Source organism: Acidiphilium sp. MT5 (assembly GCF_054767495.1).
Window position 1 is genome coordinate 1 of the sequence record NZ_BAABMR010000011.1, and the last position, 110,923, is coordinate 110,923.

Sequence of the window (110,923 nt, forward strand, 5' to 3'; positions counted from 1 at the left end):
CAATCGAACCGCCGCTAAATCTTGCAACGTCAGCTCTTGACCTCACCGGGCCGTCCACACATGACGGGTCTTTGGGGGCTTCATTGCGCGCCTGAGAGGCGCTTGTGCTGTTGCGGTTGTTTTGGCGCTGCAGCATCATTTTGGCTGCTAACAACGCCTCATGACGAGGTTGTTGATATTGCAGTGTGATGACAGTTCAATGTCAGTTGTCATAAAAAATTTGCGTCTGAGTAAGTCTCCGCAAGTGACTGGCAGAGCGCCAGTTTTTGTCAAATTTCGTTGCCAACACTCGATTTTTTTCAAGATGAACACGCTTGCGCAGGCGGCTCGATTCGGCTTAACTTGGGGATGTCGGGGTGATGAACCTCGCGATGTGATGAATTTGGCGACGAACGCGTCGGGCGTGCGGCGGACTTGATCGTCAAAGCCGGACGGATACGGTGTAACGGCGCATTGAACGTGTGACGGCGCATTGAACTAGGGCGAGCGGTGCAAATTGCGAGCGGTGCAGATTGCGAGCGGTGCAGATTGCGAGCGGTGCAGATTGCGAGCGGTGCAGATTGCGAGCGGTGCAGACGGTGCGTGATGTGGATTGCGAGCGATAAAAAGAGTGTTGGGTGAGGCGAGAGAACGTTTGTTTGCGGTGCGTAAATCATTAAAGGTCGGGCGGCGCCGGTAACACGGGCGGTCAGATCGGACGGAGCGGAAACACTGCGCGACTTCGTTGCGCGTGGTGCGGCAAGGTCTATTGTTTTTTGGATGGTGGGGCGGCGATGGGATTGACCGAAATTCAGGCGCAAGAACGTGATATCGAACAATTTGCGGCGCCTCAGGGTCATGATGAGGCCGGTTTGGCGCGGCAATGGGCGCAGGTGCGTGCGCGCTTGCAGGAGGAGATTGGCGAGGTTGAGTATCGCACCTGGTTGCGCCAGGCGGTGCTGCACGGGTTGGATGGTGATGAGATCACCGTGATGTTGCCGACGCGGTTTTTGCGTGATTTCGTCAATAAAGAATATGGCGCTCTGCTCACCAGCCTGTGGCAGGCGACCAATCCGGTGGTGCGGCGGGTGGATATTCGCACCCGTGCCGCGCAGCGCGCACCCGAGGCGAGGGTCAGCGAGGCGGCCGGCGGATCGGCTCTGGCGGGTGCGGTTGAGACGGTGCCGAGCGAGCCGCGTTTGCGCCCGGCCCCGACCTCGGCCAAGGCCGAGGATCGGGGCGCGGTGCTCGCCGCGTTGGACCCGCGCTTTACCTTCGAGACTTTCGTGGTCGGCAAGCCCAATGAGTTCGCGTATGCCTGCGCGCGGCGGGTGGCTGATGGGCAGGCGCCGGCGGGGTTTAATCCGTTATTTTTGTATGGCGGCGTCGGGCTGGGCAAGACCCATTTGATGCATGCGATTGCTTGGGAATTATCGCATCGGGCGGAGCGCGATGTGACGGTGGCTTATATGTCCGCCGAGAAATTTATGCATCGCTTTATCAGTGCGCTGCGCAAGCAATCGACGCTGGAATTTAAAAACGAGCTGCGCAGCGTCGATGTGTTGATGATCGATGATTTGCAGTTTTTGATCGGCAAGGACGGCACCCAGGAAGAGTTTTTCCATACATTCAATGCGCTGGTCGATGCCGGCAAGCAGATTGTGGTGTCGGCGGATAAATCGCCGTCGGATTTGTCGGGGATCGAGGATCGGCTGCGCACCCGGCTGGGCTGTGGCATGGTCGCGGATGTGCATGCGACCACGTATGAGTTGCGCATGGCGATCCTGGAGGCCAAGGCGGCGCGGGCCGGGGCGGATGTGCCGGTGAAGGTGCAGGAGTTTTTGGCGCAGAAAATCACCTCCAATGTGCGCGAATTGGAAGGGGCGTTGAACCGGCTGGTGGCGCATGCGCATTTATTCAATCGGCCGGTGACCATCGAGACCGCGCATGAGGTGTTGCACGATGTGCTGCGCGCCTATGACCGCAAGGTGACGATTGAGGAAATTCAAAAGCAGGTTGCGGATCATTTCAATATTCGGGTGGCCGAAATGGCCTCCGCACGGCGGGCGCGCACGATTGTGCGGCCCCGCCAGATTGCGATGTTTTTGGCCAAGCAATTGACCACCCGCTCATTGCCGGAAATTGGCCGGAAATTCGGCAATCGCGATCACACCACGGTGATGCACGCGGTCAAGCAGGTCACCGCCTTGTGCGAAAAAGACGCAAATGTTGCCGAGGATGTGGAATTGCTGCGCCGCAGCCTGATGGTGTGAGCCGCCGTTCGATCAATATGGGGTCAGGTCGAATCCGATGAAGGTGGCCCACACGTCGTTGGGCTGCCAGAGGCGAAGCAGGTCGGGGCGGGCTTTGGTCTCCGGCCAGCGCAGAATTTCGCGCCGATAGCGATAGATGAAGGCAGACACCCGGTAATTCGCGATGCAGTGGATATGGATTGTCGCACCCGCGCACGCGGTCATCAGCGCACAGAATTTTGTGAAATCGGCCTCGGTGGGCTGTGAAAACTCGACCGGGATGGCGGTGTAGGCCAGTCCCAGGGCGGCAACGCTGGCCGCCTCGTCCGGCAGGGCGCGCGGGTGGCTGGGCAGGCCGAGATTGATGATGTGGCGCACGCCAAGCTCTGCGATGAGCTCCAATTCGGCTTCGGTGGGTTGGCCGGAGCTGGTCAGGCGATGATCGAGCCGGTGCCAACCATCGATGGAGGTTGGGTCGGACAATGGTAAGGCACTGGTCACTGGTTTACGCGCCGATCAGGCCAAGCTCGGGGCTGGAGGCTTCGGCGCGCAGGCGTTTGGGGATCCGCCCGGCGAGTCTTGCGTTGCGCCCGGCTTGCACCGCATCACGCATCGCGCTGGCCATGCGCACCGGGTCATGCGCGCGGGCAATGGCGGTGTTGAGCAACACGGCATCGCAGCCGAGTTCCATCGCCAAGGCGGCGTCTGAGGCGGTGCCGATGCCAGCATCGAGCACCACCGGCACGGTGCTGTGGGCGCAAATCCGCTCGATATTATAGGGGTTGGCGATGCCGAGGCCTGAGCCAATCGGTGAGCCGAGCGGCATCACCGCGCTGGCGCCGAGATCGGCGAGTTTGCGGCAGAGGATCGGGTCATCGGTGCAATAGGGCAGCACCACGAAGCCGTCTTTGACCAGGATGGCAGTGGCTTCGAGCAGCAGTTCGGCGTCGGGGTAGAGGGTTTCGCGATCGCCGATGATTTCGAGCTTGATCCAGTCGGTGCCGAGGGCTTCGCGGGCGAGATTGGCGGTGAGCACCGCGTCGCGCACGCTGGCACAGCCGGCGGTGTTGGGCAGGAGCTGATAGCGGCCACCGAGCGCATCGAGCAGGGAGCCGCCATAGGCATCGAGGCTGATCCGCCGGATCGCCATGGTCACCAAAGACGGCTCACCGGCCTCAAGGGCGGCGAGCATGGTCGCCTGGTTCGGGTAGGCGGCGGTGCCCATGAACAGGCGCGAGGGCAGGGTTTGCCCGGCGATGCGGAACGGATCGGGGGGTGTTGCGGCTTGGGTCATGTCAGCCGCCGCCGACGGCCCGGACGATTTCGATCGCATCGCCGGGCACCAGCTTGGTGCTCGCCCAGGCGCTGGCAGGCACCACCTGGTCGTTCAGCGCCACGGCGAGGCCACGGGTTTCGGCGATGCCTTTGGCGGCGAGCAGGGCGGCGATGGTGGCGGCGATCGGCTCTAGGCTGCCATTGACGCGGATATCCTCGCTCATGCGATTTTGCGCTCCAAGGGGGAGGGGTGTTGTGCTGGGGGGAAGCGGGCCGGGTGAAACGGCGCGATGCGGGGATCGGGCGTGCCAGAGAGAATACTATGGGCCATGGCGTCTGCGGTGATCGGGGTGAGCAGAATCCCGTTGCGATGATGACCCGTTGCGAGGCTGAGGCCGGGCAGCTCACTCGGGCCGAGCAAGGGCGCGTCATCCCGCGAGCCGGGGCGAAACCCGACCCAGCTTTCCAGGATCGGCAGGTCTTCGATGCCGGGGAGTGCCCGCCATGCGCCATCGAGCAGCGAAAACAAGCCGCCGGCCGTGATGCGATCATCAAAGCCGCGCTCTTCGACGGTGGCACCGATGATTAATCGGCCATCGGCGCGCGGCACCAGATAGGCGCGTGGCGCCCAGACCACGTGGCGCAGCAGCGGGTCGGCGGGGTCCATCTGCACGGCCAGCATCTGGCCCTTCACCGGGCGGATGGGCGGGCGGGGGATTGGCAGATCGAGCGACGCGGACCAAGCCCCCGCCGCGAGCACCACCAGATCGGCGGGATGGGTGGCACCCGCACTGATCACGCCGGTGGCGCGGCCCTGGGCGGTGGCGATGCCGGTGATCGGTGTTTTTGCGTGCAATACGCCGCCCGCGCGGGTGAAGGCGATGGCGAGCGCTTGGGTGAGACGCCGGTTATCGACCTGGATATCCTGCGGCGAGGCGACCGCGCCGGCGAGGTTGGGGCCGAGATGGGGCTCACGCCGCCGAGTTTCCGCCGGGGTGAGCCATTCGAGCGCGATGCCTTGGCTTTGCTGGAAGGCCATATCGTGACGCAATTTTTCGGCATCATCGCGGTTGAGCGCGACCAGTAAGGTGCCTTCGCGCCGCAGCCCGACCGATTGCCCGGCGGCGGCTTCCAGCTCGGCGGCGAAATCTGGCCAGAGCGCGAGCGAGGCGCGGCTCAGGGCGCCCAAGGCGGCCTCGCCCGGTTCGGCTTCGCAGGCGGCGGCGAGCATGCCGGCGGCGGCGAAGCTGGCCCCTTGACCGGGCTGGTCACGCTCGAAAATCGTGACGGTCGCCCCGCCTTGCGCGAGACGCCAGCCGAGGGCGAGGCCGATGACGCCGGCGCCGATGATCGCGATTTGCATCGGGTTACTCTGCTGCGGGGGCCTCGAGATAGATTTTGCTGCCCGCCTCACGGAACTCCGCACTTTTTTGCTCCATTCCGGCGAGCCGCTCGGCATCGGCGCGGATATCCTGGGTGATTTTCATCGAGCAGAATTTCGGCCCGCACATCGAGCAGAAATGCGCGACTTTATGGGCGTCTTTGGGCAGGGTTTCATCGTGATAGGCGCGGGCGGTATCGGGGTCGAGGCCGAGATTGAACTGATCCTGCCAGCGGAAATCAAAACGCGCCCGGCTGACCGCGTCATCGCGCAGGCGCGCCGCGGGATGGCCTTTGGCCAAATCGGCGGCATGGGCGGCGAGGCGATAGGTAATCACGCCGACCTTGACGTCATCGCGGTTGGGCAGGCCGAGATGCTCTTTCGGGGTCACGTAGCAGAGCATCGCAGTGCCGAACCAGCCGATCATCGCCGCGCCAATCGCTGAGGTGATGTGATCATAGCCGGGGGCGATGTCGGTGGTCAGCGGCCCGAGCGTGTAGAACGGCGCTTCGTGGCAGACTTTGAGCTGGCGCTCCATGTTTTCTTTGATTTTATGCATCGCGACATGGCCGGGCCCTTCGATCATCACCTGGCAGCCTTTGGCCCAGGCGCGGCGCGTTAATTCGCCGAGCGTATCGAGTTCGGCGAATTGCGCGGCGTCGTTGGCATCGGCGATGGAGCCGGGGCGCAAGCCATCGCCGAGCGAGAAGGAGACGTCATATTTGCGCATAATGTCGCAGATTTCGTCGAAATGCGTGTAGAGGAAGCTCTCTTGGTGATGCGCGAGGCACCAGCGCGCCATGATCGAGCCGCCGCGCGAGACGATGCCGGTGACGCGCTTGGCGGTGAGCGGGATATAAGCGAGGCGCACGCCGGCATGGATGGTGAAATAATCCACGCCTTGCTCGGCCTGCTCGATCAGCGTGTCGCGAAACACCGCCCAGTCGAGCTTGTCCGGGTCGCCGCCGACTTTTTCCAGCGCTTGGTAAATCGGCACGGTGCCGATGGGCACCGGCGAATTGCGCATGATCCAACTGCGGATATTGTGGATATTGCGCCCGGTGGAGAGGTCCATCACGGTATCAGCGCCCCAGCGGATCGACCAGACCAGCTTTTCGACCTCTTCGGCGGCGCCGGACGTGACCGCTGAATTGCCGATATTGGCGTTGATTTTGACCAGGAAATTGCGGCCAATAATCACCGGCTCCAGCTCGGGGTGGTTGATATTGGCGGGGATGATGGCGCGCCCGGCGGCGATTTCGGCGCGGACGAATTCTGGGGTGACGAAGTTGGGAATCGCGGCACCAAAATCCTCACCATCGGCACGGCGTTCGGCGACCCCGGCGGCGGCTTCGGCGCGGCCGATATTTTCGCGGTGCGCGACATAGATCATTTCATCGGTGATGATGCCGGCACGGGCGAACTCATATTGAGTGATCAACTGGCCCGGATTGCCGCTGTAAATGGTGCGCCGGGCCGGGCAGGGCGGCACCAGCCGGTCAGCGGGGGCAAAGCCGTTATCTTCGGGCTTGACCGCGCGCGGATCGATGGCGGCAAAGCCACGGCTGGCAATCCAAGGGGCGCGGATTTGCGGCAGGCCGGCATCGAGATCGAGCTGGAAATTATGATCGGTGAATGGCCCGGATGTGTCATAGAGCGGGAACGGCGCTTCCTTCGACGTTGCCGCGAGGTCGACCACGCGGAACGGCACGGCCATATCCGGGCGGCCCGGCGGAGCGGAATAGATTTTCCGAGAACCGGTTACCGGGCCGGTGGTGACGATGGCGGGTTTGGTTTGCACAGTCATGACGCGCTCCTGGTTCGATCCTCAGTGTTGGTTCCGGGCGAACAGCGGGAGTTTCGGTGCGCGATGTCCGTCCCTCCGCCGGCGTGACCCGGATCAGGTTCAAAGGGTTGTCGCCCCTGCGACTCTCAGCGGATTTTCGCTCCGCACCCCTCGGATCGATAAAAACTGATCGCGTTGGCCGGTTCTGTCAAGCGTGACGCCAAAATAGCCGCCGCGCGTTCATCAATGATTCATTTTTGTCGGTCATATCAGCAGCACGGATTGGCAAAAGGGTGATCGGGATGATGAGCGTGACGCGTGTGCAGGGCAGGCGGTCGGCGCGGGGGTGGAGGCGGGAATGTCGGATGCAGCCGAGCGCATAGGTCGGGCGGAACCGGGCGGGTGGGCTGAGGGGGCAATGTCGGTGCGGGCGTTGCAGCGCCGGGTGCGCGTGGGGGAATGGCGTGCGCTGGGTGATGCGGCGGACCCGGAGCGGTTGGTGGTGCAATGGTCGGCTGAATTAAAACAGTTGATTGGTGGTGAGGCGGCGCGGTTTGGCACCACAATTGCGCACTTATCGGCGTTGCTGGTGCCAGATGCGCCGGAAGATTTGCTCGCGGCCATTGGCCGGGTTTTGGCCAGTGGTGCCGATGCGCAGTTTGAAACCAAGGCGGTGGCGCCGGATGGAACGCGGCGCTGGTGGTGGCATGATGTCTCGGCGCTGCGCGGTCGTGATGGCCGGATCAAGGGCATAAGCGGGCTTTGCCAGGACGTGACGGCGCGGAAAATTGATGATGAGCGGCTGCAATTTTTGGCGCGGCATGATCCGCTGACCGGGCTGGCCAATCGGGTGCAGTTGGCCGAGCGGCTGGAGGCGTTGGTGGCGGCGATGACGCATGGCGGCGGGTCGGTCGCGGCGCTGCGGATCGATCTCGATAATTTCAAAATGGTCAATGACCTCTATGGCCATGCGGCGGGCGATGCGGTGCTGCGCGCGGTTGCTGGGCGGTTGCAGCGCGCGGGTCGCCGGACCGATATTTTGGCGCGGGTGGGGGGCGATGAATTTGTGGTGATCATGCCCGGCGCCACGGCGGCGCAGGCCACCAAGCTGGCGGGGCGTTTGCTGGAGACGGTGATGGAGCCTTTGGTGCCGCCGGGCCTGCCTGAAATTGCGCTGTCTGCCTCGATTGGTATTGGGCTGTATCCGCGCGATGCGCCGGATGCGGCGGGGTTGCTCGCGCGGGCGGACCGGGCGTTGAATTGGGTCAAGCGCGAGGGGCGGAATAATTTTGCGCTCTATGCCGCATCCATGGAGCGGGATGATCAGCGGCGGCAACGGTTGGAGCATGATTTGCGGCTTGCCTTGCATCGGGGCGAGTTGTCGCTGGTCTATCAGCCGGTGGTGTGCGCGCATCGGCATGTGGTCAGTGGCTTCGAGGCGTTGCTGCGCTGGACCCATGCCGAGCATGGCGCGGTGCCGCCGGCGCATTTCATCCCGATTGCCGAGTCGATCGGGTTGATGGGGTCGATTGGCAGTTGGGTGCTGCGCACGGCCTGCCGCGAGGCGGCGGGCTGGCCGAATAAGCTGAAAATCGCGGTCAATGTGTCCGTCGTGCAATTCCAGCAAGGGCGCTTGCCGGATGTGATTGCGGCGGTGTTGCAGGAGACCGGGTTGGAGCCGGAGCGCTTGGAGATCGAGATCACCGAATCGCTGTTGATCCGCGAGACTGACCGGACTTTGGCGGCGTTGCGGCGGATCAAGGCGCTGGGGGTTCGAATCGCGATGGATGATTTTGGCACTGGCTATTCCTCGCTGGCGACGCTGCGGACCTTTCCGTTCGATAAGCTCAAGGTGGATCGGAGTTTCGTGCAGGATTTGGCCGAGCCGCCGAATGGCGAACCGGCGGGGCCGCTCGCGATTATCAACGCGATTTTGGGTTTGGGCCGGGGATTGCGGCTGCCGGTGGTGGTGGAAGGGGTGGAAACCGAGGCGCAGGCTGAGATTTTGCGCCGCTGCGGGTGCGAACAGATGCAGGGCTATTTGCTCAGCCGCCCGTTGCCGATTGAAAATTTTGCCGCGACCATCGCCGGAACCGATGATTTGGCGATGCGCGCTGATCTGGGCGCGCGGTCTCGCAACGATGGACGTGGCGACGATGGATGTGGTGACGATGGGCGTGGCGACGGTGGGCGCGAGAGACGAGGACCCAGGGTGACCACGCGCGAAAATGCCTCAAATTGAGTAGTTTCGCGCCGCCGCGATTCGCGGTAGAGTGTTGGCGATGAATATGGTGTCGCCCCGTCAGACCAAGCTGGTGATCGAAGTCATTTTCGATTTCGTCTGCCCCTGGTGCTATCTTGGCGTGCATCGATTGAGCCAATTGCGCGCGAGGCGACCGGATTTGGCGATCCAGCCTGTGTGGCGGCCATTTTTGCTGAACCCGGATATGCCGCGGATCGGGATGAGTCGCGCCGACTATGCGTTGCGGAAATTTGGCGGTGAGGATCGTGCGCGTCGGCTTTATGCGGCGATTAGCGAAATTGGCGCGGCTGATGGGTTGGTGTTTGATTTTGCCCGAATTGCCCGCACGCCCAGCAGTGTCGATGCGCATCGGTTGCTGCGGTTTGCAACCTCGGTTGCCGGGGGCGTGACGACCGAGCGGCTGGTTCTGGCAATTTTTCAGGGGTATTTTCGCGAAGGGTTGGATATTGGTCGGCGCGATATTTTGGTCGAGTTGGCGGCGTCAATTGGGCTGGATGGTGAGTTGACCAGCAATTTCCTCGCGCATGATGCGGTGACCGAGGATGTGCATGCGGATAATCTGCAGGCTCATCGCTTGGGCATTAACGGTGTGCCGTTTTTTGTGATCGAGCAGAGCAACGCGATTGCGGGCGCGCAGGAGCCTGAAGTGTTGGAGCGACTGTGCGATCTTGCGGCGGCTGGGATGATGGCCGATCATTGGGCCTCGTGATCAGGTCTGGTGCCAGTGCTAATACTGGGGCTGGGGCGCTCGGGTAATCGGGGCTACCAGGGCGCAGGGCCAATGATCATTTTACGTGACAGGAATCCATCATGAATCGTCGTTCTGTGCTCGCTGCTGTTCCGTTGACCGTTGCCGCCGCTGCGATGACGCGCGCTGGTTTGGGTGAGGCGCAGGCGGCGGAGAGTTTCGCATCATACGTCGCGGGGTTGGGGGCGCAGGCACGCGCGCAGGGAATTCCGGCGGGGATTACGGCGGCGGCGTTGGGTGGCCTATCGCCCGATCCGAAAGTGATCCATTTCGATCAGCATCAACCCGAATTCACCTTGACCTGGGCGCAATATCGGGCGCGCACCGTGACTGCGACGCGGATTGCCACGGGGCGGGCGAAGGCGGCGGCGGAGCGTTCGGTTTTGGCTTCAGTGCGGGCGCGGTTTGGCGTCTCGGCGGTGCCGATCATGGGGATTTGGGGCGGCGAGACCGATTTTGGCGCGGTGCAGGGCGATTTCCAGGTGATTAACTCGCTGGTGACATTGGCTTGGTATCGCAACAGCGCCTATTTCGCGCATGAGGCGATTGCCGCGATGCGGATTGCGGCGCGGGGTCAGCGGCCTTTGAACGGCTTGCTCGGCTCGTGGGCCGGCGCGATGGGGCAGCCGCAATTCATGCCGAGTGTCTATTTGACCACGGCGGTGGATTTTGCCGGCACCGGCCGGCCGAATATCTGGACCAATGTGCCCGATACGCTCGCCTCGATCGGCAATTATTTGCATAAAGCGGGGTGGATTCCGGGTTTGCCCTCCAGCGAGCCGGTTTTGATCCCGCCAGGATTTAATCAGGCACTCGCGGGGCGGGCGCATCGTTTGCCGGTCTCGCGCTGGGTGGCGATGGGGGTTCGGCGGTTTCCGGGCGCGCCGCGTGTGGCGATGACCACCGAGGCATCGGTGCTGTTGCCGGATGGGCCGACGGGCGAGGCGTTCTTGGTTTATGCGAATTTCGAGGCGATCCGTCGCTATAACCCGTCGGATTTATACGCGTTGGCCATCGGCACGCTCGGCCACGCGATTATCGCGTGAGCATGATGCGCCGCTATTGGGCACTCTTGCTGCCGCTGGCCCTGGCGGGTTGTGGGTTATTAGCGCATCGGCGCGGCGGGCCGCCGCCGGGGCCGGTTCATGCCGTGCTCGGAGCACCGTATCAGGCGGATGGGATGTGGCATTATCCGCGCGATTTTAGCCATTATCGGCGCACCGGGCTAGCGGTGGTGATCCCGCCCGGTCATGGCGCGGCGACGCTGGATGGTGAGGCATTTCATCAGAGCGCGTTGGCGGCGCAAAGCCCGGTGTTGAAACTGCCCTCTTTGGTGCGGGTGACCAATTTGGCCAATGGGCGCAGCCTGACGGTGCGGGTGAATGATCGAGGGCCAGCCCAGCCGGGGCGGGTGCTGGCGGTGACGCGCAAAGTGGCGGCGTTGCTTGGATTTCCCGATCAGGGGGCGGTTGAAGTGCGGGTGCGGCTGTTGGCGGTGCGCTCCGCGGCGCTGCGGGCGGATTTGGTGCCGAGTGCGGCTGCGCCGTCACACGCGGTGCCGGTGGCCGCCGTGCAGGCGAGCAGCCTAGCGCCGCCGCCGGGTGCTGCCGGTCAGGCCGGGCCGGTGCAGGGCGCAGTGGCGGCAACGAATGCCCGCAATTTACCGCAGGTCGCGACCGGCCTGTCGGGTATTGTGCGGCAAGGGCCGCCTGATCCGGGACCGCTTTATGTTGAAATTCCGGGCTTTGGCAGCGTGGCTGGTGCGGCGGGGATCAGGGCGCGGCTTGGGGCGATGCCAGGGTTGATTGTGCCACAACGGGTGGGGGGGCGGACTTTGTTTGCGATCAAGCTTGGTCCGTACGGCTCGGTCGCGGCGGCGGATGCGGCGTTGCGCATGGCCTTGGCGCAGGGTGTGGCCGATCCTGAAATTACCGTGCGCTAGGCGCGTTGATCCGCATGGCGGGGCTGTTCATCACCATGGAGGGCGGCGAGGGGGTTGGTAAATCAACCCAGCTTGTGCGTCTTGCCGCACGGCTGCGCGCTCTGCGGGGCGATGCGGTGTTGGTAACCCGTGAGCCGGGCGGAACGCCGGGGGCCGAGGCGATTCGGCAGTTGATGTTGCATGGGGGCCATGATTTTGCACCACTCACCGACACGCTGCTGGTTTATGCCGCGCGGGCGGAGCATGTGCGCGTGCTGCGCGCGCAGGTGCAGGCGGGCGGCATTGTGTTGTGCGATCGGTTTTTTGACAGCACGCTCGCTTATCAGGGTTATGGGCTGGGGGTGGATCGGGGCTTGATTGCGGCGCTACGCTGCGAGATTGCGATGGAGCCGGATTTGACTCTGATTTTGGATGCGCCCCCGGCGATCACGCTGGCGCGGCGCGCGGCGCGCTCGATCGATGATCGGTATGAGCGGTTCGATGCGGCATTTGCCGCCCGGGTGGCGGCGGGGTTTCGCGCGATTGCGGCGGCTGAGCCGCAGCGCTGCGTGTTGATTGACGCCAGCGGTGCGCCCGAGCATGTGGCCGGCTTGATCGAGCGTGCTTTGGCGGACCGGCTTGGTTTGACATGCTGACGCCCGCGCAAAATCCTGATCTGTTTGGCCATGATGCTGCGGTTGCGACACTGGTGGCGGCGGCGCGCAGCGGGCGGCTGCATCATGGCTGGCTGCTATGCGGGCCACCGGGGATTGGCAAGGCGACTTTGGCGTATCGGTTTGCGCGCTGGTTGCTGGCGGGCGGGCAGAGCGATGATTTAAGTGTCGCGCCGAGCAACACGGTATTTCGGCGGGTGGCCGCGCGCGCGCATGCCGATTTGAAGGTGCTGGAACGGCGGGTGAATGATAAAACCAAGCGCCTGCAAGGGGAAATCGTGATCGATACCATCCGTGAGGTGGGGGATTTTCTGCATCTGACGGCGGGGGAGGGCGGTTGGCGGGTGGTGCTGGTGGATGAGGCGGAAACGCTTAATCGGAACGCCGCCAATGCCATGCTGAAGCTGTTGGAAGACCCGCCGCCGCGCTCCATTTGGCTGTTGGTGTGCAATGCGCCGGGGCGGCTACCCATTACCGTGCGCAGCCGGTGTCGTCGTTTGGATTTGTCGCGCCTGCCGGATGCGGTGGTGGATGATTGGGTGGCGAAGCAGATGCCCGAGCTGGCGCCGCGCGAGCGCGCGCGGTTGGTGGCGATTGCGGAAGGCTCGATCGGGCGGGCGCTGCTCTTGGCCGGGGCGAATGGCGGGGCGCTGGCCGAGCATGTGACCGAGGCGCTGGCGGGGCCGGTGGCGCCCACGCGGGCGGCGGCGATTGCCGATGCGGTGGCCAAAGCCGAGGACGGGTTTGCGATTTTCATGGATTTACTGCGCGGCGCCTTGGCTGCTGAGCTGCGCCCGCGCGCACGCGATGTAGCGCCGCTGCCGCCCTCGCTTGCCGGGCGGGCGGCTCTCTGGCAGGAACTGGCGCGCACGGAGGCGATGGTCGATGGGCTGACGCTTGATCCGCGTGCCGCGATTTTAACGGTTTTGCACCAGCTTCAGGCATCATGACACAGCGTTATTACATCACTACACCGATTTTCTACGTCAACGGCGATCCGCATATCGGCCACGCCTACACGGCGGTGGCTGCCGATGTGATGGCGCGGTTTCGCCGTTTGCAGGGGCGCGATGTTTGGTTTCTTACCGGCACGGACGAGCACGGGCAAAAGGTTGAGGCGGCGGCGCGGGATGCGGGCCTCGAGCCGCAAGCCTTTTCCGACGCCATTTCCGCCCGGTTTCGCGCGATGGTGCGTTCGATGAATATTTCGCATGATGATTTCATCCGCACGACTGAGAAGCGGCATCAGGCGGCGTGTACCGCGCTGTGGCAAAAATTGGAGGCGGCTGGGATGATTTATCTCGGCCATTATGAGGGCTGGTATGCGACCCGCGATGAAGCGTTTTATGGCGAGGATGAGCTGAGTGTTGGCGCGGATGGTATCAAGCGCGCGCCCACCGGTGCGCCGGTGGAATGGATGCGCGAGCCCTCGTATTTTTTCCGCCTGAGCGCGTTCGCGGATCGGCTATTGGCATTATATCAGGACCAGCCTAGCTTTATTCAGCCCGCCTCCAGCCGCAATGAAGTCATGAGCTTTGTTCGCGGTGGGCTGCGTGATTTGTCAGTGAGCCGCACCAGCTTTACCTGGGGGGTGAAGGTGCCGGGCGATCCGGCGCATGTGATGTATGTTTGGATCGATGCATTAACGAATTATTTAACCGCCCTGGGCTATCCTGATGCGCAGGCGCCGCGCATGGCGTTCTGGCCGGCGGATGTGCATTTGGTGGGCAAGGAAATCACCCGGTTTCACGCGATTTATTGGCCGGCGATGCTGATGGCGGCGGGTTTGCCATTGCCGCGCCAGGTGTTCGGCCATGGCTGGTGGACGGTCGAGGGTGAAAAAATGAGCAAGTCGCTCGGCAACGCGCTGGCGGTGCAGCCTTTGATCGATGAATTCGGGCTTGATCCGTTACGGTTTTTTCTGTTGCGCGAGATGCCGTTTGGCAATGACGGCGATTTTTCGCGCCGGGCGCTGATCAATCGGCTCAATGTCGAATTGGCGAATGATTTGGGTAATCTTGCCCAACGCACGCTGTCGTTCATTGCGAAGAATGCCGGGGCGGCGGTGCCGATGCGTGCCGAGGCGCAGCCGGCGGATTGGGCGCTGCGTGATTTGGCGGCGGGGTTGCCCGATCGGGTAGCGGCGGCGATGGATCGGATGGCGTTGCAGGAGGCACTTGAAGAAATTTGGAAATTGGTCCGCGCGTGCAATGCCTATATCGATCATCAAGCGCCATGGAGCTTGCGCAAAACCGATCCGGTGCGCATGGCGGGCGTGTTGCGGGAATTGATCGAGTGTTTGCGAGTGATTGGGATTTTGCTGCAACCATTCATGCCCGATACGATGGCAAAATTGCTCGACCAATTGGGTGTTGCCGCCACAGCGCGTGATTTTGCCGCTTTGGGTCAAGGATTGATCGATAATGCGCCGTTACCACCGCCCTTGGGATTGTTCCCGCGCTTTGTTGAGACGGTGTGATGGACGTCACCACGGCGCTTGCGGCGTTTAGTGTCGCGGCGCTGATACTGACGATAACGCCGGGTTTGGATACAACCTTGGTGCTGCGCGCGGCGCTGACGGGCCATCGCCGGGCAGCGATGCAGGCGGGGCTTGGCATTATTGCCGGGATGGCGGTTTGGGGGATTGCGGCGGCGCTGGGGATTGGGTTGTTGCTGTCACTCTCGGTTGTTGCCGGGGCGATCATTCGGCTCGTGGGGGCCGCTTATTTATTTGCGCTTGGAGTGCAGTTTATCCGCCGTCCGCGTCAGCGGATCGAGATCACCGAACAACATGGACCAAGGAGGGCTTGGTTGCGGCGCGGGTTTTTGAGCAATTTGCTCAATCCGAAAATTGGCGTGTTTTACGCGACATTGTTGCCGCAATTTCTGCCCGTCGGCGTGGCGCCGACGCCGTTTTTGCTGCTGCTCACCGCGATCCATATGATCGAGACGATCCTGTGGTTTGTTTTGCTCACCATTGCGGCGGCCCGGTTTGCGGCGGCTTTGCGCCGCCCGGCGGTGATCCGGGCGATGGACCGGGTTACCGGCACGGTATTGTTCGGTTTCGGCGCCAAGCTGCTTTATGATTTTGCGCAGTCATTGCGCGGGGCGCGCGCGGTATGAGTGACGTTGCACAATTTTGGGCAGATTTTTGCGCCCGCACCTCCATGCGCGGACCCATGCCGCCGGTGACGGCGTTTGGTGATCCAGGGGCGCAGCAGGATGCGTTGGCGGCGCTGGTATTGGCCGGGCGCAAGCGGGCGACGGCGGGGCTATTGGCCGAGTATGAGGCCGAGCAGGTGCCATTGCCGCAGCCGGGTGATTTGGAAATTTTCACCGATGGATCGGGCACGCCGCTTGGGGTGATTCGCACCACCGAAATGCGGGTGGGGATGTTCAACACGGTGGATGCGGCGTTCGCGGCGGATGAGGGCGAGGGGGATGGTTCGCTGGATTATTGGCGGGCCGAACATCGGCGATTTTTTCAGGCGGAGGCAAAGGCGCAAGGATATGCGTTTTCCGATCAGAGCTTGGTGGTGTTTGTGCGTTTTGAGTTGGTTTCAGATCATGGGCGATAATATTACCAACTAACGCCCGGCGATGGCGGCTTCGACGAGGGATGGGGTGAGGATTTGCGGCAGAATTTTGCCGGGCTGATGCGGCGGATAATAGACATAGAGCGGCACGCCATCGCGGTGGTGTGCTGCGAGATAGCGGGTGATCGTTGGGTTGCGGCTGGTCCAATCGCCTTGCATCAAAATAATGTGATGACGGGTGAAATCCGCGCGCACGGCGGCGGGTTCGAGGGCGACGCGCTCATTGACCTGGCAGGTAATGCACCAAGCGGCACTCATATCGACAAAAACCGGCGTGCCGGCCGCGCGTAGGCGGGCGAGTTGGGTGGGGGAGAAGGCGGTGGCGCCAGCGATTCCGATGCCGGTTTTCGCATGCGCAGCCGGGGTGAGCCGTGGCAGCAAAGCGATGGCGGCGATGACGGCAAGGAGCGAAAGGCCGCGCGGGAAAGCGCCGGCGAAGCGCAGCAGCCAGAGTGCAAACGCGATCAGCACCGCACCGCCAGTGACGATCAGCACGCCGGTGGCGCCGGCCTCGGCGGTGAGCACCCAGAGCAACCAGGCGGCGGTGGCAAACATCGGAAAAGCCAGGATTTGCTTGAGCACTTCCATCCAGGCGCCGGGGCGCGGCAACAGCCGGGCGAAACCGGGGATCAGGCCGAGTGCCAGAAACGGCAGGGCGATGCCCAGCCCAAGGGCGGCAAAAATCGCGAGGCCGGCGAGGATGGGGGCGGCCAGGGCCGCAGCAATGGCACCGCCCATAAACGGTGCGGTGCAGGGGGTGGCGACGATGACCGCGAGCAGGCCGGTGGCAAAACTGCCGAGCATGCCGCCGCGCGCAGCCAGCCCAGAGCCGAGCTGCTCAAGGCCGGTGACTTCGAACATGCCTGCGAAATTCAGCCCGATGACGAGGACCAGCCAGATCATTGCGGCGATGAAAATGGGTGATTGGAACTGAAAGCCCCAGCCCAAAGCGGCGCCGCCGGCGCGCAACGCGATCAGTGTGGTGCCGAGCGCCATCATGGCAAACACCGCACCTGCGCTATAGGCGAGCGAATCGCGCCGCGCCTGCGGGCGGTTATTTTCGCCCAGCCTCGCGACGGCGAGGGCTTTGATGGCCAGCACCGGAAACACGCAAGGCATCAGATTGAGGATCAATCCGCCGAGCAAGGCGCCGGCGATCCAGATGATCAGCGGCACGCTCTGGGCCGTTGGCAGGGCGGCAGCGGCGACCCGCGCGGCGCGGATGCTCAGCGCTTGGGTTTGGCCGCTCGGATCGGTGATTTCGACCACGCCGGTCAGCGGGCCAGCAGAGGCATGGGGGGCGAGATGCAGCATCAGGCTGAATTGATGGTCGCCGACATGCAGGGGCTGGGGCGCTGCATTGGCGATGGCGGCGGCGTGGTCCGGATAAAAATGGGCCTGGGCGATGGCTTGGCGGGTCAGGCCGGGGCCGGTGAGGGTGAGCAAGCCGTTTGCCGCAATGGTCGCGTGAAAGGGCGAGGGGCGTGGCGTTTTGGCAGCGGCCTCGGTGAACAAGGCGGCTTCCTGGGAGGGCGCGGCGGGGCCAGTGGTGACCGGCAGGTTCAGGGTGAAGCGGCCATGTTCGGGGACGCAGATTTTCGGATTACAAACCAGCCAATCAATCTGGGCGGTGATCGGCAGGCTCGGCGCATTAGCGGCGGCGGGCAGGGTCAGGGTGAAGGGCAGCAGCACCGTGCCGGTTTCCACATAATCACCAACGCCGCTGGCGACCAGCCAGGCGGGGGCGGGGAAGGTGAATGGGCTGGCGGTGGCGCCCGCTGGGCTTTTGAGGGTGAGGCTGGGTGCCTCGCCGGCATCGCCCGGATCGGACCAGTAAATATGCCAGTCCGGCGCAAGGCGGAACAGCAGGCCAAGCTGGATGGTGCGACCTGAGGCGGCTTGGGTGGCCGAGACGATCGAGACTTGATCGCGGCTGGTGGCGATCACGTTGCTATGCGCGGCCCAGGCGCTGGGGGCCAGCAGCGTCAAAAGCAACAGGGCATTGATGCTGCGGCGCAGCCAGACAGAGCAAAAGGACATAATCTGTTTATCGCATAAAGCGCGGATCGATGCTAACCGCCCGGCGATGGATATTTTTTCGAGCCTTGATCCGCGGATCGCCACGCTGCCGGTGCGTGCGGTGCTGGCTGATTTATGCGCTGGCCTGCGTGAGCGGCCCAATGCCGTGCTGGTCGCGCCACCCGGCGCGGGAAAAACCACGCTCGCGCCGTTGGTGCTGCACGGCGAGCCATGGGTGGCGGATCAGCGAATTATTATGCTGGAGCCGCGCCGCTTGGCGGCCCGTGCGGCGGCGCAGCGCATGGCCGCGTTGTGCGGTGAGGCGCCGGGCGGCTTGATCGGCTATTCAACGCGATTGGAACGGGTGGTGTCGGCGCGCACGCGCATCGAAATTATCACCGAGGGCTTGTTGACGGCGCGCCTGCTCGATGATCCGGGCTTGGATTGTGTGGCCTGCGTGATATTTGATGAAATTCACGAGCGCAGCTTGGAGGCCGATACGGCGCTGGCGCTGGTGTTGGATTTGCAGCGGCAATTGCGCCCGGATTTGCGGATTTTGGCGATGTCCGCCACCGCCGACACGCCCCGGCTGGCGGCGCTGTTGGCGGCCAATGTGATCACCAGCGATGGGTTCTCCCATCCGGTTGAATTGATCCATGAGCCGCGTGACTTGCTGGCGCTGCGCGATTTGCCCGGTGCGATGGCGCGGGCGGTGCGCGGGGCGCTCAGCCTGTATGCGGGGGATATTTTGGCGTTTTTACCGGGTGTTGGTGAAATCCGGCGCACTCAGGAGCAATTGGCCGGGATTTCGGCTGAGATTGTGCCGCTCTATGGGGATTTGCCAGCCGAGCAGCAAGCGCGGGTGCTGACGCCGGGGCCGGGACGGCGGGTTATTTTGGCGACCAGCATCGCCGAGACATCACTCACCTTGCCGGGTGTGCGTGTGGTGATCGATGGTGGGTATCGGCGCGCGCCGGAATTTGATCCAGGCTCCGCCTTGACGCGATTGGTCACGCGCCGGATCAGCCGGGCGGCGGCGCAGCAACGCGCCGGGCGCGCCGGGCGCGAGGCACCGGGGGTGGCGATCAGGCTTTGGTCGGCTTCGTTGCAGCGCGGCTTGGCGGAGTTTGACCGGCCAGAAATTCTTGATGCTGAATTATCGCGATTGGTGTTGGTTTGCGCGGCTTGGGGCACGGCGCCGGAAGAGCTTGCGTTCATCGATCCACCACCGCAGGGCGCGCTGACAGCTTCGCGCGATTTGCTGACGGAATTGGGTGCGCTGCAGGGTGCGACCATCACCAATTTGGGACGGCGCATGGCTGCTTTGGGCGCCGCACCGCGCTTGGCGGCGATGATGCTGGCGGCCAGCACCGAGGGCGAGCGGGCTTTGGCGGCGGAGCTTGCGGCATTGTTAGAGGAGCGCGATCCGCTGCGTCATGAACCATCAGCTGATATTGCGCTGAGATTGGAGGCGTTGCGCGAGCGCGGGGCGGGTGATGGCGCGATTGTCGCGCTGATCCGCCAGGCAGCTTCGCGGTATCGCGCGCGGTTGGGCTTGCGCCGGGATGCGGTGGCCGAGGGCGATCCGGCAGGGTTGATTGCGGTGGCGTTCCCTGATCGGGTCGCAGCGCGGCGCGGGGAGCCAGGGCGGTTTCGGCTGGCTGGGGGTGGTGGTGCGGCGTTAGAGCCGGATGATCGGCTGGCACGCGCGCCTTTGCTCGCGATTGCCGCAATGGGCGGGCGGGGAGCTGCGAAAATCAGCCTCGCAGCACCGATTGATCCTGAGAATTTGCCCATAATTTTGCAAGAGCGTTTAACCCGCACGCGCGAGACCGCTGTGGATCCGGTCGCGGGCACGGTGCTGACCCGTGAGCGGGTGCGGCTCGGTGCGCTCGTGCTCGCGGATCGGGCGGAACGCGCCAGTGCGGCAGAGACCGAGGCGGCGTTGCGCGCCGCGATTTTGGCCAAGCCAGAGCGGCTCACCTGGTCTGAGCCGGTGGCGCAGTTGCAAGCCCGCATCGCGTTATTGCGCGCGATCGCGCCGGATCGCTGGCCTGATTATACCATGGCGACACTGCATGCGACGCTGGATGAGTGGCTATGCCCGCATATTGCCGGGCTGCGCAGCCTGCGCGACGTCGCTGCGCTGGATTTGGCCAAGATTTTGCATGATCGGTTGGATTATCCGCAGCAACGTGATTTGGCTTCATTGCTGCCCGAGCGGATGGCGTTGCCCGGCGGTGCGGTGATGATTGATTATACGGCATCGGTTCCACTTTTGGCAGCGCGGGCGCAGTTTTTTTACGGGTTGGCGGCAATGCCGTTGTTAGCGGGCGGCAAAATCCCGCTGCAATGCGCGCTGCTCTCGCCCGCCGGCCGGCCGATTGCGGTGACAGGGGATTTGGCGGCATTTTGGCGGGCGGGCTGGCTTGATGCGCGCAAAGATATGCGGGGGCGATATCCTAAGCATGATTGGCCGGAACAGCCGTGGCTGGCCGCGCCGCGCCGGCGCCCGTCAGGTCATTAGCACCGCGACGTGACCTTTTTCGCCGGCATAGCCGAGATAAATGTAGGACCGCTGATGGGTGGCGCAGAATTCCTGGAATGCTTTATATTCATGCTGACGCCAGCCGGGATAATTGAAATATTCATCAAAAACGATAACAGTGCCTGGCTTGATCCGATCCGCTAGAAGATCGAATATCGTTTTTGTGGAGGAATAAATATCGCAATCGACATGCAGCAACGCCACAGTCTCATCGGTGCTGGCGAGAAAGGAGGGCAGGGTTGCATCGAACCAGCCGACATGCAGTTTGACGTTAGAAGGGGTTTTCGGCAATTGCCCGCGCCGGTCAAAGGCGCCGCGCGCTTCGGCGGTGCCAGCCCAATCTTCTGGCAGGCCCTCGAACGAATCAAAACCATGCACCACGCGTTGGCTAGGTTGGCCCTGCAGGGCTTGTGCGAGGCAGGCGATTGACAGGCCTTTTTCCACGCCGAATTCGAGCACCAACCCTTGCGCGGGCGCGCGGCTCAACGCAAAGCGCAGCAAATCGAACCGGTCGCGGCGCATCATCGCGGCTTGCATATGCTCAACAATATAGGACACGGCTTCACGCTTGGCGTGTAACCGGACGTCAAAGGCGAGATCGTTCAGATACCATGAATGCAGGATTTTCCGGTAGGCCCGGCCTAGTAATCCGGCGCGCCAGCCGCGCGATAAAATGGCCATGAATAACGCCTCGTTATAGCGGTTTGGGCACGCCGGCAGTGGCGAGCGCTTCGGCTTGTTGGTGTTCCAGAGCGACCGGATCGAAATGGCCGATGCTTTCGTGAAACAACTGATGCCAGTTCAGCTCGGCGCGCAGACGCAGAAACACGCTGCCCAAGCCGATGGCGGAGCGATCCATCAGCACGAATTCGCGCGGCGGCTTCACCCCGCCAGTGCGTTTCAGGCCGGCATGAACCTGCTCGGCCACGCTGCGGCCATAGGTGACATCGTTGGTTTCCTGGATCGAGCGGACCCGGTCTTGCATCAGCGGTTCATAGAGAAACCGCGCCCATTGGTTCAGCACATCGAGTTTTTCCTTGGTGATGTCCGAGAAGCCCCAAACCGTGTAGGCGTGGTGGGCGCGGTCATCATCGTTGGTGCGGATCGCTTCGAAGAGTTCGATCACGCCGGCAACGAAGGGCGCGCCGAACACCCGGATTGAGCCGAAATCGAGCAGATTGATCCCGCCCTGCGGATTGACCTGGTAATTGCCCAAATGCGGATCGCCATGGATCACGCCATAACGGTAGAATGGCACATACCAAGCGCGGAACAGCGCACGGGCAACCCGGTTGCGCGCCTCTTGATCGGGGTTGGAATCGAGGAATTTCTGCATCCCGATGCCTTCGAGCCAGGACATGGTGAGCAGGCGCTTGGTGGAAAACGCCTCGACCGGGGTTGGCACCACGATGTCGGGCTGGCCGGTGAGCATCAGCGTATAAAGCCGCGCTTGCGCGGCCTCGCGCTGATAATCGAGCTCTTCGCGCAGCCGCGAGACCAGTTCGAGGTAGATATCATCCTGGTGGATCGCGTTATCCATGCGCGCATAGACCGCCATCGCCAGTTTGAGTTGGCGCAAATCGGCCTCAACGGTGCTGGCCATATCGGGATATTGCAGTTTGCACGCCACATCGGTGCCATCGGGCAGGCGGGCGCGATGCACTTGGCCGAGGCTCGCGGCGGCGGCGGCTTCATGGCTGAAGCTGGCGAATTTGGCCTCCCAGCCATTGCCCAATTCGGCGGTCATCCGGCGGCGCACGAACGCCCAACCCATCGCCGGGGCGTTGGCCTGGAGCTGGGCAAGCTCGCTGGCATATTCCTCGGGCAAGGCATCCGGGATTGTGCTCAGAATTTGCGCGACTTTCATCATCGGGCCTTTCAGCCCGCCCAGAATCGCTTTCAAATCCTCGGCATGGCGCGCCCGGTCGCCGCGAATGCCGAACATGCGCTCGCCGGCCATGCGCGCGGCGATGCCCGAAACCGCCCCGGAGGTGCGGGCAAACCGCTTGATTTCACCAAAAATCGTGCCGCCTTCGTCGCGTCCGTCGGTCATGATTAGCCTTCCAACTCATCGATCATCGCTGCAATTAATCCCAATCCGCGCTGCCAGAAGGAAGGGTCCGCCGGATCGACCCCGAATGGTTCGAGCAATTGCCGATAGGGGCGGGTGCCACCCGCGCGCAGCAGGTTGAGATACGCTTCTCTGAAATGATCCGTGCGCCCGCAAGTGCAAGCCTCACGATAAAGCTGGACCAGAGTATTGACCAGACAATCGCCGAACGCATAGGCGTAAACATAGAAGGGCGTGTGCACCATATGCGGCACATAGGCCCAGAACAGCTTGAAATCGTCGGAAAATTCGAAAGCCGGGCCAAGGCTGGCGCGCTGCACGTCAAGCCAGATCTCGTTGATCCGCGTGACCGATAATTCGCCCGCCGCGCGCTCGGCATGCACGCGCTGCTCGAATTGCAAAAACGCAATCTGGCGCACCACCGTGTTCAGCATGTCCTCAACCTTGCGCGCGCGCAGCAAAAACCGCCGTTGCGGGTCGGTTTCGGCGGCGAGCAGCGCGTCAAACACCAATTTCTCGCCGAACATGCTGGCGGTCTCAGCGAGGGTGAGCGGGGTTGCCGCCATCAAATGGCCATGCGGGGCGGCGAGCACCTGATGGATCCCGTGGCCCAGCTCATGGGCCAGCGTCATCACATCACGCGGGCGGCCTTGATAATTCAACGCGATGTAAGGATGGGCATCCGGCACGGTGGGATGGGCGAAGGCACCGGCGGATTTGCCGGCCCGTGGCGCGGCATCGATCCACGGTTTGGTGAAAAATTGCGCGGCAATTGCGCCCATTTCCGGGCTGAATTGCTGATAGGCACCCTGCACCAAGGCGGTGGCTTCGGCCCAGGGGATCGGCCGGGTTTGATCGCCGGGCAGCGGGGCGTTGCGGTCCCAATGGGCGAGTTTCGGATAGCCCAGCCAGCGCGCTTTTAGCCGATAATAGCGATGCGACAGGGTTGGATAGGCCTCGGTCACCGCTGTGGTCAGGGCGGTGATCACGCGATCATCGACCCGGTTGGCGCGGTTGCGCGCAGCAATCGGGCTGGGATAACGCCGCCAGCGATCATTGATCTCTTTGTCTTTGGCGATGGTGTTGAGGATGAGCGCGAGCACCGGCGCTTCGCGCTCAAGGGCCGCGCCAATCGCCCGCGCCGCGATGCCGCGCATCGCCCGATCTGGATCGGAAAGCCGGTCCAGCGCCGCTGTCAGCGTAAGTTCGCTGCCGCCAATGGCGATGCGCAGCCGCGCCATCACCTCATCGAACAGCCGCGCCCAGGCGGCATGGCCAGTGACATCTTTGTCATGCAGGAGCTGTTCCAGATCATCGTTGAGCAAATGGGGCCGGAAGCTGCGCAAATCGGTCAGGAACGGCGCCCAGCGCGCTAAGGCCGGATCGGTCAGATGGGCATCCAGAGCGCGATCATCGAGCCGGGTCAGCTCAAGGGCGAAAAACACCAGATCGCGGCCAATCGCGGTCACGCGCTCGGTGATGGTTTGCATGAAGCTGCCGGTGTCAGGGTCGGTTTGATCGGCGCTGAAGCGAAGTTGAGCGTAAGCGTGCAAGCGGGCCAGACCGGTTTCGATGGTTTGATAGCGATCAATCGCGCCGGCGAGGGCGGGCGCGCCCTGGGACGCGAGTTGACCTTGCAGATCGGCGCGAAATTGCTGGGCGGCGGCGGCGAGGCGGGCGAAATCAGCGTCAATCGCCGGATCGGTCGGCCCCTGATAGAGATCGCGCAAATCCCAGGCGGGCAGCTTGGTGCCAGCGTGATCAGCGCGCACCGGATCGGGCGCGTAAGGGGGGGCGAAACGCATCGCTGCTCCATGCCCGATCCCGCTGTCGCACGCTAGAGACGGTGTGAAACAGGCTGGCGGAAATGCTGGGTTCGCCGTATGGGCGGGGCGATGAATTACCGTCACGAATTTCATGCGGGCAATCAGGCCGATTGCGTCAAGCACGCGCTGTTTGTGGCGCTGTTGCGCGGCCTGCAGCGTAAGGCCAAGCCGTTGATGGTTCTCGATACCCATGCCGGTTTGGGGGCGTATGATTTGCGCTCACCGGCAGCCCAGCGGACGCTGGAAGCGCAGAGCGGCATTATCCGGCTGCGCGCACAGGCCCCACCGGCGCTGGCTGATTATTTGAGCCTAGTCGGGGCGACGGATTCATACCCCGGTTCGCCGTCACTGGCGCAGGCGCTGCTGCGGCCCGATGATCGGTTGGTATTGTGCGAATTGCACCCAGAGGATGGCGCGGCGTTGCGGCGGCGCTATCGTGATGATCCGCGCGTGCATGTGCATATTCGCGATGGCTATGCGGCGCTGAAAGCGTTGTTGCCGCCACCCGAGCGGCGGGCTTTGGTGCTGATCGACCCGCCTTTTGAGCAAACCGATGAATTTGCCACCCTGGCAACCGCCTTGGCGCGCGCGCAGGCCCGGTTTCGCTCTGGCGTCTATGCGGCGTGGTATCCGCTGAAATCACGCGCACCGGTGCGCGATTTTCATGCCACGCTCCAAGCCATGGGGGTTACTGACGTGATCGATTGCCTGCTCGCCTGGCGCACCCCCACCGATCCGGCCCGGCTGAATGGCTGCGGCTTGGTGGTGGTTAACCCGCCATTTCGCTTCGCCGAGGAGGCGCAGACGCTCTTGGACGCGCTGCTCAGTGCCTTTGCCGAGGCGGGTGCGTTTGGCGCGGTGACGCGGGTGACCGATGAGTAACGCCCGGATCGCGGTGCTGGGCACCGGCGCGTGGGGCACGGCGCTCGCTATTGTGCTTGGCCAGGCAGCGCAGGGGCGTGGCGAGGCGGTGGCGCTGGTCGCGCGCGATGGGAAGCGGGCGGCGGCGCTGGAGGCGAGCCGGGTTAGTCAGCACTTGCCGGGGGTGATGATCCCGCCGTTTGTGCAGATTCGCGATCAGGTGCCCGCTCAGGCGGATATTGTGCTGTTGGCCTGCCCGCTGCAGCATGTGCGGGCGAGCTTGGCGCGGCTGCCGCCCAATGATGCGGGGCTGGTGCTCTGCTGCAAAGGGGTGGAAACCGGCACCCAGCTTTTGGGGCCGGAAATTATCGTATCAGAAGCGCCCCGGCGCCGGGTTGCGGTGCTGACCGGGCCGAATTTCGCCCATGAAATCGCCCATCAGCTCCCTGCGGCGGCGGTGCTGGCCACCAGCGATGGCGCGTGGCGCGCGGCGCTGCTCAGCCGGCTCGCCACCCCGCGGCTGCGGCTTTATGGCAGTGCCGATCCGATTGGTTGCGCGTTGGGGGGCGCTGCCAAAAACGTGATCGCGATTGCCGCCGGTGCGGTGATCGGGGCGGGCTTAGGTGAAAATGCCCGCGCCGGGCTGATTACCCGCGGGCTGGCGGAAATCAGCCGCTTGGCGCCCGCCCTGGGCGGTAGTGCGGAGACAATTGCCGGTTTGGCTGGGCTGGGTGATTTGATCCTGACCGCCACTGGCGGGTCGAGCCGCAATTATCGCACTGGGCTGGCGCTGGGGCAGGGGATTGTGCCGCAACTGGGCGCGGCGGTGGTGGAAGGCGTCGCAACCGCCCCGGCGCTGCTGGCCCGGGCGCGGCGCTACGGGATCGAGATGCCGATTACCGAGGCGGTGAGTGATTTGCTGGCCGGGGTGATTGATGTGCCCGCCGCGATGACGCGCCTGCTCAGCCGTAGCCAGCGCGATGAAATCTGACCAATCACGCGGCGCGATCTTGTATTATCCGGCGCCGCATGATCCAAAAACGACCCCAATAGGAGCAAGATCATGAAGACACGGGCAGCGATTGCGTGGAAAGCGGGTGCCAAGCTGGAATTGGGCACCGTCACGTTGGATGGCCCGAAGGCGGGCGAAGTGCTGGTGGAAATCAAAGCCACCGGCATTTGTCATACCGATGAATATACCCTGTCCGGCGCGGACCCGGAGGGGTTATTTCCGGCGATTCTTGGGCATGAGGGCGCGGGCATCGTTGTTGATGTTGGCCCCGGCGTGACCACGCTGAAAAAGGGCGATCACGTAATTCCGCTCTACACGCCGGAATGTCGGCAATGTAAATCCTGCCTGTCGCGCAAGACCAATCTATGCACCGCGATTCGCACCACCCAGGGCAAAGGCGTGATGCCCGATGGCACCAGCCGGTTCTCCTGCGATGGTGAGCCGGTGATGCATTATATGGGCTGCTCGACCTTCGCGAATTTCACCGTGCTGCCAGAGATTGCGTTGGCTAAGGTGCGCGAGGACGCGCCGTTCGACAAGATTTGCTATATTGGCTGCGGGGTTACCACCGGCATCGGTGCTGTGATCAACACCGCCAATGTCCGGCCCGGTGATAATGTGGTGGTGTTTGGGCTGGGCGGCATCGGGTTGAATGTGGTGCAGGGGGCGCGGCTGGCCGGGGCCAACATGATCATTGGGGTTGATTTGAATCCGGGCCGTAAGCCGATGGCGGAAAAATTCGGCATGACCCATTTCGTCAATCCGGCGGAAATTGGCGATGATTTGGTGCCCTATTTGGTGAACTTGACCGATGGGGGTGCGGATTTCAGCTTCGAGTGCATCGGCAATGTCAAAGTGATGCGCCAAGCGCTGGAATGTTGCCATCGCGGCTGGGGCACCTCGATCATTATCGGCGTTGCCGGGGCGGGTCAGGAAATTTCCACCCGGCCGTTTCAACTGGTGACCGGGCGCAACTGGCGCGGTACCGCCTTTGGTGGCGCGCGCGGGCGTACCGATGTGCCGAAAATTGTCGATTGGTACATGGAGAAGAAAATCAATATCGATGATCTGATCACCCATGTGCTGCCGTTCGAGCAGATTAATGAAGGGTTCGAGCTGATGCGGCGTGGCGAGAGTATTCGCAGCGTGGTGGTGTATTAGATCGATATTGGCTTTGGTCTGACCAACAGATTCGGCCTAAACTCATCGTCAGAAAGCAACTCTAACGGTTGAACGGCGAAACCCCGGCCTGCGCCATCGCCGCCCAGGCGGTGGGTGCCAGGGCGGGGACGCGGTAATAATCGAATTGTTCGGCGCTGCGATCCGGCCCAATCGTCAGGCCGGTTGCAAGCTTGGGCGTGCTGGTCGCCAGCACATAGGCCCCGTCTGATTGATGCGCGGCGATGGTTGCGGCGAAGCGCGCGGCAAGGGCCGGGGCGCCGATCCGCTGCAGGGCGAGGGCGGCAAAGCCGGTGCCTTCCATCCAGATGCCCTGGCTTGCTTCGGAAAAGCCGATACCGGCGGGATTGCTGCGTGGCCAACCGAGGCGCGCCAGCGCCTGTTGTGCGGTGGCGGCACCGGCCAGCCCGGCCAGCACCGGCCATAGATTGGCATCCGCCGCGATCATCGGATTGATCGCGCCGCTGGGCGTGAGGCCGGCATTGAACAGGTGGGTTTTCGCATCCTGCATCCGGCGCACGAAATGGCGCGCATGGGCGGCGGCGGCGGGCTGATCGAGCGCGGCGAACGCCACGGCGAGATCGAGATTTTGCTCGGTGCTCACCCAGCCCAGCTTTTGCGGGTGCGGTGGAAAGCCAAACACCCCGCCGCGAAAGCCAGCCTGGTCGCGCAGCGTGCTGGTGATCCAGTTGGCGGCGCGCTGTGCGGCGTGCCGATAGTGGGCGGCGTTGAAGCCGGCTTTGATCAAATGCGTCCAGAGCAAAATCGCCCAGGCGATTGGCCCGGCTTCGGCGCCGACTTGATACGGGTCTTCGACCCATTGGTTGAGGCGCGCATCCCACCAGCCGGGCAGGGCCACCGGTACCGTCATCGCCCCGGCGCGATAGGCGTTGCGCAACCGCCCATCATGATAATCGGGATCGTGGTTTTGGGCGCGCACCAGCGCATCAGCGATGCGCGTGGCGTGAAAACCATGCCCGGTGCCAAGCAGTGCCAGCCCAGCCAAGGCGTTGTCATACAGATAAGCGGTGTGGCGATTGGCAGTGGCAAAGCGTGCGGGGCTGCCGGTCAGATCCGGGTAGCTCGCCAGCAAAGCCGGGCCTGCGGGAAGTGCGTTCAGCCGGGCCAGGATCGGCGCGATGAACCGATCCGCCAGGGGCTTGGGTGAAGCGCCGCGCGCGCTGACCGGCAGGAGCGCAAGCCGGGGCAGGAGCGCAAGCCCGGTCAGCAGCGCGCGGCGGCGGATCATTTCAACCGCGTTGCATCAGCCCAATATGTCGGCCAGCGCCTCGGCGGTGCGGCCATTGGCGATGGTGGCGGCGCGCCGATCATAATGCACGCCATTCACCCGGGCGAAGGCGTGCTGCACCGCCGGATAGACATAGCATTCGATCAATTCATTATCCTCGGCGCCATCGAGCACGGCTTCGCGAACCTCTTCATTCGCGAACTCGTCCTCTTCGGCCATGTGCATCAGCAGCGGGGCTTGGATTGCACCGAACTCAGGCACCAATTTATCGAGCATCACCCCGTAATAGGAGATGTTCAAATCGGCATCCGAGCGGGTAGCCATCATCACTGCGAGGCGACCGCCGAGGCAAAATCCAACCGTGGCGACGCGGCCATTGCAGCCGGGCAGGGCGCGGGCGATGGCAAGGGTGGTCTTCAAATCCTCAACGCCCTTATCCTGGTCAAAGCCGTTCATCAGGGCGAACGCCTTGGTCCATTCGGCTTCGGTTTTGTCGGTCAAATCAACGCCGGGCTCCTGGCGCCAGAACAAATCGGGCGCCACCGCGATATAGCCCATTTCGGCAATTTCCTGGCAGGTGGCACGCAGCGCGTCATTCACCCCGAAAATTTCCTGGATGACCACCACCGCGCCGGTCGGCTTGGTGGATGGGGTAACGGTGTAGGCTTTGAACGTGCCGGTGCCATCGGCGGCTTTGATTTCAATGCTGCCGGTTACGGTGGTTATCGGGTCTGCCATGGGACTATCCTTTTGGAACGGGTTATTGCGCCGTCGGGAGCGACGGCCACGGACTTACAGATAGTGTTCTTCCGGCGGAGCAAAACCGTTGAACCCCTGACTTGCATAACTTGTCACATAAGCGCCGGTATCGTGGATCAACACATAGTCACCCGCCGCCAGATCGGCGGGCAGCGGACACTCGGTTTCACGATAGAGCACATCTACCCCATCGCATGACGGACCGGCCAGCACGGCGGGCTGCGGCGCGCCGGTCACGCCCGGTGCGGTGATCCGGTAGCGGATCGCCTCGGCCTCGGTCTCGGCGAGGCCGCCGAACCGGCCAATATCCAAATAAACCCAGCGGCGATGTTGATCGGTCGGGCGTGGGCAGGTCAGCACCACTTCGGACACCATCACCCCGGCATCCGCGACCAAAGCGCGGCCTGGCTCAATGATCAGTTCAGGCCAATGATTGCCAAAATTGGCGCGCAGCGCCTCGGTGATCGCCATGCCAAACGCCCCCATTGTCGGGATGTCGTCGCGATAGCGCACCGGAAAGCCGCCGCCGATATTGAGCATCGACAAATCGATGCCCCGGCTGCGTAAATCGGTGAATACCAGAGAAGCCGCACCAATGGCGTTGCAATAGGCGCCGACGCCGGTTTGCTGGCTGCCAACATGGAATGACACGCCATAGGGCACCAACCCGCGCTGCTCGGCTTCGATCAGTAATGCCACCGCCGTTGGCGCATCGGTGCCGAATTTATGCGAGAGCGGCCAATCAGCCCCTTCTTGGCTGACCGCGAGGCGGCAAAATACCCGCGCGCCGGGCGCGGCGGCGGCAATTTTTTCCAGCTCGGCACGCGAATCAAAGGCAAATAAATCAACCCCGGCGGCATGCGCCTCGGCGATGGCGGCGGCTTTTTTCACCGTGTTGCCAAAGCTGATCGCGCTCGGGGCGGCACCGGCGGCGAGGCATTGGCGCACTTCGGCGATGCTGGCCGCATCAAAGCGCGAGCCAAGATGCGTCAGCAGGTCGAGCACCGGTGCGGCGGGGTTCGCCTTCACTGCATAATAAATATGGGCCGAGGGCAGGGAGGCGCGCAACGAGGCGTAATTCTCGCGCATGCGATCCAAATCGAACACCAAAGCCGGCGTCGCGCAGGCGCGCGCGCCAGAAAATTGAGCGTCGACAAAACGGGCGAGTTTGGGGGTCATAACCCACTCCCTTCCAAATCCAGGGTCCAGCGCGTGAGGCGCTAGACGGTTGCGAAACGGTCGAACGAACCAGCGACCAACTTGAGCCGGCACAATGCCGGGAGTTGCCAGAACGCTTGACGTCGTTGCGTAACCACCCTGTCGGGAGGCAGAGGCACGTGCGTTGCTGCGTGGGGGTCACATAATCAAATCAAACCCCCCACGCAAGTGATTGTTTGCGGCACCGGGTCTGCGTTGCGGTAAAATCGTAAGGAAATGCAACCCGGACTGCCACTGCAGGCCAGATCGGGCTATTGTAACAGCCATGGAAACCATGCCGCATATTTTGATCGTCGATGATGATCGCGAAATTCGCGACCTGCTGGGCCGCTTTTTGGAGCGCGAGCGGTTTCGGGTCTCGCTGGCGCGCGATGGCCGCGAGGCGCGGCGCGCTTTCATCAATGGCCATTTTCAACTGGTGGTGCTCGATCTGATGCTACCCGGCGAATCGGGCCTTGAGCTGGCGCGCTGGCTGCGCTCAGATACCAAGGTGCCGATCATCATGCTGACCGCGATGAGCGAGGAGCCGGATCGCATTATCGGCCTCGAATTGGGTGCCGATGACTACGTTACCAAGCCGTTTAACCCGCGTGAGCTTGCGGCGCGCATCCGCGCGGTGCTGCGCCGGGTGAACGATCCCGAGCGGGGACGCGAGCCACCGGCGATGATTTATCGCTTCGGCGGCTGGGTGTTGGAAACCGCGCGCCGCCGCCTGATCAATCCCGAAGACGTGGATGTGGCCTTGACCGGCGGCGAATATGAATTGCTGCTGGCCATGCTCGAACGCCCGAACCGCGTGTTGACCCGTGACATGCTGCTCGATTTGCTGCGCGGGCGTCAGGCCGGCCCGTTTGACCGCGCCATCGATGTCGCCGTGTCGCGGCTGCGGCGCAAATTGGAGGATAATGGTCGCAACGCCCAATTGATCAAAACCGTGCGCGGGGGTGGCTATGTGCTGTCGGTGCAGGTGGAGCGCGGATGACGCAAGCAGGGCCGGGGCGCCCCGTTTGGCGCTGGCGGCCTTGGCCGGCCAGCCTCGCCGGACGCACGGCGTTGACCTTGCTGATCGGCTTTGCGCTGGTCCAGGCGATCGGGCTGGGGGTGCACACCTATAACCAGCGTATTCTCAATAATATCGAAGCGCAGCGCGAAGTCGCGACCCGCAGCGCCTTGATTTACCGGCGCATCGCCCAGGCCGCACCGGAGGATCAGCGCGCCGTGATGCGTGCCGAGCAAAAAACCGCCTGGCCACGGCGGTTACTGCTCACCCCTGAGCCGCCATTTCGTAACAGTTTCGCACTGCCCTTGCCGGCGCGCCAGATTTTGCGCGCCAGCATCATTGCTTTTCCGATGGCCAAGGATATTCGGCCCCATGGCATGACCCTGCGCGGCGCGATCAACCCACCGCGCGTGATGATCAGTTTTCACCTGCCCGATGGGTTATGGCTGACCGTCATATCCCCCTTCCGCCCAACGCCGCCCTGGCGCACGCCGGGCTTCGCCACGGCGTTCATTATTATGTTTGTGCTGGGTGCCGCGATGATCATTTGGGCGGTGCTGCGCCTCACCGCACCGGTGCGCACGCTGGCGGCGGCAGCGGAGCAATTGGGCCGCGACATTGGCAATGCGCCTTCATTGCCCGAAAGCGGCCCCTCGGAAATCGCGACGGCGGCCATTGCGTTCAACACCATGGCGGCGCGGATTCGCCGCTTCGTCGAGGACCGAACCTTCCTGCTCACCGCCATCGGCCATGATTTGCGCACCCCGATCACCCGGCTGAAATTGCGGGTGGAATTCCTGGAAGACGAGGCCGTGCGTGATAAATTCATGGCCGATCTCGATGAGCTGGAAGCCATGGTGGCGTCCACGCTGGCCTTTGGCCGCGATATTGCCGCGAGCGAGGCGATGGTGCCGGTTGATATCGCGACGTTGCTGCGCACCGCGCTCGATGAGGCTGCCGATGTTGCGACGGATGGCGCAGAGTGCGTGTCGTTCAGCGGGCCGGATCATTTGACGTTGCGCGTGCGCCCGTTATCGCTGAAGCGGGCGCTGGCCAATTTGATCGCTAATGCGATTAATTATGGGGGTGCTGCGCGCGTGAGTTTACGCCAGGCGCAGCGCGATATGGTGCGCATCGACATCGAAGATGACGGGCCGGGGATTCCCGCTGCCGAATTGGAGCGGGTGTTCGAGCCATTTCGGCGGATTGAAACCAGCCGCAACCGGCGCACCGGCGGCACCGGGCTTGGCCTTGCGATTGCGCGCAACGCGGTGCGCGCCCATGGCGGGGACATCACCCTCGCCAATCGCCCCGGCGGTGCCGGGTTGATTGCGAGTGTGTTTTTGCCCGTTTGAGGCCGGTTTGAGCGTGGTTTGAAGTTGGTTGGGGGCTAGCTGGCCTTCGCGCCGGTATCCTGGTCGTTGAAAAACTCTTTGATCACTTGCGGCTTGGCGGCTTCCTCCGCGACCAGCTCTTTTTTCGATAATTTGCCGACCAGGGTTTTGGGCAGGCTATCGCGGATTTCAATCGCTTTGGGAATTTCGATTTTATTGAGATGCGATTTCAGAAATTCCAAAATTTCCGCTTCAGTCGCCTGAGCGCCGGTGCGCAGCGTGACGAATAATTTGGGCGCCTGGCCGCGATACGAATCGGCAATCCCAATCGCGATGGCATCTTGCACCGCCGGGTGCTGATAGGCCGCTTCTTCGATCACCCGTGGATAGACATTATAGCCGCTGCACAGGATCAGATCCTTGATCCGATCCACAATGAATAAATACCCATCCGCATCCAAATACCCGATATCGCCGGTGCGCAGCGCCCCATCGATCATCGATTTTGCGGTTTCATCGGGCCGGTCGAGATAGCCCTTCATGATTTGCGGCCCGCGCACACAAATTTCGCCCTTTTCGCCCTGCGGCAAAATGCGCTCCGGCTGCTCAGGGTCGCGGATTTCGATGATGGTGCCGGGCAGTGCTGTGCCGACCGAATTACGCTTGATCCGTTCAGGCGGCGTTGCGGTGACCACCGGCGAGGCTTCGGACAGGCCATAGCCTTCCAGGATCGAACATTGCGAGAGGCGCTCGAACCGGTCGGCGGCTTCTGCCGAAATCGCCGCCCCGCCGGAGATGCAGAATTTGATGAAGGACAAATCCATGCCCGAGCCGGCCGCATTACTGATCGCGGTGAATAAAGTTGGCACGCCGGGCACGATGGTTGGGCGTTTGCGCTCAATCGCCGCCATCAGCATTTTGATATCCAGCCTTGGCATCAGCACCAGCTCAGCGCCGATGGCGACGCCGAGATTCATCACCGCGGTCATCGCAAAAACATGGAAAAACGGCAAAACCCCCATGATCCGCTCACCCCCTTCGGCCAAGGGCGGCGAGCCGGCCAGCACTTGCTGCACATTGGTGGTGATATTGCCATGGGTCAGCATCGCCGCCTTCGGCACCCCGGTGGTGCCGCCGGTGAATTGCAGGGCCGCGACATCCTCCAGCGGATTGATGGACACTGGCGCGGGTTTGCTTTGCCCGGCGATCAAATTTGCGAATCGCACATAGGTTTTGGTGGCGGGGATCGCCGCGCGCTCGCTCGATTTCAGCAGCCGGAAAGCCCATGATTTCAACATGGGCAACGCCTGCGCCATTGAGCAAACAACCACCTGATCGAGCAGCCCCTGCGCCACCAGCGCGCTGATTTTATCCTGGATCATCGGCACATCGAGCGAGACCATGATCCGCGTGCCCGCACTTTGCGCCTGCGTTGCCAACTCGCGCTCGGTGTAGAGCGGATTGAAATTCACCACCGTGCCGCCCGCCTTCAAAATGGCGTAGTACATAACGATGAAATAATGAGTGTTCGGCAAGCACAGCCCCACCCGGGTGCCTTTGACCACGCCGCGCTGCTGCAACCCGGCGGCGGCACGATCAGCCAAGGTCGCAATGTCGCTCCAGCTCCAGCCGCGCCCGAGAAAATCCACCGCCGGCCGCGCGCCAAAGCGTTGCGCCGCCTCATCGAGCATGCTGCCCGCCGCGCGTGGGTTCGCCACAAAATCAGCCGACTTCGGGGCGGTCATTGTTACTGTTGAACCCATTATTTCCTCCTTGAAACCGGGCACGGACCCGGCCACGCGACCATTATTGGGGTATAGCCATTCGGGATATTAACGTTTCATAGAGAAGACTAACGTATGGGTGATATACCAAAATGCCGATCGCGCTGCAAGCGAGCGGCCTGAAACAATACCGCCTTGGGTTGAGCGCAACAAAAACGGAGCCACAAGGCTCCGTTAACACGGAAAATCAGATTAGTTCACTGCATCGCGGGCGGCTATTGACCGAAAACGCGCCCTCGCCCCATCGCCGCGATGCGTCGACGGGGTCGTTTCGTAACCGTTTTATAATCGGTTCACATTGGTTTGAGGTTCACCGCAGCGGCTTTGCCGCGCTCCATCGCGATTTCATACGACAATTTCTGCCCCTCATTGAGGCTGCGCATGCCAGCGGCTTGCACCGCCGTGATATGCACAAAGACATCCTTGCCGCCATCCTGCGGGACAATGAAGCCAAACCCTTTGGTGGTGTTAAACCACTTAACCGTTCCAATCGCCATGGTCGCGTCGTCGCTCCTTAGACATCCCCGCCGCACGCCCGCCGCGCGGCTTGATGGGGACAACCGTGATTTGGGCATCCTGCCGGTGGACGGATCTCGCCATGCGCAACAAGGCAAGCCAAAGTCGGTTGCAATATTAATGGCGCAGAAATGTGTTCCGATGTCAACGCGTTTTGATTGCCACCGCCCTCAATCAGCGAGGGTGGGTCTAAATGCATGCCGATCCGGTTGCCTCTTCCGGTCGCGGCGAATTCGCGCCATAACAGGGGCGAGAGCAGGCGCTGCGCATCAATGACGCCGACAAAATACGGAGGACTGCACCATGACCGACACATTATTTCCAGTGAAACCCGAAATCGCCGCTCACGCCCTGGTTAATCGGGCGCGCTATGATGCCATGGCGCAACAAGCGGCCACCGACCCTGCAGGGTTTTGGGCCGGCGAGAAAAACCGGATCGATTGGATCCGCGAGCCCAAAATCATCAAAAACACCAAATTTACCGGCGATGTATCGATCAAATGGTTCGAAGACGGCATCTTGAACGCCGCCGCTAACTGCCTGGACCGGCATTTGGCCACGCGGGGTGATCAGGTGGCGATCATTTGGGAAGGCGATGATCCCAACGAGAGCAAACACGTCACATATCGCCAGCTCCATGCGGACGTCTGCCGGATGGCCAATGTGCTGAAGTCGCTCGGCGCCCAGAAGGGCGACCGGATCACCATCTATCTGCCCATGGTGGTCGAAGCCGCCGTTGCGATTCTCGCTTGCGCGCGCATCGGTGCGATCCATTCGGTGGTGTTTGGCGGGTTTTCGCCGGATAGCCTCGCCAATCGCATCCAGGATTGCGATTCCAAATTACTGATCACCGCCGATGAAGGCCGCCGAGGCGGCCGCCGGGTGCCGCTCAAAGCCAATGTCGATGCGGCGTTGAAAACCTGCCCGATGTTGCGATCGGTTGTGGTGGTCAAGGTCACTGGCGGCGATGTCGCGATGCAAGCCGGGCGCGATCATTGGTATCACGAGGCCGGTGCCAAGGTATCGGCTGACTGCCCCGCCGAGCCGATGAATGCGGAAGACCCGCTCTTCATTCTCTACACATCCGGCTCCACCGGCAAACCCAAGGGCGTGCTGCACACCACCGGCGGGTATATGGTGTGGGCCAGCTTCACCCACCAATATGTGTTCGATTATCATCCGGGTGAGATTTACTGGTGCACCGCCGATGTCGGCTGGGTCACCGGCCATAGCTATATTGTGTATGGTCCGCTCGCCAACGGCGCCACCACCTTGATGTTCGAGGGGATCCCCAATTACCCGGATAGTTCGCGCTTCTGGCAGGTGATCGACAAGCACAAGGTCAATATTTTCTACACCGCCCCCACCGCCATCCGCGCTTTGATGCGTGATGGCGAAGCGCCGGTGCGCAAAACCTCGCGCGCCTCCTTGCGCATCCTCGGCAGTGTCGGCGAGCCGATTAATCCTGAGGCCTGGCTATGGTATTACCGGGTGGTAGGCGATAGCCGTTGCCCGATTGTCGATACGTGGTGGCAAACCGAAACCGGCGGCATTCTGATCAGCCCGCTGCCCGGCGCGATCGACCAGAAACCCGGCTCCGCCACGCTGCCGCTGCCCGGCGTCAAGCCGGTGATCGTCGATGCCGAGGGTCATCCGCTGGAAGGGGCCACCGAGGGCAATTTATGCATCGCCGATAGCTGGCCGGGGCAGATGCGCACCGTGTTTGGCGATCATGAGCGCTTCATCCAGACCTATTTCTCGACCTTCAAAGGCTATTACTTCACCGGCGATGGCGCCCGGCGCGATGAGGATGGCTATTACTGGATCACCGGCCGCGTCGATGACGTGATCAATGTCTCGGGCCATCGGATGGGCACGGCGGAGGTGGAATCGGCCCTGGTCGCCAATCTGCAAGTCGCCGAGGCTGCCGTGGTGGGCTTCCCGCATGACATCAAAGGGCAGGGGATCTATGCCTATGTCACCCTCAAAGCGGGTATCGAGCCAACCGATGCGCTGAAAAAAGAGCTGATCGCCTGGGTGCGCAAGGAGATTGGCCCGATTGCCGCACCGGATGTGATCCAATGGGCGCCGGGATTGCCGAAAACCCGCTCCGGCAAAATCATGCGAAGGATTCTGCGCAAAATCGCCGCCAATGAAACCGATAGCCTGGGTGACATTTCTACCCTGGCCGATCCAACCGTGGTGACCGACTTGGTTGATACCCGGCATCGCTGAGGAGCCTGATCATGCCAACAAAATCCACCATCGAGCATCAGGCCGGCAAGGTGCATCGCGTGCTCGGTTCGGGCGGTGTCGGCTTGCATGTGCGCGAATGGGGACCGGCGGACGCACCGCCGATCCTGTTCATTCACGGCTGGTCGGCGAGCTATCTGTCGTGGCACAACCAGTTTGACTCAGCCCTGCGCGAACGCCACCGGATCGTGGCGCTCGATTTGCGCGGCCATGGATTTTCCGACAAGCCGCTCGATCCTGAGCTCTATCAAAACGGCGCGCATTGGGCGGATGATATTGCCGCCGTGATGATCGAACTGAAACTCAAGCGCCCGGTCCTGGTCGGTTGGTCCTATGGCGGCTTTGTGATCTCCGATTATCTGGCCCGCCATGGCAGCAAAAATGTCGGTGCGGTGAATTTTGTCGGTGCTGCGGTCATTTCCTCCAACCCGCCCAGCCATATCGGCGAAGCCTTTATCGATGGCGCGCTGATGGCCGCGAGCGATGATCCGGCGGTGATGATCGAAGGGGTGCGCCATGTGGTGCATTGCACCACCCATAAGCCGCTCGCCACCGCCGATACTGAACGCGCCTTGGTCTCGCTCGCGCTGACGCCGCCCGCCGTGCGGGCCTTTTTGCTGATGCGCACGCTTGATTTCACCGCTACTTTGCAAAGTCTCGATCGGCCTTGTCTGGTGACCCAAGGTGAGAATGACGCCGTGGTGCTGCCCTCAATGGCCGCTCATATCGTCGCCTCGGTGCCCCATGCCCGCCTCTCCGCTTACGCCGAGTGCGGCCACGCGCCGCAACAGGAGCATCCGGGCCGCTTTAATGACGAATTGGCGCAGCTCGTCGCGTCGCTTTAACCACGTTTGTTCACTGCAGGAGCGCAACAATGATCGCCGTTACCGTGCTATACCCCACCACCGAGGGGGCGCGTCTCGATTTGGATTATTACCGTGACCGGCACATGCTGATGGTCGCTGAGCTTTGGCGGCCCATGGGCTTGCGCAATGTGCGCGTGCTCGCCGGTAAGCCTGGTCCGGATGGCGCGCCGCCTGCCTATGCGCTGATGACGACGCTGGAGTTTGACGATCTCGCCGCCTTCGGCGCCGCCGTCAAAGCCCATGGCGCGACCTTGTTCGGCGATGTGCCGAATTTCACCTCGATCAAGCCGATCACGCAAATCAGCGAGATCATGATTTAGGCGCACGACCTTAGCGAATTTAGATAAATTTGCTTTACTTCTAAAAACTTCCGTGACTATGTGCGGTGCAGTTGGGTCAAGCGGAGCGGTGATGAATATGTCAATCCAGTGCAAGCGCGTGGTCGCCGGCGTGGTCGCGGCGATGATGATCGCAGGCAACGCCTCAGCCTGTCTGAATTCGACCAATACCAAAGCGCTCGATGTGGTGGGGCTGAAATCGGCCCTGATGGTCAGCGCCTTGGCGTGCGATCAACGCGCCGACTATAACCAATTCATGACCCGGTTTCAGCCGGCGGTGCTGCATGCCCAGCATTTGGTCGATGCGTTTTTCCGCGCGCAACATGGCCGGTTTTTTCATCGCTATGAGGATCGCTACGTCACCAACGTCGCGAATGTGCAATCTTCCGCCGGCATCAGCCAGGGTGTCGATTTCTGTAACCACAGCATTACCCTGTTCGGGCGGGTGCTCAGTTTGAAAACGACGGAGGCGATGGAAAAATTCGCCCAGCAGCAACCGGCCAGCCAGCCGAGCGTGGTGGTCACCTGCGGAATCGCCGAATCGTCTTCATTCCGGCGGTTGGCCGCGCAGGCGAAGCTGCCCTGACCCTCGCGCTCTCGCTGGCGGGCGCGCCGAATTTTCGCGCCGTCCCTGCCTACCGCGCCCAGGATGGTCGGCACCTCCGCCCGGCCTCGCTGTTTCGTTCCGGCGAATGTTCTGCTCTCACCGCAGCCGATTTTGAGCAGCTCGATGCGCTGGATATCCGGCTGATTTGCGATTTGCGGAGCGAAGATGAGCGGCGGCGCTTTCCCACCCGCTGGCACGCGCCGGTGCGCATCATCACGCTCCCCGCCGCGAGCGATCACGGCGCGGGCATGGCCTCCTTGCTCGAACGGTTGCTGGCCCAGCCCGGACCGGCAGGGGCGCGCCAAACCATGATCGATTTATATGCCGCCTTGCCGCTTCTCCTGATGCCGATCCTGCGGCAGCAGATTGGCTTGATGCTGAGCGGGTCGGGGTTGCCGAGTTTGTTGCATTGCCATGTTGGCAAAGATCGCACCGGGGTCGCGGTCGCAATGTTGCTGCAAGCGGTGGGCGTGCCGCTCGATCAGATTTTCGATGATTACCAGGAGACCAACCAGCGCTTGGATATTGACCAGATTTATGCGGCTCTGGGCCGGGCGGTCGCGCGAAAATTAGGCGCCCCGGTTGACCGGGTGACGCTTGAAACATTGGGCCGGGCGGACCCGGATTATTTGCAAGCGGCGCTCCGGGCGATTGAACAAGGATATGGCGGCTTTGGCCGGTATTGGCAGGCCTTGGGATTTACGCCCGAGCAGCGCGCCGCTTTGGCGGATTTAATGTTGGAATAAAAAAACCCGGCACAAAGCCGGGTTTTTCTTTCGTCGCCTGCCGAGCGGGGCGCATCCTTGATGCGCCCCGCCGGTTTTCGCGTTTGGCACTTAGTGGAGAATAATTTCCACGCGACGATTCTGCGGCTCACGCACGCCAGGGCCGGTCGGCACCAGCAGATGCGTCTCACCAAAGCCCTTGATCACGATGTCCTGCTTCGGCACGCCATCAGCCACCAGCTTGGCGGCGACGGTATCCGCACGGCGGAACGACAGCTTCTCATTGTAAGCCGGCGTGCCCGATGTGTCGGTATAGCCATTCACGTTCAGCGAAGTGACATGGGTGGTGCGCGATGCATCCGCCGCCTGGGCAATAATCTGATCCGCGCGCGGGGTCAGGTTATATTTGTTCCAGTCGAAGAACACCAGGTAGGTGCGGGCCGGCGCCGGAGCCGGGGTGGCCACCGGAGCGGGTGCCGGAGCTGGCGGGGCCGGCGGTGCGGGCGGGAAGAGCTGATAGGTCAGACCGACCAGCACCATGTTGTTGCTGTCATCGCCGAGCTTAACCGAAGCGGCCTGCGGCGTCGCGCCCAAATTATACGACGCGGCATAGGTGCGGCCATTGGTGCGCATATAGCGATATTGTACATTGGCCGAGAGGCCCGGTGCGCCAGGGATCGGGAAGGAAACGCCCGCGATCGCCTGATAGGCAAGCCCACCCTTGGTTTGGTTGATGCTGAATTCCGACGGGCCACCATCAACAGCCGGGACCGACACGCCATCCAGATGCACGAACTGATAGCCAACGCCAGCGCCCACGAACGGGAACACGTAAGGGCTGCCAACGTCGAAATCATACAGCGCATTGACCATCGCGCCGTATTTTTTCTCTTTGCCCGAAGCGGTGACCTGACCCGGCAGGAACACGGTGCTGCCCGCGCCGACATCAACCTTGCTCAGCTGATTATCGAAATAATCGCCTTCCAATTCAACGCGGAAACCGTTGCCGAACCCATATCCAACGCTGGCCTCGCCGGTGAAGCCGTTATGGAACACGGCATGCGCGTCGGCGTTGCCGCTCACATTGAGGGCGGGAACCGCGACATTCTTGACCGACCGGCTACCCATGACGTTGTAGCCCAAGCCAGCACTGACATAAGGGCCGGTCACCGGCTGCGCCATCGCAATCGCAGGGACCAAAGCAGGGGCGGACATCAGCGTCGCCGCCAAAAGTATAGAGCGCATTTTCATTCGTTTTCTCCTTGTGCAGATCAGTCTGCGGTTGGAAAACAGCTTGTCACAGCCATTGCCTGATCCTGCATGTAGCATCGCAGACTTGGGATTTGCACCAGGGGGCGGGTATTTCCGCCGCGATGTGGCGCAAGAGCCACAAATTCGGCGTCTGCTATCGTTTCTTCCTGACAACATGTATAAGGCCAATCGTGTCGGTATCAGGGATATTGACGCAATTGTAGGCATGCCCTATAGGGCAGTATCATGCGGTTTGCGTCAAATCTCACTTCCTGTCATGAATATCCCGGCACGCACGTTAATTGGCTTGCGTATAGTGTCGCAGCATCACGCGACGAAATCTTGAAGGACGAGCGACGGATGACAGAGATGGCAGCAATCGATCCGCAAACCTCCCAAGCAGCGCGGGCGGCGCGGCGCAGCATATCCGGCGATTCACCGACCGAATCAGGCCAGGCGGAGGCCTTATTCTCCGTCAGCCAATTGGCCCGCCAGCTCGGCGTCACCGCGCGCACTATCCGTTTCTATGAGGATAAAGGCCTGCTCGCGCCCAGCCGCGCCGGCACCACCCGGGTCTATACGGTGCGCGATCGTGCCCGCCTTGTGTTGATTTTACGGGGTAAGCGGCTTGGTTTCTCGTTACGCGAAATCAAAGAATATCTTGATCTGTACGATATTGACCCAACCCATCTCGCCCAAGTGCGCCAATTGCTGGTCGCCGTGCGTAAGCGCATCGCCAAGCTGCATGACCAGCGCTCAGCCCTTGAGCAAAGTCTCGCCGAACTCGCCGATATCGAACGCCAAGCCGAGGCCGTTTTGAACGATCCTGGTCTGCCCAAAAAAACCCGACCGTGAACCCACCGAAATATCCGTCTTCATCGCAGAGGAGCTTGTCATATTCATGACCCATGCAGTCATCGCCGGCTACGCCCGTTCCCCGTTCACACCGGCCAAAAAAGGCGGATTGACCCGGGTGCGCCCCGATGAAATGGCAGCGGAAATTGTGCGGGCATTGATTGCGCGCACCGGCGTGAAACCCGATGATATTGAGGATATTCTCGTCGGTTGCGCCTTTCCCGAGGCCGAGCAGGGGCTGAACGTCGCCCGGCTGATCGCGCTGCTCGCCGATTTGCCGATCAGCGTGGCGGGGGCCACCGTCAATCGCTTCTGCGGCTCCTCGATGTATTCGGTGCATATGGCCGCGGGCGCGATTGCCATGGGTGCGGGCGAGGCGTTCCTCGCCGTTGGCATCGAAAGCATGACCCGCGTGCCCATGGGCGGCTATAACCCAATGCCCTCACCCACACTCTATGCGAAAAATCCCGCCGCCTATATGGGCATGGGCGATACCGCCGAAAATGTCGCCCAGCGTTGGCAAATCACCCGCGAGGCGCAGGAAGAATTTGCCCTCGCCAGCCATGTCAAAGCCGCTGCCGCGCAGAAAGCGGGGCGGCTTGCCAGTGAAATCGTGCCGATCACCCTCAACAAAGCCAACGCTACGCAGGATGAATGCATTCGGCATGACGCCTCGCGTGAGGGCTTGGCCGCGTTGAAACCGGCGTTTGATGCCAACGGCACCGTTACCGCCGGCACATCCTCGCCGCTGACCGATGGCGCGTCGGCGGTGCTGGTCTGCTCGGAGGCTTACGCCAAAAAACATGGGCTTGAGATTATCGCCCGGATCAAATCAACCGCCGTCGCGGGCTGCGCGCCAGATATTATGGGTATCGGCCCGGTCGCGGCATCGCGCAAAGCCCTCGCCCGCGCTGGCCTCACCGCGCGGGATTTGAACGTGGTCGAGCTGAACGAAGCCTTCGCCTCGCAAGCCCTTGCCTGCATTCGGGATTTGGAGCTTGACCCCGCGACGGTCAATCTGGATGGCGGCGCCATTGCCCTTGGCCATCCGCTCGGCGCCACGGGCGCGCGCATTACCGGCAAAGCCGCGCAATTGCTCAAGCGCGAAGGCGGCAAATATGCGCTCGCCACCCAATGTATCGGTGGTGGTCAAGGCATCGCCACGGTGCTGGAGGCGGTCTGATGTCTGAAATAAAATCCGTTGCCGTGATCGGCGCGGGCGTGATGGGGGCGGCGATTGCCGCTCACGTCGCCAATGCCGGGGTCAAGGTCAAGCTGCTCGACATCGTCAAGCCGGGCAGTGCCGACCGGAACGCCATCGCTAAAGCGGCGATTGAGCGATTCAAAAAAGCCCAGCCCAATCCGCTCATGTCGTCAGCCGCCGCCAAGCTGATCACGCCGGGCAATACCGAAGATGATTTCGATAGTCTGGCCGAATGTGACTGGATCGTGGAAGCCGTGATCGAACGGCTAGACATTAAACAAGCGCTCTATGCCCGCCTCGCGCGCGTGCGCAAGCCAGGGTCGGTGGTGTCCTCTAACACCTCGACGATCCCCTTGGCCGAACTGACATCGGGGATGGATGAGAGCCTGAAACCCGATTTCATGATTACGCATTTTTTCAACCCGCCGCGCTATATGCGCCTGTTAGAGTTGGTCACCAGCTCAGCGAACACGCCCGATGCAGTGCGCAAACTGCAACAATTCTGCGATGTTACCTTGGGCAAGTCCGTTATCATTTGTAACGATACACCGGGTTTCATCGCCAACCGCATTGGCACCTATTGGATCCAAACCGCGATGGTCCTCGCCCTTGATCTCGGTCTTGAGGTCGAAGAGGCCGATGCCATCATGGGCAAACCGATGGGTTTTCCTTCAACCGGCGTGTTTGGCTTGATGGATCTCGTCGGCATTGATCTTGGCCCGCACGTGAATGCCTCGCTCGCGCGGCTGCTGCCCCCATCCGATCCGTTCCACAGCATGAACCGCGATGTATCCTTCATCGAAAAACTGATCGCCGAAGGCTATACCGGCAAAAAAGGCAAAGGCGGGTTTTACCGCAGCCAAGGCCGGGGCGCTGAGCGGGTCAAGCAAACCTTGTCCCTCGCCGCCGCCGCCCAAGGCCGCCTTGAATGGCGCGCCAGCATCCGCCCCAAAATCACCGAAGTCGCGGATGCAAAAAAGGATTTGAAAAAGCTGGTTGGCGCCACCTCCAAGCCCGGCCACTATGCCTGGGGTGTGCTGGGCCGGGTGTTAGCCTATGCCGCATCTTTGCTCGGTGAAATAGCGCCGGATATTGCCAGCATCGATGAGGCAATGCGCCTGGGCTATACCTGGAAATACGGCCCGTTCGAGCTGATCGATAAATTGGGCGCGCCCTATGTTGCAAGCAAGCTCACCGAACTTTCAATTCCAGTCCCGCCGGTGCTCAGCAAAATCGGCGATGGCAAATTCTATAAAACCGAAGGCCGCACCCTGCTGCAATTCGGCTTGGATGGTGCCTACCACCCGGTGCTGCGCCCCGATGGGGTGTTATTGCTTGAGGATGTCAAGCGCGGTGCCAAGCCGGTGCTGGGCAATAAATCCGCGTCGGTCTGGGATATTGGCGATGGCGTGCTCTGCGTCGAATTCCATTCGATTATGAATGCGCTTGATGGCGATATTCTGGCACTCCTCGAAAAAACCATCGCCCTGGTACAGAAATCCTACAAAGCAATGGTGATCTATTCAGAGGATTTGCGCGCAGGCCCCGGCAAGGAAAATTTCTCGGTCGGTGCCAATCTTGGCCTTGCGATGTTTGCGGCCAATTTGCGCATGTGGGGCAAAATTGAAGGCACCATCAAGGAAGGTCAGCGCGTCTATCAATTGATGCGCACGGCCCCGGTCCCCATCGTCGCCGCGCCCGCCGGTCGCGCCTTGGGCGGTGGCTGCGAAATCCTGCTGCATTGCGCTGGCGTGCAAGCCTATGCCGAGACCTATATCGGCCTGGTTGAAGCCGGTGTCGGCTTGGTTCCCGGCTGGGGCGGTTGCACCCAAATGCTCACCCGTTGGCAGGCCGATCCGAAAATGCCGCGCGGCCCAATGCCGGCCGTGGCCAAAGTGTTCGAAATGATCTCGACGGCGAAAGTCAGCCTCTCAGCCACCGAGGCGCAGGCACTGAAATTCCTCCGCCCGACCGATGGCATCACCATGAACCGCACCCGTGTGCTCGCAGATGCCAAAGCGCGGGCGCTGGCCATGGTGCCCGGCTACGCGCCGCCGCCTGACCCGGCACCTCTGCAATTGCCCGGCGCGACCGGGCGCACCGGCCTCGCCATGGCCGTCAATGAGTTTCGCAAAAAAGGCATCGCCACCCCGCATGACGTTACGGTGGCAACGCATCTCGCGCGCGTGCTCACCGGCGGCGATATCGATATCATCGATCCGGTGCCCCAAGCCGCGATTATGGATTTGGAGCGCGAAGCCTTCATGGCCCTGTTCCGTACCAAGGAAACCCAAGCGCGGATCAAGCAAATTATCGATACCGGCAAACCCTTGCGGAATTGATCTCGACACCTTTGTACCTGTTATCGTTCGTCAAAAGGAGCGTTACCCATGCCCGTCTATCATGCCCCGATCCAGGATATGCGCTTTGTGTTGCACGAATTATTCGACAGCAGCACCATCACTGAACTGCCCGGCAATGCGGATTTCACGCCGGAATTGATGGATTCAGTGTTGGAAGAAGCCGCGAAAATGGCGGAGAACGTGCTGTTCCCGCTCAATCAGGTTGGTGATCTTGAAGGCTGCGTCTATGAAAACGGCGTCGTCCGCACACCCACCGGCTTCAAGGATGCCTATAAAGCGTTCTGCGAGGGTGGCTGGAGTTCGATGGCCGCAGCCCCCGAATGGGGTGGCCAAGGCATGCCGATCCCGGCGGCGATGATGGTCGAAGAAATGCTCTGCTCGGCCAATGTCGCCTTTGGTCTGTATCCCGGCTTGACCCATGGCGCTTACGTCGCTCTATCCCACGTTGGCAGCGAGGAGCAGAAAAAAACCTATCTGCCCAACCTCGTCACCGGCAAATGGTCCGGCACCATGTGCCTCACCGAGCCGCATTGCGGCACCGATCTGGGCATGCTGCGCACCAAGGCCGAGCCGAACCCGGATGGCTCATACAGCATCACCGGCAACAAGATTTTCATCAGCGCCGGCGAGCATGATTTGACCGAAAACATCATCCATCTGGTGCTCGCCCGCCTGCCGGATGCGCCGCGCGGGGTAAAAGGCATTTCGATGTTCGTGGTGCCGAAATTCCTGGTGCGCGAAGATGGCTCGCTCGGCCCGCGCAATGGCCTGCAATGCACCGCCATTGAGCATAAAATGGGCATCAAAGCCTCCGCCACCTGCGCCATGAGTTTTGATGGCGCGAAAGGCTGGCTGGTCGGCGAGCCGAATAAGGGCCTCGCCGGCATGTTCAAAATGATGAACACTGAGCGTCTATCCGTGGGTATTCAGGGTCTCGGCATCGCCGAAACCGCTTATCAAAACGCCGTTACCTATGCGCGTGACCGCATCCAAGGCCGCTCACTCACCGGCACCAAAGCGCCGGACAAGCAAGCGGACCCGATCTTGGTGCATCCTGATGTGCGCCGTATGCTGCTCACCATGCGCGCCTATATCGAAGGGTGCCGGGGTCTCGCCGGTTGGGTCGCGCGCGAGCTCGAAATCCTGAACAAATCGACCGATGAAGATGCGAAACAAGTCGCCGATGATTTCTCCTCGCTGATGACCCCGGTGGTCAAAGCGATGTTCACCGACATGGGCTTTGAAATTGCCTCCCTCGCGGTGCAAACCTATGGCGGGCACGGCTATATTCGCGACCACGGCATCGAACAATATGTTCGTGATGCGCGCATCTCGATGCTCTATGAAGGCACCAACGGCATTCAAGCGCTTGATCTGGTCGGGCGCAAATTGCCGCAAGATGGCGGGCGCCTGCTCACCCGCTTCCTCGATCCGGTAATGGAATTTATCGAGGCTCATGCCGATAACGAAGCGCTAGAACCGTTCCTGCCGCCGCTGCAACAAGCGATCGAACATATGCAGGAAGCCACCGGCTTCATCATGGAAAACGCCATGTCCAATCATGATGAAATCGGCGCCGCCTCGGTCGATTATCTGCGCCTGTTCGGACTCACCGCACTCGCCTTCGTCTGGGCGCGCATGGTCGCCATCGCCGCACCAAAAGCCGAGGATGTGGGCGAAGGCCAATTCTATCGGGCCAAGGTGCAAACAGCGAAATTCTTCATGGAGCGCCTATTACCGCAAACCGGCGCCCTGCTCGCCGCCATTCGCTCCGGCTCCGCGACGATGATGGAATTCGAAGACGCGGCGTTCTAACCGAGCGCCACTGGTCAAAGGGCGTGACCCACAAGGTCACGCCCTTTTTTGCGATTTGTTTGGAACTTACGCCACGCGATGCCAGAGGATACGTCTAATCCGACTCGTCAGTGTCGAAATAGCCCAGATCAATCCGCTTCAGTTCAATCTGTCGGACAACCCGCACACCAACATTGAACCGGATCATTAATCGCGTTAGTTCAACACCGTCGATCAAAATCAATCGCAATGCACCCGCCTGCTCAGCTACTCGGAGCGCCTGTTTGGTAAACGACGAAGTGGTAATGAACACCCCTTTTTGCGCCCCTTGGCTGATCAACGCGCCCAAGAATGCGCGAACAGACTCGCCATCCACAGAATTGCCCGGCTGATAGCGCTTAGCCTGCAAATAGATGCGATCAAGTCCGAGCAGGTCTTCGCGGATAACACCATCAATGCCGCCATCGCCGGATTTGCCGAGCCGTTCGCCCGCCTCGTATCGCGAACCGCCATAACCCATCGCCAAGAGTAAATCGATAATAAGTTGTTCGAAGAAGGTTGGACTTACGGCTAAAATCCGGTCCATTAATGCTTCGCGCAACGTCTCATTCAGCGTGATTAACGCCGCTTCAATCTGCTCATCCGGGGTGCTGACACTGGTAAACGGACCAGCGGAGGCAGCCCCCGTGTCGATGGCGGATAGGCGATCATCGTGGTTCTGGGCCGATATCGGCACCAATGGTTCGGTTTTGGTTTTAGCGCGCGCTAAAAATTCCCGAAACGCTTCAAATCGCCTTAAGTATGCCCCGTCGATATGATCTGGAGCTTCGGCGAGAACCGACCGTCCCAACGGTGTGATCTGCACATATCCTCTGCTTGGCTGCGAAACCAAACCGGCTTGTTTTAAATATGTTTTTGCCCAGTGGGTGCGGCTGGCGATAATGGATATCTTGCCACTTGGGATCAGGGCGTTGCGCTCGTCCTCGGACAATCCAAGGTCCGTTTCCACCCGCTCAATCAACTCGCGCATGGAATATTGCTTCTGCTCAACCACGTTAAGGATCGGCAGCATGAGAGCCTCATAGCTCGGGATCGTCATGCCGAACGCCCCCTAAGCCTGCCGCATCCCCACCAGCGTGATGAACAAGGTCGCGACCAACACCAGCAGCACCACCAAGCTCACCACCCAGCGGAGCACCAGATATTTCGCTGGCACCAAATCGCGCCCTTTCCCCACCGTCTCGGCCAGGATCGTCGCGAAAAATCCGGCAATCAGCACCGCAAGGGCGAGGCGCGGCGCGCCGAGCGGGGTGACGCAAATCAACGCGAAGAACCCAATCAACGCGGGCAGCACGCCGAACACCAGCCGCTGATCATTGGCCCGCGCGTCACGCACCATGCCGCCCGGCTCCAGGGCAAATCCCCAATGCACCGCGCCGAGAAAACTCAGAATAACCGCGCCATAATCGATAATGCTCACCGTCGCCGTCGGCGCATCGAGCGGGCGGGTCGCGATAATCGCGAGCAGCGCGATAAACGGAATGGTCCCGGCCAGACCCAGCAGCGTCGCCGTCATCATCGGGGTGCGTGTCATGGACGCACTATTCCACGAAATCGAGCCCAATATCCAGAGCGCGGCTGCTATGGGTCAACCAACCCGCCGAAATCAAATCCACCCCGCTCTCGGCAATCGCCGGTGCGCTGGCCGGCGTGATGCGCCCGGACGCCTCGGCAATTGCCCGCCCGCCAATCATGGCCACCGCCTCGCGCAGCAGGGCAGGGGTCATATTATCCAGCAGCACCGCATCCGCCCCAGCCGCCAGCGCCTGTTCCAACTGCGCCAGCGTATCCACCTCGCATTCAATTTTCACCAAATGCCCCACGCAAGCCCGCGCCCGCGCAATCGCAACGCCAACTCCGCCCGCCATCGCAATATGATTATCCTTGATCAGCACCGCATCATCGAGGCCGAACCGATGATTCGCGCCGCCCCCCGCCCGCACCGCGTATTTTTGCAAAAACCGCAAATTCGGCACGGTCTTGCGCGTGCAGCTCAACCGCGCCTTGGTATGCGCAATCGCCGCGACAATCCCCGCCGTCGCGCTCGCCACGCCCGAAAGCTGGGCCAGAAAATTCAGCGCCACCCGCTCCGCGGAGAGAATCGGTCTTGCCGCCCCGGCCACCCGCGCAATCACATCGCCCGGCGCCACGCGCGCGCCATCCGCCAGCACCGGCACGAACAGCAAGCTTGGGTCGAGCAGCGCAAAAGCGATGCGCGCACAAGCAAGCCCGGCAATCACACCCGGCTCGCGTGCCACGAAATGCACAGTCGCCCGTGTATCCGCCGGAATCACCGCCTCGGTGGTAATATCGCCGGCCCGGCCCAAATCCTCGGCAAGGGCTGCGCGAATCACCGGCTCAATCAGCAAATCGGGCAAGCTCATGCGGCAATCCTCTGGCGCAAAATAACCTGGGCGCGCTGCAACGCGCTGGCACGGGTCAGGGTTGATGACACCGGCGCCGCAGCACTGCGCGCCGGATAATCGCTGGTCGAATGCCCGCCCCGGCTTTCATGGCGATCATACGCCGCCACCGCCATCATCAGCGCCACCAAGGCGGCCTGGTTGCGCGTCGCCAGCGGCAAAAATTCCGCCATCGCCCGCCGCAAACCGGCCCGGTTGCGCTGCACGAACAAATCACGATCCATGACCGAGCGGATCATCCGCAGCGATGCCGGGTCCGCCGCCGGGCCGCTCACCAACCCAATCCGCTGGTCAGCCCCCGTGGCATCCAGCGTGCGAAACAAAAACCCAACATCCGCCCCGGTCACGAACGCTTCGAGGAGCGAATTGCTCGCCAGCCGGTTCGCCCCATGCAGCCCGGTGCTCGCCGCCTCACCGGCGGCAAACAGCCCCGGCACGCTGCTTTGCCCCGCCGCATCCACCGCAATCCCGCCCATATGATAATGCGCCACCGGCGTGACCGGCATCGGCATTTGCGCCGGATCAATCCCCGCCCGCGCACAGGAGGCCGCGATGGAGGGAAACCGCGTGTGAAACCGTTCACCAATCGCCCGCGCATCCAGAAAACAGCGATGATTTTGCAATTGATGGGCATGAATCGCCCGCGCGACCACATCGCGCGGCAGCAACTCATCAATGAAGCGCGCCCCGGTCTCATCCACCAGCACCGCCCCTTCGCCGCGCACCGCCTCGGAAATCAACGGCAAGGGCGAGGCACCGGCATCCAATCCGGTCGGGTGAAACTGCATGAATTCTAAATCGCGCAATGTCGCACCCGCCTCGGCGGCCAAAGCGAGGCCCGAGCCGGTCGCCCCACTCGGCGCGCTGGAGGCGCGATACAGCCCCGCCGCCCCGCCGGTCGCCACCAGCACCGCCCCGGTGCGCAAAAACAATATTTGATCCGGCGTTGCGATCCAAACGCCGATCACCCGCCCCTCATGCGTCGCGATTTGCAACGCCGCCGCATGCTCAATCAAGGTCACATGCGCCGCCGCCCGCACCGCAGCCGCCGCCGCCGCCGTCACCGCCGCTCCGGTATGATCGCGCACATGCACAATCCGCCGCCGCGCATGCGCAGCCTCCAGCCCCAGCGCAATGGCCCCGGTGGCATCCCGGTCAAACCCAACGCCCAGCGCCACCAGCCGCTCAATCACAGAGGGCCCGGCGCCAATAATCCGCGCCACCGCCACCGGGTCGCACAGCCCATCACCCGCCGCCATGGTGTCGGCGCCATGCAATGTCACATCATCATCCGCGCCAATCGCCGCGGCAATCCCGCCTTGCGACCACAGGCTCGCCGCGCCATCGCTCAGCGTGCCCGCCGTTATCAGCACCACCGGGCGCGGTGCCGCTTCCAGCGCAGCGGCAAGCCCGGCCAAGCCGCCGCCGATAATCACTGGCCGATCAGTCAACGCCTGAAAATCGGTCATATCGCCAGCATCCGCTCAACCGAAACCCGCGCCCGTGCGGCCAAGTCCGGATCAATCTCGATCGCACCCGTCATCGTCTCCAGCGCCCGGCGAATATTGCCCAAATTGATCCGCTTCATATGCGGGCACAAATTGCAGGGCTTCACGAAATCCACGCCCTGAAATTGCGAGGCCAGATTATCGCTCATCGAACATTCGGTAATCAGCGCCACCCGCGCCGGCTGATGTTTCGCGATGAACTGCGCCATCCCCGCTGTGGAGCCCGCAAAATCCGCCGCTGCAATCACTTCTTCCGGACATTCCGGATGGGCCAGCACCGTCACATTGTCATATTGCGCCCGTACCTGCGCAATATCGGCACGGGTAAACCGCTCATGCACCTCGCAAGCGCCATCCCAGGGGATAATCTGCACCGATGTCTCGCGCGCCGTGTTCGCCGCCAAATATCGATCCGGCAGCATCACCACCCGGTCCGTCCCCGCCGCCTTGGCCGCGAACTCCACCACCTGCTTGGCATTGCCCGAGGTGCAGCAATAATCCACCTCCGCCTTCACCGCCGCCGATGTATTCACATAAGCAATCAACGGCACACCCGGATAGCGCGCCCGCAACCCGCGCACATCCTCAGCCGTAATGCTCTCGGCAAGCGAACAACCCGCGCGCGCATCCGGGATCAGCACGATTTTGCTGGGATTGAGCAGCTTGGCGGTCTCCGCCATGAAATGCACCCCGGCCATCACAATCACATCCGCCTGCGCCGTCACCGCCTCGCGGGCCAGCGCCAGGCTATCGCCGGTGATATCGGCAACCCCATGATAAATTTCCGGGGTTTGGTAATTATGCGCGAGAATAATCGCGTTACGCGCATGTTTGAGCCGCCTGATGGCAGAAATATCCTCCTGCAACAGCGCAAACTCCGCCGGCGGCATATGATGCGCGAGGGCGGCGTAAGCCGGATCGGAAACCAGCATCGTCATGGGTCGCTCCATTATACTCAATTTGAGTATAATTAGGGTTCAAAAAAACGCGACGAACAGCCGCGTAACAAGCCAATTATACTAAGAATGAGTATAATAAAGTCAAGTCCGCACCATCGGCAGTCGCGTATCGGTGATGTCCCGCTCGGCCCGGATCGCTTCGCGAAACCGGAATAGTTTCGCCGGCCGGCCCGGCCCTGAGGTGAATTTTCCGGTCTCTTCCAACAGGTTCTGTGCCTCCATCACCCGCCGAAAATTCGATTTATGCATGCGCTGCCCCGCCAACGCCTCGACGCAGCGTTGCAGATCCAGCAATGAAAAACTCTCAGCCAACAATTCGAACACCACCGGTCGATACTTAATTTTCGCCCGCAACCGGCTGATCGCGGTCGCCAAAATTCGGCGATGATCCGCCGCCATCGGCGTGCCGGAGACCAGCGCACCATGCGCCGCCCGGCCATCGCGCGCGGCCTCATGCACTAAGCCGGCCTCATAGAGTAACTGATACCGCGCGAGCACCAATTCCTCGTTCCACGCCACCCCATCCAACCCGAACGCATTGGCCACCCGCATCCGGCGCGTCGCATCGCGGCCCTGCCAGCGCGCCAACCCGTCGCGGATCGGCGCTTCTAGCAGCGTCGGCTCGCGCTTGGTTTCGCTCCGCCGATCCTCCCAGGGAAAATAACGATACCAATCCTGCCACGAAATCGCCCCTTGCGGCGCCGCCTCGCGGGTCAAGCCCAAATAGGAAATTGAAATGCTGCGCCCTTCGGTGCGCGCTTCAGCGCTGCGCGCCTGATCGGCAAAGGTATAAAGCTGCTCGACATAGCCGAGCGGATGATGCGTCTGCCGCTCAACCCAGGCGCGCAACCCCGCTTGCAACGAACGATGGGTCGGCTCCAGCGGTCCTTCCGGCAGCGCACTCCCATCCGCCAAGGTCAGCACCCGCGGCACGCCCCGCGTCACCGCCACCAGCACTGCAATCAATTCGGCATGGATCGTCTGCGCGCCCTCCACCATCATCAGACCATCACGGCTTGATCGTGCGATAGGCAATTTTCGCCGCCAGCGCCCGGGGTGCCAAGCGCGTGCCGAACGCCATCGCCGCATTCATCGTGCCCGCCACCACGCTTGAGCGCCCTTTGGCCAAGGCATCAAGCCCGATTCGTGCCACCTCGCTCGCGGTCATTGCCGATTTCTTGGTGAAGTCCGAGCGCGTTTGATCAGCCACCGCAAAAAACTCGGTCTCGGTCACGCCAGGGCACAACACCGAAACCCGAACCCCCTGCGGCGCCAATTCCACATCCAGCGCCTCGCCGAGTGAGAGCACATAGGATTTGCTCGCCGCATAAGCCGCATAAAGCGGTACCGGCTGAAACGCCGCAGTGGAGGCGACCAGCATAATCCGCCCATAGCCACGCTGGCTCATCAACGGCGCGAAGAGCCGGGTCAAATGAGTCAGTGCCGTGATGTTCACTGCTAACATGGCATCAACCCTGCCCCAATCCGCAGTCGCCAGCGCACCAAATACGCCAAGCCCGGCATTATTGATCAGCACATCCACGGTCGAAAATCGTTCGGCCAAATCCACGCGCGCCTGAAAATCCGCCAAATCCGTAGGGGCAACCACCGCGTTCACCCCGAATAATCGGCACTCGGCGGCCAAAGCCTCCAGCCGATCGGCCCGCCGGGCCACCAACACCAGATTGGCACCAGCTTGGGCCAAATCACGCGCCATTGCCGCCCCGATTCCACTTGATGCCCCAGTAATCAGCGCGGTTTTGGTCCGAAAATGATCATTCATGACGTATTCCTTGAATTGCCGCTTACGTAATACATCATCATTGTCTCTGCATCTAGGCGCAATTTAATTGCATCGATTGTCCAGGCTGCATTGCCAACCTCACGAAAATGTGGTTATCACCGCGCGTTCGGGGACAATGCTAACGGCATCAAAATAAAAGATATATTCGGAGGGCTGCATGGTAGCGTACGCGTTACAGCAATTAATCAACGGAATCACGCTGGGCATGGTCTACGGGTTGATCGCTGTCGGCTACACCATGGTTTACGGCATCATCGGCATGATCAATTTTGCCCATGGCGATGTGTTCATGGTCGGCGCTTATGTCGGTATCATCGTGCTCACCGCTTTTTCAGGCATGGGCATCGCCGCCGTCCCTGTCGGCTTGCTCGTTGCATTGTTGGTCTCGGTCGCGCTGTGCGGGGTCTATGGCTTCACCATCGAACGCGCGGCCTATCGCCCGTTGCGCGGCTCGTTCCGCCTCGCCCCGCTGATCTCGGCGATCGGCATGTCAATTTTGTTAGAGAATTTCGTGCAAACCTCGCAAGGCGCCAAAGATCGCGCCATTCCTGAGCCGATTCCCGGTGGTTTTAAAATCATGCAGCAGCATGGTTTCGTTGTGCAAATGTCGTATATGCAAATCGCGATCATTGTCACCACCTTGGTAACGCTCGGCATTTTCACCTACATCGTCACCAAAACCCCGCTCGGTCGGGCGATGCGCGCGATTGAGCAAGATGCAAAAATGGCCGCTTTGCTCGGCGTCAACACCAATCGGGTGATCAGCCTCACCTTCGTCATCGGCTCCGCCCTCGCTGCCGTCGCCGGCATCATGTTCCTCAGCTATTACGGGGTGATCAATTTCTTCATCGGCTTCAACGCCGGCATCAAGGCCTTCACCGCCGCCGTGCTAGGGGGCATCGGCAGCCTGCCCGGTGCGGTGCTCGGTGGCTTGCTCATCGGCCTGATCGAATCGTTCTGGTCCGGATACGCAACAATTGCCTATAAGGACGTCGCCGTCTATTCGATCCTCGCGATTGTGCTGATGTTCATGCCCACCGGCTTGCTCGGTCGCGCCGATATCGAGAAGGTCTGATCAATGTCTGATGTGCGCTCGGCGCAGGGTGGCCGCGACACGCTAATTCGCTATATCCGCGACGCCGGCGGGGTCGGTCTGCTCGCCCTCGCCATTTTTGTGCCCTTCATCGGTTTGCGCCTGCATGGCGAAACCAACGGGCTGGTGCTGCATTATCGGCCTAAATTGCTGGTCATCGGTGTCGTCCTCGCCATGCTCGCCCGTCTGCTGGTGCTGATCTGGCAAGAGCGTCGCGTGCATCAGGGCCGCGCCGCCTGGCGGGCCGCCCGCGTGGCCTCGGCGGGCAAATATGTCGCCCCGCTCTTGCTCGCCAGCGCCGCCCTGCTGCCGTTAGTGCCTGGCATCGCCAATTTCTATATCGATCTCGGCGTGCTGGTGATGACCTATGTGATGCTCGGCTGGGGCCTTAACATCGTCGTCGGCTTGGCCGGTTTGCTCGATCTCGGCTATGTCGCGTTTTACGCCGTCGGGGCCTACTCGTTTGCACTGCTCGCGCATTATTATCATTTGACGTTCTGGGAGTGCCTGCCGCTATCCGGCATTTTCGCCGCCATCTGGGGCATGTGTCTCGGCTTTCCGGTTCTGCGGCTGCGCGGCGATTATCTCGCCATCGTCACGCTCGCCTTTGGTGAAATTATTCGCCTTGTCATCACCAACTGGATTTCCCTCACCGGCGGGCCGAATGGCATCTATAACATTCCGCACCCCACCTTCTTTGGTCTGAACTTCAATCTCGGCGGCGGGCCCGGCACATTCTCGGGATTTTTCGGGATCGATCCAGACCCCAAGCAACTCACCACCTATCTTTATTACATCATCTTCGTCCTCGCCCTGCTCACCAATTGGGTCACGCTGCGCCTGCGCCGCCTGCCCATGGGCCGCGCCTGGGAAGCCTTGCGCGAAGATGAAATCGCCTGCCGCTCGCTCGGCATCAATGTGCGCAACACCAAACTCACCGCCTTCGCCATCGGCGCCATGTTTGGCGGCTTCGCCGGCTGTTTTTTCGCCACCCGCCAAAATTTCATCAGCCCCGATAGTTTCACCTTCATCGAATCGGCAACCGTTCTGGCCATCGTGGTGCTGGGCGGGGCGGGCAGCCAACTCGGCGTCGCCCTTGCCGCCGTGGTGATGATCGGCATCCCCGCGCTGCTGCAAGATTTATCAATCTATCGCATGTTGTTTTTCGGTTTGGCGCTGGTCATCATGATGGTCGTCCGTCCGCGTGGCTTCGTCTCCACCCGCACGCCCTCCATCGCGTTAGGGAAACGTCAGCAAATCTCAAGCGAACTGATGTCCGAGGGCCATGGCTAATGACAACATTGCTCGAGGTTCGTGATCTGGTCATGCGATTCGGCGGTCTAACCGCCGTCTCCCGCTTGTCCTTCACCGCCATCCGTGGCGAAATCACAGCGGTGATCGGCCCGAACGGTGCAGGTAAAACCACGGTCTTTAACTGCATCACCGGCTTTTATCGGCCCAGCGAGGGCGAAATCACCATCCATCGCGAGGACCAATCAACGCTGGCACTGCATCGCCTACCCGGCTTTGCCATCGCCAAGCGGGGCCGGGTGGCGCGCACCTTCCAAAATATCCGCCTGTTCGGTGGCATGACCGTGCTGGAAAATCTGATGGTAGCGCAGCATAATCGGCTGCAAGCGGCCACCGGGTTTACCCTCCTCGCCGTGCTCGGGCTTGGACGCTACCGCCGCGTCGAGGCCGAGGCCCTAGAGCGCGCCAAATATTGGTTGGATGCCACCGGCCTAACCGAACGCGCCGACGAACCCGCCGCCTCGCTGCCCTATGGTGCCCAACGTCGCCTCGAAATTGCCCGCGCCATGTGTACCGATCCGGTGTTGCTCTGCCTTGATGAACCGGCAGCCGGCCTCAATCCGCGCGAAAGCGAAGAGCTCAACGCGCTGCTCTTGAAAATCCGTGCCGCCGGTTGCTCTTTGCTGCTGATCGAGCATGATATGGGCGTGGTGATGAAAATATCCGATCATATCATCGTGCTCGATCACGGTAAAAAAATCGCCGATGGCACGCCCGCTGAAATCCGCACCAACCAAGCCGTCATCGCCGCCTATCTGGGCGAGGGTGATGATGATGATCTCGATGTTCCGGTGGCCGCGCAATGAGTGTTATGCTTTCTCTCTCCGGTGTGACCGCCTTTTACGGCCAAATCCAAGCGCTGCGCGGGATTGATTTGACCGTCGAAAAAGGTGAAATCGTCACTCTGATCGGTGCGAACGGTGCGGGTAAATCAACCCTGATGATGACGATTTGCGGCAACCCGCGCGCTCGTTCCGGCAGCATCATCTATCAAGGCGAAGACATCACCCAATGCGCGATGCATGACATTGCGCGCAAGCGCATCGCCCACGCACCGGAAGGGCGGCGCATTTTTCCGCGCATGAGTGTTGAAGAAAATCTGCTGATGGGCGCACAAGTCGTCAAATTCGCTGATTATGACAAACAACTTGCCTTGATGTTTGATTTGTTCCCCCGCCTCAAAGAGCGGATCAACCAGCGCGGCGGCACCCTCTCGGGCGGCGAACAGCAAATGTTAGCGATTGCGCGCGCTTTGATGTCCAAGCCCGATCTTTTGATGCTCGATGAGCCAAGCCTCGGCCTCGCGCCGCTGGTGGTCAAACAAATTTTTGGAGCTATTCGCCAGCTCAATCGTGAGCTGGGCTTGACCGTGCTATTGGTCGAGCAGAACGCCTATCAGGCATTGCGCCTCGCTCATCGAGGCTATGTGCTTGTGAACGGTGCCATCACCATGCAAGGGGAGGGTGCCGAATTGCTGGCCCGGCCAGAAATCAAAGCAGCGTATCTGGAGGGCGGGCATTGATAAAAACTGAAAACGTAACGACTAGCAATCAAGGAGCGAGTGTTTTGGGGAACAAGTTTTACAAAGTCGCCGCGATGACGGCTCTGGGGCTCTGCCTCACCGCCGGCGCCGCACAAGCGCAAGTCAAGATCGGCGTGGCCGGCCCGATGACCGGCTCTAACGCCGCGTTCGGCACCCAGTTGGTCAATGGCGCCAATCAGGCGGTCGCCGATCTCAACGCCCATGGCGGCGTGCTCGGCAAAAAAGTCGAAGCGATCACCGTCGATGATGCCTGCGATCCGAAACAGGCCGTCACCGTGGCAAACCAATTGGTCGCCGATCATGTGGTGATGGTCGATGGCCATTTCTGCTCGGCGTCAACCATTCCGGCGAGCAAAGTCTATAGCGAGAACGGCATTCTCGAAATCTCGCCCGCGTCAACCAACCCGCAATATACCGATCAAGGCTCGTGGAACACGTTCCGCGTTTGCGGCCGCGATGACGAGCAAGGCAAAGTTGCCGCTAACTACATCAAAGCCCATTTCGCCAAGGACAAAATCGCCGTCCTCGATGATAATTCCACCTACGGCAAAGGCATCGCCGATCAGGTGCGGATGAACCTGAAAAAGCTCGGCGTCAAAGTGGCCTATAATGCCTCTTACACCGCCGGCGAAAAAGACTACTCCGCCCTGATCAGCCGCCTGAAGCAAGATGGTATCGGCCTCGTTTATATCGGTGGCTACTACGCCGATGCCGGCATCATGGAGCGCGAAGGTGCCGCCCAAGGCTATCACCCGCAATATTTCGGGGAAGACGCGATGGCGACCGATCAGCTTTGGCAAATTGCCGGCCCCGCCGCGCAAGGCATGCTGTTCACCTTCCCGCCGCCGGCTGAAAAAAGCCCGTCTGCGGCTGCCGTGGTGAAAGAGCTGTCCGCCAAAGGTCAAAACCCGGGCGGCTACGTGCTCTACTCCTACGCAACCATCCAGGTCTGGGCTGAAGCGGCGAAAAAAGCGCACAGCATCAAGCCGCTGGTCGTCGCCAAGGAGCTGAAAGCCGGTGGTCCGTGGAATACCGTGCTCGGCGAAATTCGCTTCAACAAAATTGGTGACGTGGTTCCGGCGGCTTATGCCATCTATATCTGGAACAACGGCAAATACACCGTTCACGCCATGCACTAACCAACACTACCGGTTCTAACTGGATAGGCGTTGGAGGCGCGATGATCGCAAGGTCATCGCGCCTTTTTGATGATCAGCCCCGCCGCACCCGCCCCGATCAGGCCGCGCGCTGCGCGGGTTGCCGCCGGACAAACTCCATCGTGCCGTCATTCACCTGCCCATAACGCAGCGTTATCAAGTCAAGAATATAGTTTTGATAGAGTTTCCAAGGCTTCTTTGAGCCTTGCTTGGGCAATTGATGGATCGCGCGCTGCACATAACCGGAGCTGAAATCCAGAAACGGCTCTTCCCGCACCGTCGGATCGGTCTGCCGGGGGGTGCATTGGCCATAGCCATGCTGATCCATATAATTAAGCAGTCGGCACACATAAGCCGCCGTCAAATCCGATTTCAGCGTCCATGAGGCGTTGGTATAGCCAAATGATGAGGCCATATTCGGAATATCGCTATTCATCATGCCTTTGTAATTCATCGTCTTTGATAAATCGGCGCGCACCCCATCAACAAAAATCTCAAGCCCGCTCAGTAGCTTCAATTTCAAACCGGTCGCCGTCACAATAATATCCGCGGGCAAAATCGTGCCCGATTTGGTCAGAATCCCCGCCTCGGTAAAACGCTCAATCTGATCCGTGACCACCGAGGCGGTTCCCGCCTTCAACACCCGAAACAAATCACCATCCGGCACCAAGCATAATCTCTGATCCCAAGGATTATAGCGCGGCCTGAAATGAGTTTCGACATCCACCGCGTCACCAAGTTGCTGACGCGCCAAGGCAATCAATTGTTCTTTCACCTTCGCCGGGCGTCGGCGCGCCAATTGATAGAAAAACATGGTCAATAACACGTTGCGCCAGCGCGCCAGCGCATAAGCAAGCTTCCCCGGCAAATAATCGCGCAGCGTGTTGGCAAACGCATCTTCCGCCGGGCGCGATACCACATAGGTCGGCGAACGCTGCAACATCACCACATGCGCCGCCTTTTCGGCCATCGCCGGCACCAGCGTCACCGCCGTCGCACCACTGCCAATCACCACCACTTGCTTGCCGGCATAATCCAAATCCTCCGGCCAATGCTGCGGATGCACCAAGCGCCCGGCAAAACTGTCCGCCCCGGCAAATTCCGGATTATGCCCTTCAGCGTAATCATAATAGCCGCTGCACATGAACAGGAAATTGCAGGTAAACACCACCAAATCACGCGCTGCCCCCACCTCTGCCTCAACGGTCCATAGCGCCTCGCTTGATGACCAATGCGCCCGCTTCACCGCATGATGAAACCGGATATGTTGATCAACGCCATAGTCACGCGCCGTCTCGCGCACATAATTCAAAATCGCAGGGCCATCGGCAATCGCTTTCGCCAGCGTCCATGGGCGGAACGAATACCCCAGCGTATACATATCGGAGTCAGATCGAATTCCAGGATAGCGAAATAAATCCCACGTCCCGCCAATGGCATCGCGCGCCTCTAACACCGCATAGCTCTTGTTCGGGCAATGCATCTGCAAATGGCACCCCGCCCCGATGCCCGAAAGCCCGGCCCCCACAATCAACACATCAACATGCTGCGCGTTCATCAGCGGATGCTCCTTCATCGCCTAAAACCACTTGACGTTTAGGTAAACACCGCAACCAAAAATGTAAACCGATTTTTGCCCCGCCCGCCCGCCTCTGCCCTAGCTTATCAACCCGGCGCGAGCTCTTCGCTCGCCCACTCAATCGCCCGATAATCAAAGCCCGGCGGCAAGCCCGGCTTGACCACTTCAAAATAAGGCGAAACATCAAAATCGCGCGGAACAAAAAAACTATAATGCCGCGCTTGCAAAATCTCGCGCACACAAGCCGGGCAATCCGGCGCATCCGCCGGAAACTCCCGCACCAGCGGCAAAATCGGGTAGCCCGCCGCATGAAAAGCCTGCGCCACCAAACTTGAACAGATCGCCCGCGTCGGATCGCCGCTGCCCAAGGTGAGCAACCGGCGCCGCCACCGGCGCGGCACCGGCGGCGTCGGCAATAAATACCGGGCCAGATCCCATATATTGCGCAAATCATAACGATCGCCGATGCGCGCACGCGCAAACCCAATCACCGCCGCGCAATCCACCTCAGTCAGCCCAATCGGTCGGCAAATCCGCACATGCAATTCGGCGAATTCGCTCAAGCCCACACAGCGCACCCCATCGCTAATATCCGCCTCGATAAAACAAGGCTCGGCCACGCCCCCGGCCCGCAGCGGTGCCAGCCCCACATAAAGAGCGGCATGCGACCAGGTCGATTGAGTCAGATATTTGATCGCGGTGCTGATCCGGCTATTGCCCTCCACCAGCACCACATCCCCCGGCTGCAACACGGAAGCTAACCGGTGCGGCTTGGCCGCCGGGGCGGTGCCGTGAATATGCACCGGCTTTGATAAAAACCGCGCCAGCTTTTCGCCAAATCTTTGTCCCAGATTTTTTCCCATGCTTCCTTGTAGCATGGCGCAACATCGCTGCACCAATGCCAATCACGCATGGTTTTGATAAAACAACCTTATCCCCGCCTCACCCCGGCTCGAACGAAACATCACGCTGCCGGCGCATCAAATGCTCGCCCGCATCCACATAAAACACCGTGCCGGTGACCGATCCGGTCTCCACGATAAATCGCACCGTCGCCGCAATATCCTCAGGCGTCGAGCCGCGCCGCAACGGCGTCGCCGCTTGGCCACGGGCGAAATTCTCTGCCGATTGCCGCTCGCCAATCAAGGTCAGCCCCGGCGCCACCCCGCACACCCGCACCATCGGCGCAAACGCCATCGCCAACATTTCCGTCGCCGCCGCCAGGGCCGCTTTCGACAGCGTGTAAGCGAAAAAATCTGGATTCAAATTCGACAGTTTTTGATCCAGAATATTCACAATCACCCCGTGCCGCCCCGCGCAAGACGCGGCAAAATCCCGTGCCAACAGCACCGGTGCCACCAAATTCGGCGCCATATGCGCCGCAATCGCTTCTGCCGTAATGGTGCTGGGCTGATCAAACTCAAAGCGCGAGGCGTTATTCACCAGCACCTCCAGCGGCCCGGCGAGCGCCTCGGCCCGCGCAATCAACCCCGCCACCGAAGTCGGATCGCTCAAATCCGCCTCCAGCACAAAGGCGCGCCCGCCCGCCTGCACCATCTCGGCGCGCAACGCCTCAGCCTCCAGCGCCGACCCCCGATAATGGATCACCACCGCCCGCCCGCTGGCCGCCAGCCCGCGCACAATCGCAGCACCCAGCCGCTTCGCTCCGCCCGTTACCAGCGCTGCCATCAGCGTTGATCGCCCGTCACGCCGCTCGCGTTCGCATCAAGCTGAAACCCAATCAACGCCTCTTGCTGCGCTGAAACCGGCGCATTCGGCATCTCAATCTTGATCGGCTTGGTGGTCGCCACCGCTTGGGTCGCGCCATTTTTGAAATCAAACGTAATCGGGTCAATCTGCTTGCCAATAATCTGATCGCCCTGGGTCAGCGCAATGAAATAGGGCAGGGTGATCTGATCCCCAATCAAAGCTGGCCCCCGGGTCGCCGCAAAGCCGATCCGAAATGTCGTCAACAGTTCGTCCTTGCCATGCGTCGCGCATGTCCCGGCAACCCCGGTGATCCGTGCCGAAATTTCCCGCGCCCCAACGCTCGCCTCATTGCCCCGCGCTTTGACGATCTGATTAGCCTGCGTCAGCACCGACACGGTCGGGCAAAACAAAGCAACCTTGTCCGATGACCCCGAACACGCCGCCAACAGCAAGGGCGTCGCCAACACCGCAACCCGCTTCAATCCACTCACCGCACTCTCCATTTTTACGCTCCCCCTCTCTTGCCATCATTTCGCCGATCGGTCATCTCCGGCGCTGATGGCTGTATATACCGAAGTGACCGATGGCATGCTCAACGCCTTTCTCGCCCAGTATGATCTGGGCGAAGCCGTCGCATTTCGCGGCATCGCCGAGGGGGTTGAAAACAGCAATTACGCTCTGCGCACCACCCAGGGCGATTTCATCCTGACCCTCTATGAAAAACGGGTCGATCCCGCGGATCTCCCCTGGTTCCTCGGCCTGCTCGAACATCTCGCCCAGCACGGCCTGCCCTGCGCGCTGCCGGTGCGTGCGCGCAACGGTGCCAATCTCAACCGCCTCGCCGGCAAAGCCGCCGCCATCACCACCTTCCTGCCCGGCGTCTGGCCGCGTGACCCCACCATTGCCCATTGCGCTGAGCTGGGCAGCGCCCTCGCCCAACTCCACCACGCCGGCGTGGATTATCGCACCGAACGCCCCAACGCGCTCGGCCCCGCCGCCTGGCCACCGCTCTGGGCGCAATGCCGCGACCATGCCGACGCGGTCGAACCGGGCCTGCAAGCAACGCTCGATCGCGCCATCACCCGCATTGTCCCCGCCTGGCCCGCCACCTTGCCGCGCGGCCAAATCCATGCCGATCTGTTCCCCGACAATGTATTTTTCCTCGATGGCAAAATCTCTGGCCTGATCGATTTTTATTTCGCCGCCACCGATTTTTTCGCGCTGGACATCGCCATTTGCCTGAATGCCTGGTGCTTCGAGCCTGATTTCAGCTTCAACCGCGCCAAATCCGCCGCCCTGCTGCAAGGCTATCAAGCCATCCGCCCCCTCACCCAAGCCGAGCAAAGCGCGGTCCCGCTGCTCTGCCAGGGGGCCGCTTTGCGCTTCCTGCTCACCCGCCTCTATGATTGGCTGAACACCCCGGCGGGTGCCTTGGTCACCAAAAAAGACCCTCGCGATTATCTCCGCCGCCTCACCACCTTCCACCAGATGACCGAGGGCGCCGATTATGGCCTCTGAGCCGGAAAATCAGGCCACCCCAGTCGAAATCTGGACCGATGGCGGCTGCAAACCCAATCCCGGCCCCGGCGGCTGGGCGGCGATTCTCTGCACCGGCCCGCATATCCGCGAGCTATCCGGCGCTGAACCCGTCACCACCAATAATCGCATGGAGCTCACCGCCGCCGCCGCCGCGCTCGAAGCGCTCAAACGCCCCTGCCGGGTCACGTTGCACACCGATAGCGAATATCTGCGCCTCGGCATCACCCGCTGGCGCGAAGGCTGGGTGCGGCGCAATTGGCGCAACGCCAAAGGCGATCCGGTCGCCAATTACGATCTCTGGCAACGAATCCTCGCCGCAGCCAAACCCCACCAAATCGAATGGCTCTGGGTCCGCAGCCACACCGGCAATCCAATGAACGAACGCGCCGATCAACTCGCCACCGCCGCCCGCGAGGCGCTCGGTTAGGCCGATCAGCAAAAACCAAGCTCAACTCGACACTGCCCGGCGCATCGGCGTCACCGGATAAGCAAGCGATGCCGCCACCTGCACCGTCACCGTCTGCCCCTCGGTGAGTTCAACCGGCACCAGCGCCGCCCCATCGGTCCAGCGCCCATCCTGCTCATGATCGTGCCATCCTTCCACCAACGCCGGATCATCGAGCGCAATCACCCGCCCATCGGCGCGCAGCAGCGCCGCCACTTTTACTCCTAATCGCCGCAAATCCCGAGGATCAGGCGTCAAATGCCCCGGCACCGCCACGCGCGAGCGAATAATCGCCGCCCCATCGTCCCGCTGCTCAATCACCAACGCCGGATCATCGCTGGTCTCGATACCAGCCCGCGCCAGCAAACGCGCGCGCACCGCCTCCACCACCGGCCCCGCCTCAACGAACCGCGCGCAGCCGCGCTGCTCGCGCGTGGTCTGGGCAAAATTCGGATAGAGCGTCAGCGGCTCGGCACTATTGGTGAACACCCCGCGATTGCCGGTGTCCAAATATGATTCCGCCGGCGCCCCTTCTGCGAACAGTGCCGCATGAAACGGCAATTCCACATGATAATAATTCACCCCATGGCGTTTGATCTGCCGAATACTCTGCCCGTTCACCAAAATCTTCGCCGGGATCAAATGCTCATCCAACAGCAACGCATGATCGGGTGACACCACCAAATCACGATGCGGCACCCCATCGCTCAGCGCCCCCGCCGCGATCAAAATCGGCCACACCGTCTCGGGTCGCGGATGGCGCGTGCAATCAACCCGCCGCGCCCCAATCCAAATCACCGGCACCGCCCGGCGATCCGGCAACAGCACCCGATCATTCACCCGCAGAAATTCAACCTTGATCTCACCCCGCGCCGTTAAAATCCGCGTGCCCGAGGCAAAGCACGGATTGCCGTTGGTGAAGCCCTGCTCGTGCAGCGGCGCGGTCGGGGCCGGCCCGGTTTGCTCAAACGCAAAGGGACTGCCGCCGCCCAACAGCGCGGTCGTCGCAAAACTTGCGCTGAAATTTTCGCCTGCCATCACCAAACCCTTGAAACAGGGGCAACCCTAAGTCGATCGCACCCCCAATTCAAGCCAGATCGTCACACCCCGTCATCACGCAACCAAAGGTGCTCGCAGCGCCGCCGCCCGCGCCCAAGCCTCCGCCGCATCCTCGTCAAATAATTCAGTCAAACGCTTCATCATCGTGCCGCCCAATTCCTCGGCATCCACAATCGTCACCGCCCGCCGATAATAGCGGGTCACATCATGCCCAATGCCAATCGCGGTCAGCTCCACCAAATTGCGCGCCTCGATCTCGCGAATCACATCGCGCAAATGCCGCTCCAAATAATTGCCCTGATTAACCGATAAGGTGCTGTCATCCACCGGCGCGCCATCAGAAATCACCATCAAAATCCGCCGATGCTCAGGGCGCGCGAGCAACCGCCGATACGCCCAGGCCAAGGCCTCGCCATCGATATTTTCCTTGAGCAGCCCTTCGCGCAACATCAAACCCAAATTGCGCCGCGCCCGCCGCCAGGGCGTGTCAGCGGATTTATAGATAATATGCCGCAAATCATTCAGCCGCCCCGGATCGCGCGGCTTGCCCGCCGCCACCCATTGCTCACGGCTTTGCCCGCCCTTCCACGCCCGGGTGGTGAACCCCAAAATCTCCACCTTCACCGCACAGCGCTCCAGCGTGCGCGCCAAAATATCCCCGCACATCGCCGCCACCGAAATCGGCCGCCCGCGCATCGAGCCGGAATTATCAATCAGCAGCGTGACCACCGTATCGCGAAACTCGGTGTCGCGCTCGCGCTTGAAACTCAGCGGCAAGAGCGGGTCCACCACCACGCGGGCCAACCGGCCCACATCGAGCAACCCTTCCTCCATGTCGAAATCCCACGCCCGCTGCTGCTGCGCCAGCAACCGCCGCTGCAACCGGTTCGCGAGTTTCGAGACCACCCCATGCAAATGCTGCAATTGCTGATCGAGCAATTGCCGCAGCCGGTTCAACTCCTCCGAATCGCACAGCGCCTCGGCATCAATTTCCTCGTCAAACTGCCGGGTGAACGGCTTATACGCGCCAACCGGCTCACCCTCCGGCCCCTTGCGCCGCTGCTGCGGGCCTGCGGGCGCTTCATCCGCCGCCTGTGCGGCATCCTCGTCAAACTCCTCATCCGCCTCGGCATCCGAGGCTTCGGCAGCGCTGCTCTCAGGCGCCTGCGCCAAAAGCTGCGATGGATCAGGCTCCGCCTGGCTTTCCCCCTCGCCACGCTGATCCTGCTGGAGCGATTGCTCGCCCTGCTCGCCGTCCCGATCCTCATCGTCGCTGTTTTCCGACTCGGTTTCCGCCTCGGCCAAATCCATCGCCGCCAGCAACCGCCGCGCCATTTTGGCAAAATCACCCTGATCCGCCCGCGCCGCCGCCATATCCGCCAAGGCCTGCGCCGCCGAAGCGGGCAAATTCTCGCGCCAGAGCGAGACAATCGGCTTGGCCAAGTCCGGCACCGAAGCCGGGTCCATGCTTTCGCGCGCCAGCAGCGCCAAAGCCTGCGCCACCGGCAATTGTTCGCGCCGCGTCATCCGGTCAAGCCCGTCGGATTCCGCCTCCTCCTGCAGCTTATGGCGCAAATTATCCGCCACCCCGCTCATATGGGCGCTGCCCACACTCTCCACCCGCGCTTGCTCCAGCGCGTCATAAACCTCGCGCGCATCGCGGGCGAGCGGCGCACGCTGCGCATGGACCGCATCATCATGATGGCGCAACCGCAAGGCCAACGCATCGGCAATGCCGCGCAGCCGCGCTATCTCCGCCGGCGGCAAGGCGCGGGTCGGAGCGGGCAGGCGCGCCCGCTTGCCGGCCAGCCCAGCTGCACCTGGCTGAAACGCCACCTGCACCTCGTCCTGCCCCGCCATTGCCCGCAACGCGCCGGTGGTCGCGCGCTTAAACATCTCGCTCCGGCTCTGCTCGCCCGCCATCAGACCGCCCTCAATCCCATGCAGCGATCCGCCTTGCGCCTGATCACCTCAGCCCCCCGGCTCACACGCGCCGTGGCGTGGCACTCGTGGCAAGCTCCTCGCCAAAGCAGCGCTGATAATATTCCGCAACCGTCGCGCGCTCCGCCTCATCGCATTTATTCAGGAAGGTCAGCCGGAAGGCGAAGCCAACATCCTTGAAAATATTCACATTTTCCGCCCAAGTAATCACCGTGCGCGGTGACATGACCGTCGAAATATCCCCATTGATGAACCCGGCACGGGTCAAATCCGCCAGCGCGACCATGCTCTGAATCCGGGCCACCGCCGCCTTGTCGCTCGCCGGGATCCCCAATTTCGCGGTGACAATCGCGACCTCTTCGGCATGCGGCAAATAATTCAGCGTCGCCACAATGTTCCAGCGATCCATCTGCCCCTGATTGATCTGCTGCGTGCCGTGATACAGCCCAGTCGTATCGCCCAGCCCCACCGTATTGGCCGTGGCAAACAGCCGGAACGCCGCATGCGGGCGGATCACCCGGTTCTGATCGAGCAGCGTCAATTTGCCCTCAACCTCCAGCACGCGCTGGATCACAAACATCACATCCGGGCGGCCCGCGTCATACTCGTCAAACACCAGCGCACAAGGATGCTGCAACGCCCAGGGCAGCAACCCTTCGCGAAACTCGGTCACCTGCTTGCCATCCTTGAGCACAATCGCATCCTTGCCGATCAAATCGATGCGGCTGATATGGCTGTCCAAATTGACCCGAATACAAGGCCAGTTCAGCCGCGCCGCCACCTGCTCGATATGGGTCGATTTCCCGGTGCCGTGATAGCCTTGGATCATCACCCGCCGATTAAGCGCAAACCCCGCCAGAATCGCGAGCGTGGTCTCCCGGTCAAACCGATAGCTCTCATCAATCTCAGGCACATGCTCGGTGCGCTGCGAATAAGCCGGAATATCAAAGCTGCACTCAACGCCAAACAGCTCCGCCGCCCGCACCATCCGGTCAGGCCGATCGATGCTGGAGGTCGGCAAGCCGCGCGTTTCAGTCAGAGAAGCAATATTGGACATCGAAACATCATCCTTCATGGAACCACCAAACTAGCCTTAATCTCACGATCTGCAACTGCCCACCCCTCAATGCGAGGCGCTTGTCTGCGCAGGCGCTGCACTCAGCGACCGGCGCAGCGTCGCATACGCCAGATTAATCGTCTTCAACCGCTCTTCGGCTGATTTATCACCGCCATTCGCATCCGGATGATGCCGCTTGGCCAATTCCCGATAGCGCAGCCGCGCCGCCTCGCGCGTCACCGGCCATGACAGCCCCAAAACCCCCAAAGCCTCGCGCAATTCCGGCGGCGCGCGCTCCTCTGCCGGCGTCGCCCGCGCCCGGCCCACCCCCGCAAACGCCGCCAACTCCGCCTCCAACGCCTCGCTAATCCCGCCATTGCGCCCGAGCGGCCAGGTCGGGCGCTGCCAGCCAGTATCCGCGCGCAAATTAACCTCGATCTCGCCGGGACTCATGCCTTTGTAATAATCCCAGCCCGCATTGTAGGCGCGCACATGCTCAAGGCAAAACCAATAATAATCGCGCAAATGATCGCGCGATTTCGGCGCACGATACGCCGCCGGGTGCGGGCAGCCTTGCACATCGCAGGTCTGCATCGGTGCATCCGGGTCGGGGGCGAACGCACGCACCCTGCGGGTTGTCCTGCTCATGGGCACTCAATCTTCATGATCGGTAATTTGCCCTTTGTTCGCGTCTTGGCAACCTGCCTCGTGCAGTGCACAATCCACCTATGAACACACGCACCGACCGCATCCGCACCATCCTGACCACCTCCTTCAGCCCAACCCTGTTGGAAATCAAGGATGACAGCGCCAAACACGCCAAGCACACCACCCGCATGCAGCAGCCCGGCCATGCGCCCCATATCGGTGAAACCCATTATCGCCTGGCGATGACCGCGCCGATTTTCACCGGCATGAACCGCGTCGCCCGCTCGCGCGCGGTGCAAGACGCCCTCAAAGCCGAGTTTGACACCGGCCTGCATGCGCTCTCCCTCACCCTCAAAGCCCCCAACGAGCCCTGACCACCCCTTTGCTCCTGGATCGCCGATTTGCCGCCCTGTTTTGGTGCCAAGGCTTCGCCGCGTTCAATGACAATTTTCTGAAATCCGCGCTGACCGTCTTGCTGCTCTACCGGCACGGCCCCGCCGCCCTGCCGCTGGTCGCCCTCGCCGGCGGCGTGTTCATCGCCCCCTTCGTCGTGCTCTCCGGCCTGGGCGGTGAACTCGCCGACCGGATCGATAAAGCCCGCATCGCCTCGATCCTGAAATTCACCGAAATCGCCGCCGCCGCCCTCGCCGTCGCCGGCTTCCTGCTCAACGCCGTGCCAATCCTGTTCGCTGCCCTGCTCGCCTTCGGCGTGCTCGCCGCCCTGTTCAGCCCGGTCAAATACGGCATCCTGCCGGAATTATTGCACCCGGATGAACTGCCCCAAGCCAATGCGCTGATCGATTTTGCCACTTTCCTCGCCATCCTCGCGGGCACCGCCCTCGGTGCCGCCATCGGTGCCACCCATCCGCTCTTGCTCTCCGGGCTGGTGATGCTGGCGGGGCTGGCCAGTTTCGTCGCTTCAACGCGCATCCCACGGCACGGCGCCGCCCAACCAGGCCTTGCCATCCGCGCCAATCTCGCCGCCAGCAGCGCCGCCTTAATCCAGATTCTGCGCACCAGCCCAGCCCTCTGGCGCGCCGCCTTGGTCTCAAGCTGGTTCTGGTTCGCCGGCATCACCGCCCTGACCTTGCTGGCACCCTTATTAAAACTTCAGCTCCATCGCGGCCCGCACGCCGTCACACTCGGCCTCGCCATCTTTTCGCTCGGCATCGGTGCCGGCTCTTTCCTCGCCGCCCGCCTGATGCGCGGGCGCCTCAGCCTCGCCCCGGCTTGGCCCGGCAGCATCGCGCTCGGCGCTCTTTCGCTCCTGCTCGGCCTCGCGGTGAGCGATCTCGCGCCGCCGTTCGCGGGGGTGCTCCTGATCCTGTTCGCTATCGCGGTGGCGGGCGGGCTGATCGCCGTGCCCAGCCTCGCTTTGGTGCAAGCGCTCGCGCCAGCCAATGCCCGCGCCCGCGCCGTTGCCGGCGCCAACGTGCTGAACGCGGTGGCCATGATCATCGCCAGCCTCGCGCTGACAGCCCTGCTGCATGGCGGTGCCGCCCCCAGCACCATCCTCGCCGGGTTCGGCGGCGCGACGTTGCTGATCAGCCTGCTTGCGGTGGTGCGCCGGTAAATTGCGCGGGGCGCTTCTCAATGAAAGCGCGCACCCCCTCGATAAAATCGGGCGTGCGCCCCATCACCCGCTGCAAATCGCGCTCCAAATCCAACTGCGCATCCAGCGTCTGGGTCGCCGCCTGATTAAAGGCCCGCTTCATCGCCGCGAGCGACTGGGTGGGTCGCGCCGCCATCGCTTGCGCAAAATCAAGCGCCGCCTCGGCAAACCCCTCATCGGGCAGGCAGCGCCAAATCATCCCCCAATCCATCGCTTGCTGCGCGCTAATCGCCTCGCCGGTCATCGCCAACCCGCGCGCCCGCGCATCCCCGATCAAATGCGGCAAAAACCACGTCCCGCCCGCATCCGGAATCAGCCCGATGCGCACAAATGCCTGAATAAAACTCGCCGACTCCGCCGCCAGCACAATATCCGCCGCCAGCGCCAAATTCACCCCCGCTCCGGCCGCCACGCCATTCACCGCCGCAATCACCGGCCGGTTCAACGCCCTGATCCGCCGCACCAACGGATTATACATCTGCTCGATCGAGGCGCCCAAATCCCGCAATCCACCGCCCTGATTCTGGGTCAAATCCGCACCCACGCAAAAGCCGCGCCCGGTCCCGGTCAACAGCACCGCCCGCACCGTGTCATCCGCCTCAATCGCGCCAAACGCCGCACTCAGCGCCGTCAGCAAGGCCGGGTTCAGCGCATTGAGCTTGTCGCTCCGGTTCAGCCGCAGCACCCGCACCGCACCCATCGCCGCGACAATCAATTCATCGTCCATTTTCTTGCTCCTTGGTTTTGCGCATAGTGCCGCATGGTTGCTAAAGCGGCAATGATCTCGCGTGATTAAGGAGCGAAAATGAGTATCTGTTTGGCAATCCATGGCGGTGCGGGCACCCTCCGGCAAAGCGACCTCACCGATGATGTCGCCGCCGCCCGGCATGAAGGCCTGCGCCGCGCCCTGCGTCGCGGTTTTTCGTGCCTGCGCGCCGGCGCCTCCGCGCTCGATGCGGTGACCGAGGCCGTCATGGCCCTCGAAGATGACCCCCAATTCAACGCTGGTCACGGCGCGGTGCTGACCGATCAGGCCACGTTGGAAATGGATGCCGCCATCATGTCCGGTGTGGATCGCCGAGCCGGCGCGGTCGCTGGCATTTGCGGCCCGCGCAACCCGATCCGCGCCGCCCGCGCGGTGCTCGATCTCGCCGTGCTTGATCGCGCCGGTCCGGTGCTGATGATCGGCGAACCCGCCCTCGCCATCGCCCGTGCCGCCCAAATACCGTTCGAACCGGCGGCGTATTTTCTCACCGAAAGCCGGGTCGCCGCCTTGCAGCGCGAACTCGCCCGCCGGGCTTCCGGCGCGCCGGATAGCCGCTCGGATGCGGACCGCCACGGCACGGTCGGTGCCGTCGCCCGCGATCATGCCGGCCACCTCGCCGCCGCCACCTCCACTGGCGGCCTCACCGCCAAACGAGCGGGCAGGGTAGGGGACACCCCGATTTTCGGCGCCGGCACCTTCGCCGATGACGCCACCTGCGCGGTGAGCTGCACCGGCACCGGCGAAGTCTTCATCCGCTACACTGCCGCCGCTGACATCGCCGCCCGCATCCGCTATCGCGGCGATGCGCTCGCCGCCGCCGCGCAGAGCGTCATCACCGAACTCGCCGATCATGGCGGTGATGGCGGATTGATCGCCCTCGGCCCCACCGGCGCACCCGCCTTGGTCTTTAATTCCAGCGGCATGTATCGCGGCTTCGTCACTGAGGATGGCGCCCTGCACACCGCGATCCACCGCGAGGCATTTCGCACCATCGCCGCATGAAACTTTTGCGATCCCCCAACGCTTGCTTTACAGCAAGCGAATGATGCGGTTACCTCGCCCATAACGGTAATCCCGCCATTAACAAGGTAGGTTTGATGCAAAGCGCTCTGGAACGGGAACTGAACGAGTTAGCCACGCGGGTGCGCCTCGCCCTGCGCGGCCATGATCGCGGCGTGATCCTCGCCTTTTTGCTCTGTCTCGCGCCGCTGCCCCCGGTCATGCTGATCGGCGCCCTCCTCATGCTGGTCCACGCGCTGTTGCTCGTCCTCGGGCGGCTTGATCGGCGTGAAGCCACGCCGATCATCATCGGCCTGGTGATCGCCACCGCCTATGCCGTGCTCTGGGTCCATATCGCGCGGGTCATTGGCCATGCCGGCCCGCTCCAAACGCTACGCCATCTGTTCGGCCATATTTTCAGCCTCCCGCAATCCACGCGCCATCCCGGCGTCGATACCGTCGCTGACCGCCTGTGGAGCCGCCCGCAATGAGCGATGATCCGATCAACCCCGCCCCGCTCGAAGCCCATGACGCCATCGCTCATAACCAAGCGCCGCCGCCCAACCCAGCCGGGCGGCGTGAGGACCAAAAATTCTGCTTCTCCTGCGGCACCGTCATGCATGTTTCGGCGCAAGCCTGCCCGCAATGCGGCGCTACCCAATCCCGCGCTTTGACCGCCACACCCGGCGCGCCCGGCCAGGCTCTCAGCGCCATCGCCAGCGCCAACACCGCTTTTTGTCGCGGCTGCGGCCAAACCATCCACGCCACCGCCCCGCTCTGCCCGCATTGCGGCGCACCCCAGCGCGTCACCAACCCCTATGGCCAACCCTACGGCCCGTCCTACGGCCCCCCCAAAAGCCGCGTCACCGCCGCCTTGCTCGCGTTTTTCCTCGGCGGCTTAGGCGTCCACAAGCTCTATCTCGGCGATGTCGGTTTGGCGGTGCTGTATTTTCTATTTTGCTGGACCTTCATTCCCACAATCATTGCCCTGATCGAAGGTGTTATCTATGTAACGATGTCTGACGAAGATTTCGCCCTTAAATATAACCGTCGCTAACCGTGCCGTCTGCCGCGCCGATCCATCCAAGCCCCTCCAGGAGTTTTTGAATGTCAGGAACCATATTCTGCCGTGCATGCGGCGCCTCGATCAACGCGTCCGCGCCGCTCTGCCCGCAATGCGGCGCACCGCAGGCGCAAGCGGGGTGGCGCGCCGCAACTCCGGGTGACGGCATTCCCCGCACATTCGCTAACGCCGTCCAGATCTGTTTTCACAAATATGTCAACATCCAGGGCCGCGCGCCGCGCGCCGAGTATTGGTTTTTTGTCCTGTTCTCGGCCATTGTCCAGATCGCTACCTTTATGCTGGTCGGCGTGATCGAACTCGCGACCCATGCCAACCTGCATATCCTGGTCGTGCTAGTGGGGCTGGCGTTGTTTCTGCCCTCGACGAGCGTCTCGATGCGCCGCCTGCATGATCGAGATATGTCGGGCTGGTGGTTTCTACCAATCATCATCCTGAACGGGATGTCCCTGTTCCAACAAGCGGTGTTTGGGCCAATGACCCCGGCTTTCATCCACTCTCCGACCTTCTTGCCGTTCGTTCTGGTCGGCGCCACCGGTGGTCTCTGGGGCATTGTTCTGCTTGTGATCTTCTGTCTGCGTGGCACTGTCGGCGATAACCGCTACGGCCCCGAAAATGGCGAGGTCACCCCGCAATATCGCCTCTAATCACCGCGCCCCGCCCCGTCACTGCACTGATCAACCAATAGGCATCGACCATGTCAGGAACCGTGTATTGCCGGGGTTGTGGCGCCCAAATCAACCTTCACGCCCCGTTCTGCCCACAATGCGGCGCCCGCCAACCCATCACCCGCGCCCTCAGCCCGGGTGATGGCATTCCCCGCACCTTTGGTCATTCCGTCGAAATCTGCCTGCAAAACTACGCGAATTTCAGGGGCCGCGCCCCGCGCGCCGAATTTTGGTTCTTCCAATTATTCGTCCTAATCGTGAATATCGGCTATGGTCTCGTTTGCGGCTTCATCGGCGCAATTTTCAAGCTCGATGTTCGCCCCATTCTCCCCGCCGCATCCTTGCTGCTCTTCGTCCCCAACTTGGCCGTCTTGATCAGGCGCTTGCATGATCTCAACCGCTCAGGCTGGTTTGCCCTCCCATGGGCCATCGCTGGATTAACCTATGATTTCAGCAAAATTTTCGCACCAAACGGCCTCGCGCACGTCATGCAGCCCCAGCGCAATCCCGCCGTCGGCGCCTATATCGGCTTGGCCATTCTTTTCTTCCTCGGCTATTTCCTCCTAATCCTGGTTTGGACCTGCCTGCCCGGCACCCGAGGCGATAATCGCTACGGACCCGAGAATGGCGAAGTTCCGTTCTTTGACCGCTACTGACGCGCAACCCGCCCGCCGTCTGGCCCCCAGGCGCTTTATCGGCTATCTGGTGTAAACCACCAATCTGGCCGCACCCCCCGGCCCAAGAGGCCACCACCACACTGAACCGGAGACTGGCGCGATTGCCCCGTTTTATCGCATCGACCCGACCGCATCGCACGTCCGGCCCCAGCGCATGATCGGCACCCGATCCGACCGGCTGGACCGCCTGCCACGCAATTTCCCCAATTCGGTGGAGATCTGCTTCAACAAATTCGCCGATTTCACCGGCCGCGCCCCGCGCGCCGAATATTGGTATTTCTACCTGTTCAATTTCCTCGCCCAAATCTTCGCCAGCATCCTCGATACGCTCCTGCACGATCTCCACCCCTTAATGCTCGGCCCGTATCAAATCGGCAAAATCGGCACCATGGGCGTTTTGTTTTTCCTCGGCCTGTTCGTGCCCAATCTCGCCGTGCAAGTCCGCCGCCTGCATGACCGCAACCTATCGGGCTGGCTCGCTTTGCTGCTCATCATCCCCCTCGGCCCGCTCGTCCTCCTGGTCATTAATTGCCTACCCAGCACCCCAGGCCCCAACCGGTTCGGCGCCCCAATCAGCACCCAGCCCCGGCCCGATATCTGGTAAGCGCCGCTTTTATTGCACCGCGCCATAACCCGTGCTATTTCTCTCCGTTGAGCCACCTCACTATTTTGGTATGGAGATCGCCGCATGGCGCGCGTAACCGTTGAAGACTGCATCGAACAAGAGCCCAACCGCTTCAAGCTGGTTCTGCTCGCCAGCCAGCGCGCGCGTAATCTCGCCCGTGGCGCCGCCATCACCATCGATCGCGATAACGACAAAAACCCCGTCGTCGCGCTGCGCGAAATCGCCGCCGCCTCGGTCGATTTCTCCGGCCTCGAACAGGATTTGGTCAAATCCCTCTCCCGCGTGCCCGATCCTGAGCCCGCCGACGAAGAAGTGCAGGATCTGATCCCGACCGATCAAAATATTTTCGGCCTGCAAGATGTCTCCGCCGAGGAAGAAGCCGCCGCCCTCGCCGCCGAATCCGAGGAAATGACCTCCGAAGACATCGCCGCCGCCATCGAAGCGGAACTCGGCGGCGGCAGCCTGCGCCGCCGCTGATCCAGGCATCAGGCCAAAATGGCGGGGTGGCACGGCTTTTCGCGAACGACCCCGCCGCTCTTCGCACCCGAAGGCAGCACCAGCGGCACCCCAACCGATAACCTGATCGCGCCCCTGCTCTCGCGCATCGGCGCCTATGATCCCAAAGCCGATGCCACGATCATCGAGCACGCCTACCAGGTCGCCGCCGCCGCCCACGCCACCCAACGCCGCGACAATGGCGATCCCTACATCTCCCACCCCGTCGCCGTCGCGGACATCCTCGCCGATTACCGGCTCGATACCTCCAGCATCGCCACCGCCCTGCTGCATGACGTGATCGAAGACACCGGCATTTCCCTCCCCGAACTCGAAGCCGGCTTCGGTGCCGAAATCGCCGGCCTCGTCGATGGCGTCACCAAACTGACCCGCCTCGAACTCCAGTCCGATCGCACCAAACAAGCCGAAAATTTCCGCAAGCTCGTCCTCGCCATGAGCAAGGACATCCGCGTCCTGCTCGTCAAACTCGCGGACCGCCTGCATAATATGCGCACCATCCATTTCGTCACCGAACGTGACCGCGCCGTGCGCATCGCCCGCGAAACCATGGAAATCTACGCTCCCCTCGCCGAACGCATCGGCATGGAGCGCGTCAAAGTCGAACTGCAAAACCGCGCCTTCGCCGTCATCGACCCCGAAGCCTTCGACTCGATCCAAAACCGCCTCAACTTCCTGCGCGGCCAAGGCGCTGACGTCATCGAAGAAGTCCGCGCCGACCTGATGCGCGTCTGCCGCGAGGCCGGCATCGAAACCATCGAAATCCTCGGTCGCGAAAAATCGATTTTCTCGATCTGGGAAAAAATGCAGCGCCGCAACGTCGCCTTCGAACAACTCTCCGACATCATGGCCTTTCGCATCATCGTCCCCACCCGCGATGCCTGCTACGTCGCCCTCGGTGCCATCCACGCCGCCTTCCCGGTCATCGCTGGCCGCTTCAAAGACTATATCTCAACCCCCAAATCCAACCTGTACCGCTCGCTGCACACCGGCGTCACCCTCCGCCAGCCGCGCAACCAGAAAATCGAAGTGCAAATCCGCACCCCCGAAATGCACGACATCGCGGAAAACGGCGTCGCCGCCCACTGGTTCTACAAACAATCCGGCGAAAAGCGCGGCGAACCCTCCAATGCCGACCTCAAACAATTCCGCTGGGTGCAAGACCTCCTCGAAATTCTCGAAAACTCCTCCGCCCCCGATGAGTTTCTCGAAAACACCAAACTCGAACTCTACCAAGACCAAGTCTTCTGCTTCACCCCCAAAGGCCAACTGATCCAGCTCCCGCGTGGCGCCACCCCGGTCGATTTCGCCTACGCCGTCCACTCGCAAATCGGCGATGCCTGCGTCGGCGCGCGCATCAATGGCCGCCTGATGCCGCTGCGCTACGCCCTGCAAAATGGCGATCAGGTCGAAATCCTCACCGCCCGTGGCGGCACCCCCTCCGCCTCCTGGGAACGCTTCGTCGTCACCGGCAAAGCCCGGGCGCGCATCCGCCGCTTCCTCGCGCAGCAAGTCCGCGTCCAACATCGCGACCAAGGCAAAGCCGCCCTCGCCCGCGCCTTCCGCCAAGACGGCGTGGATGGCAGCGAAAAAATCCTCGAAACCATCCTCAAACCCCTCAAAACCGCCAGCCTCGATGATCTCTACGTCGCCGTCGCCACCGGCAATCTCGGCGCGAAAGACGTCGTCCACGCCGCCTATCCCGCCCTGCGCGAAAATCGCGGCCCGCGCACCATCCCCGGCATGCTCGCCCGCCCGCCGCGCGCCGCCAAACCCAACACCCTGCCCATCACCGGCCTGATCTCCGGCATGGAAATCCACTACGCCGGCTGCTGCCACCCCCTCCCCGGTGATCCCATCGCCGGCATCATCGCCACCGGCAAAGGCGTCACCATCCACACCAAAGACTGCCTCACCCTCGAAACCTTCGCCAACACCCCCGAACGCTTCATCGATGTCGATTGGGACTACGCCCAACTCAGCCAAACCCGCGAAGGCCCCAATGGCGTGGGCAAAGACAAACCCTTCACCGGCCGCGTCAGCGTCATCGCATCCCACGCCCCCAACGCCCTCGCCAACCTCGCCAACGCCGTCGCCAAACAAAACGCCTCCCTCGAATCCCTCAAAATCGTCCACCGCCAGCAAGATTTTTTCGAATGCCTGATGGACATCGAAGTGCGCGACCTGCGCCACCTCTCCCAAGTCATCGCCGGCCTGCGCGCCGCCGGCGGCGTCACCCAGGTCGATCGCGCCAAAACATGATTTTCGCCCCCATCATCTATCCATGATCATCGGCATCGGCTCCGATCTCTGCGACATCCGCCGCATCGAGCGCTCCCTGGAGCGCTTCGGAGACCGTTTTGCCCTCCGCCTGTTCACCGAAACCGAACGCGCCCGCGCCGAACGCCGCCCGCACCAGCGCGCCGCCAGCTACGCCAAACGCTTCGCCGCCAAAGAAGCCTGCGCCAAAGCCCTCGGCACCGGCTTTCGCCGCGGCGTGTTTTTCTCCGATATGGGCGTGGTCAATCTGCGCACCGGCCAACCCACCCTCGCCCTCACCGGCGGCGCCGCCACCCAGCTCGCCACCCTCATCCCGCCGGGCCATACCGCGTTTTTGCACCTGTCCCTGACCGACGAATACCCCTATGCCTACGCCCATGTCATTATCGAAGCCCGACCCCTCACCAACCCAGCCTGACCCCAGCACCTGCCCCCATCTCGGCACCTGCGGCGGCTGCGCCGCATCCCCCCCGCCCGACAAACTCGAACGCCTGCGCCAAGCCCTCGCCCGCGCCGGCTATCCCGCTCCCCCCATCGCCCCGCTCGTGCAAATTCCCTTCGGCACCCGCCGCCGGGTCGATCTCGCGCTCCAACGCCATGACGGCGCGATCCGCCTCGGCTTTCACCAGCGCCGCGCCCGCGACGTGGTCGATATCCTCTCCTGTCCCGCCGCCCTGCCAGCCATCGCCGCCCTCATCGCCCCGCTGCGCACCCTCGTCCCCCAACTCACCGCCCTGCGCAAAACCGGCAGCATCCTCATCAACCAGGTCGATAACGGGCTAGACCTCACCATCACCCTCGATGCCCCCGCCACCCCAGCCGACCGCGCCCGCCTCATCACCTTCGCCCGCACCCATAACCTCGCCCGCCTCAGCCTCGGCGATGAACCCATCCTCGTCCAACACGCACCCACCCTGCAATCCGGCCCGCTCACCATCACCCCACCCCCCGGCGCCTTCCTCCAACCCACCCTCGAAGGCGAAGCCGCCATCCGCACCGCCATCCTCGCCGGCCTGCCCCGCAACCTCACCCGCAAATCCCGCTTCATCGAACTCTACGCCGGCATCGGCACCCTCACCGGCACCCTGCTCCCCCACGCCCGCATCCACGCCGTCGAAGGCAACAAACCAGCCTGCGCCGCCCTCGAAGCCGCCGCCCGCGCCGCCCAACAATCAAGCCGCCTCACCATCGAACCCCGCGACCTCGCCCGCCGCCCCCTCACCCCCAAAGATTTTTTCGCCGCCGCCGCCCTCATCCTCGACCCCCCCTTCGACGGCACCGGCCCCCAACGCCCCGCCATCGCCGCCTCCGGCGTCAAAACCATCATCCACATCAGCTGCAACCCCGACGCCCTAACCCTCGAAGCCCTTTCGCTCCGCCGCGCCGGCTATTCGCTCACCGCCACCACCCCCATCGACCAATTCCCAGGCACCGACCACCTAGAATCCGTCGCCATTTTCTCGCGCCGCTAACGTCGGCGTCGCCACCCCACCCGCTGTCTCCGCCATTGTTGGGTATCGCTTCGCTCATCAATCCTACGCTTGCTTTATTCCCTCATTTCTGCCGGGATAGATTCTGGTTTTTTTTCTTCCTCCCGGCGATCCCAGGAACGATAGAGCCACGGTTGGACCATCTCAAGCGTTGTAATTCGAGGATGAAATTTTAAGCCCTCCTCCGAATTTTTCATTTTATTTAACGCATTTATTAGTTGATCGACGAGAAACTCAGGGACGAACAGCCATGGGCGCACCAACCAATCGCTGGGCAGACTGCCATCCCGACAAAGTGCGCTGAGAAGACCTGTCCAGTTCTTATTCCAACCATTTAAACGCTTTTTTAAGCTCGAAAGTTGGCGCTCATACGATATCTCGCAGAGAAAGATTTCATGCCGTGCCCAGTCACACACGACCGCATCGCAATACCAATGAGGACCACTAGTATCTGGATTGTCACTTTCGTTTAATTGAATACAAAATTCTGTATTTATGAATAATGATCGATCTGCGCGAAGATAATCGAAAACAACATTTTCGTAGTAGTTCATGTATTTGAACTCCGATGTTTACATAAATTGATGCCAGCAAATATCTGATCCCGCTGACGCTCTACGGACGGACTTCTGCACGCATCCGGATACGACCAGTTGGCGTGAGCTAGGTTCAAATCAACACCGCACAACACCTTTCCTTCGCGCTCTAACTTTTCAAAACAAGAATCGTTTTCAAACACAACCATGATCTTGAAACTACTCAGCAAGCGTAGGATGGGTGAGCGCAGCGCTACCCATCGCTTTTTGATGCCGAGGCTCGGGACACGACTGAATCCGGTGCAACACAGTCTGGTTGTTAGCATTGCAGATTGGCCATATTCATCGTTTTATTAATCGGTGGCCACGGGGTTTGATCCCGCAGATGAGGCCGCAGGAGAGGTGGCGTTGAATGAGGCGCGGGAGGCTTTGAAGTGTGAACGCTCAGAGTCCGGAACTGATGGGTAGCGCTTCGCTTACCCATCCTACGCTTGCTCTATCCGGCAGATTGGGCTGGAGCTAAGGTGGCGTTCAATGAGGCGGGGCACGTAGATAAAGTTCCCGAGTAACTGCATTGTCAAACTGATTAAATGTGATCCTCATCAATTCAACAACCTTATCCCTATAAGGCCCAACGTCAGCACTTGAAAAGCGGAGAGACTCTCCGTGCGCTATAAAATTACGTTTCACGATCAGGTTATTGTCAATAAATTCGAAGTAAGGCTCAAAAAACGATGGCGATAATCCAACCATCTCACAGCAAGTAACCAATACCGACGACGAAAGATTTGATCTGCCATTTATTTTATTGAAGCTGCCTTTTTTCAGGCTTCTATCTGGATCTGATCTTATAGATATCAAGAAACGACGAAATTTTTCGTCTCCAACGTAATTCGCGTGCTGAAACCTCTTTATAACAGAAAGTGCCCAAAATTCATCTCGCATAGCAGAAAGTAAAGTCCGTTTCTCGGCCAAAAAATTTAAATAGCTATTCGATGCTTTAACAAAGTAACCCTCCCAATGGGCATACATTAAGGGAACTGATGCCCTCAAAAGAGCAGCGCGCAATATATCATTATCAGCACTTGGACCGCACGCTCGAACAATTTCAGATAGCTCTCTCACCCTCCATGTAATATCACTAGTGAGATGCGCTGAGAATTCATCTTCAAGGCTCATGCCGAGAAAATCTCGGTTCCGCGGGGGATTGTATATTGAACACGATCAGTGCCGGCAACGCCTGCGACCGAATATTTCTTGGATTCCGCAGACGCCCAAAAAGCCATCACTTGTTCTTTGATAAAAGTCTGAGGATGCGTCTTGGACAATATATTATCTAGACACCGAATGACGCCGACTAGAATAATTTCAATTGAAGTTCGTCCTATACGACCAGAAAACTCGCCATCACGATACGGACGTAATGCATTTGGACCGCACGCCTCAGTCAGTAAATCAATCGCTGTCGACATTTTGTTGAAATAGCCATCAAATTCATCAACACAACTTGCAATATCAACCATCGCATTTGTAACAAATTCTTCTATGTCGGTCCCAAGTTTATAATCACGAAATGCAAACGACATAATTTTGCAGAGATTATCCAAGTGATTTGACTTCTGAATTGATAATACGCCCAACGGAATCAAGCTTGCAAATTTTTGATTTTCTGCAAATTCCTTCAATCTAAAGAAAAAATTACGACTAACCATCACTAGAGCGCAGTTTCTAAGCTCCTGGTCATTCGCCGCTAGCCCGCCACTATTTAGCCGCTGAAATAAATCATACTTGCTTTTCGGATCACTTTTTTTCTCGAGAAGCTGCACACCAATTTTTGTCCTCTTGATCGAGCGCTGCACATCTGTGTCAATAACAAAATATTTGTCACGATTGTCAATGAATGCTTGATCATCAGACGATTCTCGATTCTCGTCGATTTCAATTCGCCTATTAAGAAGCTCCTGAGACCAAAACCCACCTCTCAACGAGGGTAGATATTGAGTGCCAATCAAAGCTGACGGGACTTCTGGTTGGCCAGTATCTGGATTTTTCAATTCCCCTGCAAATTCAAGAATTGTGGAAAGTCTCTGAAGGCCGTCGATCACTTCCCATTTGCTATCAGCAAGTTCAAAGACAAATATAGGAGGAAGAGGTATCCTTACCAAAATAGACTCGATTAGCCGAGACTTTCTCGGAGTATCCCATCTAAAAAGCCTTTGAAAATCAGGGTCTATTTTTATATCCCCGTCCCGATAGAGATTGATGATCTCTCCGATCGTCAAGCTAAAGGCGTCGGTAGAGACTTGACGCGCAGCGCTATCAATTTCTGCTCTAAGTCCCATTGGACCTCCAATTAAGCGTCGGTTACAGAAAATTTTAAATCCGGTAATTTAACTAGTCAGGTATAATAACATAAGCTTCCGAATCAGTCCAGTCCACTGGAAGGGGAAGTCACCTCATCCTACCCCACCCCATACCCCAACCGCTCAATAATCGGCGCCAAAATCGGCAGCACCGGCTCCAAATGCGTCCGGTAATGCCGGTAGCGATAGCGTGACCGATCATAAAGCTTCTCCGTCACCTGCGCATAGCTCGCCGTGCGCGCATAACGCTGGTTCTTCTCAAACTGTAAACAGGCCGGATCAAAATCTTCGCCGATAAACTCAAGCAAACCGCGAATTTCGCGCTCCTGCCGGTCCACCACATCCTCATACCGCACCGCCTTATAGCGCAACGCCGGAATATTCTCCCGGTAATGCGCAACCAGCCCCATGGTCAGCGCATAATGCTTCGCAATCGTCTCCAATTCCGCCGCACAGAAAAACCCATGGGTCAAATGATTGGAATACACCGATAACACCACATCCAGCGGGTGCCGGTGCAAATGAATAATCGGCGCCTGCGGGAACATCAAATGAATCAGCCCCAAATGCGTCTCATTCAACGGCATCTTGTCGGTAAACCAGGTCGCCCCCTCGCGAAACACCCCCGATTGCCGCGCCCGCGTCAAATAATGATCGCGCAGCAAATCCAACCCCTCGCGCTGATCGCCCATCCATAATTCCGCCAACGCATCCGGGTAGCCCAGCGGGCTGCCCAGCAAGCGCGGAATTAAAAACGTCGAATCATTAATATAAGGCAGCTCATCCCCCGCCGCGATCCGCTGATGCACACTCAGCGTCTGCTCAATCAGCGTGGTGCCTGAGCGCGGAAACCCAACAATGAAAATCGGCTGCGGCATATCCGCGCGCAGCGTCGCACGGGGCAGGGTGGAAAGCCGCCGCTCGGTGAAAAACCCGCGCAGCCGGTTCGCCATATCCTGCGCCACCTCTTCCATATATTTGCGCGCGCCCAATTCCAGCGCCCGCTTCTTGCCGGCATCATACTTGGCAAACGCCTCGTCATAGCGTCCCACCCGGTCCAGCAGCCGCCCATGCTCGGATAATTCCGCCGGCCCCAGCGTGCCGCTCTCGCCCAGCCCCCGCAGCCGCTCAATCGCCGCCTCGGTCTCGCCCTGCCGCGCCAAAATCGTCGCCCGCGTCAGCCCCAGCGCCGGGTTCACCGGCGTCGGCGGCGCTTCGCTCGGCACCAAAGCCTGCGCCTGCGCCTGCTCATGCGCCTCCCGATGCAGCCGCTCCACCAGCGCCTGCGCCTGATCAATCAGCTCCAGCGCCCGGTCAAATTTCCGGTCCGCCTCCTCCGTCCGCGCCCAGCCAATCAAGGTCTGCAACACATTCGGATTAAGCGCGACCGATTGTTGATACAGCGCCCGCGCCTCCTCAATCCGCCCCTGGGTTTTCAAATTCCACGCCAAATTCGCCATCGTCACCGCATCGTCGCGCTCCAACAGCCGCAACACTTCCCGGTAATGATACTCCCCAATCAATGACCGGTTCGCCTCGGTCATCACCAACCCCATCAAATTATGCGCCTGCGCACTGCGCGGCGCGATCCGAATGGCATTGCGCGCATGCACCTCCGCCTCCGCCAGCGCGCCCCGCCCCAGCAGCAACAGCGTCAACTCATTGGTCGGCATGAAATTATTCGGATTAATCGTCACCAGCCGGCGCAGCAGCGTCTCCGCCGCCCCCAGCTTGCCCTCCTCGCGCCGCAGCCGATACAGCGCAAACAGCGCATCCTCGCGCCCCGGTGCCAATTCCAGCACCGCCATCAGCTTCGCCGCCGCCGCTGCACCATCCCGCGCCTGGAGCGAAACCTCAGCCTCCTCCAACATCGGCTTCAACGCCGCACTCGACTCCGCCGGGCTTAAAGTCGCCAAATCCATCGCGCAACAGCGCAACCGCCGCAACCCCGATCCGCACGGGCAAGGCGTCATATCAACCATCGTGAAAATTCCCCGTTCTACGTGTTTTTATCGATGAAATTCAGTCATTGGTCGGATAGCGCGCCATCAACGCCTTCTGATGCTGCCACGCCCGCAATAACCGCCACAACCCATAAGGCTTACGCCCCTGCGCACGCAGCATGGCCCCAATCCGGAACGCCGCCCCATAATGAAAAAACTGCGCCCGATACGCCTCAATAATCGTGGTCTCCGGGTCCCAAATATGCGTCGCCTCTGAGCCCGCGCCATTCACCTCAATAATCTTGAAGCCCTCGCCCTGGCGCAATTTCGCAACCGTGCTGAACCGCACATCAAACCGCCCGAAATGAAACTCCGGCAAATCCCGCGCAATCGCCTCAATCCGCGCACTCAGCGCCGGCGTAATCAAATGCCGCCCATCCTTAAACGTCGAACCCCGGCAATGATTGCCCACAAACACCAGCCGCACCCGCTCATCCTTGGCCGGAATCCGCGCCGCCTCCGCCCCCAATTTGGGCAGCAAAATCCCCGAAACCGCCGCCAGCCGCGCATCCGCGTCAATCAAAGCGCGGATCGTCCGCACCCCATCCCCCACCACCACCGGCGCATGCTTGATGGTAATCGAGGTAATCTGCCCCTGCGCCGCCCCTGGCATGCGCACATAAAAAATCCCCGCCTCGCCCTCATCGGTCACCAGCGCCTGCAACTGCATCCGCGTCGCCGGCGGAAATTCTGCCAAATACCGCGCCAAATCCGCCCGGTCCGCAATCACCCGCACGCCCGCGCCATTGCAACTCATATCGGGCTTGGCCACCACCGGATACGCCAAATTCTGCGCCCGCATCGCCGCCTCGGCCATGCGCACATTATCCGCGCCCACCACCCCCAGCGTGGTAATCCCCACATAAGGTGCCAGAAATTCCCGGCCCACCGGCCCCATCTGGTCCAAAATATCGGTCTTCGACTCGCCACAAACCCCACCCGCCTCAATCAGCGGGTTGGTCAGCGTCGGCAACGTCACACTCCGATGGCGGATCGATTGCGCAATCCAAAACACCACCACCGGCGCATAAAACACAAAACCCGGCCAAAACTCGAAAAACGACACAGGGCGTGGCGTGCGTCGGCGCGTAAGCGCAGCCTGCAGCCGGGCCGCGAGCGAATCAGCACTCATTCTCCATCCTTTCTCATCCGCTGGGACTGCCAGCGCGCCGCTGCCCGTCCCGCCAAGATCAGCACAACCAACAAAACAGCCATACCCACCCAGCGATACGGCCCCAGATAATGCAGCATCAAGGCGCCCAGCTTCAAGCTTACAAAAAATAACAACGTCGTCCAAGCCAGCGTCGCCACCATCGCGGCCAGCGCGAACCGCCAAAACGGCACCCGCAAAAACCCGCAACTGGTATAAGTAGGCAGCCTTAACCCCGGCGTAAACCGGCTGACCAAAACCACCCAAATCAAACGCTGCGTCACCCAATCCTGCCCAATATCCCGCCGATGGCGCGGCACCAGCCGCTGCGCCCACGGGTGCCGAGCCGAAAGCCGCCCCAGCCCGTATAAACCCAAATCCCCCAACACAATCCCGGCATACAGCGCCCCCAGCGCCACCGGCAACGACACCGCGCCCGCCGCCACCTGCATCGCCGCAAGCAACGTCGCCGCATCCTCCAAAATGAAGGTGCCGATGATAATGGTGGTGGCCTCCAACAGCGGGTTTCCCGCCGCCGACGCCAACATGGTGGTCAAATCGCTCCAGAGCATGATTTTGCTCCTTAATCGATATCGCCGCCCGTTACCAATATCGTGACCAAGCGCGTGACCAAGTGCGCACACCCTTGCCTCGCCAAACCGCCCTCGGCATACACATAACATGAATTTTTTCACCGCCATCGCCCAGCACACCCCCCCCGCGATGATCCTGATGGTCGCGCTGATCGTCTGGCGCGGCTATCGCTTCACCCGTGCCCGCGTCCGCCCCATCCGCACCTACCTGCTGCTCCCGGTCATTTTCATCATCTGGGGCGTGCTGCATATCGTGCTCGCCGCCCAATTGCTCCATGTCCCGCTCACCGCCCCAATCCCCATCCTCGGCTTCCTCGCCGCCTTATTCATCGGCGCCCCGCTCGGCTGGTTCTCCATCAACAGCACCGGCTTCGCGATCGATCATCAGCGCAAACTCGCCTTCCTCCCCGGCAGTTGGGTGCCAATCCTGCGCTATTTGCTGGTCTTCGTAATCAATTACCTGGTCTCCATGGCCACCCAACTGCATTTGCTCCCGCTCACCACCCTCGCCTTGCTGTCCTTCGCCGTCTCCGGCCTGATGATCGGTTATTTTGGCGTCTGGATGGGCCGGTTCCTCAATCTCTATCAACGCGCCCCGCAAACCGACCTGTCGCTCCCCTCCCGCAAAAAATCAGCCGCCCGCCCATCATGACCGGCCTCATCACCCGCAAGCGCGTCTTCGTCGCCCTCGAGATCGGCTTTAATTTCATCTTCCCCTGGCTCAGCTACCGCCTGGCCAAGCCGCATATCGGCGAAATCCACGCGATCATGGCTTCCGCCATCCCGCCCATGCTCTGGAGCCTGGTGCAATTCGCCCGCAGCCGCAAAATCGACGCGATCTCGGTAATGGTCCTCGGCGGCATCGCCCTGTCCCTCGCCGGCTTCGCCCTCGGCGGCTCGCCCAAACTCCTCCTGATGCGCGAATCCCTGATCACCGGCCTGATCGGCCTCGCCTTCATCGGCTCCGCCCTGATCGGCAAACCGCTCATGTTCGTCCTCGCCCATGCCAGCATGAAGCGCCAATCCGCCGAAGACAGCGCCACCCTCGCCAGCCTCGCCGATAACCCGCTATTCCGCCGGATGATGACCGTGATGACCATCGTCTGGGGCATCGGCTTCGTCGCCGAAACCGCCGCCCGCGCCACCCTGGTCTTCATGCTCCCGGTTGGCCGCTTCCTGATCATCGGCCCGATCGTCGGCTACGGCACCATCGCCCTGCTCATCGGCTGGACCTTCCTCTATGGCAGCATCATGGAAAAGCGCGGCGCCCTCGGCGATCTCACCTAACATCCCTCACCAAAACGTGATCGGCGCGTAACCGTTTTTGATCAAACCCACCCTCTTGGTTGCACTTAGCAACGCTTCGCAACATCGCCCTCTGCTAAACCAGGGTTATGTCCATCGCCCCGATCCAAGCCCTGAACCGTTTCGGCCTCGGCGCCCGCCACGGCGAAACCCCGCCCGCTGACCCGCGCGCCTGGCTGCGCGCCCAGCTCGATGGCCCCGATCCCGGCCTCACCAGCCCCGCCTTCGCCACCCTCCCCACCGCCGCCGATGGCCTGATCGCGCGCCGCACCGATCTGCGCGAACGCAAAAAAATCCTCGCCGAAGGCCTGCCGCTCAAGGGCAATTTCCAACCCCAAACCCTCGCCATCCTGCGGGATGATGCGAAAACCCAAATCGATTTCGCCCTCACCACCAACGCGCCGTTCCGCGAACGCCTGGTTTGGTTCTGGGCCAACCATTTCACCGTCTCCACCCGCCAAGGCGGCGTCCGACCCCTCGTCGGCGCCTATCTGCGCGAAGCGATCCGCCCCCACGTCACCGGCAAATTCACCGACATGGTGCTGGCCGTCGAACGCCACCCCGCCATGCTGCTCTATCTCGGCAACGCCTTCTCCACCGGCCCCAACAGCCGCGTCGGCGAGCGCACCCATCGCGGCCTGAACGAAAATCTGGGCCGCGAATGCATGGAGCTGCACACGGTCAGCCTGCGCGCCGGCTACCACCAGTCGGACGTCACCACCATGGCCAAACTCCTCACCGGCTGGTCCATCAACCCGCAAAACCAACCCACCGGCTTCATGTTCCGCCCCTTCCTGCACGAACCCGGCCCAAAAACCCTGATGGGCCGCACCTTTGCCCCCGGCGAACAAGGCGGCATCGAGGCGCTGCGCTTTCTCTCCACCTACCCCACCACCTGGGTCGCCCTCGCCACCAAACTGGTCCGCCATTTCATCGCCGATCAACCGCCCCAACCCGCCATCAACCACATCGCCAGCATCCTCGCCGATACCGGCGGCGATCTGCGCGCCGCCTCCCTCGCGCTGATCGACCTGCCCGAAGCTGCAGCGCCTCTCACCAAAATCAAAACTCCGTTCGAATATCTGATCTCCAGCCTGCGCGCCGGCGGCCTCTCTGGCCTGCCGCCCATGCTCTATCTCGGCACCCTCAACCGCCTCGGCCAGCCGCTCTGGCGCGCGCCCCTGCCCAATGGCTGGTCGGATCTCGGCGCCGATTGGTCCGGCTCGGACGCCGTGCTCGGGCGCATCGATTTCGGCTACACCCTCGCCGCCCGCCTGCACGAGGCAGACCCGCTCGACCTCGCCCACAGCGCCCTCGGCCCGTTGCTGCGCCCCGCCACCATCCAAGCCATCCGCCACGCCGGCTCGAAACGCGAAGCGCTTTCGCTCCTATTCGCCGCCCCCGAATTCCAACGGAGATAATCCCATGGCGCTCCCCCTCAGCCGCCGCGCCACCCTGCTCGGCCTCGGCACCGCCGCCATCGCCGGCCGCACCCGCTTGGCCCTCGCCGCCGCCCCCACCGATCGCCGCTTCATTGTCATTTTGCTCCGGGGCGCGCTCGATGGCCTGAACGCCGTCATCCCCTATGGCGACCCCGATCTCGCCCGCCTGCGCGCCCCCCTAATCCCCGCGCGCGGCAAAATGCTCGATCTCGGCGGCTTTTTCGCCTTCCACCCCGCCCTCAAAAACCTGCACACGCTCTACCAAGCGGGCGAGGTGCTCCCCGTCCACGCCATCGCCGGGCCCTATCGCACCCGCAGCCATTTCGAAGCCCAAGATTTGCTACAAACCGGCGTCGCCGAAACCAGCATCAATTCCGGCTGGCTCAACCGCCTGATCGTCGAACTGCACGCCCAAAACAACGCACTCAACCCCGCCGATACCAACGTCGCAAGCATGGGTCTCGCCGTCGGCATGGGCATGCCCCTCCTCCTGCGCGGCCCGGCCCGCATCGGCTCCTACGCCCCCATCGGCTTTGCTAAACCCAGCCCCGACCTCTATCACCGCATCGCCGCCCTCAACGCGACCGACCCGGTCTTCGGCCCCGCCATCCGCACCGGCCTGCAAACCCAAAAATTCGACCATGCGCTCCTCGATCACCCCCAATCCCCCCACGCCAAAAATTACGGCTTTGGGGGCCTCGCCCAAGCCGCAGGCACCCTGCTCGCCGCCGCAGGCGGTCCGCGCATCGCCGCCTTCCAGCTCGAAGGCTGGGACACCCATGTCAACCAAATCAACCTGCTCACCCCACCCCTCGCCGGGCTCGATGTCGGCATCGCCACCCTCAAATCCGCCCTCGGCCCCGCCTGGCGCCAAACCACCATCCTGATCGTCACCGAATTTGGCCGCACCGCCCGCATCAACGGCACGCACGGCACCGACCACGGCACCGCCACCATCGCCTTCCTCGCCGGCGGCACCGTCGCCGGCGGCAAAGTCCGCACCACCTGGCCCGGCCTCAAAGATCGCCAATTGTTCCAAAACCGCGACCTCGCCCCCACCGCCGACATTCGCAGCCTCGCCAAAGGCGCCATCCTCGCCCAATTTCCTCTCGCTCCCGCCGCCCTCAATCGCATTTTCCCCAACAGCACCGACGCCGCCCCGCTGACCCACTTGCTCCGCTCCTGATTTTTGCGCGCGCCGAAAGCCTTTTTCTGGATCGGCCAAAAGGGCGTGCCACAAACGAGCGTTCACGTCGCATTCATTGCAGAGAATAGGGAAACCGTTGATCGCTTCTACAACGAAGCCCTCAAAGCCGGCGGCCAGGATAACGGGTCACCCGGCATCCGCGCACAGTATCACCCAGACTATTACGGCGCCTTCGTCCTTGATCCAGACGGCCACAACATCTAAGCTATCTGTCACGCACCAAGCCGCCAACGAATAGCTTGAGGTCGAAAAACGATGAAGCATGCGGGTCCAGCCGCGCTCAATGAACTACGAGACCTGATCACCGCGATCCAGTCGCGAGGACTGAACGAGCGTAGCCCAGGCGCGTTCTATCGGCGTGGCAAGGCATGGCTGCATTTCCACGAGGACAAAGCCGGATTATTCGCCGATCTCCGGGTCAATTCAGATTGGGAGCGATTTCGCGTGTCGACCCCTGATGAGAGAGCAACCTTTCTCGCACTCGTTGACCAGACCTTGTGACCGATGCGCCAGCACCGTGCGCAATAAAGTCGTCCGTCCCCACCCAGGATTACGGCATGCAGCCTCAAAATCGATTCAAACCAATAAAATATCGCGGCCTGACCTTAATCGCTTGCCTCTGGCTGAGCATCACCGGCCACGCCTGCGCGCGATCGGCCCAAACCATAGCGGCAGAAACCACCCAGGGAGACGCTAAGGCCGAAGCAGCGCTGGGTATGGAATATACCCTCGGTCGCAACGAACCGCAGAATTATGCCAAGGCCGTCTATTGGCTTCGCCGCGCCGCCGATCAAAAAAATGCGGACGCGGCTTTTCTTCTTGGACTGTTCTATCTTCGCGGCAAAGCTGTTGCGCAGAACGATGAAAAAGCCGCCAAATGGTTCCGTCTCGCCGCCCATCAAGGACTAAGACGAGCCGAGTTTAATCTCAGCACGCTCTATTATTTCGGCCACGGGGTGCCACAGAATTACCCCAAAGCTGCGTTTTGGGCTCGTCGGGCCGCTCATCAGGGTTACGCAGCGGCAGAAAATAATCTTGGCCTCCTCTACACCAAGGGTCAGGGCGTGCCTCTGAATTATAGCAGAGCCGCTTACTGGTTCCATCGCGCCATCCAGCAGGGGCATCTCGACGCCGATAACAATCTGGGCCTCCTTTATGCGCGGGGTCAGGGCGTGCCGCAGAACTTCGTCAAGGCCGCTGCGCTGTTCCGTCTCGCTGCCGATAAAGGCTACCCAGAGGCCGAATATAATCTCGGCCTGTTCTACGGCAACGGCCAGGGCGTGAAACAGAGCTACAGCAAAGCGAGGCACTGGCTTCGTCTGGCCGCCGATCAGGGTTACGCAGCTTCAGAATCAGCTTTAGGCGTTCTCGATCACTTGGGCAGAGGCGTGCCACCCAACAATACCAAGGCCGCCTATTGGTTACGCCGCGCCGCCCATCAAGATAATCCCGTCGCTGAAGTCAATCTTGGCGTGCTCTACAATAAAGGCCTTGGCGTTCCGCAGAATAGCATCAAAGCTTTTCACTGGTTCCGCCGCGCCGCCCACCAAGGTAATGCCAGCGCGGAGCAAGATCTTGGCGTGCTCTACAATAAGGGCCTTAGCGTTCCGCAGAATAGCATCAAAGCTTTTCACTGGTTCCGCCGCGCCGCCCACCAGGGCAATGTTAATGCCGAAGCCAACCTCGGCACCTTTTACGCCCGGGGCCGTGGCACGCCACGAAACGACGCCAAGGCTGCTTATTGGCTCCATCGTGCCGCCGCTCACGGCCAGGCGGGGGCAGAAACCAATATCGGTATCCTCTATGCCCGAGGGCTCGGTGTGCAACAAAGCTACAACATGGCCGCTTTTTGGTTCCGTCTCGCGGCGCATCAAGGATTAGCACGGTCACAACTGGCTCTCGGCACCCTATATCAACACGGTCATGGCGTATCACAGAATAACGTGAAATCGTATTTTTGGTTCGCCCTCGCCGCCAAAAATCATAATAAAATAGCCGCCCGTAACCTCAAACGCATCGCCCAACTGATGACGCCAGCCCAAATCGCCGAGGCGCAAACCCTGGTTCGTCATGATGACAACAAATATCACTAACGATACAATCTCCACCAATCAAAAATTCTGAGCGAGCATAAGCCCGATGATTGCCCCCGCCATCCGTCGCCTAAACCCAATTGATGCGCCCGATTACCGCACCATCCGGCTTGATGCGCTGAAGCACAACCCAGAAGCCTTCGGCTCCACCTATGAAACCGAGCAAGCGCGCCCCATCGCCGAGTTCGAACAGCGCTTGATCGATAACATCGTGTTTGGCGCCTATGTTGAGGGCGCCATCGTCGGCATGGCCGGACTGAGGCGGCAAGTCGGGCAAAAAGATAGCCACAAAGCCTATGTCTGGGGCATGTACGTCCAACCAGCTTGTCGCGGCACCGGTATCGGCAGCGCGCTGCTGCACGAATTGATCTTGGTCTCCCAAACCCTCGTCGAGCAACTCACCTTATCAATCGTCAAAGGCAACGATCCCGCCGCCACTCTATATCGAAAATTTGGATTCCAAATCTATGGCGTCGAGCCACGCGCCTTGAAAACCGCCGATGGCTACAACGATGAAATCCACATGATCAAATTTTTAAAGAGTGCGAGTGAAACCTTCCAATGACGCCACCATCCCCCCGCAAATTTCATAGCTCATATTTCGTTAGGTATATGAACAATAAAGGACGAGATTGATGGCGCGTCGATCAAACGGTTCAGAGGCAGTACTTTTGCTCCTTGCCATGGCGATCGGCGGCCCCACCGCTCTAGTTGTATGGTTTTTGGATTCGCCGCTTCAAGTCCAAGTTCCAATTGCCATCGGAGCCATCGCCGTCTTGGCTCTGATTGGCCGCTCACTTCGGAACGTCCGGAAACAGCGCGACCGAAAGAGAGCAGAATATCGGCAGATACTTCTCGATTTCCGCTGGCGCGAAGCAATGTCACCCACTGAGTTTGAGCGTTGCTGCGCTGATTATCTCCGCCTAAAAGGGTGGGAAGCTTCGCAAACGAAAGGATCGGGCGATCAGGGCGCAGACGTCATCGCTCGGAAAAATAATCATTTTCTGATTGTGCAATGTAAAAAATATAACAAGCCGGTTGGCAATAAAGCTGTGCAAGAAGTTATTGCGGCTAGAATTTACTACCGCGGTACGTCTGCTATCGTTGTTAGCAATCAAACCTATACACAAAGTGCTCGCGATCTTGCAAAAATGTCTGGGGTTTTACTTCTTCATTTCACCGAATTGAGAAATTTAGAACGGTTTTTGGGCTTTCGCAATCCCAATTGAGGAACCGTAACACTAGCACAGGCCTGCCCAAAACAAGGTAGAATTTTACTTTGCCCCCCTATCAGGGCCTGTTATGGCAAAACGAAACGCTTGGACAGCTCGGTCAACACTTCTACCCGTGAGGTGGTTTTCACTCTTCTAAGATATCCACAACGCTTGGCGGACACATTAGGCCCGTTGTCTGCCACATCAGTGCGGGAAGCGGCGAAAAAGGGAAGTGTACTTGCACGACATTGTCCCCTCTCTCGGGTTGAGGCGAGCCATTCTGTTGAGGCGGCAAATATCCTTCGATCCGATTGTCAATACGCCGACCAACGACGTTGCCTACAGTCTTTGTTTTAGCACCGAGTGTCACTTTTACACATTGATTGACCTCTAATTCATCGATTGTCGCCATAACTCTTTCCTTGCAAGGGGCCAAGTGCTCGAATCAAGATTCTTCATTACAACAAAATCGCGTGACTGCATAGCGGTCTGTTCCGTGGTCACTTGGATTCCAAACCCCGTAGTTCGCAATCAAGCAACTTTGCCTTGACTGGTTTTTAAACAACGCTCTTGTGCGCGAAATATCCTTAGGAGAGGCGACGGCGGGCGTAACCAGCGGTTGAATCTCATGCTCCGTTACATTTATGCTCGCTCGGCGTGTCGGTCCAGGATTGGCCCGTATTTTCGTCTGATATTGTATATTCATAAAATTGAGATAAGGCATGATTACCTGTGCCATTTTTGGAATAATATTTTGGACAATTGTTTGGAATTTTTGTTAAACAAATCAGAACCTTATCATATAAATGCTCGTTTCGTTCTGCAGGGGGACTTCCTTCATTTGACGTATAAATTCCGGATTCGAATACCGTTGTCCGCCCATCATGAACAATTGGATCGTTAGGGCCGAAACGAGCCTCAATTTGCGTAATCCATGTTTTTTCACACATCCCCAGCGGTGGGATTTTAGGAGTGACGATCGATTGCCCGAATTGATCTGTTTTCGCGCAAGCAACACCTAACACAAGCATAAAAGCCAATCCACCCAAAATTAAAAGACGCATCGTCATATCCTCCACTCATAACAACAAGATCTAAGCCAAAAATTGCGGTTATCAAACCCCTGAATCCGAAGGGCGTTTTTTCTCACTCAGGGCAACACATATCGCCCTGAAACCCTGCGCGCACGCCCCCGAAACGACCGAGCAAAATATCACCCAAGCCGCCAAGCAAGTCGCCGACTGGTATGACGCCTTCGCCGCCGATCACGCCACACTCGCCGCCGAACTCCACCCCGCCAGCGCCGATGAACTCGCCGCCTGCCACGCCACCGGCACCCTCAATTTCATCACCCTCAACGGCATCATCATCGGCCTGATCGCCACCGAACCTGGCCCGATCGACTGGCTGCACGGCCATATCGTCATCGAAGAAATCCTCGCCCCCACCCACCGTGGCCACGGCTACACCGCTCAGGCCCAAAGGCTGCTCGCCGCCCAACTCAGCAACAGCAACGGCCCCGAAACCCTGATCACCGGCACCATCCACCGCCTCAACATCGCCTCCCACCGCACTGCAACCACCGCCGGCCGCCCCGCCCTCCTCGACTATCGTTTTCTCTCCCTTAACGAATGAGCAGCCCACGCCCCGCGTGACAAGCGGAATTCGAACTCATCGCTCTGACTTCCCTTAAAAAAATCCGCATTCTCGATCATGCGTTCAACTGTAAAACCAAGCCGTTTAAGCAACGAAATTGACGCCACATTCCGTGTATCAACAAACGCGTTAGCTTGATCAATGCTCGGCATCGCAAACAACATATCAAGGGTCTTCATCATCGCCTCCGTGGCATAGCCTTGCCGCCAATGGCTTGGGAAAACGTGATACCCAACCATCGCGTTCGGACCTTGCACCGTCGCCTGGGTATAACCCAGCAAATTGTGATCGTTTCGGCATCGGATCACCCAATTATGCCAAATCTCTGATCCGTCGGCGGACGACCCACCAGCCAGAACGACATAGCGCGCTCGCAGCCCCTCAACACTGCTCGGCGGATCATCCGGGAGAAAACGATAACCGGCACTGTCCGCCAACCCATCGAACATCTCCGCCGCATGCGCGGGTCAAATCGGCTCCAGATCAATGCGTGGCAAGCGCTGCTGGTGCAAATTCATTTTTTCACTCTACCAAAACCGTCCGCAATATTCGTGACACCGGTCGCGTTTCCGTGTCATCGATATCCGCCCGAGGCCGTAATAACCTGCCCAGTAATCCATCGGGCAGCGTCAGAAGCCAGAAAGCCGACAATCTCGGCAATTTCCTCCGGCGTGCCAAGACGGCCAAGCGGCGTGTCCTTCATGATCTCCTGTTTGGCTTCGTCGGGAACGTTGGCTTTCATCTTCTCCGTCATAATCAGGCCAGGGGCGACCGCGTTGACGCGGATTTTTCGCGGTCCCAATTCCGCCGCCAGACTAACGGTGATGGCGTTCACCGCCGCCTTGGTCGCGCAATATACCGCGCCACCCGGTATCGGCGAGACGCCCTGGATCGAACTGATATTAATAATCGCACCGCCGGCATCGCCGAAAGCAAGAGTCGCATGCTTGGATGCGAACAGCACACCCGCGATATTCAACGCGGTCTGTGGATTAATATGATCCGCATCAATCTCGATTAACGAGCACCCCACCGCGAGACCCGCGTTATTCACCAAAACATCAACCTGACCGAACGCGCCGATCGCAAACTCGATTAGCTCTTTCGCGCGGCTCTCTGATGAAACGTCAGCCTCGAACGACGCGGCGTTCCCTCCGGCACGGATGATTTGGGCCACCACCGCATCGGCCTCGTCCTTCTTGGACTTGTAGCTGACGATTACAGCAAAACCCAATGTGCCGAAGTGCCGGGCTATTGCCGCGCCAATGCCACGTGATGCACCAGTCACCACCGCGACCTTCTTAACGTCCTGCATATAATTTACACCTCCCCGAACATTTTGGTCTCAACCGCCGAGACATATCCATGCATGGCAAGCGCTGCTGGTGCAAATTCATTTTTTCACCTATCGAAACTTACAAGCGAAATCCATAACCCCCGGTGCGCCGATCTCCCACCATGTCGCCGCCGCCTCAGGCCAAGACCACCATTCCATTTTCCTCTTTCGCACCCACCCCCTCCTATGTCATGTTAGTGAAATGGAGCGAGTCACTAACCCCCTCGCACAGAATCTCGCCGACCGCTTCACCACCCTCGCGCACATGCTCCGCAAAACCCTCGGCGCCCCCGACTACGCCCGCATCGACCTCACCCTCAACGACACCGACGTAGCCCCGATTCCGCGCACACGGAAGGTCGCACACGCCTCTCGCGTTTGATAGATCACCGCCGGTTGTCAAGATTCGTTATACATAACCCGAACACCAAACCCAGAAAGTTCGCCAAATTTGCCAAGCCGGTATCGAGTTGCACATCAATGATCACAGAATCGTGTCGGAAAATTTTACATGTCATAAACGCAAAATTTCCATGATATTGATATCAAACAATAATTATTCCTGGCACGAAATGTGCTTCCTATTTTTTGATTTTGCTTAGCCTCGCCTCTCCCTTCCTCGTTTCAGCAACAAAAAAAGGAATGCTGCTGTGAAAAAATTATTTGCGAGTGCCCTGATTTGCGCCACTCTGATCGGCCTGTCGGCGTCTGACGCGCATGCTACGCCCATCACCTATAGTTTCTCCGGGGTCGGAGGCGGCTCGATCGACAACACGAGTTTCACCGGTCCATTTTCCTTCGTATTCACCGGCGATACGTCGGCGATCTATACAGGCGCGGCTCCATTTTATTATCTCTACAACGTTCGTGGGACGTTCACCGAGGGTGGGACGACCGTAACGTTGACACCGACCGTTACAATCGTGGCCACGGCCGATTCGAGTACGCCAAGAATCAATTTTTTTAACAATTCTGCTAATGCTGGGCTTGGGTTTAATGATCCCTCTCTTGCTAGTTACGCGCTTTCGACCGCATTCGGACCCATTACGGTTACCGCGCCGGGCACGTCCACCAGCTTTCTGACCCCCACCTTTAACGGTGGCAGTTTCTCCGACACCGATGGCGGATCAATAACGATCACCGCCGACACATCGCTCACTTTTACGGCGACGACTGCGACGGCGGTTCCCGAACCAGGCTCAATCATCCTACTCGGCACCGGCCTCGTCCTCCTCGGCTTCGCAGCGCGGAAACGGCGAAACCGTGGTTGATTTTTTATAATTCAAGACTTTCGAAAGAAACCTTTGATTGTGTGATTTGTAGTAGTGAGATGGTGGGGTGCGCTTGAGCACCCCACCATCGCGCCGCCGCCGCACGCCAAGACCATCACCGCATTTTCCCCTTTCGCACCCACCCCCGCCTATGCCATGTTAGCGAAATGGAGCAGGCCACTAACCCCCTCGCACAGAGTCTCGCCGACCGCTTCACCGTGATCGCGCATATGCTCCGCAAAACCCTCGGCGCCCCCGACTACGCCCGCTTTAATCTTTCGCTTAAGTGGGCCGTCTGGCACCGCATTTCGCTCCTCGCCCGCCGTTTTCGTTCTCTCTCCTGCAATCCCCGCCCCATCCGCGAACGGAAACCTGGCGCGAAAGCTCAAACCGCGCCCGAATCAGCAGAAGCACCAGCGCCACCCCCTCAAACCGGCGCAAAAAGGAGCGAAATTCCGGGGCAAAAAGGCTGGCTGCTGCAAACCTTCCCCGGCCACCACATCCCCTATATTCGCGGCCATATCATCCGCTTCCTCGAAGACCCTGACTTGTCGCTCCTCCACGGCGAAAACCCAAGCATCGGTCGCGTGCTACGCCCACTCTGCCACATGCTCGCAATCCCGCTCCCCGCTTACCTCAAATTACCGCGTAAACCCCGCCCACCGGCCCCAAAACCGGCGCGCAAACCAGCGCGGCGGAGCGAAAAACCTGAACCAACATTTTACGACTACATGCTCCAAAAATACCCGCCGCCGCCCCCACGCCCCACTTTGCCCGGCCATATTTACGCGCCACCGTCCCGCGTAAAAATCAACTTCGAGCGTTGAGCGCATAATTGCGCCCAGAAAGTTACGATAGCAAAACAAAAAGGAGCGAAAGGAGCAAAAAATTGGCGTTGGGCGCGAAATCGGGCAATAGTCATTCATGACGACACTTTCGCTTCCCGTGCAAATCGCTGCCATCGTCATTTTCGTTGTGACCTATTTAGGGGTCGCCCTTGGCCGCCTGCCTGGATTGCGGCTGGATCGCGCGGCCATTGCTTTTTGTGGCGCGGCCCTGATGATCGGCGTGGGCGCTTTGCCGCTCGCCGGCGCCTACCAGGCGATCAGCGGCAACACGATTGCGCTGCTATTCGGCATGATGGTGCTCGCTGCGGGTCTGCGCCGCGCCGGGTTTTTTGCGCTCATCACCAATGTTGCGCTCCGCCGCGCCAGCCACCCGCTGGCCTTGCTCGCCGCCATCATCGCGATTGCCGGTTTTCTCTCCGCCCTGCTGGTCAATGACACGATTTGCGTGGTGATCACGCCTTTGGTGCTCGATATCGTGCTGGCCCTGAAGCGTAACCCGCTGCCCTATCTGATGGCGCTCTCGGCGAGTGCGAATATCGGCTCGGTCGCCACCATCACCGGCAATCCGCAAGATATGATCATCGGCAGTATTTCCGGCATCAGCTATTCTCGCTTTGCCATATCGCTCGCCCCGGTGGCCCTGATCGGCCTGTTCATCACGTTTTCGCTCCTCACTTTGCTGTTTCGGGCCGATCTGCGCGCGCCATTGCCGTCACAACCAGTCGCCTCGTCCCCGAGCGCGCTGCATCGCGGCTTGCTGCTGAAATCATTGTTGCTCCTCGGCCTCTTCGTCATCGCGAGCCTCGCTGGCATGCCCCCCAGCGAAGCCGCCTTGATCGCCGCCGCCCTGCTGCTGCTCACCCCAGGTTTGCGCAGCGAAATCCTACTCGCCGGCGTCGATTGGTCCTTGTTAGTGATGTTCATTGGCCTGTTCATCGTCATCGCCGGCCTGCAAGCAGCCGTCATCACGCCCGAGATCATCAAAACCATTGCCGCCCTCCAGCCCGGTCGCCCCGCGATCCTGGTGCCACTCACCGCCATCCTGTCCAATTTGGTCAATAACGTGCCAACCGTGCTGGTGCTGAAACCCTTCGTCGCCGCCTTGGCCAATCCCAAACAAGCCTGGCTGCTGGTGGCCATGGCCGCGACCTTCGCGGGCAATCTAACGCTCCTGGGCTCGGTCGCCAATCTCATCGTCGCCGAAGCCGCCCGCGCGCGCGGCATCACGCTCCGCTTCACCGATTATCTGCGCCTCGGCATCCCGCTCACCCTCAGCACCTTGCTGATCGGCACGCTCTATTTAGTATTTTTATCGTAATAAATCTGCGCCAAAGCCGCGAGCATGGCCTCGCGACCCAGCCCCGTCGGCAGCGCCGGATGGATAAAAATATCAATCATCCCTGGGCGTTTGCGAAAGGCATTCCGCCCCCAATAGCGCCCGGAATCGGTCGAGACCGGCACCACCGGCACCCCGCTCGCCCGCGCCAGCGCGACAATGCCCGGCTGCAACTCGCCGCGCACACCCGGCGCCACCCGCGTGCCTTCGGGAAAAATAATAATCTGCTTGCCCGCCGCGAGCGCCTCATTCACCTGGGTGATCAAATGCCGCAGCGCAGCCGCTCCCCCCGCCCGGTCGAGCGCAATCTGCCCAGCCGGCTCCAGCAGCGATCCAAAAATCGGCAAGCGCGTCAATTCCTGCTTGAGTATGTAACAAGGTCGCTCCAGCAAGGTCAGCCACACCAGCGTATCGAACGCGGATTGATGCTGGGCCGCCAAAATCACCCCGCCCGGGGGCAAATTTTCGCGCCCGTGCAGCGCAAACCCCACACCGCAAAACGCCCGCAGCGCGCGCAGCATCAACCGCGCCCAAGCCTGCCCATAGCCCAGCAGCCGATCGGGGGCCGTGCGCTTGAGCCAATGCCCATACAACCCGGCAATGGCCGCACTGCCAAACAAGGTCAGGTTGAACAGGATCGAGCCGATCAAAAACATCACAAATGCCCTTCGATATGATGCGCGGCAAACCCACCCAACCCGCATCGCACGAACAGATATTTGGTATATTCCGCCGCCACCAGCTTCCATTGCCGCGCATCCAGCGCGCCACTGCGCGGCAAGCGCCGCACCGGATCGGCAATCAAGCGCACGCCCGGCAAATGCCGGTGCAACTCGGCCAAAGCCCGCACCATGTGATAATCCGCCGTCACCACAATCACCGAATAAATTTGATGGCGCATCACCCAGCGCGCCGTCTCCCGCGCATTGCCCCTTGTGGTGGTCGCTCGATGACCAAGGCTGATCGAAGCCGCTTTGCTCACCGCATCAATGCCATCGCGCGGGGTAAAATCGCCCAAATGCGTCCCCGGTCCCGCGCCCGAAATCAGCAAGCGTGGTGCGGCCCCCCCCATCAGCAATTCCAACCCCCGCTTCACCCGGTCCGGCCCGCCGGTCAGCACCACAATCCCACCGGCATGCGGCATCGGCAGCACCCGGCGCTCATGCTCGATTTGCGCATAGAACCAAACAAACCCCATCGCCCAAACCAGCACACCAAACCCGGTGATCGCGAACAGCCAACCGAACAGCCGCCTTATCCAACGGCGGCTGCGCGCACGGCGGCCAAATCGTGGGCGTCGGTTGCGGGACAAGGGGCCGCTCATGCGAGATGCCGCAGCCAGCCCAACACTGTGGTCTGTGCCACCACCCAGCCTATCAGCGCCGCCATCAGCATCAGCACCACCGGCCCGGCCCACAGCAAAGTCGGCATATCGGCCAGCATCGCCCCCACCCCGCGTGTGGCGCTGTGCGGCACCAGCGCAAACCCGGCGGCCAATCGGCCCAGCCAGAGCAGCACCGGCAACGCCGCCAACCCGCCGAGCAATCCGCCCAGCCCCGCCTGCCGGGCAATTTCGCGGGCGAACGGGCGGGCAATATCACTATCGCGCGCCCCCAGCCCATGGATGATATCAATCGCCTCGCGCCGCTGCGCCAATCCCGCCCGCACTGACACCCCGACCACCGATGCCGCGACCGCCGCAACGATCAACAAAATCGCCGCCGCCGAGGCTTGCAGCGATTCCGTCAGCGTGGTCAGCCTTGCGGCCAGCCCGCCGCCGGTTTCAACCAGCGTGCCTGGCGCAATCTGGTTCAAGCCCTGGCTCAGCGCGCTGACCGCCGCCTGGTGCGCATCGCCCTGCGCCATGATCACGCCGGGCAGCGCAATTCCCGCATCGCCGGAGGCGCTGGTATCGCCCAGCCAAGGCTTGAGCAAATGGCCCAGTTCAGCCGGTGACAAAGCGCGCACCCCGCTCAGCGCCGGCTGCTGGCGCAGGGCGGTGAGCACCGCATCAAGCCGGGTAATGCGGCTCGCCGCCTGCACCGAAGCGCTCGGATCGGGCACTTCGATGGTCAGCACATTCCGCGCACCGCCCAGCCAATGGGCGGCAAGCGTGCTGGTCGCCAAATTGCCCGCCATCGCAAGGGCGGCGAGAAAACTCATCGCCGCGACGACCGCAATCAGCAACCGATCATGCGTCGCCGCCCGCAACCCGATCGGATCGGGCCGCGCCCGGCTGCGGTGCCGATCAGCCATGATACACCAACCTGCCATGCTGCAATTCCAGCACCGGCGCGCGATAGCGCTCGATCAGGCTGAGATTATGGCTGGCAATAATCACGGTGGTGCCGAGTTGATTGAGCGACATGAATAAATGCAGCAACCGCACCGCCTGCTCATCGTCAAGATTGCCGGTGGGCTCGTCCGCCAGCAGCAGCGAGGGTCGGCCCACCACCGCCCGGCAAATCGCCACGCGTTGCTGTTCGCCGCCAGAAAGCTCTTCGGGGCGATGGGCGAGCCGATCCGCCAACCCAACCCAGCGCAGCAATTCCGTCACATCCGCATGGATCTGGGTTTCCTTGCGCCGCGCGAGGCGCAGCGGCAACGCGACATTATCGAAAGCGCTGAGATGATTGAGCAGCCTGAAATCCTGATACACCACCCCGATACGTCGGCGCAGCAAAGCCCGCCCCGCCCGGTCCAGCCGGGCCGGGTCCGAATCGAGCAGCTCGATTCGCCCACTGGTCGGCGGGAGAGCCAGGTACATCAGCTTGAGCAACGTGGTTTTTCCAGCGCCGGATGCCCCGGTGAGCCACCGAAATCCACCCGATTCGATGGTGAACGACAAATCGATCAGGCCGGTATGATCGGCATCACCGGGGGAACGCCGTTCACCCGCGAGGCGCTGATAGTCCAAGCCAGCGTTGAAGAATCGAATCATCTCGACCCTGTGTGCCGTGCCGATGCAGGGATCACAAGCCACCGCCCGATCAAATGCGATGCTAATCTCATTGCACGAACATGGTTGCACGAAACGCTCAATAATGTCATCGATTGCGCATGCGCGTAACATGTCCGCATTGCGGTACCACCTATCGTCTGACCGAAGCGGTCGCAGCCCGGCTCCCAGCCACCTTGGCCTGTGTGCGCTGCAACGAATCATGGTTGGCTCAACCAGATCCGGCGCAGCTTGTGCCGCCGCCGCAACCCCAGGCCCAGCTCCCGCCGCCCACACCGCCGGCGCCGCCACCACCGCCTCCCCCTCCTCCGGTGCCACCACCACCGCCTCCCCCTCCTCCGCCGCCACCGCCACCTCCTCCGGCGCCGCCGCCGATGCCGCCTGCACCACCGCCTCCGCCGCCACCACCACCACCACCGCCACCACCGCCCGAGCCGCCGCTGCCGCCGCCTTTCATTACGCCGGTTGCGCCGATGGCGGTGCCATCGGTCGCCGCGCCAGCCGCCGCGCCGTCGACGGAGCAACCCAGTGAGCAACCGATCAAATTCGATCAGGCGGCCCTGCTGCGCCAAGATCCGCCATCGCGGGGGCGCATTGCTTGGTTGGCTTCGATCCTGGTGTTGGCAGTGCTTTTGCTGGCGGGCGTGGTGTTCCGCAATGCCATCAGCACCGCCTGGCCACCGAGCCTTCGGCTGTATCAGGCCGTTGGGTTGATGCCCAAGCCGATGGCAAAACCGGCGCCCAAGCCTGCGGCTGCGCCGAAACTCGCACCTGTGGCACCCGCAAAACCCGCCGCCAATGCCCCTTGATCGGGCGAGCTTCGGCGGCGCGATACGGCTGGATTCGCATGTGGATATTCCATGGCCCAGCCGGGGCGATTTTCTGAGCGAATCGGCGCGATGTGTTGATTTGCCGAAATTGCAGCGCGGCGGGGTCAATGCCGTTTGTTTTGCCGCTTACGTGCCGCAAGAGCGCCGAGATGCTGAGGGCCATCAAAGGGCGGCTGCGCGTAGTCTTGCGATGCTTGATGAAATTTGCGCGATGGGCGCTGTGGCCGGCACGGCCTTGGCTCGGTCCACCGATGATATTCGTGCGGCTGTGCAACGCGGTGCGATTGCGGTGATCCCGGCGGTTGAAAATGGCACGGGCTTAGGTGGTGATCCGGCGTTGCTCGATCGCTATGCGGCGCTGGGCGTTCGCTATATGACGCTGACCCATAATGGCCATAATGATTTGGCCGATTCAGCGATTCCGCGCCGGGATTTGGGCGATGCCAGTAGCGAGCATGGCGGCCTTTCAGCCCTTGGGCGCAGCGTGATCCAGCGCATGAACCAGCTTGGCATTCTGGTTGATGTCAGCCATGCCTCCAAGCCCAGCATGATGCAGGCCGTTGCGCTATCGATGCGACCGATCGTGGCAACCCATTCCTGTGCGCGGGCATTATGCAATCATCCGCGCAACCTTGATGATGAGCAATTATTCGCCCTGCGCGACCATGGTGGTGTGGTGCAAGTCACGATGGTTTCCACGTTTTTGCGCGCGGGCGCGCGCACGGCGGATATTGGGGTTGAGGTTTTGGTCGATCATATCGATTACATTATCAATTTGATCGGCATTGATCATGTTGGCATCGGCACCGATTTTGATGGTGGTGGCATGCTTCGGGGCTGCGGCAATGCGGCTGAAGCGCCGGCGATCACGGCGGAATTGGTGCGGCGTGGCTATGGTGAGGAGGCCATCGAGAAAATCTGGGGTGGTAATTTTCTCCGCGCCCTTGCGGCATCAGAGCCGGATTGGGCGGAGAAAATTACCGCGCCGGCCAGTGGCATTGGATAAGGCTGGCTTTGAGGCTTTGCCGAGCGCGATTGGCATCGGCGCCGATTTGCATCAAGCCCGGCAGGTGACCGGGATGCCGCCATAATTCGCCGAGCACAAAGCCCCAACGGATTTTTCCAGCATCATCCAGCGCATTGAGCGCCAGCGGCGGCAGATCGCGCCAAGCCGGATCGGCGATGGCGCGAATAGCTGCGAATTTGACACCGTGGGCGGCCGCGAGCGTTGCGACCGCACCGGACTCCAGATCGATCGCCGCGGCGCCGGTGGCGGCGAACAAGGCTGATTTTTCGGCACGGGTGGCGGCGATGGCATCATGACCCAACAACACATCACCCGTGGTGCCGCCGAGGGCGCGGCATAAATCGGGATCGCATTGATAATGGTCAGCGCCCGCGATGATCGCACGCGGGATCAGCAACGTGCCCGGCTGGTAGGTGGGGTTAAGCCCGCCGGCGAGGCCGAAGCTGATCAGCGCGGTGACGCCTTGATCAAGGAGGGATTGCGCGGCGCGGCGCGCGCCCGCTGTTGTGCCATTACCGATTGCTAAGCGTAACGGTGTTGCGGTGAGCAACGCCGCCTCGGCGGTGAGACCGGTAATGGCACCCCACATGATGATCGGATCGGGAAAGCGTTAACGCGGTGCGAGAACCATGACCATTTGGCGATTTTCCATGCGCGGCATTTGTTCGACTTTGGTATCGGTTTCCATATCGACGCGCACCCGCTCCAGCACCTTCACGCCGAGCTCCTGATGGGCCATTTCGCGGCCTCGGAAGCGCAACGTCACTTTCACCTTGTCCCCTTCGCCGATGAAGTTTTTCATCGCGCGCAATTTCACTTGATAATCATTCTCGTCAATATTCGGACGAACTTTGATTTCTTTGATCTCGACGATCTTTTGCTTCTTGCGGGCTTCGTTTTTCTTTTTCTGCTGCTCGTATTTGAATTTGCCATAATCGAGCAATTTACAAACCGGCGGCTCGGCATTCGGGCTGATCTCAACGAGGTCCAAGCCGGCTTCAAAGGCGCGGCGCATGGCGTCTCGCGCACTTAACACGCCGATCATTTCACCCTCGGCGCCAATCAGGCGCACTTGCGGGACGCGGATATCTTCATTGACGCGGGGCCCCTCACGGCTGGGTGGGGCAGGTGGTTGTGGTACTCTGGCGATGGTGCGCTCCTGTCGACGTTACAAACAATTCGCTAGCATTCTCTAGACGATAATCGGGATGTCGTGCAACTGAGCGGCCCGCGCGGGGCGATGTAGGGCCTCATCCGAGCAGATTTTTGAGCAGAATGGCGGCGCGGCGGACTGATTCGCGCACCGCCTGCAATTTTTCCGGCATCCGCGTCGGGTCGATCCGGTCGGTGATTTCAAGGCCGGCGAGCTGGGCGTTTTCGACCACGGCGCGGAGCAGATTTTGGTAGGTGAGACCGCTGGTGGTGGTGATCAGGTCGCCCGCTTCGCGGTTTTGTTCGATCACGCCGTCCTGGAAATGGCGGCGCGCGGCGTTGGCGGCTTTTTGATCGGTCAGGTCGGTCAGCATCAGCACATAGCCCAAAATGCGGTCGGCGGCGGCAAAAATCGGGTCCGCGCGGATTTGCACCGGGGTGGAACCGCCATTGGCGCGGCGCAGGGCATTTTCGCTGCGCCAGCTCAGATGCAGCTTTTGCAGGGCGTTCAGCCGTTCAGCCAGAAGTTTTGGCTCGGCGAACAGGCCGGACAAGTCGGCAAGGCTATGCAAAGCTTGATTGGTCTCGCCGATCAGGCTCGCGCAGGCTTGGTTGATCAGCAAAATATCGCCGGCAATATCGGTGATGATCACCGGTTGCGCGGAGGCAGCGACATCCTGGCGCAGCCGATCAAGCTGGTCTTGGGCGATCAGCAGGCGCACCGAGCGTGATTGCAGCACCACATCGCTGACCATGCTGCCGATCAGCTTAGCCGCCGCGATATCCGCTTCGGTCCATGGCTCGGACTGGCCGCGCATGACTTGGTGCCATTGCGCAAAGGAGCGGCGGGGTGACAGATCCGCCGGATGATCGCCGATGGTGACCGGCTTGGTCGGGTCACCGCCCCAGGTGACGGTGCGGACTTCCTCGGGGCGCACCCAAATCAGATAGGCGCCGGGTGAGGCGGTAATCGGCATGGCGAGCACACCGCTGGCGATGGCCGCGATGGGAGCGAGCACGCTGCGCACGGCGCCGAGCCGGTCTGTGACAATCGGCGCGGATTCGGGCGGGGTTGCCCCGGATTCGGCATCCAGCCAAGCGGCGATGGCGCGGATGTCCTGCGTGGCCGGGACATCGCCGGCGGCGGTCACTTCACCATCAAGCAGGAGCGCAATGCCAGTGGCGCGGGTGGGGTGCAGCAAGGCGTTGGGATTATCGAACAGGGCGTTCTTCCAACGCCCCTCGCGGGCCAGCGATTCAACCATCCGCTGCTCAACGCGGCGGGCTGAAAGCTCGGCCTGGGCGGCGGCGAAGCTCTGCAGGGCGGCGATGCGCGTGGCGATGGCTTCGGCGAGCAATTCACAGGCCGCACGGATCTTGAACGGCACGAAATATGGCGCGTAATGGTGGCAGGCGATCAAGCCCCAGAGCCGCCCTTCGACCATCAAGGACATGACCAGCGTGGCGCGCACGCCCATATTTTGCAAATATTGATTATGGATCGGCGAGGAGGCGCGCAGCGTGCAAAGCGACATATCGAGCGGGCCATGGCTGATCGGTGACAGCGGCGGGATCAGCGTGATCGGCTGGAAATTGACATCGACAATCATGCGCACGCGATGGCGCTCATAGAGGCGGCGGGCGATTTGGGGGATGTCGGTCGCGGGATAACGGTTGCCGAGATAAGGCTCTAGCCCGCGTTCACAATGTTCGGCGAATACCTGACCGTGGCCTTCCTGATCGAACTGATAGACCATGACCCGGTCATAACCGGTCAGGCTTTTGATAAAGCGCGCCGCTTCATCGGCCAGATTGGGCAAGGCGGCGCTGACCAGGATGCTTTGCAAGGCGGTTTCGAGTGCGGCGGCGACCGGCGGGTCATCGCCCAGCGGTTCCAGCTCAATGATCAGGCCGCCGCCGGTGGGACGATGGATCAGTGCTTGCAAGCCATCCGGGTGCTGCGAGCACTGGGTGCGAAACGCATGGGGTTGGCTTTCGAGTGATTCAGCGAGGCGTGCCGTCAGATCTGCCGTCAGGCTGCCGCCGAGGGCGCTGATCGGTTGGCCGAGGGGTGGGGCGGGTAGTCCGAGGAACGCGCCAGCATTGGCGCTGGTTTGCACGATGGTCAGGTCCGGTTCGCTGAGCAAGAACAGCACGCCATGCGGCTGGATCGCGCCGGCATAGTGGATTTGCTCACGCTCGCAATTGGACAGGTCGGCGGTGCCGAAAGCCGGGGCGGATGGAAATTTTGATGTCATCACCGAAACCTCCCCAGGAATCGTCGGAACCACAAACCGTCGCTCTGGTTGTGGGTGCTGGCTGATTTTATTTAAGTCCGTATCGCAGCATTTTCATATATAAGCTCTGCCGACTAAGGCCGATGGCGGCGGCGGCGGCTTTGCGGTTACCGGCGGCATGATCGAGCGCATCAAGAATATAATGGCGCTCGATAATGGCGGTGGCGGTGTCGAGGGCGTGGGGCAGGCTGGTCTGGTTGGTGGCCCATCGGCGCGATTGCAGGGCGCTCCGGATCGATTCCTCAACGGTGGCCGGGCTGGGGCTGTTCAGCCGACGGCTGACATCGCGAATCACCATGCCGATCAAATTGCCCTCGGTCCCCGCCGAGATTTCGACGGCGGTGGTGGCGCCATGTTCGCCATGCAGCGTGGCGGGCAGCAATTTCAGGCTGCCATGGCTGCAGATTAGATCGAGCAAGGTGGCGAGGCCGGTGCCCTCGCTCAGCAACCAGCGATCAAGCCGGGCGCCGAGCACCATTTCGGCGCTGGCGGCTTCGATCAGATCGAGAAAGGCGGCATTGGCTTCACGAATGCTGCCATCGCGATCAATAATCACGAAGCCATCGGGCAGTTTGCTGATCAGCGGCGCGCAGGCCGGGCGCGCTGGCGCCTCAGCGAGCCGATCAACCGAGCCGACTTGGGTGAGATAGAGCAGGTAGCTCGGCGTATCGACCGATTCGACGGTGGCGGTGCGCACAATCCAGGAGCGACGCTCCGCACCGAGATGCACGATTACGCCGGGGGCTTGGCCATAGTCGCGCGCGCGATCCATCATGGCGAGGAACGGGGCGCGATCGGCTTCCGCGATTTCGGTGAGAAAATTCCAGTTCGGGCCGATGCCGAGCGTGCGATTGGCCGCGGGATTAGCATCGATGATGCGCAGCGTATCGACCTCGATCAGCAGCACCGGATCGATGGCGGCATTGAAAATGACGTTGTAGCGGGTTTCAACGTCACGCAGCTTCCAGTGATTTTGCTCCATCGCCTTCTGGGTGGCGAGCAGGCGGGATTCGAGCTCGGAGACGACGTGATATTGTCGGCCAATGGCGATTAAGCCGCTATCGGCCCCGAGGCTGACGGCGGTATATTCCAACGGCATTTCCAGGCCGCTCGGAAAACGCTGGCTGATCGGGGTGAAGGCGGAGACGCCGGTGGTCAGCGCGTCTTGCACCATGCTGCGGAGCTTATCGAGGGCGGATTGCGCGACGGTTTCGGCCCAACGCCGACCGTGCCACGGGCGCAAAGTCTCGCTCGCAATCCGCTCGGATACGATGGTGTCTTGGATGATGCCGTCACGATCGAGCCTAATTGTGACGTCAGGCTGGACGAGATTTACGCCGGTCATGGTTGGATCAATCAGTAATTTGAAATATAATAGCAGCTTATTGGAATTTTTCCAAGTACATTCTGGGGGGTGAGCGATGGCGCAGGGCGCAGCGTTGGACAAGGCGGCCATGCGGTTGGCGGATCAGCTCAAAGACGCGACGGGGGATGTGCATCGGCAGGCTGAGCGAGGCGGGGCGGTGGCTTTGCTGCTGCGCGGGACGCTGACATTGCAGGCTTATGCGCGGCTGTTGGCGAATTTGCGCCCTGCCTATCAGGCGCTTGAGGCGGGGTTGCTGCAATGGCGCGAGCATCCGGCGCTGCGCGCTTTGGTGCGGCCCGAATTATTTCGCGCCGCCGCGCTCGAGGCCGATCTGGTCGCGCTCGCCGGCGAGGATTGGGCCAGCCGGGTTGCGGTGCTGCCGGCGGGGCGCGCTTATGAAGCGCGCCTTGAGGCGTTGCGCCGGGATGATCCAATGTTGCTGCTTGCCCATGCCTATGTGCGCTATCTGGGCGATTTGAATGGCGGGCAGGTGCTGGCACGGCGCCTGGCGAGCAGCTTGGGGTTGGGTGCGGCGGCGCTGGGGTTTTATCGGTTTGAGGCGATTGGCACGATCGAGACGTTTCGGCACGATTATCGGCGGGGTTTTGATCAGGCGGCGTTGACGCCAGCGCAGACGCAAGCCGTGCTGGCCGAGGCGCGGCGCGGTTTCATGTTGACTATGGCGATTTCGCAGGCGGTGGTGGCGGATGGGGCAGGCGAGGGGTGATGATCGTTACCTAGAGCGTGATTGCTTATCATCAATCTCGCTCTAGCCTCTGTTTGTCGATCAATTTCATTGGTTTAGCTAGAATCTGTCGATTCAACCTAAACCCATATTGATCTAGATCGTTCCATAGAGGGCGGTGATTCGGGGATCAGATGGCG

At 61.1% G+C, this 110,923-nt stretch carries 110 protein-coding genes, 2 pseudogenes and 1 riboswitch (1 of these 113 cut by a window edge); of the genes and pseudogenes, 61 read left to right on the forward strand and 51 right to left on the reverse strand.

What is annotated here, in order from left to right; genetic code table 11:
- Positions 1 to 773 precede the first annotated feature (773 nt).
- Complete coding sequence (gene dnaA, locus ACYUCQ_RS12240) at positions 774 to 2,252, forward strand: chromosomal replication initiator protein DnaA (protein ID WP_460254822.1); 1,479 nt, start codon at positions 774 to 776, stop codon at positions 2,250 to 2,252.
- Positions 2,253 to 2,264: 12 nt separating this feature from the next.
- Here the strand turns inward: dnaA and ACYUCQ_RS12245 are convergent, their stop codons facing one another.
- From ACYUCQ_RS12245 to thiC, 5 genes are read right to left on the reverse strand one after another with little or no spacing between them, the layout of a single operon-like run.
- Positions 2,265 to 2,732 (reverse strand): protein tyrosine phosphatase family protein, encoded by a 468-nt coding sequence (locus ACYUCQ_RS12245; RefSeq protein WP_460254823.1) that lies wholly within the window; start codon positions 2,730 to 2,732, stop codon positions 2,265 to 2,267.
- Positions 2,733 to 2,736: 4 nt separating this feature from the next.
- On the reverse strand, positions 2,737 to 3,525 hold the full coding sequence (gene thiG / locus ACYUCQ_RS12250; RefSeq protein WP_460254824.1) for a thiazole synthase: 789 nt from the start codon (positions 3,523 to 3,525) through the stop codon (positions 2,737 to 2,739).
- A 1-nt stretch (position 3,526) separates the two neighbouring features.
- Positions 3,527 to 3,730 (reverse strand): sulfur carrier protein ThiS, encoded by a 204-nt coding sequence (gene thiS / locus ACYUCQ_RS12255; protein WP_460254825.1) that lies wholly within the window; start codon positions 3,728 to 3,730, stop codon positions 3,527 to 3,529.
- On the reverse strand, positions 3,727 to 4,869 hold the full coding sequence (thiO, locus tag ACYUCQ_RS12260; protein ID WP_460254826.1) for a glycine oxidase ThiO: 1,143 nt from the start codon (positions 4,867 to 4,869) through the stop codon (positions 3,727 to 3,729). Before thiO ends, thiS begins: the two co-directional genes overlap by 4 nt.
- 4 nt (positions 4,870 to 4,873) lie before the next feature.
- On the reverse strand, positions 4,874 to 6,694 hold the full coding sequence (gene thiC, locus ACYUCQ_RS12265) for a phosphomethylpyrimidine synthase ThiC (protein WP_460254827.1): 1,821 nt from the start codon (positions 6,692 to 6,694) through the stop codon (positions 4,874 to 4,876).
- 53 nt (positions 6,695 to 6,747) lie between these two features.
- A riboswitch (TPP riboswitch) is annotated at positions 6,748 to 6,855 on the reverse strand.
- A 176-nt stretch (positions 6,856 to 7,031) separates the two neighbouring features.
- On the opposite strand from thiC, the gene ACYUCQ_RS12270 reads away from it, so the two are divergent.
- The 9 genes from ACYUCQ_RS12270 to ACYUCQ_RS12310 all read left to right on the forward strand — a co-directional run bounded on the left by ACYUCQ_RS12270 (position 7,032) and on the right by ACYUCQ_RS12310 (position 15,857).
- On the forward strand, positions 7,032 to 8,915 hold the full coding sequence (locus ACYUCQ_RS12270; RefSeq protein ID WP_460254828.1) for a putative bifunctional diguanylate cyclase/phosphodiesterase: 1,884 nt from the start codon (positions 7,032 to 7,034) through the stop codon (positions 8,913 to 8,915).
- A 40-nt stretch (positions 8,916 to 8,955) separates the two neighbouring features.
- Positions 8,956 to 9,645: a DsbA family oxidoreductase gene (locus ACYUCQ_RS12275; protein ID WP_460254829.1), complete on the forward strand. Its 690-nt coding sequence runs from the start codon at positions 8,956 to 8,958 to the stop codon at positions 9,643 to 9,645.
- 101 nt (positions 9,646 to 9,746) lie between these two features.
- Entirely contained in the window at positions 9,747 to 10,730 is a 984-nt protein-coding gene (locus ACYUCQ_RS12280) for a lytic murein transglycosylase (protein WP_460254830.1), read from the forward strand.
- A gap of 2 nt (positions 10,731 to 10,732) precedes the next feature.
- Entirely contained in the window at positions 10,733 to 11,626 is an 894-nt protein-coding gene (locus ACYUCQ_RS12285) for a septal ring lytic transglycosylase RlpA family protein (RefSeq protein WP_460254831.1), read from the forward strand.
- Positions 11,627 to 11,640: 14 nt separating this feature from the next.
- Complete coding sequence (tmk, locus tag ACYUCQ_RS12290) at positions 11,641 to 12,261, forward strand: dTMP kinase (protein ID WP_460254832.1); 621 nt, start codon at positions 11,641 to 11,643, stop codon at positions 12,259 to 12,261.
- Positions 12,255 to 13,229, forward strand: a complete 975-nt coding sequence (locus tag ACYUCQ_RS12295; RefSeq protein ID WP_460254833.1) for a DNA polymerase III subunit delta' — start codon at positions 12,255 to 12,257, stop codon at positions 13,227 to 13,229. The genes tmk and ACYUCQ_RS12295 overlap by 7 nt, the downstream gene beginning before the upstream one ends.
- Positions 13,226 to 14,758, forward strand: coding sequence for a methionine--tRNA ligase (gene metG, locus ACYUCQ_RS12300; protein ID WP_460254834.1), 1,533 nt, complete (start codon positions 13,226 to 13,228; stop codon positions 14,756 to 14,758). Before ACYUCQ_RS12295 ends, metG begins: the two co-directional genes overlap by 4 nt.
- Positions 14,758 to 15,402: a LysE family translocator gene (locus ACYUCQ_RS12305; RefSeq protein ID WP_460254835.1), complete on the forward strand. Its 645-nt coding sequence runs from the start codon at positions 14,758 to 14,760 to the stop codon at positions 15,400 to 15,402. The genes metG and ACYUCQ_RS12305 overlap by 1 nt, the downstream gene beginning before the upstream one ends.
- A complete protein-coding gene (locus tag ACYUCQ_RS12310) occupies positions 15,399 to 15,857 on the forward strand; it encodes an ASCH domain-containing protein (RefSeq protein WP_460254836.1) in 459 nt (152 codons plus the stop codon). Before ACYUCQ_RS12305 ends, ACYUCQ_RS12310 begins: the two co-directional genes overlap by 4 nt.
- Before the next feature lie 9 nt (positions 15,858 to 15,866).
- On the opposite strand, the gene ACYUCQ_RS12315 is transcribed toward ACYUCQ_RS12310, so the two are convergent.
- The gene (locus tag ACYUCQ_RS12315; RefSeq protein WP_460254837.1) at positions 15,867 to 17,915 is read right to left on the reverse strand and encodes a protein-disulfide reductase DsbD family protein; all 2,049 of its coding nucleotides are present in this window, start codon (positions 17,913 to 17,915) and stop codon (positions 15,867 to 15,869) included.
- Positions 17,916 to 17,961: 46 nt separating this feature from the next.
- Here ACYUCQ_RS12315 and hrpB point away from each other — a divergent pair, with 46 nt between their 5' ends.
- Positions 17,962 to 20,421: an ATP-dependent helicase HrpB gene (gene hrpB, locus ACYUCQ_RS12320; protein WP_460254838.1), complete on the forward strand. Its 2,460-nt coding sequence runs from the start codon at positions 17,962 to 17,964 to the stop codon at positions 20,419 to 20,421.
- On the opposite strand, the gene ACYUCQ_RS12325 is transcribed toward hrpB, so the two are convergent.
- The 3 genes from ACYUCQ_RS12325 to ACYUCQ_RS12335 are packed head-to-tail and all read right to left on the reverse strand — an operon-like array spanning position 20,410 to position 24,318.
- Positions 20,410 to 21,123, reverse strand: a complete 714-nt coding sequence (locus ACYUCQ_RS12325) for a class I SAM-dependent methyltransferase (protein WP_460254839.1) — start codon at positions 21,121 to 21,123, stop codon at positions 20,410 to 20,412. The two genes, hrpB and ACYUCQ_RS12325, sit on opposite strands and share 12 nt — an antisense overlap.
- 13 nt (positions 21,124 to 21,136) lie before the next feature.
- Positions 21,137 to 22,495 carry an ABC1 kinase family protein gene (locus ACYUCQ_RS12330; protein ID WP_460254840.1) on the reverse strand — a complete coding sequence of 453 codons (1,359 nt, stop codon included), beginning with the start codon at positions 22,493 to 22,495 and terminating at the stop codon, positions 21,137 to 21,139.
- Between the two features lie 2 nt (positions 22,496 to 22,497).
- Positions 22,498 to 24,318 carry a M3 family oligoendopeptidase gene (locus tag ACYUCQ_RS12335; protein WP_460254841.1) on the reverse strand — a complete coding sequence of 607 codons (1,821 nt, stop codon included), beginning with the start codon at positions 24,316 to 24,318 and terminating at the stop codon, positions 22,498 to 22,500.
- 90 nt (positions 24,319 to 24,408) lie between these two features.
- Between ACYUCQ_RS12335 and ACYUCQ_RS12340 the strand changes: the two genes are divergently transcribed.
- The 3 genes from ACYUCQ_RS12340 to ACYUCQ_RS12350 all read left to right on the forward strand — a co-directional run bounded on the left by ACYUCQ_RS12340 (position 24,409) and on the right by ACYUCQ_RS12350 (position 27,373).
- The gene (locus ACYUCQ_RS12340) at positions 24,409 to 25,221 is read left to right on the forward strand and encodes a 23S rRNA (adenine(2030)-N(6))-methyltransferase RlmJ (protein WP_460254842.1); all 813 of its coding nucleotides are present in this window, start codon (positions 24,409 to 24,411) and stop codon (positions 25,219 to 25,221) included.
- A complete protein-coding gene (locus ACYUCQ_RS12345) occupies positions 25,214 to 26,191 on the forward strand; it encodes an NAD(P)H-dependent glycerol-3-phosphate dehydrogenase (protein ID WP_460254843.1) in 978 nt (325 codons plus the stop codon). Before ACYUCQ_RS12340 ends, ACYUCQ_RS12345 begins: the two co-directional genes overlap by 8 nt.
- Before the next feature lie 72 nt (positions 26,192 to 26,263).
- Positions 26,264 to 27,373, forward strand: coding sequence for an S-(hydroxymethyl)glutathione dehydrogenase/class III alcohol dehydrogenase (locus ACYUCQ_RS12350; protein ID WP_460254844.1), 1,110 nt, complete (start codon positions 26,264 to 26,266; stop codon positions 27,371 to 27,373).
- Between the two features lie 61 nt (positions 27,374 to 27,434).
- Here ACYUCQ_RS12350 and ACYUCQ_RS12355 read toward each other — a convergent pair whose 3' ends face one another.
- Genes ACYUCQ_RS12355 through ACYUCQ_RS12365 form a run of 3 tightly spaced genes read right to left on the reverse strand, consistent with a single transcriptional unit; the run spans position 27,435 to position 30,578 of the window.
- The gene (locus tag ACYUCQ_RS12355; protein ID WP_460254845.1) at positions 27,435 to 28,640 is read right to left on the reverse strand and encodes a hypothetical protein; all 1,206 of its coding nucleotides are present in this window, start codon (positions 28,638 to 28,640) and stop codon (positions 27,435 to 27,437) included.
- A 15-nt stretch (positions 28,641 to 28,655) separates the two neighbouring features.
- Positions 28,656 to 29,378: a dienelactone hydrolase family protein gene (locus tag ACYUCQ_RS12360; RefSeq protein ID WP_460254846.1), complete on the reverse strand. Its 723-nt coding sequence runs from the start codon at positions 29,376 to 29,378 to the stop codon at positions 28,656 to 28,658.
- Between the two features lie 54 nt (positions 29,379 to 29,432).
- Positions 29,433 to 30,578: a type III PLP-dependent enzyme gene (locus tag ACYUCQ_RS12365; protein ID WP_460254847.1), complete on the reverse strand. Its 1,146-nt coding sequence runs from the start codon at positions 30,576 to 30,578 to the stop codon at positions 29,433 to 29,435.
- 304 nt (positions 30,579 to 30,882) lie between these two features.
- Between ACYUCQ_RS12365 and ACYUCQ_RS12370 the strand changes: the two genes are divergently transcribed.
- Entirely contained in the window at positions 30,883 to 31,599 is a 717-nt protein-coding gene (locus ACYUCQ_RS12370) for a response regulator (protein WP_460254848.1), read from the forward strand.
- Positions 31,596 to 32,972 carry an ATP-binding protein gene (locus tag ACYUCQ_RS12375; RefSeq protein ID WP_460254849.1) on the forward strand — a complete coding sequence of 459 codons (1,377 nt, stop codon included), beginning with the start codon at positions 31,596 to 31,598 and terminating at the stop codon, positions 32,970 to 32,972. Before ACYUCQ_RS12370 ends, ACYUCQ_RS12375 begins: the two co-directional genes overlap by 4 nt.
- Positions 32,973 to 33,007: 35 nt before the next feature.
- Here ACYUCQ_RS12375 and ACYUCQ_RS12380 read toward each other — a convergent pair whose 3' ends face one another.
- Complete coding sequence (locus tag ACYUCQ_RS12380; RefSeq protein ID WP_460254850.1) at positions 33,008 to 34,714, reverse strand: long-chain-fatty-acid--CoA ligase; 1,707 nt, start codon at positions 34,712 to 34,714, stop codon at positions 33,008 to 33,010.
- Positions 34,715 to 35,028: 314 nt separating this feature from the next.
- A complete protein-coding gene (locus tag ACYUCQ_RS12385; RefSeq protein WP_460254851.1) occupies positions 35,029 to 35,232 on the reverse strand; it encodes a cold-shock protein in 204 nt (67 codons plus the stop codon).
- Between the two features lie 322 nt (positions 35,233 to 35,554).
- On the opposite strand from ACYUCQ_RS12385, the gene acs reads away from it, so the two are divergent.
- The 5 genes from acs (at position 35,555) to ACYUCQ_RS12410 (ending at position 40,061) form a co-directional block, all read left to right on the forward strand.
- Positions 35,555 to 37,486 (forward strand): acetate--CoA ligase, encoded by a 1,932-nt coding sequence (acs, locus tag ACYUCQ_RS12390; RefSeq protein WP_460254852.1) that lies wholly within the window; start codon positions 35,555 to 35,557, stop codon positions 37,484 to 37,486.
- Positions 37,487 to 37,497: 11 nt separating this feature from the next.
- A complete protein-coding gene (locus ACYUCQ_RS12395; RefSeq protein WP_460254853.1) occupies positions 37,498 to 38,349 on the forward strand; it encodes an alpha/beta fold hydrolase in 852 nt (283 codons plus the stop codon).
- A gap of 29 nt (positions 38,350 to 38,378) precedes the next feature.
- A complete protein-coding gene (locus tag ACYUCQ_RS12400) occupies positions 38,379 to 38,690 on the forward strand; it encodes an EthD family reductase (protein WP_460254854.1) in 312 nt (103 codons plus the stop codon).
- A 91-nt stretch (positions 38,691 to 38,781) separates the two neighbouring features.
- Entirely contained in the window at positions 38,782 to 39,294 is a 513-nt protein-coding gene (locus tag ACYUCQ_RS12405) for a hypothetical protein (RefSeq protein WP_460254855.1), read from the forward strand.
- A gap of 14 nt (positions 39,295 to 39,308) precedes the next feature.
- The gene (locus tag ACYUCQ_RS12410) at positions 39,309 to 40,061 is read left to right on the forward strand and encodes a tyrosine-protein phosphatase (RefSeq protein ID WP_460254975.1); all 753 of its coding nucleotides are present in this window, start codon (positions 39,309 to 39,311) and stop codon (positions 40,059 to 40,061) included.
- A 90-nt stretch (positions 40,062 to 40,151) separates the two neighbouring features.
- Here ACYUCQ_RS12410 and ACYUCQ_RS12415 read toward each other — a convergent pair whose 3' ends face one another.
- Positions 40,152 to 41,291 carry an OmpA family protein gene (locus ACYUCQ_RS12415; RefSeq protein WP_460254856.1) on the reverse strand — a complete coding sequence of 380 codons (1,140 nt, stop codon included), beginning with the start codon at positions 41,289 to 41,291 and terminating at the stop codon, positions 40,152 to 40,154.
- 369 nt (positions 41,292 to 41,660) lie between these two features.
- Here ACYUCQ_RS12415 and ACYUCQ_RS12420 point away from each other — a divergent pair, with 369 nt between their 5' ends.
- Genes ACYUCQ_RS12420 through ACYUCQ_RS12435 form a run of 4 tightly spaced genes read left to right on the forward strand, consistent with a single transcriptional unit; the run spans position 41,661 to position 47,528 of the window.
- A complete protein-coding gene (locus ACYUCQ_RS12420; RefSeq protein ID WP_460254857.1) occupies positions 41,661 to 42,146 on the forward strand; it encodes a MerR family transcriptional regulator in 486 nt (161 codons plus the stop codon).
- A gap of 46 nt (positions 42,147 to 42,192) precedes the next feature.
- A complete protein-coding gene (locus ACYUCQ_RS12425; protein WP_460254858.1) occupies positions 42,193 to 43,329 on the forward strand; it encodes a thiolase family protein in 1,137 nt (378 codons plus the stop codon).
- Positions 43,329 to 45,692, forward strand: coding sequence for a 3-hydroxyacyl-CoA dehydrogenase/enoyl-CoA hydratase family protein (locus ACYUCQ_RS12430; protein ID WP_460254859.1), 2,364 nt, complete (start codon positions 43,329 to 43,331; stop codon positions 45,690 to 45,692). Before ACYUCQ_RS12425 ends, ACYUCQ_RS12430 begins: the two co-directional genes overlap by 1 nt.
- 48 nt (positions 45,693 to 45,740) lie before the next feature.
- Positions 45,741 to 47,528: an acyl-CoA dehydrogenase C-terminal domain-containing protein gene (locus ACYUCQ_RS12435; RefSeq protein ID WP_460254860.1), complete on the forward strand. Its 1,788-nt coding sequence runs from the start codon at positions 45,741 to 45,743 to the stop codon at positions 47,526 to 47,528.
- A 94-nt stretch (positions 47,529 to 47,622) separates the two neighbouring features.
- Here ACYUCQ_RS12435 and ACYUCQ_RS12440 read toward each other — a convergent pair whose 3' ends face one another.
- From ACYUCQ_RS12440 to ACYUCQ_RS12470, 7 genes are all read right to left on the reverse strand, one after another.
- Entirely contained in the window at positions 47,623 to 48,606 is a 984-nt protein-coding gene (locus tag ACYUCQ_RS12440) for a restriction endonuclease (RefSeq protein ID WP_460254861.1), read from the reverse strand.
- Between the two features lie 12 nt (positions 48,607 to 48,618).
- Complete coding sequence (locus ACYUCQ_RS12445) at positions 48,619 to 49,101, reverse strand: DUF3429 domain-containing protein (protein WP_460254862.1); 483 nt, start codon at positions 49,099 to 49,101, stop codon at positions 48,619 to 48,621.
- A 7-nt stretch (positions 49,102 to 49,108) separates the two neighbouring features.
- Positions 49,109 to 49,951 carry a carboxylating nicotinate-nucleotide diphosphorylase gene (gene nadC, locus ACYUCQ_RS12450; RefSeq protein ID WP_460254863.1) on the reverse strand — a complete coding sequence of 281 codons (843 nt, stop codon included), beginning with the start codon at positions 49,949 to 49,951 and terminating at the stop codon, positions 49,109 to 49,111.
- Positions 49,948 to 51,459 (reverse strand): L-aspartate oxidase, encoded by a 1,512-nt coding sequence (locus ACYUCQ_RS12455; RefSeq protein ID WP_460254864.1) that lies wholly within the window; start codon positions 51,457 to 51,459, stop codon positions 49,948 to 49,950. Before ACYUCQ_RS12455 ends, nadC begins: the two co-directional genes overlap by 4 nt.
- Positions 51,456 to 52,436: a quinolinate synthase NadA gene (gene nadA / locus ACYUCQ_RS12460; RefSeq protein ID WP_460254865.1), complete on the reverse strand. Its 981-nt coding sequence runs from the start codon at positions 52,434 to 52,436 to the stop codon at positions 51,456 to 51,458. The genes ACYUCQ_RS12455 and nadA overlap by 4 nt, the downstream gene beginning before the upstream one ends.
- A gap of 102 nt (positions 52,437 to 52,538) precedes the next feature.
- Positions 52,539 to 53,456 carry an NUDIX hydrolase gene (locus ACYUCQ_RS12465; RefSeq protein ID WP_460254976.1) on the reverse strand — a complete coding sequence of 306 codons (918 nt, stop codon included), beginning with the start codon at positions 53,454 to 53,456 and terminating at the stop codon, positions 52,539 to 52,541.
- Between the two features lie 10 nt (positions 53,457 to 53,466).
- Positions 53,467 to 54,240, reverse strand: a complete 774-nt coding sequence (locus tag ACYUCQ_RS12470; RefSeq protein WP_460254866.1) for an SDR family NAD(P)-dependent oxidoreductase — start codon at positions 54,238 to 54,240, stop codon at positions 53,467 to 53,469.
- Positions 54,241 to 54,418: 178 nt separating this feature from the next.
- Here ACYUCQ_RS12470 and ACYUCQ_RS12475 point away from each other — a divergent pair, with 178 nt between their 5' ends.
- The 5 genes from ACYUCQ_RS12475 (at position 54,419) to ACYUCQ_RS12495 (ending at position 59,347) form a co-directional block, all read left to right on the forward strand.
- The gene (locus ACYUCQ_RS12475; RefSeq protein ID WP_460254867.1) at positions 54,419 to 55,336 is read left to right on the forward strand and encodes an ABC transporter permease subunit; all 918 of its coding nucleotides are present in this window, start codon (positions 54,419 to 54,421) and stop codon (positions 55,334 to 55,336) included.
- 3 nt (positions 55,337 to 55,339) lie between these two features.
- A complete protein-coding gene (livM, locus tag ACYUCQ_RS12480) occupies positions 55,340 to 56,647 on the forward strand; it encodes a high-affinity branched-chain amino acid ABC transporter permease LivM (protein WP_460254868.1) in 1,308 nt (435 codons plus the stop codon).
- A complete protein-coding gene (locus ACYUCQ_RS12485) occupies positions 56,647 to 57,471 on the forward strand; it encodes an ABC transporter ATP-binding protein (RefSeq protein WP_460254869.1) in 825 nt (274 codons plus the stop codon). Before livM ends, ACYUCQ_RS12485 begins: the two co-directional genes overlap by 1 nt.
- Entirely contained in the window at positions 57,468 to 58,187 is a 720-nt protein-coding gene (locus ACYUCQ_RS12490) for an ABC transporter ATP-binding protein (RefSeq protein WP_460254870.1), read from the forward strand. Before ACYUCQ_RS12485 ends, ACYUCQ_RS12490 begins: the two co-directional genes overlap by 4 nt.
- A gap of 74 nt (positions 58,188 to 58,261) precedes the next feature.
- Positions 58,262 to 59,347: a branched-chain amino acid ABC transporter substrate-binding protein gene (locus ACYUCQ_RS12495; RefSeq protein WP_460254871.1), complete on the forward strand. Its 1,086-nt coding sequence runs from the start codon at positions 58,262 to 58,264 to the stop codon at positions 59,345 to 59,347.
- 97 nt (positions 59,348 to 59,444) lie between these two features.
- Here ACYUCQ_RS12495 and ACYUCQ_RS12500 read toward each other — a convergent pair whose 3' ends face one another.
- From ACYUCQ_RS12500 to ACYUCQ_RS12515, 4 genes are all read right to left on the reverse strand, one after another.
- Entirely contained in the window at positions 59,445 to 60,923 is a 1,479-nt protein-coding gene (locus tag ACYUCQ_RS12500) for a flavin-containing monooxygenase (RefSeq protein ID WP_460254872.1), read from the reverse strand.
- Positions 60,924 to 61,030: 107 nt separating this feature from the next.
- On the reverse strand, positions 61,031 to 61,807 hold the full coding sequence (locus ACYUCQ_RS12505; protein WP_460254873.1) for a YiiX/YebB-like N1pC/P60 family cysteine hydrolase: 777 nt from the start codon (positions 61,805 to 61,807) through the stop codon (positions 61,031 to 61,033).
- Between the two features lie 79 nt (positions 61,808 to 61,886).
- Entirely contained in the window at positions 61,887 to 62,633 is a 747-nt protein-coding gene (locus tag ACYUCQ_RS12510; protein WP_460254874.1) for an SDR family oxidoreductase, read from the reverse strand.
- Positions 62,633 to 63,145 (reverse strand): hypothetical protein, encoded by a 513-nt coding sequence (locus ACYUCQ_RS12515; protein ID WP_460254875.1) that lies wholly within the window; start codon positions 63,143 to 63,145, stop codon positions 62,633 to 62,635. The genes ACYUCQ_RS12510 and ACYUCQ_RS12515 overlap by 1 nt, the downstream gene beginning before the upstream one ends.
- A gap of 67 nt (positions 63,146 to 63,212) precedes the next feature.
- Between ACYUCQ_RS12515 and ACYUCQ_RS12520 the strand changes: the two genes are divergently transcribed.
- Entirely contained in the window at positions 63,213 to 64,172 is a 960-nt protein-coding gene (locus ACYUCQ_RS12520; RefSeq protein ID WP_460254876.1) for a homoserine kinase, read from the forward strand.
- Positions 64,162 to 64,620: a ribonuclease HI gene (rnhA, locus tag ACYUCQ_RS12525; RefSeq protein ID WP_460254877.1), complete on the forward strand. Its 459-nt coding sequence runs from the start codon at positions 64,162 to 64,164 to the stop codon at positions 64,618 to 64,620. Before ACYUCQ_RS12520 ends, rnhA begins: the two co-directional genes overlap by 11 nt.
- 21 nt (positions 64,621 to 64,641) lie before the next feature.
- On the opposite strand, the gene ACYUCQ_RS12530 is transcribed toward rnhA, so the two are convergent.
- The 4 genes from ACYUCQ_RS12530 to ACYUCQ_RS12545 all read right to left on the reverse strand — a co-directional run bounded on the left by ACYUCQ_RS12530 (position 64,642) and on the right by ACYUCQ_RS12545 (position 69,343).
- Positions 64,642 to 65,676 (reverse strand): Hint domain-containing protein, encoded by a 1,035-nt coding sequence (locus ACYUCQ_RS12530; RefSeq protein ID WP_460254878.1) that lies wholly within the window; start codon positions 65,674 to 65,676, stop codon positions 64,642 to 64,644.
- Positions 65,677 to 65,751: 75 nt separating this feature from the next.
- On the reverse strand, positions 65,752 to 67,620 hold the full coding sequence (cobT, locus tag ACYUCQ_RS12535; protein ID WP_460254879.1) for a cobaltochelatase subunit CobT: 1,869 nt from the start codon (positions 67,618 to 67,620) through the stop codon (positions 65,752 to 65,754).
- 61 nt (positions 67,621 to 67,681) lie between these two features.
- Positions 67,682 to 68,695, reverse strand: a complete 1,014-nt coding sequence (gene cobS / locus ACYUCQ_RS12540) for a cobaltochelatase subunit CobS (RefSeq protein ID WP_460254880.1) — start codon at positions 68,693 to 68,695, stop codon at positions 67,682 to 67,684.
- A 66-nt stretch (positions 68,696 to 68,761) separates the two neighbouring features.
- Positions 68,762 to 69,343 (reverse strand): J domain-containing protein, encoded by a 582-nt coding sequence (locus ACYUCQ_RS12545; RefSeq protein WP_460254881.1) that lies wholly within the window; start codon positions 69,341 to 69,343, stop codon positions 68,762 to 68,764.
- An 80-nt stretch (positions 69,344 to 69,423) separates the two neighbouring features.
- On the opposite strand from ACYUCQ_RS12545, the gene ACYUCQ_RS12550 reads away from it, so the two are divergent.
- Together ACYUCQ_RS12550 and ACYUCQ_RS12555 are read left to right on the forward strand one after the other, a co-directional pair.
- Complete coding sequence (locus ACYUCQ_RS12550; RefSeq protein ID WP_460254882.1) at positions 69,424 to 69,717, forward strand: BolA family protein; 294 nt, start codon at positions 69,424 to 69,426, stop codon at positions 69,715 to 69,717.
- An 8-nt stretch (positions 69,718 to 69,725) separates the two neighbouring features.
- A complete protein-coding gene (locus ACYUCQ_RS12555) occupies positions 69,726 to 70,916 on the forward strand; it encodes an MFS transporter (RefSeq protein WP_460254883.1) in 1,191 nt (396 codons plus the stop codon).
- Here the strand turns inward: ACYUCQ_RS12555 and ACYUCQ_RS12560 are convergent.
- Positions 70,888 to 71,682: an enoyl-CoA hydratase-related protein gene (locus ACYUCQ_RS12560; protein WP_460254884.1), complete on the reverse strand. Its 795-nt coding sequence runs from the start codon at positions 71,680 to 71,682 to the stop codon at positions 70,888 to 70,890. The two genes, ACYUCQ_RS12555 and ACYUCQ_RS12560, sit on opposite strands and share 29 nt — an antisense overlap.
- A gap of 78 nt (positions 71,683 to 71,760) precedes the next feature.
- Between ACYUCQ_RS12560 and ACYUCQ_RS12565 the strand changes: the two genes are divergently transcribed.
- From ACYUCQ_RS12565 to ACYUCQ_RS12610, 10 genes are all read left to right on the forward strand, one after another.
- A complete protein-coding gene (locus ACYUCQ_RS12565) occupies positions 71,761 to 72,723 on the forward strand; it encodes an isoaspartyl peptidase/L-asparaginase family protein (protein WP_460254885.1) in 963 nt (320 codons plus the stop codon).
- 95 nt (positions 72,724 to 72,818) lie between these two features.
- Entirely contained in the window at positions 72,819 to 73,211 is a 393-nt protein-coding gene (locus ACYUCQ_RS12570) for a hypothetical protein (RefSeq protein ID WP_460254886.1), read from the forward strand.
- Positions 73,208 to 73,777: a TM2 domain-containing protein gene (locus tag ACYUCQ_RS12575; RefSeq protein WP_460254887.1), complete on the forward strand. Its 570-nt coding sequence runs from the start codon at positions 73,208 to 73,210 to the stop codon at positions 73,775 to 73,777. Before ACYUCQ_RS12570 ends, ACYUCQ_RS12575 begins: the two co-directional genes overlap by 4 nt.
- 50 nt (positions 73,778 to 73,827) lie before the next feature.
- Entirely contained in the window at positions 73,828 to 74,448 is a 621-nt protein-coding gene (locus tag ACYUCQ_RS12580; protein WP_460254888.1) for a DUF805 domain-containing protein, read from the forward strand.
- 50 nt (positions 74,449 to 74,498) lie between these two features.
- Entirely contained in the window at positions 74,499 to 75,125 is a 627-nt protein-coding gene (locus ACYUCQ_RS12585) for a DUF805 domain-containing protein (protein WP_460254889.1), read from the forward strand.
- Between the two features lie 175 nt (positions 75,126 to 75,300).
- Positions 75,301 to 75,750: a DUF805 domain-containing protein gene (locus tag ACYUCQ_RS12590; RefSeq protein WP_460254890.1), complete on the forward strand. Its 450-nt coding sequence runs from the start codon at positions 75,301 to 75,303 to the stop codon at positions 75,748 to 75,750.
- Positions 75,751 to 75,834: 84 nt separating this feature from the next.
- The gene (gene rpoZ, locus ACYUCQ_RS12595) at positions 75,835 to 76,248 is read left to right on the forward strand and encodes a DNA-directed RNA polymerase subunit omega (RefSeq protein WP_460254891.1); all 414 of its coding nucleotides are present in this window, start codon (positions 75,835 to 75,837) and stop codon (positions 76,246 to 76,248) included.
- 18 nt (positions 76,249 to 76,266) lie between these two features.
- Positions 76,267 to 78,546 (forward strand): RelA/SpoT family protein, encoded by a 2,280-nt coding sequence (locus ACYUCQ_RS12600; RefSeq protein WP_460254892.1) that lies wholly within the window; start codon positions 76,267 to 76,269, stop codon positions 78,544 to 78,546.
- Positions 78,547 to 78,568: 22 nt separating this feature from the next.
- Positions 78,569 to 78,982: a holo-ACP synthase gene (gene acpS, locus ACYUCQ_RS12605; protein WP_460254893.1), complete on the forward strand. Its 414-nt coding sequence runs from the start codon at positions 78,569 to 78,571 to the stop codon at positions 78,980 to 78,982.
- Positions 78,942 to 80,036 (forward strand): class I SAM-dependent RNA methyltransferase, encoded by a 1,095-nt coding sequence (locus tag ACYUCQ_RS12610; RefSeq protein WP_460254894.1) that lies wholly within the window; start codon positions 78,942 to 78,944, stop codon positions 80,034 to 80,036. Before acpS ends, ACYUCQ_RS12610 begins: the two co-directional genes overlap by 41 nt.
- 74 nt (positions 80,037 to 80,110) lie before the next feature.
- Here ACYUCQ_RS12610 and ACYUCQ_RS12615 read toward each other — a convergent pair whose 3' ends face one another.
- The 6 genes from ACYUCQ_RS12615 to ACYUCQ_RS12640 all read right to left on the reverse strand — a co-directional run bounded on the left by ACYUCQ_RS12615 (position 80,111) and on the right by ACYUCQ_RS12640 (position 86,678).
- Positions 80,111 to 80,608, reverse strand: a complete 498-nt coding sequence (locus tag ACYUCQ_RS12615) for a hypothetical protein (RefSeq protein WP_460254895.1) — start codon at positions 80,606 to 80,608, stop codon at positions 80,111 to 80,113.
- Positions 80,609 to 81,121: 513 nt separating this feature from the next.
- Entirely contained in the window at positions 81,122 to 81,769 is a 648-nt protein-coding gene (locus ACYUCQ_RS12620; RefSeq protein WP_460254896.1) for an MAE_28990/MAE_18760 family HEPN-like nuclease, read from the reverse strand.
- The gene (locus ACYUCQ_RS12625) at positions 81,766 to 82,932 is read right to left on the reverse strand and encodes a GmrSD restriction endonuclease domain-containing protein (RefSeq protein WP_460254897.1); all 1,167 of its coding nucleotides are present in this window, start codon (positions 82,930 to 82,932) and stop codon (positions 81,766 to 81,768) included. The genes ACYUCQ_RS12620 and ACYUCQ_RS12625 overlap by 4 nt, the downstream gene beginning before the upstream one ends.
- Before the next feature lie 119 nt (positions 82,933 to 83,051).
- A complete protein-coding gene (locus ACYUCQ_RS12630) occupies positions 83,052 to 84,935 on the reverse strand; it encodes a tetratricopeptide repeat-containing sulfotransferase family protein (RefSeq protein ID WP_460254898.1) in 1,884 nt (627 codons plus the stop codon).
- Positions 84,936 to 84,975: 40 nt separating this feature from the next.
- Entirely contained in the window at positions 84,976 to 86,088 is a 1,113-nt protein-coding gene (locus ACYUCQ_RS12635; protein WP_460254899.1) for a D-alanine--D-alanine ligase, read from the reverse strand.
- Positions 86,085 to 86,678: a DedA family protein gene (locus ACYUCQ_RS12640; RefSeq protein WP_460254900.1), complete on the reverse strand. Its 594-nt coding sequence runs from the start codon at positions 86,676 to 86,678 to the stop codon at positions 86,085 to 86,087. Before ACYUCQ_RS12640 ends, ACYUCQ_RS12635 begins: the two co-directional genes overlap by 4 nt.
- A gap of 109 nt (positions 86,679 to 86,787) precedes the next feature.
- Between ACYUCQ_RS12640 and ACYUCQ_RS12645 the strand changes: the two genes are divergently transcribed.
- The 8 genes from ACYUCQ_RS12645 (at position 86,788) to ACYUCQ_RS12680 (ending at position 93,975) form a co-directional block, all read left to right on the forward strand.
- A complete protein-coding gene (locus ACYUCQ_RS12645; RefSeq protein WP_460254901.1) occupies positions 86,788 to 87,351 on the forward strand; it encodes a DUF6622 family protein in 564 nt (187 codons plus the stop codon).
- Positions 87,348 to 87,986, forward strand: a complete 639-nt coding sequence (locus tag ACYUCQ_RS12650; protein WP_460254902.1) for a VC0807 family protein — start codon at positions 87,348 to 87,350, stop codon at positions 87,984 to 87,986. The genes ACYUCQ_RS12645 and ACYUCQ_RS12650 overlap by 4 nt, the downstream gene beginning before the upstream one ends.
- Before the next feature lie 107 nt (positions 87,987 to 88,093).
- Positions 88,094 to 89,425, forward strand: a complete 1,332-nt coding sequence (locus ACYUCQ_RS12655) for a DUF1800 domain-containing protein (RefSeq protein WP_460254903.1) — start codon at positions 88,094 to 88,096, stop codon at positions 89,423 to 89,425.
- Between the two features lie 4 nt (positions 89,426 to 89,429).
- A complete protein-coding gene (locus ACYUCQ_RS12660) occupies positions 89,430 to 90,632 on the forward strand; it encodes a DUF1501 domain-containing protein (protein ID WP_460254904.1) in 1,203 nt (400 codons plus the stop codon).
- A gap of 3 nt (positions 90,633 to 90,635) precedes the next feature.
- On the forward strand, positions 90,636 to 90,857 hold the full coding sequence (locus ACYUCQ_RS12665) for a VOC family protein (RefSeq protein ID WP_460254905.1): 222 nt from the start codon (positions 90,636 to 90,638) through the stop codon (positions 90,855 to 90,857).
- Between the two features lie 353 nt (positions 90,858 to 91,210).
- A complete protein-coding gene (locus ACYUCQ_RS12670; protein WP_460254906.1) occupies positions 91,211 to 92,746 on the forward strand; it encodes a tetratricopeptide repeat protein in 1,536 nt (511 codons plus the stop codon).
- A gap of 46 nt (positions 92,747 to 92,792) precedes the next feature.
- Positions 92,793 to 93,311 carry a GNAT family N-acetyltransferase gene (locus ACYUCQ_RS12675; RefSeq protein ID WP_460254907.1) on the forward strand — a complete coding sequence of 173 codons (519 nt, stop codon included), beginning with the start codon at positions 92,793 to 92,795 and terminating at the stop codon, positions 93,309 to 93,311.
- Between the two features lie 70 nt (positions 93,312 to 93,381).
- Positions 93,382 to 93,975 carry a restriction endonuclease gene (locus tag ACYUCQ_RS12680; RefSeq protein ID WP_460254908.1) on the forward strand — a complete coding sequence of 198 codons (594 nt, stop codon included), beginning with the start codon at positions 93,382 to 93,384 and terminating at the stop codon, positions 93,973 to 93,975.
- A gap of 130 nt (positions 93,976 to 94,105) precedes the next feature.
- Here the strand turns inward: ACYUCQ_RS12680 and ACYUCQ_RS12685 are convergent, their stop codons facing one another.
- The 5 genes and pseudogenes from ACYUCQ_RS12685 to ACYUCQ_RS12705 all read right to left on the reverse strand — a co-directional run bounded on the left by ACYUCQ_RS12685 (position 94,106) and on the right by ACYUCQ_RS12705 (position 96,931).
- Positions 94,106 to 94,372 carry a hypothetical protein gene (locus ACYUCQ_RS12685; protein ID WP_460254909.1) on the reverse strand — a complete coding sequence of 89 codons (267 nt, stop codon included), beginning with the start codon at positions 94,370 to 94,372 and terminating at the stop codon, positions 94,106 to 94,108.
- A gap of 214 nt (positions 94,373 to 94,586) precedes the next feature.
- On the reverse strand, positions 94,587 to 95,030 hold the full coding sequence (locus tag ACYUCQ_RS12690) for a hypothetical protein (RefSeq protein WP_460254910.1): 444 nt from the start codon (positions 95,028 to 95,030) through the stop codon (positions 94,587 to 94,589).
- Between the two features lie 76 nt (positions 95,031 to 95,106).
- Complete coding sequence (locus tag ACYUCQ_RS12695) at positions 95,107 to 95,508, reverse strand: hypothetical protein (RefSeq protein WP_460254911.1); 402 nt, start codon at positions 95,506 to 95,508, stop codon at positions 95,107 to 95,109.
- Between the two features lie 59 nt (positions 95,509 to 95,567).
- Positions 95,568 to 96,068, reverse strand: a pseudogene (locus ACYUCQ_RS12700) (GNAT family N-acetyltransferase); the annotation flags it as partial.
- A gap of 122 nt (positions 96,069 to 96,190) precedes the next feature.
- Positions 96,191 to 96,931, reverse strand: a complete 741-nt coding sequence (locus tag ACYUCQ_RS12705; protein ID WP_460254912.1) for an SDR family NAD(P)-dependent oxidoreductase — start codon at positions 96,929 to 96,931, stop codon at positions 96,191 to 96,193.
- 223 nt (positions 96,932 to 97,154) lie between these two features.
- Here ACYUCQ_RS12705 and ACYUCQ_RS12710 point away from each other — a divergent pair, with 223 nt between their 5' ends.
- From ACYUCQ_RS12710 to ACYUCQ_RS12725, 4 genes are all read left to right on the forward strand, one after another.
- Positions 97,155 to 97,334, forward strand: a complete 180-nt coding sequence (locus ACYUCQ_RS12710) for a hypothetical protein (protein ID WP_460254913.1) — start codon at positions 97,155 to 97,157, stop codon at positions 97,332 to 97,334.
- Between the two features lie 268 nt (positions 97,335 to 97,602).
- Positions 97,603 to 98,223: a PEP-CTERM sorting domain-containing protein gene (locus ACYUCQ_RS12715; RefSeq protein WP_460254914.1), complete on the forward strand. Its 621-nt coding sequence runs from the start codon at positions 97,603 to 97,605 to the stop codon at positions 98,221 to 98,223.
- Positions 98,224 to 98,390: 167 nt separating this feature from the next.
- Positions 98,391 to 99,050 carry a hypothetical protein gene (locus ACYUCQ_RS12720; protein ID WP_460254915.1) on the forward strand — a complete coding sequence of 220 codons (660 nt, stop codon included), beginning with the start codon at positions 98,391 to 98,393 and terminating at the stop codon, positions 99,048 to 99,050.
- 97 nt (positions 99,051 to 99,147) lie between these two features.
- A complete protein-coding gene (locus ACYUCQ_RS12725; protein ID WP_460254916.1) occupies positions 99,148 to 100,389 on the forward strand; it encodes an ArsB/NhaD family transporter in 1,242 nt (413 codons plus the stop codon).
- Here ACYUCQ_RS12725 and ACYUCQ_RS12730 read toward each other — a convergent pair.
- From ACYUCQ_RS12730 to ACYUCQ_RS12745, 4 genes are read right to left on the reverse strand one after another with little or no spacing between them, the layout of a single operon-like run.
- The gene (locus ACYUCQ_RS12730) at positions 100,368 to 101,063 is read right to left on the reverse strand and encodes a lysophospholipid acyltransferase family protein (RefSeq protein WP_460254917.1); all 696 of its coding nucleotides are present in this window, start codon (positions 101,061 to 101,063) and stop codon (positions 100,368 to 100,370) included. The two genes, ACYUCQ_RS12725 and ACYUCQ_RS12730, sit on opposite strands and share 22 nt — an antisense overlap.
- Positions 101,063 to 101,731, reverse strand: coding sequence for a YdcF family protein (locus ACYUCQ_RS12735; RefSeq protein ID WP_460254918.1), 669 nt, complete (start codon positions 101,729 to 101,731; stop codon positions 101,063 to 101,065). Before ACYUCQ_RS12735 ends, ACYUCQ_RS12730 begins: the two co-directional genes overlap by 1 nt.
- Entirely contained in the window at positions 101,728 to 102,663 is a 936-nt protein-coding gene (locus ACYUCQ_RS12740; RefSeq protein ID WP_460254919.1) for a cell division protein FtsX, read from the reverse strand. Before ACYUCQ_RS12740 ends, ACYUCQ_RS12735 begins: the two co-directional genes overlap by 4 nt.
- The gene (locus tag ACYUCQ_RS12745; RefSeq protein ID WP_460254920.1) at positions 102,656 to 103,348 is read right to left on the reverse strand and encodes a cell division ATP-binding protein FtsE; all 693 of its coding nucleotides are present in this window, start codon (positions 103,346 to 103,348) and stop codon (positions 102,656 to 102,658) included. The genes ACYUCQ_RS12740 and ACYUCQ_RS12745 overlap by 8 nt, the downstream gene beginning before the upstream one ends.
- A gap of 119 nt (positions 103,349 to 103,467) precedes the next feature.
- Between ACYUCQ_RS12745 and ACYUCQ_RS12750 the strand changes: the two are divergent.
- From ACYUCQ_RS12750 to ACYUCQ_RS12765, 4 genes and pseudogenes are all read left to right on the forward strand, one after another.
- Positions 103,468 to 103,524 (forward strand): annotated as a pseudogene (locus tag ACYUCQ_RS12750) (MJ0042-type zinc finger domain-containing protein); the annotation flags it as partial.
- 44 nt (positions 103,525 to 103,568) lie between these two features.
- On the forward strand, positions 103,569 to 103,898 hold the full coding sequence (locus ACYUCQ_RS12755; RefSeq protein WP_460254979.1) for a hypothetical protein: 330 nt from the start codon (positions 103,569 to 103,571) through the stop codon (positions 103,896 to 103,898).
- Positions 103,840 to 104,175, forward strand: coding sequence for a hypothetical protein (locus tag ACYUCQ_RS12760; protein WP_460254980.1), 336 nt, complete (start codon positions 103,840 to 103,842; stop codon positions 104,173 to 104,175). The genes ACYUCQ_RS12755 and ACYUCQ_RS12760 overlap by 59 nt, the downstream gene beginning before the upstream one ends.
- Positions 104,165 to 105,202 carry a dipeptidase gene (locus tag ACYUCQ_RS12765; protein WP_460254921.1) on the forward strand — a complete coding sequence of 346 codons (1,038 nt, stop codon included), beginning with the start codon at positions 104,165 to 104,167 and terminating at the stop codon, positions 105,200 to 105,202. Before ACYUCQ_RS12760 ends, ACYUCQ_RS12765 begins: the two co-directional genes overlap by 11 nt.
- On the opposite strand, the gene ACYUCQ_RS12770 is transcribed toward ACYUCQ_RS12765, so the two are convergent.
- From ACYUCQ_RS12770 to ppsR, 4 genes are all read right to left on the reverse strand, one after another.
- Entirely contained in the window at positions 105,174 to 105,812 is a 639-nt protein-coding gene (locus ACYUCQ_RS12770) for a phosphorylase family protein (RefSeq protein ID WP_460254922.1), read from the reverse strand. The genes ACYUCQ_RS12765 and ACYUCQ_RS12770 overlap by 29 nt on opposite strands.
- 21 nt (positions 105,813 to 105,833) lie before the next feature.
- Positions 105,834 to 106,373, reverse strand: a complete 540-nt coding sequence (gene infC, locus ACYUCQ_RS12775; protein WP_460254977.1) for a translation initiation factor IF-3 — start codon at positions 106,371 to 106,373, stop codon at positions 105,834 to 105,836.
- Positions 106,374 to 106,473: 100 nt separating this feature from the next.
- Entirely contained in the window at positions 106,474 to 108,633 is a 2,160-nt protein-coding gene (locus ACYUCQ_RS12780) for a GAF domain-containing protein (protein WP_460254923.1), read from the reverse strand.
- Positions 108,634 to 108,700: 67 nt separating this feature from the next.
- A complete protein-coding gene (gene ppsR / locus ACYUCQ_RS12785) occupies positions 108,701 to 110,017 on the reverse strand; it encodes a transcriptional regulator PpsR (RefSeq protein ID WP_460254924.1) in 1,317 nt (438 codons plus the stop codon).
- Between the two features lie 76 nt (positions 110,018 to 110,093).
- Here ppsR and ACYUCQ_RS12790 point away from each other — a divergent pair, with 76 nt between their 5' ends.
- Positions 110,094 to 110,765, forward strand: a complete 672-nt coding sequence (locus tag ACYUCQ_RS12790; protein WP_460254925.1) for a biliverdin-producing heme oxygenase — start codon at positions 110,094 to 110,096, stop codon at positions 110,763 to 110,765.
- 98 nt (positions 110,766 to 110,863) lie between these two features.
- Here ACYUCQ_RS12790 and ACYUCQ_RS12795 read toward each other — a convergent pair whose 3' ends face one another.
- On the reverse strand, positions 110,864 to 110,923 hold the 3' portion of the coding sequence (locus ACYUCQ_RS12795; RefSeq protein WP_460254926.1) for a class I SAM-dependent methyltransferase. 729 nt of this gene lie beyond the right edge of the window; 60 of the gene's 789 nt are visible here — the last part of the coding sequence; its start codon lies off the right edge, out of view — the gene reads right to left on this strand; it ends in the stop codon at positions 110,864 to 110,866.

Bases quoted from the DNA above. Each gene is read 5' to 3' on its own strand.
- dnaA (WP_460254822.1), top strand. From the start codon at position 774: ATGGGATTGACCGAAATTCAGGCGCAAGAACGTGATATCGAACAATTT.
- thiG (WP_460254824.1), bottom strand. From the start codon at position 3,525: ATGACCCAAGCCGCAACACCCCCCGATCCGTTCCGCATCGCCGGGCAA.
- thiS (WP_460254825.1), bottom strand. From the start codon at position 3,730: ATGAGCGAGGATATCCGCGTCAATGGCAGCCTAGAGCCGATCGCCGCC.
- thiO (WP_460254826.1), bottom strand. From the start codon at position 4,869: ATGCAAATCGCGATCATCGGCGCCGGCGTCATCGGCCTCGCCCTCGGC.
- thiC (WP_460254827.1), bottom strand. From the start codon at position 6,694: ATGACTGTGCAAACCAAACCCGCCATCGTCACCACCGGCCCGGTAACC.
- ACYUCQ_RS12270 (WP_460254828.1), top strand. From the start codon at position 7,032: ATGTCGGATGCAGCCGAGCGCATAGGTCGGGCGGAACCGGGCGGGTGG.
- ACYUCQ_RS12275 (WP_460254829.1), top strand. From the start codon at position 8,956: ATGAATATGGTGTCGCCCCGTCAGACCAAGCTGGTGATCGAAGTCATT.
- ACYUCQ_RS12280 (WP_460254830.1), top strand. From the start codon at position 9,747: ATGAATCGTCGTTCTGTGCTCGCTGCTGTTCCGTTGACCGTTGCCGCC.
- ACYUCQ_RS12285 (WP_460254831.1), top strand. From the start codon at position 10,733: ATGATGCGCCGCTATTGGGCACTCTTGCTGCCGCTGGCCCTGGCGGGT.
- tmk (WP_460254832.1), top strand. From the start codon at position 11,641: ATGGCGGGGCTGTTCATCACCATGGAGGGCGGCGAGGGGGTTGGTAAA.
- ACYUCQ_RS12295 (WP_460254833.1), top strand. From the start codon at position 12,255: ATGCTGACGCCCGCGCAAAATCCTGATCTGTTTGGCCATGATGCTGCG.
- metG (WP_460254834.1), top strand. From the start codon at position 13,226: ATGACACAGCGTTATTACATCACTACACCGATTTTCTACGTCAACGGC.
- ACYUCQ_RS12305 (WP_460254835.1), top strand. From the start codon at position 14,758: ATGGACGTCACCACGGCGCTTGCGGCGTTTAGTGTCGCGGCGCTGATA.
- ACYUCQ_RS12310 (WP_460254836.1), top strand. From the start codon at position 15,399: ATGAGTGACGTTGCACAATTTTGGGCAGATTTTTGCGCCCGCACCTCC.
- ACYUCQ_RS12315 (WP_460254837.1), bottom strand. From the start codon at position 17,915: ATGTCCTTTTGCTCTGTCTGGCTGCGCCGCAGCATCAATGCCCTGTTG.
- hrpB (WP_460254838.1), top strand. From the start codon at position 17,962: ATGGATATTTTTTCGAGCCTTGATCCGCGGATCGCCACGCTGCCGGTG.
- ACYUCQ_RS12325 (WP_460254839.1), bottom strand. From the start codon at position 21,123: ATGGCCATTTTATCGCGCGGCTGGCGCGCCGGATTACTAGGCCGGGCC.
- ACYUCQ_RS12330 (WP_460254840.1), bottom strand. From the start codon at position 22,495: ATGACCGACGGACGCGACGAAGGCGGCACGATTTTTGGTGAAATCAAG.
- ACYUCQ_RS12335 (WP_460254841.1), bottom strand. From the start codon at position 24,318: ATGCGTTTCGCCCCCCCTTACGCGCCCGATCCGGTGCGCGCTGATCAC.
- ACYUCQ_RS12340 (WP_460254842.1), top strand. From the start codon at position 24,409: ATGAATTACCGTCACGAATTTCATGCGGGCAATCAGGCCGATTGCGTC.
- ACYUCQ_RS12345 (WP_460254843.1), top strand. From the start codon at position 25,214: ATGAGTAACGCCCGGATCGCGGTGCTGGGCACCGGCGCGTGGGGCACG.
- ACYUCQ_RS12350 (WP_460254844.1), top strand. From the start codon at position 26,264: ATGAAGACACGGGCAGCGATTGCGTGGAAAGCGGGTGCCAAGCTGGAA.
- ACYUCQ_RS12355 (WP_460254845.1), bottom strand. From the start codon at position 28,640: ATGATCCGCCGCCGCGCGCTGCTGACCGGGCTTGCGCTCCTGCCCCGG.
- ACYUCQ_RS12360 (WP_460254846.1), bottom strand. From the start codon at position 29,378: ATGGCAGACCCGATAACCACCGTAACCGGCAGCATTGAAATCAAAGCC.
- ACYUCQ_RS12365 (WP_460254847.1), bottom strand. From the start codon at position 30,578: ATGACCCCCAAACTCGCCCGTTTTGTCGACGCTCAATTTTCTGGCGCG.
- ACYUCQ_RS12370 (WP_460254848.1), top strand. From the start codon at position 30,883: ATGGAAACCATGCCGCATATTTTGATCGTCGATGATGATCGCGAAATT.
- ACYUCQ_RS12375 (WP_460254849.1), top strand. From the start codon at position 31,596: ATGACGCAAGCAGGGCCGGGGCGCCCCGTTTGGCGCTGGCGGCCTTGG.
- ACYUCQ_RS12380 (WP_460254850.1), bottom strand. From the start codon at position 34,714: ATGGGTTCAACAGTAACAATGACCGCCCCGAAGTCGGCTGATTTTGTG.
- ACYUCQ_RS12385 (WP_460254851.1), bottom strand. From the start codon at position 35,232: ATGGCGATTGGAACGGTTAAGTGGTTTAACACCACCAAAGGGTTTGGC.
- acs (WP_460254852.1), top strand. From the start codon at position 35,555: ATGACCGACACATTATTTCCAGTGAAACCCGAAATCGCCGCTCACGCC.
- ACYUCQ_RS12395 (WP_460254853.1), top strand. From the start codon at position 37,498: ATGCCAACAAAATCCACCATCGAGCATCAGGCCGGCAAGGTGCATCGC.
- ACYUCQ_RS12400 (WP_460254854.1), top strand. From the start codon at position 38,379: ATGATCGCCGTTACCGTGCTATACCCCACCACCGAGGGGGCGCGTCTC.
- ACYUCQ_RS12405 (WP_460254855.1), top strand. From the start codon at position 38,782: ATGAATATGTCAATCCAGTGCAAGCGCGTGGTCGCCGGCGTGGTCGCG.
- ACYUCQ_RS12415 (WP_460254856.1), bottom strand. From the start codon at position 41,291: ATGAAAATGCGCTCTATACTTTTGGCGGCGACGCTGATGTCCGCCCCT.
- ACYUCQ_RS12420 (WP_460254857.1), top strand. From the start codon at position 41,661: ATGGCAGCAATCGATCCGCAAACCTCCCAAGCAGCGCGGGCGGCGCGG.
- ACYUCQ_RS12425 (WP_460254858.1), top strand. From the start codon at position 42,193: ATGACCCATGCAGTCATCGCCGGCTACGCCCGTTCCCCGTTCACACCG.
- ACYUCQ_RS12430 (WP_460254859.1), top strand. From the start codon at position 43,329: ATGTCTGAAATAAAATCCGTTGCCGTGATCGGCGCGGGCGTGATGGGG.
- ACYUCQ_RS12435 (WP_460254860.1), top strand. From the start codon at position 45,741: ATGCCCGTCTATCATGCCCCGATCCAGGATATGCGCTTTGTGTTGCAC.
- ACYUCQ_RS12440 (WP_460254861.1), bottom strand. From the start codon at position 48,606: ATGACGATCCCGAGCTATGAGGCTCTCATGCTGCCGATCCTTAACGTG.
- ACYUCQ_RS12445 (WP_460254862.1), bottom strand. From the start codon at position 49,101: ATGACACGCACCCCGATGATGACGGCGACGCTGCTGGGTCTGGCCGGG.
- nadC (WP_460254863.1), bottom strand. From the start codon at position 49,951: ATGAGCTTGCCCGATTTGCTGATTGAGCCGGTGATTCGCGCAGCCCTT.
- ACYUCQ_RS12455 (WP_460254864.1), bottom strand. From the start codon at position 51,459: ATGACCGATTTTCAGGCGTTGACTGATCGGCCAGTGATTATCGGCGGC.
- nadA (WP_460254865.1), bottom strand. From the start codon at position 52,436: ATGACGATGCTGGTTTCCGATCCGGCTTACGCCGCCCTCGCGCATCAT.
- ACYUCQ_RS12465 (WP_460254976.1), bottom strand. From the start codon at position 53,456: ATGGTGGAGGGCGCGCAGACGATCCATGCCGAATTGATTGCAGTGCTG.
- ACYUCQ_RS12470 (WP_460254866.1), bottom strand. From the start codon at position 54,240: ATGAATGATCATTTTCGGACCAAAACCGCGCTGATTACTGGGGCATCA.
- ACYUCQ_RS12475 (WP_460254867.1), top strand. From the start codon at position 54,419: ATGGTAGCGTACGCGTTACAGCAATTAATCAACGGAATCACGCTGGGC.
- livM (WP_460254868.1), top strand. From the start codon at position 55,340: ATGTCTGATGTGCGCTCGGCGCAGGGTGGCCGCGACACGCTAATTCGC.
- ACYUCQ_RS12485 (WP_460254869.1), top strand. From the start codon at position 56,647: ATGACAACATTGCTCGAGGTTCGTGATCTGGTCATGCGATTCGGCGGT.
- ACYUCQ_RS12490 (WP_460254870.1), top strand. From the start codon at position 57,468: ATGAGTGTTATGCTTTCTCTCTCCGGTGTGACCGCCTTTTACGGCCAA.
- ACYUCQ_RS12495 (WP_460254871.1), top strand. From the start codon at position 58,262: ATGACGGCTCTGGGGCTCTGCCTCACCGCCGGCGCCGCACAAGCGCAA.
- ACYUCQ_RS12500 (WP_460254872.1), bottom strand. From the start codon at position 60,923: ATGAACGCGCAGCATGTTGATGTGTTGATTGTGGGGGCCGGGCTTTCG.
- ACYUCQ_RS12505 (WP_460254873.1), bottom strand. From the start codon at position 61,807: ATGGGAAAAAATCTGGGACAAAGATTTGGCGAAAAGCTGGCGCGGTTT.
- ACYUCQ_RS12510 (WP_460254874.1), bottom strand. From the start codon at position 62,633: ATGGCAGCGCTGGTAACGGGCGGAGCGAAGCGGCTGGGTGCTGCGATT.
- ACYUCQ_RS12520 (WP_460254876.1), top strand. From the start codon at position 63,213: ATGGCTGTATATACCGAAGTGACCGATGGCATGCTCAACGCCTTTCTC.
- rnhA (WP_460254877.1), top strand. From the start codon at position 64,162: ATGGCCTCTGAGCCGGAAAATCAGGCCACCCCAGTCGAAATCTGGACC.
- ACYUCQ_RS12530 (WP_460254878.1), bottom strand. From the start codon at position 65,676: ATGGCAGGCGAAAATTTCAGCGCAAGTTTTGCGACGACCGCGCTGTTG.
- cobT (WP_460254879.1), bottom strand. From the start codon at position 67,620: ATGGCGGGCGAGCAGAGCCGGAGCGAGATGTTTAAGCGCGCGACCACC.
- cobS (WP_460254880.1), bottom strand. From the start codon at position 68,695: ATGTCCAATATTGCTTCTCTGACTGAAACGCGCGGCTTGCCGACCTCC.
- ACYUCQ_RS12545 (WP_460254881.1), bottom strand. From the start codon at position 69,343: ATGAGCAGGACAACCCGCAGGGTGCGTGCGTTCGCCCCCGACCCGGAT.
- ACYUCQ_RS12550 (WP_460254882.1), top strand. From the start codon at position 69,424: ATGAACACACGCACCGACCGCATCCGCACCATCCTGACCACCTCCTTC.
- ACYUCQ_RS12560 (WP_460254884.1), bottom strand. From the start codon at position 71,682: ATGGACGATGAATTGATTGTCGCGGCGATGGGTGCGGTGCGGGTGCTG.
- ACYUCQ_RS12565 (WP_460254885.1), top strand. From the start codon at position 71,761: ATGAGTATCTGTTTGGCAATCCATGGCGGTGCGGGCACCCTCCGGCAA.
- ACYUCQ_RS12570 (WP_460254886.1), top strand. From the start codon at position 72,819: ATGCAAAGCGCTCTGGAACGGGAACTGAACGAGTTAGCCACGCGGGTG.
- ACYUCQ_RS12575 (WP_460254887.1), top strand. From the start codon at position 73,208: ATGAGCGATGATCCGATCAACCCCGCCCCGCTCGAAGCCCATGACGCC.
- ACYUCQ_RS12580 (WP_460254888.1), top strand. From the start codon at position 73,828: ATGTCAGGAACCATATTCTGCCGTGCATGCGGCGCCTCGATCAACGCG.
- ACYUCQ_RS12585 (WP_460254889.1), top strand. From the start codon at position 74,499: ATGTCAGGAACCGTGTATTGCCGGGGTTGTGGCGCCCAAATCAACCTT.
- ACYUCQ_RS12590 (WP_460254890.1), top strand. From the start codon at position 75,301: ATGATCGGCACCCGATCCGACCGGCTGGACCGCCTGCCACGCAATTTC.
- rpoZ (WP_460254891.1), top strand. From the start codon at position 75,835: ATGGCGCGCGTAACCGTTGAAGACTGCATCGAACAAGAGCCCAACCGC.
- ACYUCQ_RS12600 (WP_460254892.1), top strand. From the start codon at position 76,267: ATGGCGGGGTGGCACGGCTTTTCGCGAACGACCCCGCCGCTCTTCGCA.
- acpS (WP_460254893.1), top strand. From the start codon at position 78,569: ATGATCATCGGCATCGGCTCCGATCTCTGCGACATCCGCCGCATCGAG.
- ACYUCQ_RS12610 (WP_460254894.1), top strand. From the start codon at position 78,942: ATGTCATTATCGAAGCCCGACCCCTCACCAACCCAGCCTGACCCCAGC.
- ACYUCQ_RS12615 (WP_460254895.1), bottom strand. From the start codon at position 80,608: ATGAACTACTACGAAAATGTTGTTTTCGATTATCTTCGCGCAGATCGA.
- ACYUCQ_RS12620 (WP_460254896.1), bottom strand. From the start codon at position 81,769: ATGAGCCTTGAAGATGAATTCTCAGCGCATCTCACTAGTGATATTACA.
- ACYUCQ_RS12625 (WP_460254897.1), bottom strand. From the start codon at position 82,932: ATGGGACTTAGAGCAGAAATTGATAGCGCTGCGCGTCAAGTCTCTACC.
- ACYUCQ_RS12630 (WP_460254898.1), bottom strand. From the start codon at position 84,935: ATGGTTGATATGACGCCTTGCCCGTGCGGATCGGGGTTGCGGCGGTTG.
- ACYUCQ_RS12635 (WP_460254899.1), bottom strand. From the start codon at position 86,088: ATGAGTGCTGATTCGCTCGCGGCCCGGCTGCAGGCTGCGCTTACGCGC.
- ACYUCQ_RS12640 (WP_460254900.1), bottom strand. From the start codon at position 86,678: ATGCTCTGGAGCGATTTGACCACCATGTTGGCGTCGGCGGCGGGAAAC.
- ACYUCQ_RS12645 (WP_460254901.1), top strand. From the start codon at position 86,788: ATGAATTTTTTCACCGCCATCGCCCAGCACACCCCCCCCGCGATGATC.
- ACYUCQ_RS12650 (WP_460254902.1), top strand. From the start codon at position 87,348: ATGACCGGCCTCATCACCCGCAAGCGCGTCTTCGTCGCCCTCGAGATC.
- ACYUCQ_RS12655 (WP_460254903.1), top strand. From the start codon at position 88,094: ATGTCCATCGCCCCGATCCAAGCCCTGAACCGTTTCGGCCTCGGCGCC.
- ACYUCQ_RS12660 (WP_460254904.1), top strand. From the start codon at position 89,430: ATGGCGCTCCCCCTCAGCCGCCGCGCCACCCTGCTCGGCCTCGGCACC.
- ACYUCQ_RS12670 (WP_460254906.1), top strand. From the start codon at position 91,211: ATGCAGCCTCAAAATCGATTCAAACCAATAAAATATCGCGGCCTGACC.
- ACYUCQ_RS12675 (WP_460254907.1), top strand. From the start codon at position 92,793: ATGATTGCCCCCGCCATCCGTCGCCTAAACCCAATTGATGCGCCCGAT.
- ACYUCQ_RS12680 (WP_460254908.1), top strand. From the start codon at position 93,382: ATGGCGCGTCGATCAAACGGTTCAGAGGCAGTACTTTTGCTCCTTGCC.
- ACYUCQ_RS12685 (WP_460254909.1), bottom strand. From the start codon at position 94,372: ATGGCGACAATCGATGAATTAGAGGTCAATCAATGTGTAAAAGTGACA.
- ACYUCQ_RS12690 (WP_460254910.1), bottom strand. From the start codon at position 95,030: ATGACGATGCGTCTTTTAATTTTGGGTGGATTGGCTTTTATGCTTGTG.
- ACYUCQ_RS12705 (WP_460254912.1), bottom strand. From the start codon at position 96,931: ATGCAGGACGTTAAGAAGGTCGCGGTGGTGACTGGTGCATCACGTGGC.
- ACYUCQ_RS12710 (WP_460254913.1), top strand. From the start codon at position 97,155: ATGGAGCGAGTCACTAACCCCCTCGCACAGAATCTCGCCGACCGCTTC.
- ACYUCQ_RS12720 (WP_460254915.1), top strand. From the start codon at position 98,391: ATGGAGCAGGCCACTAACCCCCTCGCACAGAGTCTCGCCGACCGCTTC.
- ACYUCQ_RS12725 (WP_460254916.1), top strand. From the start codon at position 99,148: ATGACGACACTTTCGCTTCCCGTGCAAATCGCTGCCATCGTCATTTTC.
- ACYUCQ_RS12730 (WP_460254917.1), bottom strand. From the start codon at position 101,063: ATGTTTTTGATCGGCTCGATCCTGTTCAACCTGACCTTGTTTGGCAGT.
- ACYUCQ_RS12735 (WP_460254918.1), bottom strand. From the start codon at position 101,731: ATGAGCGGCCCCTTGTCCCGCAACCGACGCCCACGATTTGGCCGCCGT.
- ACYUCQ_RS12740 (WP_460254919.1), bottom strand. From the start codon at position 102,663: ATGGCTGATCGGCACCGCAGCCGGGCGCGGCCCGATCCGATCGGGTTG.
- ACYUCQ_RS12745 (WP_460254920.1), bottom strand. From the start codon at position 103,348: ATGATTCGATTCTTCAACGCTGGCTTGGACTATCAGCGCCTCGCGGGT.
- ACYUCQ_RS12755 (WP_460254979.1), top strand. From the start codon at position 103,569: ATGGTTGGCTCAACCAGATCCGGCGCAGCTTGTGCCGCCGCCGCAACC.
- ACYUCQ_RS12760 (WP_460254980.1), top strand. From the start codon at position 103,840: ATGGCGGTGCCATCGGTCGCCGCGCCAGCCGCCGCGCCGTCGACGGAG.
- ACYUCQ_RS12765 (WP_460254921.1), top strand. From the start codon at position 104,165: ATGCCCCTTGATCGGGCGAGCTTCGGCGGCGCGATACGGCTGGATTCG.
- ACYUCQ_RS12770 (WP_460254922.1), bottom strand. From the start codon at position 105,812: ATGTGGGGTGCCATTACCGGTCTCACCGCCGAGGCGGCGTTGCTCACC.
- ACYUCQ_RS12780 (WP_460254923.1), bottom strand. From the start codon at position 108,633: ATGACATCAAAATTTCCATCCGCCCCGGCTTTCGGCACCGCCGACCTG.
- ppsR (WP_460254924.1), bottom strand. From the start codon at position 110,017: ATGACCGGCGTAAATCTCGTCCAGCCTGACGTCACAATTAGGCTCGAT.
- ACYUCQ_RS12790 (WP_460254925.1), top strand. From the start codon at position 110,094: ATGGCGCAGGGCGCAGCGTTGGACAAGGCGGCCATGCGGTTGGCGGAT.